Origin of the sequence: Kitasatospora purpeofusca, assembly GCF_042691725.1 — a bacterium.
Classification (GTDB): domain Bacteria; phylum Actinomycetota; class Actinomycetes; order Streptomycetales; family Streptomycetaceae; genus Kitasatospora; species Kitasatospora purpeofusca_B.
Genome location: NZ_CP170483.1, coordinates 3170768 through 3285126 on the forward strand (window position 1 = coordinate 3170768; position 114359 = coordinate 3285126).

Sequence of the window (114359 nt, forward strand, 5' to 3'; positions counted from 1 at the left end):
TCGGCGACGTCGGCGCCGCGGAAGAGGTCGGTGAGGCGGACGGGGCCGGCGTCGGCGGCGGTCTCGCGCAGCGCGGTCTGCGCGGTGTCGGCCGTCCACGGGTCGGTCAGCAGGCGCGGGGAGAGGATCTTGGCGCCGCGGTGGCCGCCCATCGGGCCCCACAGCTGTTCGTAGGTGACGGCGATGCCGAGGGTGCGGCCGAGCACCTCGCAGACGGCCTGGTCGTGCGGGCTGCGCGGGACCATGCCGCGGTCGCGCCACTTGTAGGGGGCGGTGGAGCTGATCGCGAGCCGGGACGGGACGGTGAGGTTGACCTCGCGGGCGAGCCGCTCCGGGCTCCAGCCGAGCTGGTGGAGTATCCGGGCGAGTTCCTCGTTGCGTCTGCGCTCCAGATCGGCCATGGCTCCGACGGTAGCGGTCCGCCGGGGGCGGCCGCCGGGAGGTCGCGGAAAAGCCGTGAACGCCGAAGGCCGCCTCCCGTGCGGGAGGCGGCCTTCGGTTCCTGTGGAGCTACGGGGAATTGAACCCCGGACCTCTTGCATGCCATGCAAGCGCTCTACCAACTGAGCTACAGCCCCTTGACCTGCGATGTCACCGGGGGCTTCGTTCCGTTTCCCTCGGCGACATCGACTACTTTACACGGTCCGGGGGGTGCTCCACGAATCCGTTCCTCCGGCGGCCGCCTACCCGCCCGCCGACCGCCCCTCCCCGCCCGCCGACCGGACCACCGACCGGCCCTCCGCAGCGGCCTCCACCCGGGTCTCCGCAGCAGCCTCCCCAGCAGCGTCCCCAGCGGCGCCCCCGGCGGCCTCCCGCCGTCCGGCCGCCACCGCCCGGGCGGCGAAGCCGACGGCGAGCGCGACGGCCCCGCCGACGACGGCCGCCGCGAGCAGCAGCGCGTGCCCGGAGCCGCGGGCGGACGCGGGCAGGTCGACCGCGCCGAGGAACACCGAGCCGACCAGCGCGATGCCGACGACCTGGCCGAGCTGGACCGCCGTGACCGTGAACCCGCTGGCGTCCGCCGCGTCGGCGGGCGCGACCCGGGCGAGCGCCCGGGCGAACAGCGGCGCGTACGCGCAGCCGGCGAGCAGCCCGAGGACGGCGGAGAGCAGCAGCGCCGCCGCGCCGAACGGGGACCCGTCGCGCAGCATGAGGCCGAGCAGCACGTAGCCGACGGCGAGCAGGCCGGTGCCGAGCTGGGGCAGGACGCCGTGCAGACGCCCGGGCAGCCGCTGCCAGTACAGGCTCGCGACGCCGAAGCCGACCGCGATCGGCGCGGAGCAGAGCCCGGCGCGCAGGGCGCTGTAGCCGAGGCCGGACTGCTGGTGCAGGGCGAAGGAGAACATGAAGCCGGCGAAGGCCAGCATGATCATGAACACCGCGCCGACGGCGGGCAGCAGCCCGGCCGCGCCGAGCACCCGCCCGCTGATCAGCGGCTGTCCGCCGCGCCGGGCGATCCGCCGCTCGACGACCGCGAACAGGGCGAACAGCAGCACGCTCGCGCCGAGCATCGCCCAGCCCCAGCCGGGCCAGCCGAGTTCGTGGCCGAGCACCAACGGGACGACGAGCAGCCCGAGGGCGGCGGCGAGCACCAGCAGGCCGGGCAGGTCGAAGCCGCGGTCGCGGTCCCCGGGCAGCCGTGGCAGCAGCCGGGCGCCGGCCGCCATCAGCACCGCGCCGATCGGCACGTTGACCAGGAAGACCGGACGCCAGCCGAAGCCGAACAGGTCGGCGTCGACGAGCACCCCGCCGAGCACCTGCCCGCCCGCGATGCCGCCGGCGAGGACGGCCGAGTACAGGCCCAGCGCGCGGACGCGGGCCTGGCCGGTGAAGGTCCGCTGGACGAGGCTCATCACCTGGGGGACCATCAGGGCCGCCCCGGCGCCCTGGAGCAGCCGGAAGGCGATCAGCCAGCCGGTGGCGGGGGCGAGCCCGCAGGCCAGCGAGGTGGCGGTGAAGGCGGCCAGGCCGCTCTGGAAGAGCCTGCTGTAGCCGTAGCGGGCCCCGAGCCGGGCGCCGGTGATGAGCAGGACGGCGTAGGCGATGGTGTATCCGGCCACCACGAACTGGAGGGCGGCGCCGGAGGCGTGCAGGTCGGTGCGGATGCTCGGCACCGCGACGTTGACGACGGCCGTGTCGAGCACCGCCATGAACTGGCCGCCGAGGACGAGCGCGAGGAGCGGTCCGGGCCGGGCGACGGACGCCGTACCGGGACCGGCGGCGGGGGCGTCGGCCGGCGAGGCCGTCCCGGCCGGACCGCGCCGGGTCTGGAGATCGGTCATGCGTCGAGCCTCGGGGCCGCCCGGTACCAGTGGTTAGAGCCTGCGGATCCTGGTACCGGCAGCACCTGTTTCGCCCCGCCGGGCTGCGGCACGATGGCGGGTATGACCGTCGCGGACACCCCCGGCACCGTCGAGGCCGGCCTCACGGGCACGGCCCCCGCGGGCACGGCCCCCGTGGGCAAGCCCCCCACGGGCAGGGCCCCGGCAGCCGAGGCCTCCGCCGACCAGGCCCCCGCCGGCCGGCGCGACCGCCACCGCACCGAGCTGGCCGAGTACCTGCGCGCCCGCCGCGCCCGGATCTCCCCCGAGGACGTCGGCCTGCCGCCCGGCCTGCGCCGCCGCACGCCGGGCCTGCGCCGCGAGGAGGTGGCCCAGCTCGCCGGGGTCGGGGTCACCTGGTACACGTGGCTCGAACAGGGGAGGCGGATCAACGCCAGCGCGCAGGTGCTCACCGCGGTGGCCCGGGTGCTGCTGCTGGACGCCACCGAGCGCGAGCACCTGTTCCGGCTGGCCGGGGTGGCGGTGCGGCCGCCGGCGGAGCCCGAGCCGGTCCTGGACCCGTCGACCCAGCTGATCCTGGACGCGCTGGTGCCGCTGCCGGCCGCCGTCTCCAACAGCCGCTACGACGTGCTGGCCTGGAACTCCACCTACGAGGCACTGTTCGCCGCGAGCCGGCAGCGGACGCACGACGGCTGGTTCAACAGCCTCTGGTGCACGGTGAACAGCCCGGACTGCTGCAACCCGTTCCTGAACCGGGGCGAGCAGCTGCCGCAGATGGTCGCCGTGCTGCGCGGCGCGTACGGCCGGCACGTCGGCGAGCCCCGGTGGGAGGAGTACGTGCGGTCGCTGCTGGACGCGAGCGCGGAGTTCCGGGAGCTGTGGGCCCGCCAGGAGGTGTCCTCGCGGCGGACGACGCTGAAGGTGTTCCGGCACCCGCGGGTGGGTGTGCTGCGGCTGAACGCGACGTACCTGACGATCCCCGGGGTGCCGGAGGCGTACGTCGCCGTCTACACCCCGGACACGCCGGAGGACCGCGCGCGGGTGGACCGACTGGCGGCGCTGCCGCCGGGCGGCTGGACGGCCCCCTGCGGCCACGCCCGCACCGGGCCCACCGGCTGAGCCGGAACCCCGCCGGGAACGCCGGAAGGCCGCCACCCACCGGGTGACGGCCTTCCGTAGTCTGTGGAGCTACGGGGAATTGAACCCCGGACCTCTTGCATGCCATGCAAGCGCTCTACCAACTGAGCTACAGCCCCGCGACACACGTGGTCCTCGCGGACCCCGGGTGCGGAGTGGAGCTACGGGGAATTGAACCCCGGACCTCTTGCATGCCATGCAAGCGCTCTACCAACTGAGCTACAGCCCCTCACCCGTCCGGATCTCCCGCTTCCCTTCCGGGCCGCGTTCCCTCCGTGCGAACGAGGAAGACTCTAACCGCAAAGGCCCGGAACTGCGAAATCCGCTCCCCGGGGCCCCCTCCGCACCCCCGACCCGGAGGACCTCAGGTGTCGTCGCCGATGACCGGCTGCGGCAGGGTGCCCGCGTTGTGCTCCAGCAGCCGCCAGCCCCGCGCGCCCCGGCCCAGCACCGACCAGCAGCAGTTCGACAGCCCGCCGAAGCACTCCCACAGCGCCGGATCCAGGCCGAGCATCCGCCCGAGCATGGTGCGGATGGTGCCGCCGTGGCTGACCACGACCAGCGTGCCGTCCCCCGACAGCTTCCCGGCCGCGTCGAGGACCACCGGCACGGCGCGGTCGGCGACCTCGGTCGCCAGCTCGCCGCCACCGCGCCGGACCGGCTCGCCCCGGGTCCAGGCCTCGAACTCCTCGGGGTGGCGCTCGCGGATCTCCGCGTTGGTCAGCCCCTGCCAGGAGCCCGCGTAGGTCTCGCGCAGGCCCTCGTGGTGCTCGACGTGCAGGCCGGTGACCTTGGCCAGCTCCTCGGCGGTGCGCCGGGCCCGCTGGAGGTCGGAGGAGATCAGCAGGTCCGGACGCAGGCCGGCGAGCAGCCGGGCGGCCCGCTGCGCCTGCAGCACGCCCTGCCCGGTCAGTTCGATGTCGGTGGTGCCCTGGAAGCGGGATTCGAGGTTCCAGGAGGTCTGGCCGTGCCGCCAGAAGACGATGCGCGGACCCCGCGCGTCCCGGCTCAGCTGTAGTCCTCGGCGCCGAAGTCGTCCGCCGGGGCGACCTCGGCCGGGGTGACGGCGTTGCCGTCCGCGTCGGTGTGGGCGTCGGGACGGTTGCGGGAGACCAGGGCGTCCTCCGGCAGCGGCAGCTCGGGGCAGTCCTTCCAGAGGCGGTCCAGCGAGTAGAAGGAGCGCTCCTCCGAGTGCTGGACGTGCACGACGATGTCGAGGTAGTCGAGCAGGATCCAGCGGCCCTCGCGCTCGCCCTCCCGGCGCACCGGCTTGATGTCCAGCTTCTCGCGCAGCTGGTCCTCGATCTCCTCGGCGATCGAGCGGACCTGGCGGTCGTTGCTCGCGGAGGCGATCAGGAAGGCGTCGGTGATCGACAGCACCTCGCTGACGTCGAACGCGACGATGTTGTGGGCCAGCTTGTCGGCCGCCGCCTGGGCGGCGACGTTGATGAGTTCCTGGCTGTGCTCAGTGGCGGTCACGGTGTTCTTCCGGCTCGGCGGCTTGGGGCGCCCCCGTGCGCGGCGCGCCGGGGATCGCCTTCCAGGATCTCACGCCGGTCGGGCGGCCCCGGAACCGTTTTCCGGGGCCGCCCGACCGGGCCGGCCGGGGCGTCCGCCCCCCGCCGCCCGGCTACTGGGTCTTGGGCGGCGCGTAGTCCTTGCCCAGGACGACGACCAGGTCGGCGTTCTGCGCGTCGGTGACCTTCTTCACCGCCGTCTCCGGCAGGTTGAGGCTGGTCGCCAGCGACTTCGCGGCGGCCTGCCGGGCGTCGTCGGTGTAGCGGATCTCACTGGCGGCCTGCGGTGCGCCCTTCGTGCCGCCGGGGACGAAGGTGAGGCCCGCGTTGACCACCTGGACCTGGGCGGCGGCGGCCGCCTGGTCGTTGCCGGTGGCGTCCTGGATGGAGACCCTGGCCGGCGCGTCACCGTTGGTCGCGGCCTTGACGGTGCCGCCGAGCACCTCCTTGACCTGCTTGCCGGCGGTGGCCTCGTCCAGCGAGCCGTCCGGCTTGACGGTCAGCGCGGTGGTGCCGAGCTGGCCGCCCTTGGCGAGCTGGGCCATCTGCGCGAGGACCCCGGCGAGCGCGTCCTCGGGCAGCGAGGGGTCGAGCACCGCGTTCATCCGGTGCACGTCGTCCTTGGCGTCCTTGAACTCGACCGGCATGGTGCGCACCACGGCGTCCATCACCTGGCCGAACCGGGCGAGCTGGGCGTCGCGGTTCTCCCCGGCGTTCTGCAGGGTGGCGTAGGCGACCGCGGCCTTCCCGCTGAGCAGGGTGTTCTTGCCCGCGGCGGCGAGCACCTTGCCCTCCGGCTTGCCCCCCTCGTGGACCTCGGCGTTGGTGTCCACCCGGACGCCGCCGAGCTGGGCGACCAGCAGTTCCAGGTACGGGGTGTCGAGCCGCCAGGTGCCGGCGACCGGGGCGCCGAGCACGGTGGTCAGGCCGTCGCGGGTACCGGAGGCGCCGAGGGTGTCCATGGCCTGGCCGACCGTGGTGACCGGCGGGTCGCCGGGGCCGGGCAGCCGCAGCGTGTCCGGCAGCAGCAGCACGGTGCCCTTCTTGCCGGAGGCGTCGTTGACCAGCAGCGCGCTGGAGACCTTGCCCTGCAGGTCGCGCAGGTGGACGACGTTGACCTGACGCGGTCCGGCGGCGGTGGCCGCGTTCTCCTTGCCGCCGGTGAACCAGAGGTAGCCCCCGGCCCCGGCCGCGGCGAGCGCGAGGACCACGCCGGCGCCGATCAGCCGCTTGCGCAGCTTGCGGCGGCGCTCGGCGCGCACCTCGCTGCGGGACTCGGCGAACTTGAGCCAGTCGATGACGTCCTCGGACTTCTCCGGCTCGTCGTCGACGAAGGTGAACTCGCCCGTGGTGTAGTCGTCCGCCGAGGCCCCGGCGCCGGTCCTGGCCCGGGCCGGGCGGGAGCCGCCGACCTGCTCGGAGGGCGGTTCGGGCCGGGCGGGAGCCACCAGCTCGGCGGCGGCCGGGCGCGGCACCCGGGGGCGCGGCGGCGCGGGCGCGGCGGGCTCGGCCGCCGGCTCCGGCTCGACGACGACGGCCGGCATCGGCGCGGTCGCGTACGACGGCGGGTGGGCCTGCGACGACGACTGCGGCGGAGACTGCGGCTGCTGGTAGCCCTGCGGCTCCTGCTGCGGGTACTGGTCCTGGTAGCCGTAGCCGCCCTGCTCCCGGTACCCCTGCGGCACCTGCTGCCCGTACGTACCGGGCTGCTCGTACTGCGGCTCGTAGGAGGGCTGGTACCCCTGCTGCTGGTACTGGTCCTGGTAGCCGTACTGCCCCTGCCCGTAGGGCGCGGGCTGCACCGGCTGCCCGTACTGGTCGTACTGCTCGTACTGCTCGTACTGCTCGTACGGGTCGGCCTGGTCGTACTGGCCGGGTTGGCCGGCCTGGCCGGGCTGCTGCTCGTAGCCGCCCTGCTGCTGGTAGGGCGGGTACTGCTGGTACTGCCCGGCGGACCAGTCGTCCGGCTGCCCGGGCTGCTGCTCCTGAGGTCCCCTGCGCTCGCTCATCCGTCGGTCGGCCCCTCCGGGATCAGGTCCGGTGCGGCGCGTACAGCGCCCGCTTGTCGATGTAGCGGACCACGCCGTCCGGGACGAGGTACCAGACCGGCTCGCCCTTGGCGACCCGGTTGCGGCAGTCCGTGGAGGAGATGGCCAGCGCCGGGACCTCCACCAGGGAGACCCCGCCCACCGGAAGCCCGGCGTCCGACAGAGTGTGCCCCGGCCGGGTGCAACCGATGAAGTGGGCGAGCGAGAAGAGCTCGTCGGAGTCCCGCCAGGACAGGATCTGGGCGAGCGCGTCGGCGCCGGTGATGAAGAACAGGTCGGCGTCGGGGTGCATCGCGTGCAGGTCGCGCAGGGTGTCGACGGTGTACGTCGGGCCCTCGCGGTCGATGTCGATGCGGCTGACCGAGAACTGCGGGTTCTCCGCGGTGGCGATGACCGTCATCAGGTAGCGGTCCTCGGCCGCGCTGACCCGGCGGTCGCTCTTCTGCCACGGCTGTCCGGTCGGGACGAAGATCACCTCGTCCAGGTGGAACGCGCTGGCGACCTCACTCGCGGCGACCAGGTGCCCGTGGTGGATCGGGTCGAAGGTGCCGCCCATCACGCCGAGACGACGCCGCTCAGGCGCCGGTACGCCGGGATTCCCGGTCTGCTCTCCCATGGCGCCACACCTTACGCGACGCCCGTTGCGGTGCGGGAACGGCCGGGTGACGGGCGTCCCGGGGGCGGTGCCGCGCCCCGGGCCACCGTCGGCCGGGTCAGCGGTCCCGGTTGAAGCGGGTGGTCACGAAGAGCAGCAGCAGAAGGACGAACAGCGCGGCGCCACCCGTCAGGTACGGGTTGAGGCTGTCGTGGTTGCCACCCTCGCCCTCGTTCGCGAGGAGGTTCAGGACGGGGAGTGCGGCGGCAGTGCTCATGGTCGGCGGGACCTTCTCGGCTCGGATGGCGGGCAGGGGGTGTCGTACGGACCGGTGAGGGCCCACCCGTCATCGTACGGGGGGTTACACGGCAACCGCTCGGCGGCCCACCGCCTCTGAACCGCCGTGGGCCGGGGCCCGGGAACGGCCGCCGCCGGGGCCGCTCAGTTGTTGCGGCCGGCCCGCAGCAGGATCCAGGCCAGCAGGCCCACGCCGACGAACGACGCGACCACGATGATCCGCAGGAAGAGCCCGGGGCCGTTCTCCGCGGAGATCGGGGCGGCCAGGCTGGCAAGGGCGGCGGTGGACATCTGCGGGCTCCTCGGACTGCTCGGTGCCGCGGCCGGAGGTGGCCCGGCTCTCCCGGGCATTCAGGGTAAACCGCCCTCACACCGGCGCCGCCCACCGCCCCCGCGGGCGCCGTCCGCGCCGCCCCGGACGGCACCCGCGCCACTCGGAACACGCCGCCGGGGACGAGTGCGCAACCGCGGACGTTGTCCGAACAGTCGTTGCAGGCGAAGACCAGCGGGGGCCGGCCGGGGGGCCGGGGCCGCCGTCGACAGGGAGGCACCCACACCATGACCGACACGACCGCGAAGACCCCGAGCCGGCGCCGCCAGCGCTTCCCGGAGATCTCGACCCGCGCCTGGGAGCACCCGGCGGACCGTTCGGCGCTCGTCGCGCTGCGCAAGCTGACCGGCTTCGACGACGTGCTGAAGAGGCTCGCCGGCCTCGTCTCCGAGCGCTCGATCCGGCTGATGTTCCTGGCCACCGCCGTGAAGACCTCGGAGCGGCAGTTCCCCGAGCTGCACGACATGGTCCGCGACGCCGCCTACGTGCTCGACCTCGCTCAGGTGCCGGACCTCTACGTCACCCAGGACCCGACGGTCAACGCCTACTGCATAGGCATCGACACGCCGGTGATCGTGGTGACCAGCGGTCTGGTGGAGCTGCTGGACGAGGAGGAGCTCCGCTCGGTGATCGGCCACGAGGTCGGCCACGCGATGTCCGGGCACGCCGTCTACCGGACGATGCTGATGATCCTCACCAACATCGCCACCCGGATCGCCTGGGTGCCGCTCGGCAACCTGGCGATCATGGCGATCGTCACCGCGCTCAAGGAGTGGTTCCGCAAGGCCGAGCTCTCCAGCGACCGGGCCGGCCTGCTGGCCGGGCAGGACGTCCAGGCCTCGATGCGGGCGCTGATGAAGCTGGCCGGCGGCCACAACCTGGCCGAGATGAACGTGGACGCCTTCCTGGAGCAGGCCGAGGAGTACGAGAAGGCCGGGGACCTGCGCGACGGCGTGCTCAAGCTGCTGCAGGTGCTGCCGCAGAGCCACCCGTTCGCGGTGGTCCGGGTCGCCCAGCTGAAGAAGTGGGCCGAGAGCGACGAGTACCGCTCCATCCTGGCCGGCGCCTACCCGCGCCGCACCGACGACCCGGACACCTCGGTCGGCGAGCAGTGGCGGGCCGCCGCCGAGCACTACACGGCCTCGGTGAAGGAGAGCAAGGACCCGCTGATGGGCCTCATCCGCGATGTCGCGGGCGGCGCGGCCACCGTCGGCGGCAAGCTCCGCGACACCTTCACGGGTGCCGGGCGCGGCAACGGCAGCAGCAACGGCAACGGCGCCGACGGCGGCGGCGGCAAGGACGCCGGGTCCGGCGACAACGGCTGAGGCCGAGACGCAGGCGCAGGCACCGCCCGCGGAAACGTTCCGACGGCCCCGGCCACCCGGCCGGGGGCCGTCGGCGCACCCCGCGCGCCGGCCACCGCGCCGGCCTCAGCCGCCCGCCAGGACCCCGCACACCTGCCAGGCCGGCCGCGCGTGGTTCCCCGGGTCCACCGCCTGCGGCCCGGCCGGCGGCGCGGTGGCGTCCGTGCCCGCCAGCACCGGCTGCACCACCCCGGCCAGCGAGCCGTCGCACGGCGCCGGCCCGGCCTGCAGCACCGAGTCCACCAGCCGCAGCTGGGCCGCCGCCAGGTCGACCCGGTCGAACTCGAAGGTCAGCTGCCGTCGCACGCTCTCCAGCGTGACCGGCGCCCCGCTCTGCGCCCCGGCCGGCTTCAGCGCGTAGACGAAGGTGTGGTCGGTGGTGATCCGCAGCGTGCTGCTGTCCGTCTCGTCGATCCGCATCGCGCCGGCCACCTTCACGGTGTCCGCGGCCAGCGCGACCTGCGCCGGGTCGAAGCGGACCAGCCAGCCGGTCAGCGCGTGGTGCCGGTCGTCGACCGGCTGGACCACGCTCGCGTCGAACTGGACCTGCTCGCCGGGGGTGACGAAAGCCCGCACCTCCGCGGTCGCCCCCTGCACCAGCACGGCGGGCGACAGCGAGGAGGCCACCAGGTAGCGCTGCACGGTGTCGAGCGCCTTGGTCACCTCGACCCGGGAGAAGTGCGCGGTGGCCGCTCCGGTCGGCGTCCCCAGCCCGACCGCGCCGTCGCTGTAGCCCGGCGGCAGGCCGACGAACGGGTTGGCCGGATCGGCGACCGGGTGGACCGCCGAGGCCGGGCTCAGCGCCACCAGGCTCACGGTCAGCTGGCTGCCCTGGGGGCGGGCGGTGGGTCGGACCGGCGAGCTGACCCCGAAGTAGACGGCGGCCCCGAACGCCAGCAGGATCACCAGCAGCAGCGCCAGCGCCTGCCGGGGCACCGTCCCCAGCGGGCCCAGCCGGACCTTCGGCCGGGTGGGCCGGCCGAACGCGCCGGACAGTCGCTCGCGCGCCGACAGCTCCTGGATCCGGGCAGCCCGGACGAACGATTCGTCGAAGACGACGGACCGGTACTCGTCATCGTTTCCGGAACCACCCTCGGGCGCACCCTCCGGGGGTTCGCGCGGGTCACCCATGACACCAGGGTAAGGCGCGGACTCGCCCCTCCACGAGGGTCCTGCCGCAGTTCACCGGAAACCCTCCGTGACCGGTCACGGCCGCCCCGGGGCATGCCGGTACGACACCCGGCCACCCCGCCGCCCGGCCCGCCGGCGTCCAACCTGCCGACGCCCGGCCCGTCGCGTTCAGCCCGTCGGCGCGGTGACCACGAGCGACGGCTCGGCCGGCGGCGCCGGGTCGACCCCGGGACTGCTGCTGCCGGACTCGGGCCGCCGGGGCGCACCGCCGGCCCCGCCCACGCCCTGGTAGATCGCCGCGACCGCCACCGCGACCAGGCTCACGCCCATGATCACGGCGAGCACCCAGGCCACCGGGCGGTGCCAGCGCTGCTGGGCGACGTACCGGCCGCGGCCGGCGCCGATGGGGTCGAAGCCGCCCGGGCGCCAGCGCCGCGAGCGCCGGCCGGGGCCGCTCCACGGATCGGGATAGCGGTGGTCGTCGTCGAGCCGGCCCGGGTACGGGCGCAGCTCCAACGGCAGTCCGTCCCCGGCCGGGGCGTCGTAGCCCCAGCCCGAACCGGCCGTGTCCGGCTCGAAGCGGGCCTCGGCGGCGGCGAGCTGCCGCTCCTTGGCCGTCGGCTCGTGCACGGCGGCGGACCGCACGAAGGCCTCGTCGAAGACCACGGTGGCGAACTCGTCGTCCGCACCACCGTGGTCGGCACCGTCGGGGTACGGCAAGCCCCCCACATCGTCAGCCACGGATTCAGCGTATTACCGGGCGGGCGATTTGTCTGGGGCTCGGGCCAGTTGGTCCGTCACTCGTGTGACGGCGGGCCGGCGGCGGCCGGGCCGGCCGGGCTCAGCCGGCGTCGGCGGCGCCGCCCACGGTCGGCGTCGCCGCGCCCCGGACGTGGCCGTCACCAGTGACGATGTACTTGGTGCTGGTCAGCTCGGGCAGGCCCATCGGGCCGCGGGCGTGCAGCTTCTGGGTGGAGATGCCGATCTCGGCGCCGAAGCCGAACTCACCGCCGTCGGTGAACCGGGTCGAGGCGTTGACGGCCACCGTGGTCGAGTCGACGAGCTGCGTGAAGCGGCGGGCGGCGGCCTGCGAGGTGGTGACGATGGCCTCGGTGTGGCCGGAGGTCCAGCGGCGGATGTGCGCGACGGCGGCGTCCAGCGAGGGGACGACGGCGGCCGCGATGTCGTACGACAGGTACTCGGCCTCCCAGTCCTCGTCGGTGGCGGGCACCACGGTGGCGGCGGAGCCCTCGGCGGCCTTCAGCACCGCGTCGTCGCCGTGCACGGTGACCCCGGCCTCGGCGAGCGCGGTGAGCGCGAGCGGCAGGAAGGTGTCGGCGATGTCCTGGTGGACGAGCAGGGTCTCGGCCGCGTTGCAGACGCTGACCCGCTGGGCCTTGGAGTTGAGCAGGATGCCCACCGCCATCGCGAGGTCCGCCCCGGCGTCCACGTAGACGTGGCAGTTGCCGGTTCCGGTCTCGATGACGGGGACGCTGGAGCCCTCGACGACGGTGCGGATCAGCGAGGCGCCGCCGCGCGGGATGAGCACGTCGACCAGGCCGCGGGCGCGCATCAGCTCCTGCACGGAGTCGCGGCTCTCACCGGGCACGAGCTGGACCGCGTCGGCCGGCAGCCCGGCGGCGGCGACGGCGTCGCGCACCACGGCGACCAGCGCGGTGTTGGAGCGGTAGGCGGAGGCGGAGCCGCGCAGCAGCACGGCGTTGCCGGACTTCAGGCAGAGCGCGGCGGCGTCGACGGTGACGTTGGGGCGGGCCTCGTAGATGATGCCGACCACGCCGAGCGGGACGCGGACCTGCCGGACGTCCAGGCCGTTGGGCAGGGTGTAGCCGCGCACGACCTCGCCGACCGGGTCGGGCAGGCCGGCCACGTCGCGGACGTCGGCGGCGATGGCGGCGATCCGCTCCGCGGTGAGGGTGAGCCGGTCGATCACCGACTCGGCGGTACCGGCCGCGCGGGCGCGCTCGACGTCCTCGGCGTTGGCGGCGGTGATCTCGGCGGCGCGGGCGACCAGGGCGTCGGCGACCGCCCGCAGCGCGGCGTCCTTCGCGGCGCGCGGCAGTGGGGCGAGCGCGGCGGCGGCCTCCCGGGCTCGGCGCGCTACGGCGAGGACGGGGCTGTCGGCGGTGGCGGGGTCGCTGCTCATGCGCCCAGGGTAGTGGAGGGCACCGGCCCTCCCCCGCCCCGTTTCATCCGGTGAGACCCCCCTTGTTACGGCTCGCTCGCCTCCGGGCCGCTCCGGTCCGGTGCCGACGGTCGGCGCTCCGATGCCCCTTCGTTCCTCAGGGGCCTCCTCGCTTCTCCCTCTCGGCACCGGCGCGGCCCTTCGGCTCGCTCGCCGTGCCCCTTCCGCCCGCGAGGCCACACCTTGTCAGTACGGGTAGACCCCGCCCAGTTGCGGGGGCGGGCCGGCGAAGCCCTCGGCGACGCGCTTGTGGTACGTCGACCGGTCCACCACCTCCAGGCCGACGATCTCCCACGGCGGCAGCTTGGCCGTCACCTTGTGCTCGCCCCACAGCCGCAGCGCGATCGCCGCCGCGTCGTGCAGGTCGCGGGCCTGCTCCCAGTAGCGGATCTCGGCGTGGTCGGCGGCGTAACGGGCGGTCAGGAAGAACGAGTGGTCGTGCGCCAGCCGCTCCAGACCGGCGCGCAGTTCCGACAGCGGGGTGACCGGCCCGGCCACGCTGAGCACCACGTGCCAGAGCCGGGCCTGCTCGGGCCCGGCCGGCGGTTCGGCGGCGGGGCGCCGCTCCGTCCGGAACCGGTGGACCGTGCCGGGTCCCTGCGTCGGCGGACCGGCCGGTCCGCCGACGCCGTCGTCCCCGCCGCCGTCGATGCTGGTCAGCCGTCGGCCTGCGGTTCCTCCGGTCAGCGCTGCCTCGCGCCTGCGTTCCACCGGCGGCCTCCTGTTCGGCGATGTCGTGTCGTCGTACCCGCCGGCCCCGGCCGACGCGCGTTCGACCGCGCCCCTCCTCGCCCGTGGCCGGGCGTGCTCCCCGTGCGGAGCCGCCCGCGCTTCCGGCGGTCCGACGGCCGGTCAGCCGCGCAGGACGACCAGGTCGTCGCGGTGGACGACCTCCCGCTCGTAGGCGGCGCCGAACTCCTGGGCCAGGTCCCGGGTGGACCGGCCGAGCAGGCGGGGCAACTCCCTCGCATCAAAGTTGACCAGTCCGCGCGCCACGATGTGGCCGTTTTCGGCAAGAAGGTCCACCGGATCACCCGCGGCGAACTCGCCGTCGACCTTGGTGACCCCCGCGGGCAGCAGCGAGGCGCCGCCGGAGACGACGGCCGTGACGGCGCCGGCGTCCAGGTGCAGGGTGCCGCGCGGGCTGCTGGCGTGGGCGAGCCAGAGCATCCGGTCGGAGGAGCGGCTTCCGGTGCGCAGGAACAGGGTGCCGGTGGGGCGGCCGGCCAGCGCGTCGGCGGCGTGGCTGGCGGCGGTGAGGACCACGGGGATGCCGGCGCCGGTGGCGATCCGGGCGGCCTCGACCTTGGTGACCATGCCGCCGGTGCCGACCCCGGCCTTGCCGGCGCTGCCGATCTCGATGCCGTCGAGGTCGTGCGGTCCGGCGACCTCGGCGATCCGGCTGGTGCCGGGGCGGGACGGGTCGCCGTCGTAGAGGCCGTCGACGTCGGAGAGCAGGACGAGCAGGTCGGCGCGGACGAGGTGGGCGACGAGGGCGGCCAGCCGGTCGTTGTCGCCGAACTTGATTTCGGCGGTGGCGACGGTGTCGTTCTCGTTGACGACCGGCATCGCGCCCATCGCCAGCAGCTGGTCGAGGGTGCGGTAGGCGTTGCGGTAGTGGGCGCGCCGGCTGGCGTCCTCGGCGGTGAGCAGGACCTGGCCGACCCGCAGGCCGTAGCGGGCGAAGGAGGCGGTGTAGCGGGCGATCAGCAGACCCTGCCCGACGCTGGCGGCGGCCTGCTGGCGGGCGAGGTCCTTGGGCCGCTTCTCCAGGCCGAGCGGGGAGAGGCCGGCGGCGATGGCGCCGGAGGAGACGAGCACGATCTCGGGGGCGTCCGAGCGCGTGCGGACCTTGGCGAGGGCGTCGACGAGGGCGTCGACCCGGTCGGCGTCGATGCCGCCGGCGGCGGTGGTCAGTGAGGAGGAGCCGACCTTGACGACGATGCGCCGCGCGGTCAGCACCTCCGCCCGCAGTTCGTCCTCGCTCATCTCGGGTTTCGCCCTTCCGGTGTGGTGCGCTGGCGGCGGGCCCGGGCCCGGCCGTATCCCCCGCAATCTACGCGATCGGCGCACCCGGGCCGCACCCCGTTCCAGCGGCCGGACGGCGCCCCCGAAGGCCCCCGGGCGCCCGACTCCCCGTCAACGGCGAAGCCCCCGACGCCCGTTGGAAAGGCGGCGGGGGCTCACCCGGATCATGGACCGGACCGGGGTCAGTGGTCCTCGTCGTCGCCCTCGATGGCGGCCTGGCGGCCGGAGGAGAGCGCCTCGAAGGCCAGGTACTCGGCCTCGGCGGCGTCCCGGCCCTTCTGCTTCTCGCGGCGGCGGTCGACGGCCGGGCGCGGGCTCTCGAGGCGGTGGTCCTCACCGCGGCGGCCGAGCATCTCGGCGCCGGCGGCCAGGGTCGGCTCCCAGTCGAAGACGACGGCGTTCTCGTCGGGGCCGATGATGACGGTGTCGCCCTCCTGGGCGCCGATCTTCCACAGCTCCTGCTCGACACCGAGGCGGGCCAGCCGGTCGGCGAGGTAGCCGACGGCCTCGTCGTTCGAGAAGTCGGTCTGGCGCACCCAGCGCTCGGGCTTGCCGCCGCGGATGCGGTAGGCGCCGTCCTCCTCGGTGATGGTGAAGCCGGCGTCGTCCACGGCGGTGGGCCGCAGCACGATCCGGGTGGACTCCTCGACCGGCTTGGCGGCGCGGGCCTCGGCGACGATCTGCGCCAGGGCGAAGCTGAGTTCGCGCAGGCCCTTGCGGGAGGCGGCGGACACCTCGAAGACGCGGTAGCCGCGCTCCTCCAGGGAGGCGCGGGTGAGGTCGGCGATGTCCTGGCCGTCCGGCACGTCGATCTTGTTGAGGGCGACCAGGCGCGGGCGGTCGTCGAGGCCGCCGTACTGGGCGAGTTCGTCCTCGATGGTCTCCAGGTCGCTCAGCGGGTCGCGGCCGGGCTCCAGGGTGGCGCAGTCCAGGACGTGCACGAGCACGGAGCAGCGCTCGACGTGGCGCAGGAACTCCAGGCCGAGGCCCTTGCCCTGGCTGGCGCCCGGGATGAGGCCGGGGACGTCGGCGATGGTGTAGACGGTGTCGCCGGCGGTGACCACGCCGAGGTTGGGGATCAGGGTGGTGAACGGGTAGTCGGCGATCTTCGGCTTGGCGGCGGAGAGCACGGAGATCAGCGAGGACTTGCCGGCGCTCGGGTAGCCGACGAGGGCGACGTCGGCGACGGACTTGAGCTCCATGACGATGTCACGGGCGTCGCCGGGCTCGCCGAGCAGCGCGAAGCCGGGGGCCTTGCGGCGGGCGGAGGCGAGTGCGGCGTTGCCGAGGCCGCCGCGGCCGCCCTGGGCGGCGACGAAGCTGGTGCCGTGGCCGACCAGGTCGGCGAGCACGTTGCCCGTCTTGTCGAGGACCACGGTGCCGTCCGGCACGGCGAGGACGAGGTCCTGGCCGTCGGCGCCGGTGCGGTGGCCGCCGGCGCCGGGCTTGCCGTTGGTGGCCTTGCGCTTGGGCGAGTGGTGGTACTCGAGCAGGGTGGTGACCTGCGCGTCGACGACGAGGACGACACTGCCGCCCTCACCGCCGTTGCCGCCGTCCGGGCCGCCGAGCGGCTTGAACTTCTCCCGGTGCACGGAGGCGCAGCCGTGGCCCCCGCTGCCCGCGGCGACGTGGAGTTCGACGCGGTCCACGAAGGTGGTCATGGAAGTGCCTCCGATACGAAGAAAAATGGTTCTGCCTGCGGTAAAGCGCGAAGGGTGGACCGGAACATTCCGGCCCACCCTTCAGTGTGAGTCAGGTGTGACTCAGGCCTCGACGGCCACGATGTTGACGACCTTGCGGCCGCGGCGGGTGCCGAACTGCACGGCACCGGCGGTCAGCGCGAACAGGGTGTCGTCGCCACCGCGGCCGACACCGGCACCCGGGTGGAAGTGGGTGCCGCGCTGGCGGACGATGATCTCGCCGGCGGAGACGACCTGGCCACCGAAGCGCTTCACGCCGAGGCGCTGGGCGTTCGAGTCACGGCCGTTGCGGGTAGAGCTTGCGCCCTTCTTGTGTGCCATCTGGCTATCCCCTTACTTGACCGAGTCGATGCTGGTGATGCGCACCGCGGTGTGCCGCTGGCGGTGGCCCTGACGACGGCGGTAGCCCGTCTTGTTCTTGTAGCGCAGGATGACGATCTTGTCACCCTTGGTCTGGTCGACGACCTCGGCGTGGGCCTTGATGCCGGCCAGCACCCACGGGTCGGAGGTGACGGCCTCGCCGTCGACCACCAGGATGGTGGAGAGCTCCACCGAGTCACCCGGCTTGGCCTCGATACGGTCGATCTCCAGCACGTCGCCGACGGCGACCTTGTGCTGGCGGCCGCCGGCGCGAACGATCGCGTACATGCGGTACCTACTTTCCCAACTCGGTCGGAGCTCCTGATGCCAGCCACCTGGGTACGGACACAGGGGACCTCTCCCAACAGGACTCTTGCGAGACCAGGGAGGTGATGTGCTCGGGAGCAAGGCGTAGACACGCCAGTGGTCAAGAATACGGACCGGCCGCCTCAGGGGCAAACCGGCCCGTACGGGTCCGGGGCGGAGGGTGTCCGCCCCGGACCGGGCACTACTCGGCCGCCGTATCACCCTCGGCGGCCGCCGCCTTCTTGGCCGCCGCGCTCGTCCGCTTGGTGGCGGTCTTGCGGGCGGTGGTCTTCTTCGCCGCCGCCGCCGTCGTCTTCTTGGCGGCGGTGGTCTTCTTGGCGGCGGTCTTGCGGGCCGCCCGCTTCTTCGGCGCCGGCGCCTCCTCGGCGGGCTCCTCGGCCGCGGCCGGCTCGACGGGGGCCTCGGTGACCGGCTCGGCGGGGGCCTCGGCCTCGACGGCGACCGGCTCGGCCACCGCCTCGGCGACGACCGCCTCGACCGGCTGCTGCCCGCCCTCGGCCTGCGCGGCCGGGCTGACGGCCGCGAGGGCCGACTCCAGCGCCGCCTCGGCCTTGGCCTGCAGCACCACGATCTCCGCCTCGCCCGGCGCGCCGGCCGGGGCCGTGGCCTTGCGCACCGCCCGGCGGCGGGGCCGCCCGGTGGGCGCGGCGGCGGGCGCCGGCTCGACCGGGGCCTCGACGACCGCGGCCTCGGCCGGCGGCTCCTCGACGCCCGGCACCTCGATCGCCAGCTGGCCCTCGATCTCCTCGCGGACCGGCGCCTCGGCGGCCTCGACGACCGCCTCGACGGCCTCCAGCGGCTCGACTGCCTCGACGGCCTGCGCCTCCTCGTGCGCCGCGCCGCCCTTGCCCCGGCGCCGGCGCTTGCCGCCGCCCGAGCCCGCCTCGACGGCGGCCGCGCCGCCACCGGTGTGCGCGTGGGCGCTCGGCTGCTCCATGTGGACGATCACACCGCGGCCGTTGCAGTGCACGCAGGGCTCGGAGAAGGACTCCAGCAGACCCTGGCCGACCCGCTTGCGGGTCATCTGCACCAGGCCCAGCGAGGTGACCTCGGCCACCTGGTGCTTGGTCCGGTCCCGGCCCAGGCACTCCAGCAGGCGGCGCAGCACCAGGTCGCGGTTGGACTCCAGGACCATGTCGATGAAGTCGATCACGATGATGCCGCCGAGGTCGCGCAGCCGCAGCTGGCGCACGATCTCCTCGGCCGCCTCGATGTTGTTGCGGGTGACCGTCTCCTCCAGGTTGCCGCCCTGGCCGACGAACTTCCCGGTGTTGACGTCGATGACGACCATCGCCTCGGTGCGGTCGATCACCAGCGAACCGCCGCTGGGCAGCCAGACCTTGCGGTCCAGCGCCTTCATCAGCTGCTCGTCGATCCGGTAGGTGGCGAAGACGTCCACCTCGGAGGTCCACCGCTGGAGCCGCTCCGCGAGGTCCGGGGCCACGTTGGAGACGTAGTCGTGGATGGTGTTCCACGCCTCGTTGCCGGAGACGATGACCTTGGTGAAGTCCTCGTTGAAGATGTCGCGGACGACCCGGACGGTCATGTCCGGCTCGCCGTACAGCAGCGCCGGGGCGTTGCCGGACGCGGCCTTCTTCTGGATGTCCTCCCACTGCTGCTGCAGCCGCTGGACGTCGCGGGTCAGCTCCTCCTCGGAGGCGCCCTCGGCGGCGGTGCGCACGATGACGCCCGCGTCGTCCGGGACGATCTTCTTGAGGATCTGCTTCAGACGGGCGCGCTCGTTCTCCGGCAGCTTGCGGGAGATGCCGGTCATCGAGCCCTCGGGCACGTAGACCAGGTAGCGGCCGGGCAGCGAGATCTGGCTGGTCAGGCGGGCGCCCTTGTGGCCGATCGGGTCCTTGGAGACCTGCACCAGCACGGACTGGCCGGACTTCAGCACGGACTCGATCCGGCGCGGGCCGCCGTGGCCGCCGAGCGCGCCGAAGTTGACCTCGCCGGCGTACAGCACCGCGTTGCGGCCCTTGCCGATGTCGACGAAGGCGGCCTCCATGGACGGCAGCACGTTCTGGACCTTGCCCAGGTAGACGTTGCCGACGTACGAGGTGGCCTGCTCCTTGTTGACGTAGTGCTCGACGAGCACGCCGTCCTCCAGGACGCCGATCTGGGTGCGCTGGCCGTTCTGGCGCACCACCATGACGCGCTCGACCGACTCCCGGCGGGCCAGGAACTCGGCCTCGGTGATGATCGGCACCCGGCGGCGGCCCAGCTCGCGGCCCTCGCGGCGGCGCTGCTTCTTGGCCTCCAGGCGGGTGGAGCCCTTGATGGACTGCACCTCGTCCGGGTCGAAGGACGGCTCGGTGGAGCGGCGGCGCGGCTCGCGCACCTTCACCACCGTGCGGACGCCGTCCTCGGTGGTCTCGGCAGTCTCGACGGCGCCGGTCTCACCGCTGCGGCGGCGACGGCGGCGACGGCGGCGGGACGAGGACAGGCCGGCGGCCAGGTCGTCGTCCTCGTCGTCCTCGTCGGCGACGGCCGGCTCCTCGGCGGTGGACTGCTCGGTCTCGGGCCCCTCGCCCTCGGCCTCCTCGGCCTCACCGCGACGGCGGCGGCGGCCGCCCCGGCGGCGACGGCGCGACGGGCGGCCGTCCTCCCACTCGTCCTCGGCCTCGGGGCCGGTGGCGGGGGCCTCGACGACGGCGGGCGCCTCGACGGGCGCCTCCTCGACGGCGGGCTTCGCGGCGGCGGGCTTCTCGACCGCCGGCTTCTCGACCACCGGCTTCGCGGCAGCGGGCTTCGCGACGGCCGCCTTCGCGGCAGCGGCCCGCGAGCGCGCCGGGGTCTGCACCCGCACCGAGGTACGGACGCGGCGACGGCGGCCGACGCCGCTGTACTCGAACTCCTCGTCCTCCCCCGGCACGGCCGGCGCCTCGGCGGCGGCCGGCTGCGGGGCGGCCTGCGCGGCCGACGCGGCCGACGCGGCCGAAGCGGACGGAGCAGCCGAAGCGGCAGGGGCGCTCGGGGCGACGTAGGAGGCGGGCTCCTGGAAGACCGGCGCCTGGAAGATCGCGGTGGACGGGCGGACCGCGCGGCGGCGCACCCGGTGCGGCGGCTCGGCCTCGGCGGCCGGCGCGGGCGCGGGCTGCTCGGCGGCGGGCGCCTCGACGGCGGGCTCCTCGGCCTCGGGCTCCTCGGCCGCCGGCTCCTCGGCGGTGGGCGCGGTCTCGACCACCGGGGTGGCCTCGACCACCCGGCGGCGGCGGGCACGGCGCGCCGGGGCGGCCGGGGCCTCCTCGGCGGGCGCCTCGACAGCGGCCGGCTCGGCGGCGGGCTCGGCGACGACCTGCACCGGCTCCTCGGCCGGCGCGGCCTCCGCCTTCTTGCGGGTCCGGCGGGCCCGCACGGGCTTCTCCGCCTTCTCGGCGGCCTCGGCCTCGGCCTTGTCCGCCTTCTCGGTCTTCTCCGCCTTCGCGGCCTTCGGAGCCTTGCCGGCCTCGGCCACGACCCCCGTCTCACCGGCGTCCGGCGCGGTGACCAGGATGGCGGTGTCCTCGGGCGCACCGGCGGGCGCCTCGGCGCGCTTGCGGGTCCGGCGGGCGCGCACCGGCTTCTCCGCGACCGGCTCGGCCGCGGGCGCCTCGGCGGCCGGCGTCTCGGCCGGCTTCACCTCGGCCTCGGCCGCGATGACCGTCTCGGCGGCCTCCGCGGCCGCGCCCTGCGGCGCTCCGGCCGGACGGGACACCGCCCGGCGGCGCCGGCGCGGCGGCGCGGCGGACGCGCCGTCGCCGCCGGCGGCGGTGGTGTCGTTCTGTTCCGTTGCCGCAGACTGCTGCGGATCGGTGTTCTCGAGCATGCGGGTGGATCTCCCGTCAGGCCCCCGGGCTCCGCATCCGGGCACGGCGCGGCACCGGTGGCCGGCCGGCATCACGACGATGCTCGGGCCGGACCCTTTCACGGTGCCGCCGCGCGGACGCGAGGCCGCACAGGGGCTCGTAGTCTCGCTCGGCGCCCCGCGCTCGGCGGGGTGTCGAAAGTCTTCTGGTCTGACCAGTCTTCTGAGGTTTTCCCAAGCTGCGCCGTCCCCCAACCCCGGGTGGCTCCCGGACGGGGTCCTCGGGCCCACCGACCGTCGGGGTCGGCAGGCGGCAAGAGGCCGGCCTGTGCTTCGACGACGCTCGCTCCCCTGGGGAGCAGCGGGGGCCTGGAGGACCAGCGGGCCCAGTGGGGAACTGGACCCGGCCTCCGCCCGCTAGGCGGACGCGGTTGCGCGCGGCTCGCCGGTGGCCACAGGGCCGGCCGGGGCCGCGGCGCGGTCGAGCGCCAGCGGGTCGGTCACCGTGCCGGTCCCCTCGTCGAGCGGCCCCTGCGCCAGCCTGGTCACCTCTGCGGGGACCGGCGGCGCCAGGTCGGCCGTCGCACGGAGACCGGACAACACGTCGTCGGGTCGTACGGCGGGTGTGGCGTGTCGTACTACCAGGCGCAGTATCGCACAGGGACGCCCGGTCCGAACATCGCGGGCCTCTTCGCCCTCCGTGTCCGCACCGCCGTCGACCTGCGGCGCGAGCAGTTCGAGAGCCGCCACCGCGCCGCGCGCGTCGAAGACCCGGACGCCGTTCTTGGTGAGGCGTTCGACCTCGACCCGCTCCTCGGCGAGGAACGCCGCGATCGCGCGGCCCGCCTCCTGCGGCTCGACCCCGTCGAGCCGGACCTGCCATTCGGAGGCCTCCAGGCGCTCCACGAAGTTGGACGTGCGCACCTCGACCGCGTCGATCACGTCGAGGCCCCCGGGCAGCGACTCGTCCAGTTGGACGCGCAGCTCCTCCGGGTCGCGGGCGGCGGCGAGCCCGATCTCCAGGTACTCCGCCTCGCTGGCCACGCCGGTCGGCGCGGCGTTGGCGTAGGACACCTTGGGGTGCGGGGTGAAGCCGGCCGAGTAGGCCATCGGCACCGCCGACCGGCGCAGGGCGCGCTCGAAGGCGCGCTGGAAGTCGCGGTGGCTGGTGAAGCGGAGCCGGCCGCGCTTGGTGTAGCGGAGACGGATCCGCTGCACCGTCGGCGCGGGCGGCGGACCGTCGGGCGTACGGCGTGCCAGGGTCGCTCAGTCCTTCGTCAGGTTGTCCCCGTCCGCAGCGGCGGCGTTTTCCCGCCGCTGTCCGGACGCTGTCTCCTCAAAGGGTACGCGCCCCCGCCCACCCCTCGCCCCGCCCCCATCTCCCGGGCACACGTCACGTGCCCGGACCGACCCCAGGAACTTCACCCGCTGCCCCGCCGGCCTCACTCCTCGTAGCCTGATCGACGACCCTCCACAGCGCCGCGTTCACGGTCTCGGACGCCGTTGACGTACCCAGCAGGTCCGCGGCCAGGGCCAGATCATCATCGTCGAGTTCCATGCGAATCCTCGCCATTCCCCACCTCGGCCCGAGGCTGGCCCGATCGATGAGGCCGGGAACGCGAATTGCCCTCGCCGAGGAACCCGGCGAGGGCAATTCATCTCACCTGACTACTTGTTCACCACGGTGAGCGGGAGCATCTTCTTGCCGGTGGGGCCGATCTGGATGTGGGTGTCCATCTGGGGGCAGACGCCGCAGTCGAAGCACGGGGTCCAGCGGCAGTCGTCCACCTCGACCTCCTCCAGGGCGTCCTGCCAGTCCTCCCAGAGCCAGTCCTTGTCGAGGCCGCTGTCCAGGTGGTCCCAGGGCAGGACCTCCTCGTAGCCGCGCTCGCGGGTGGTGTACCAGTCGACGTCGACGCCGGTGCCGGTCAGGCCCTTCTCGGCGGCGGCCATCCAGCGGTCGTAGGAGAAGTGCTCGCGCCAGCCGTCGAAGCGGCCGCCGTCCTCGTAGACCGCGCGGATGATCGCGCCGACCCGGCGGTCGCCGCGGGAGAGCAGGCCCTCGACGATGCCGGGCTTGCCGTCGTGGTAGCGGTAGCCGATGTTCTTGCCGTACTTGCGGTCGCCGCGGATCGAGTCGCGCAGCTTGGCCAGGCGGGCGTCGGTGGCCTCGGCGGACAGCTGCGGGGCCCACTGGAACGGGGTGTGCGGCTTGGGCACGAAGCCGCCGATGGAGACGGTGCAGCGGATGTCGTTCTGGCCGGTGACCTCGCGGCCCTTCTGGATGACGTTCTTCGCCATCTCGCCGATCTGGAGCACGTCCTCGTCGGTCTCGGTGGGCAGGCCGCACATGAAGTACAGCTTCACCTGGCGCCAGCCGTTGCCGTAGGCGGTGGCGACGGTGCGGATGAGGTCCTCCTCCGACACCATCTTGTTGATCACCTTGCGCATGCGCTCGCTGCCGCCCTCGGGGGCGAAGGTGAGGCCGGAGCGGCGGCCGTTGCGGCTGAGCTCGTTGGCGAGGTCGATGTTGAAGGCGTCGACGCGGGTGGACGGCAGCGACAGGCCGATCTTGTCCTCGGCGTAGCGGTCGGCCAGGCCCTTGGCGACGTCGGCGATCTCGGTGTGGTCCGCGGAGGACAGCGACAGCAGGCCGACCTCCTCGAAGCCGGTCGCCTTGAGCCCGCGCTCGACCATCTCGCCGATGCCGGTGATGCTTCGCTCCCGCACGGGGCGCGTGATCATGCCGGCCTGGCAGAAGCGGCAGCCGCGGGTGCAGCCGCGGAAGATCTCCACGGACATCCGCTCGTGGACGGTCTCGGCGAGCGGGACGAGCGGCTGCTTCGGGTAGGGCCACTCGTCGAGGTCCATCACGGTGTGCTTGGAGACCCGCCACGGCACGCCGGGGGCGTTCGGCACGACGCGCCCGATCCGGCCGTCGGCCAGGTACTCGACGTCGTAGAACTTCGGCACGTACACGCCGCCGGTGCGCGCCAGGCGCAGCAGCAGCTCGTCGCGCCCGCCGGGGCGCCCCTCGGCCTTCCACTGCCGGACGATCTTCGTGATGTCGAGCACGGCCTGCTCGCCGTCGCCGACCACCGCGCAGTCGATGAAGTCCGCGATCGGCTCGGGGTTGAACGCGGCGTGGCCGCCGGCCAGCACGACCGGGTGCTCGTCGGTCCGGTCGCGGGCGTCCAGCGGGATGCCGGCCAGTTCGAGCGCGGCCAGCATGTTGGTGTAGCCGAGCTCGGTGGAGAAGGAGAGCCCGAACACGTCGAAGGCGCGCACCGGCCGGTGGGCGTCCACGGTGAACTGGGGGACGCCGTGCTCGCGCATCAGCGCCTCGAGGTCCGGCCAGACGCTGTAGGTGCGCTCGGCGAGGACGCCCTCCTGCTCGTTGAGCACCTCGTAGAGGATCATGACGCCCTGGTTGGGCAGGCCCACCTCGTAGGCGTCGGGGTACATCAGCGCCCAGCGGACGTCGCAGGCGTCCCAGTCCTTGACGGTCGAGTTCAGCTCGCCGCCGACGTACTGGATCGGCTTCTGGACGTGCGGGAGGAGGGCCTCCAGGCGTGGGAAGACCGATTCGACAGTCATGAGTACTAGGAACCCTTACGACGTTCGGGACCGCCGCGCACTTGGCGGGGGCGACGGCTGGGAGGGGTGACCCTCAAGGGTAGCCGAACCGCCGTGGGTCCCGGCCCGGCCGAGGGCCCGGATCCGCTGCCCCGGGCGGGCCCCGGGCAGCTTCCCGGCAGGCCCCGGGCGGGGGATCCCGGCACGTGAACGCGGCCCCACCGGCGCCCGACCGCGAGCCCACCGCGGCCCCACCGCGGGTGCCCGACGACTGTTGACACGCTCCGACGGCGCGTGCGGTACTGGCAAGGCTCCACCGGAAGGTCCTGTGCGTCCCCGGAACGAGGGAGTTGGCCGCGCGCGCACCGGCCGTGCCGGGAGGGCCCGGCGCGACCCCGCGCCGCGCTCCCGGCCGAGGCCCCCGACCGCGCCGCCCCGCCCCGCCCGCCCCCCGAGGACAGGAGAGCCATGACCGACACGGGCCGGCGGACGCGCCGTACCGAAGCCCCTCGCCACGGCACCGGGACCTATCCGACGGTGGCCCACGCGATCGCCGCGGCCCGCCGGCTGGCCCGCCGCCACCCCGGACGCTGCCGGGTCCGCGAGGTGGGCCGCTCCCGGGCGGGGCGCCCGCTGGTGCTGCTCTCGGTGGACGAGGGCGAGCACACGGTGCTGGCCGTCGGCGGGCCGCACCCCAACGAGCCCGTCGGCCTGGCCGCCGCCGTCCGGCTGGCCGAGCGGGTGCTGGAGCTGCCGCCCCGGGCGGGTGTCGGCTGGCACGTCCTGCTCTGCCTCGACCCGGACGGCGCCGCGCTCAACGAGGGCTGGCTGCACGGACCGCTCACCGCGGCCCGGCACTACGAGCACTTCTTCCGGCCGGCCTTCCACGAGCAGCCGGAGCTGCTGCCGCACCCGGACGGCCCGCTGACCCCGATGCCGGAGAGCCGGGTGCTCACCGGGCTGATCGACGAGCTGCGGCCGGTGCTCCAGTGCTCGCTGCACGGGGTGGACTTCGGCGGGGCGTTCGCGCAGCTCACCCGGCCGCTGCCGGGCCTGGCCGACCGCTTCGCCCGCTCGGTGGCGCGCGGCGGCATCCCGCTGGACGTCGACTCCTACGACGCGGTCGGCTGGAACAGCCCGGCCCCCGGCACCTATGTGATGCCCGCGCCGGGCCGGCGCCGGCAGCCGCTGCCGGACCGCCCGGAGCTGTCCACCTGGTCGTACGCGGGCCGGTACGGCGGCACCACGGCGGTGCTGGAGGTGCCGATGTGGGCGATCGACGCGGTCGGCGACGCACGTCCCGCGCCGGACGTGCGCGCCGCCGTCGGGGCCTGCGCCGACCGGCTGGGCGGCCGGGTCGCGGAGCTGGCCGCCCTGCTTCCGCTGGTGCCGCCGCACGCGGGGGTGGCGTACGGACCGCTGCTGCGCGCCGTCGAGTTCAACCTGGCGGTCTGCCGCCCGGTGGTGGAGGACTGGCTGGCCGACTGGTCCTCCGCGCCGCTGACGGTGTCCCGGGTGACCGCGGCGCGGATCGCGGCCGAGCGGGTGCCGCTGCGGATCGCCTCGATGCTGCTGCGGCTGCTCGCGGACTGCGGCGGCCCGGCGGCGGACGCGGCCCGGGCGCGCGCCCGGGGGATCGCGGCGGCGAGCCTGGAGGGCCTGCACCGGCTGGGCGCCCGCTGGGTGCCGGTGGAGACCCAGGTCGCCCACCAGACCCGGGCGGTGTTCGCCGCCGCCGACCTCCTGCTGCCTCCCGGGTAGCGCCGTCCGAGCGCCGTTTCGGGCGCCGTTCGGGCGCCGTTTCAAGCGGCGAGCAGCGGCAGCAGGAACGGCTCGGCCAGGCCGGCCAGCCGGTGCTCGCCGGCCGGCGTCGGGTGCAGGCCGTCGGCGTACACCCCGTCCGCCTCGGCGAGCGGCAGCACGTCGCGCCCGTCGACCAGGTGCAGCCGCCGGTCGCCGAGCCGCTGGAGCACCCGCACGGCCGCGCCGGTCAGCTCGCGGACGCCCGCCAGGGTCAACCCGGCGGCGTTGACGGCGTGTTCCCGCTCCGCCGACGGCAGGGCGGCGATCACCGCGATCGGTGTGTCCGGGTGCCCGTCGCGGACGGTCTCGACGAAGCCGCACACCGCCGGACCCCAGGTGCGGGCGGTAAAGGCCGACCTGAGGTAGGCGTTGGTGCCGATCTCCAGGGTGATCAGCTCGGCGGGGGTGTCCCGGACGACCCGGGCGACCACCGGGTCCAGGTAGGCCTGCCCGGCGAAGCCGAGGTTGCGCAGCCGCCAGCCGTGCCGGCGCGCGAGCAGCGCGGTCCAGCTCTCGGAGGGCCCGTGCGGGAACATCGCGTGCGTCAGTGAGCTGCCGTAGGCGGTCCAGCGCGGGCCGGTGCGCGCGACCGGCTCGAGCAGCCGGTGGCCGCGCAGCCCGACGGCCGCGAGGCGAGTGCGGGACAGGTGCGGGAGCCAGACCTCGATGTCGGCCAGGACGCCGGGCAGGGCGACGGCCAGGCGCGCGCGGCCGGGTTGCGGCCGCCGCCGGTCGACGAGCACGCCGTCGGCGAGGACGTCCAGGGGCGCGCCGCCCGCCTCCGCCGCCAGGTCCAGCAGCAGCCGGTCCGCGTCGGTGCGCACCGCGAAGCGGGCGCCGGCCGGCATCGCGGCGAGCCGGGCGAGGTCGTCGCTCAGCGCGGTGGCGATCCGTTCCCGCGGCATCCGCAGCGGCAGCACGGTCTCGCCGGCCCGTTCGAAGCCGCAGACGCCGTCCCAGCCGAGCCGTTCGTCCGCCGGATCGAACCACTGCTCCCGCGGCTCCCCCGCCTGCCCGGTCCCGGTCATCGCCCCACCCCAAATCCGTCTGTCGGTCAACAATCTGATCCGCAATCACGTATGCTCACCGAAACGTAGCGACAGAAATCATCTACCGTCAAACAATCTCCGGGGAGCGTTATGCTGGCCGTCCACCACCGAAGGAGCCCCGATGGCCACCGCCCCCAGGCCCGCCCGCCTCGCCTCCCCCAGCCGGGCGGACGACAGCGGCGAGCGGCGGCGCTACTTCGCCGCCCTCACCCTGGACCGCCCGGACGTCGCGCTGTGCCGGGCCACCACCGCGATCGCCCGCTCCATCGACGAGCGGCTCTCCGGCGGACCCCTCACGGTGCCCCAGCACCTGGTGCTCAAGATGCTCGCCGCCGTCGGCAGCTGTTCCCAACAGGAGCTCAGCGAACAGCTGCGGATCGACCGCAGCGTCATGGTCGGCTGCGTCGACGCCCTGGAGGGCGCCGGCCTGGTCCGCCGCGAGCGCCACCCCCGCGACCGCCGCGCCTACGCCGTCACCCTCACCCCGGAGGGCACCGCCGCCCTCGCCGGGGCCGAACGCGCCATGGCCCCGGTCCTGGACCACGCCTTCGCCGCCCTGACCCCTCAGGAGCGCGCGACGCTGGTCCGCCTCACCCGCAAGCTCCTCGACGTCCCGCCGGCCGACTGAGGCGCCCCGCCCCGCGGCCGGCCCACCGAACCCGGAGGCCACCGGCCGTGCCGCAGCTCGATCTGACCGCCGACCAGCTCCTCACCACCACCCGGGCCGTACGCCGGCGCCTCGACCTCACCCGCCCGGTCGACCGGGCGCTGGTCGAGGAGTGCCTGGCCCTCGCCACCCAGGCCCCCACCGGCCGCAACCGCCAGCGCTGGGACTTCGTGGTCGTCACCGACCCCGCCCGGCGCGCCGCCCTCGCCGGCCTCTACCGGCTCGGCCTGACCCACCCCCGCGACCCCGTCGCCCGCACCGGCCTGGACCGCACCACCGAGGACACCGCCCGCCGGCTGCGGCTGGCGGTGAGCGCCCAGCACCTCTTCGACCACCTGCACGAGGTCCCCGTCCTGGTGGTGCCCTGCGTACGGATCGAGGGCCGGCACGAACTGGCCGGCCACGTCGGCCAGGCCAACACCTGGGGCTCGATCCTCCCAGCCGTCTGGCAGTTCATGCTCGCCGCCCGCTCCCGCGGCCTCGGCACCGCCTGGACCACCCCGCACCTGCACTACGAGCGCGAGGCCGCCGAACTGCTCGGCATCCCCTACGAGACGGTCGCCCAGGCCGCGCTCGTCCCGCTCGCCCACACCCTGGGCACCGACTTCCGCCCCGGCCCGCGCGTGGACACCGCGCGGATCACCCACTGGGACACCTGGTAGCCGCCGGACACGCGAAGGGCCGGCCCGGGGAGACCCCCGGACCGGCCCCGCCGCTCGCGGACCCGCTCAGGCCGCTATCGGCCGCTGGCTCTGCACCGCCTGCAGCAGCCCGATCGCCACCCAGGTCGAGAACATCGACGAGCCTCCGTAGGAGACGAACGGCAGCGGGATGCCGGCCACCGGCATGATGCCCAGGCACATCCCTATGTTCTCGAAGCCCTGGAAGGCGAACCAGGCGACCACCCCGGCCGCCACGATGGTGCCGTACAGGTCGGTGGCCTGGCGGGCGATCCGGCAGGCCCTCCACAGCACCACACCGAGCAGCACGATGATCGCCATCGCCCCGAGGAAGCCCAGCTCCTCGCCGGCCACCGTGAACACGAAGTCGGTCTGCTGCTCCGGCACGAACTGCCCGGTGGTCTGCGTCCCGTGGAACAGGCCCTTGCCGGTCAGCCCGCCGGAGCCGATCGCGATCCGGGCCTGCGCGGTGTTGTAGCCGACCCCGGACGGGTCGAGCGCCGGGTTGGCGAAGGCCGCGAAGCGGTCGATCTGGTACTTGCTCAGCACCCCGAGCTTCCAGATCGCCACGCAGCCGCCGACACCGGCCAGGATCAGCCCGAACACCCAGCGGTTGGCCGCGCCGGACGCCAGCAGGATGCCCAGCACGATGACGGCCATCACCATCACCGAGCCGGCGTCCGGCATCAGCATCACTATGGCCATCGGCAGCGTCGCCCAGACCAGCCCGCGGAACACCGCCCTGTTCGCCGGGAACTCCCGCTCCCCCGCGTCCACCTGGTCGGACAGCACGACCGCCATCGACAGCACGATCGCCAGCTTGGCGAACTCGGCCGGCTGCACCGAGAAGCCGCCGCCCAGCTGGATCCAGGAGTGCTGGCCGTTGATGGTCGAGCCGAGCGGGCTCAGCGTGGCCAGCAGCAGCAGGATCACGCCGGCGTACAGGAACGGCACGACCGTCCGGAACCGCCGGCTCCCTATCGCTATCACCACCGCGCACAGCACGGCCCCGATCAGGACGTTGGTCAGGTGCCGGAACAGGAAGTACTGCGGGTCGCCGTGGGTGAGCGTGTCGCGCCCCCGGGTCGCCGACCAGACCAGCAGCGAGCTGCCCAGCGAGAGGACCACCGCGGCCAGCAGCAGTATCCAGTCGATCCGCCACAGCGGGGAGTCCTTGGCCAGCGACTTGGGCACCCCGCCGCGCTGCGGCACGAGCCGCAGCTGGCGGTACGAGCCGTAGGAGGTCATGCCCGGCCCCTTCCGGTGGAACGGGTGGGTTCGACGGCGGCCGGGGCCGCGGCCGCCACCGGCACCGGGGCGGCGCCGCCGGGCTGCGCCGGGTCCAGGAAGACCCGCGGCGAGTCGCCGCTCACCCCGGGGTCGCCGGCCGCCGCGCCGCCGCCGAACGAGGCCGGCTTGATGATCGCGGTGCCGTCCGGGTTGAACTTCGGCAGCTCGGCCTGCGGCGTGGGCAGCAGCGCCTTGCCCTGGTCGACGTTGCCCTTGTCGTCGACGCCGTACAGCGACTGGTAGATCCGCCGGATCGCGTCGCCGGAGCCGCCGGAGCCGGTGCCGCCCTGGCTTATCGTCATCACGACCGCGTAGTCGCGGCTGTAGGTGGTCAGCCACGAGGTGGTCTGCTTGCCCTCGACCTCGGCGGTGCCGGTCTTGGCGTGCAGCTCGATCTTGCCCTGCGGCCAGCCCGCGCCGGTGAACTTCCAGGCGGCGGTGCCGCCGGTGACGACGCCCGCGGTGGCCTGGTCGATGTAGCCGAGCAGCTTCTGGTCGCCGGGCAGCCGGCCGTCCTCGTGCGGGGCGATCTCGCGGACGAGCTCCCCGCTCGGGCTCATCACGGCCTTGGCGATGGTCGGACGGTAGAAGGTGCCGCCGTTGGCGAGCGCCGCGTAGATCCGGGCCATCTGGATCGGGGTGACCAGGGTGTCGCCCTGGCCGATCGCGAAGTTGACGGCGTCACCGGCGCGCATCTGGTAGCCGTCGACGCAGTTCTCCCGGGCGATCTGGTCGGAGAAGCTGTTGCCGCCCTTCTCCGCCTGCTTGCACCAGGCGTCCTTGTTGTTGTCGTAGAAGGACTGCTTCCACTGCCGGTCCGGCACCCGGCCGGTGACCTCGCTCGGCAGGTCGACGCCGGTCTTGGCGCCGAGGCCGAACTCGTGGGCGGTCTTGAAGAACCAGTCGCCCGGGTCCTTCTTCGGCTTGATGCCGCCGTCCTTCATCCACTGGTCGTACGCCAGGCCGTAGAAGACGGTGTCGCAGGACACCTCCAGGGCCCGCTCCAGGGAGATCGCCCCGAAGCTCTCGCTCTCGAAGTTCTTGAACTCGCGCCCGCCGATGGTCATGCTCTTCGGGCAGTCGTAGCGGCCGTCCAGCGAGTAGCCGGCCTGGACGGCAGCGGTGGTGGAGATGACCTTGAACGTCGAACCGGGGGCCGACTGACCCTGTATGGCCCGGTTCAGCAGCGGGAAGTTGGAATCCTTGCTGGTCAGCGCCTGGTAGTCCTTGCCGCTGATGCCGCCCTGCCACAGGTTGGGGTCGTAGGTGGGGGCGCTGGCCATCGCGACGATCCGCCCGGTGTGCACGTCCATCACGACCGCGGCGCCGGAGTCGGCCTCGTAGTTGCGGTTGGTGACCTTGTCGAAGGTCTTGCGGGCGTCGGCCATCGCCTGCGCCAGGTTGTCCTCGACGACCTTCTGCACCCGGGCGTCGATGCTGGTCACCAGGTTGTCGCCGGTCTGCGGGGCGGCCTGGTCGGCGGTGCCGATGACCCGCCCGAGGTTGTCCACCTCCAGCTTGGTGATGCCGGCGGTGCCGCGCAGGTCGCGGTCGTAGACGGACTCCAGCCCGGCGCGGCCGATCTGGTCGGCCGGCAGGTAGCGGTCCAGGCCCGCCTTGTCGGCGGTCTTGGAGACCTCCTCGTCGGTGACCGGCGAGAGGTAGCCGAGCACCTGGGCGAGGTTGGCGCCCTCGACGCCGGTGTAGTGGCGCACGGCGGTCGGCTGGGCGGTGATCCCGGGGAAGTCCTCGCGGCGCTCCATTATCTGCATCGCCTGCTGGGTGGTCGCCTCCTTGGTGACCGGGATCGGCTGGTAGGGCGAGCCGTTCCAGCACGGCTGCGGGGTCTTGGCGTCGCAGAGCCGGACCTTCTCCTGGACGTCCTTGGCGGGCATCCCGAGCACCTCGGCGAGCCGGGTCAGCACCGCCTTGCCGCCGTCCTTCTGCTGGAGCAGCGAGGTGCGGCTGACCGAGACGACCAGCTTGGTCTCGTTGCCGGCGAGGATGCGGCCGGAGGCGTCCAGGATCTCGCCGCGCACGGCCGGTTCGACGACCTCGCGGATGTGGTTGCCGGTCGCCTTGGCGGTGTAGACGCTGGCGTTGCGGATCTGCAGGTACCACAGCCGCCCGCCGAGGGTGGCGAGCAGCGAGAGCACCAGGATCTGCAGCACCACCAGACGGATCGTCACCCGCCGGGTACGGCCGGTCTCGGGGATGTTGCTCACGTCTCGTGCGCTCCAAAACAGAACAAGGGCGGGCGGGCTGGTCGGGGCGGGACGGGGGCTACGGGCGCTTCCCTGCGCCGAGCAGGCGCTTCTTCCGGTAGGACCCGCCGGTCGCGGCGTCGCGGGTGGTGCGGTAGCGGGCCAGGCTGCCGAGCCCGGGGCCGCCCTCGTCGTCCTCGGCGACGGACAGCGGGTCCTTGCCGAAGCGGCGGGCGACCAGCATCACGGCGGGCACCACGAAGGGGGCGAGCAGCAGGTCGTAGAGCAGGGCGGTGAACACCAGCTGGCCGAGCCCGACGTGCCGGGCGGCGGTGTCGCCGACCAGCGCGCCGACCATCGCGTACAGCAGGGTGGAGGCGATCGCGGCGCCCGCCACCACCAGCAGCGCGCCGGCGACCGAGCGCTGCCGGCCGTGCTCGGGGCGCAGCAGCCCGGCGGCGTAGCCCATCAGGCAGAGCACCAGCGCGTAGCGGCCGATGGCGTGGTCGGAGGGCGGGGCGAGGTCGGCGAGCAGGCCGGCCGCGAAGCCGACCAGGCAGCCGCCGGTGGGCCCGTAGACCAGGGCGAGGCCGACAACCACGAGCAGCAGTATGTCGGGGGTGGCCCCGGGCAGTTGCAGCCGGCCGAAGACGCTGACCTGGAGCAGCAGGCCGAGCAGGATCAGCGCGGCGGAGACGGGGATGCGGGCGAGGCGCATGGCTCAGTTCCCCCCAGTGGGCTTGGCGGGCGGGACGGCGGCCGGGGCGGCGGGGACGACGGGGACGGCCGGCCCGGCGGGCGCCGCCGGGGCGGCCTGGCCCTGGGCGGCCGGTGCGGGGGCGGGCGGCAGGACCGCGTCGCGCGGGTCGGTGCGCGGCGGGACGACGACCACGCCGACCAGGTCGAGCCGGGTGAACTGGACGAAGGGCTCGACCAGGATCGTCTTGGTGAGCTGCCCGGGGTTGGCCTCGACCTGGACGACCTTGCCGACCGGGACGCCGGGGACGAACGGGCGGCCGCTCTGCGAGCCGAAGGTGACCAGCCGGTCGCCCTCCTTGACCTGGGCCTTGCCGTTGAGCAGGGAGACCTTCATGGCGCTGGTGCCGCCGCCGGCGGCGAAGCCGATCTCGCCGGTGCCCTCCAGCCGGGTGCCGGCGGTGAAGCCGGGGTCGGAGGCGAGCAGCACGGTGGCGGTGGTCGGGGCGACGGTGGTGATCCGGCCGACCAGGCCCTGGCCGTTGATGACGGTCATGTCGCGGGTGAGGCCGTCGTCGCTGCCGGCGTCGATGGTGATGGTCCAGGAGAAGCCCTGGGCCGGACCGATCGCGATGGTCTGTGCGGCCTTGACGGTGTATCCGCCGGCGCCGGCGGTGCGCAGCAGGTCGTCGAGCTGCTTGGTGCGCCCGCCGGCCATGTCAGAGGAGGCGAGCTTCTGCCGCAGTTCGGTGTTCTCGCGGGCGAGCTGGTCGGTGCGCCCGTTGTGCGAGGCGGCGTCGCGGAAGGCCCGGACGGTGTCGGCGACCGGGTCGACGGCGGTGGCGGCGCCGCGTTCGACCGGGCCGAGGACGGCGGCGGCCGCGCGCCGGGCGCCGCCGAGCGGGGAGCTCTCACCGCCCTTGATGTCCACGGTGATCAGTGCGAAGGCGACGGCCACCAGCAGGATGAGCAGCAGCCGGCTCTCTCGTGTGTCCCTCACGGTGCTGGTACTGCCCCTTCGTACCCCTGGCCGCCGACCCGGGCTGTGGACCCGGGCCAGGGCCCGCCAGTTCGGCTGGTCTGTCGGTTCGGCTGGTCTGTCGGTTCTGCTGGTCTGTCGGTTCTGCTAACGGCGCGGTGCCGCGTCGAGTACCTGCTGGAGCGCCTCGAACTCCTCGACGCACTTGCCGGAGCCGAGTGCGACGGAGTCCAGCGGGTTCTCCGCGATGTGGATCGGCATGCCGGTCTCCCGGCGCAGCCGCTCGTCCATGCCCCGGAGGAGGGCGCCGCCGCCGGTGAGCACGATGCCCCGGTCCATGACGTCGCCGGCGAGCTCGGGCGGGCACTGGTCGAGGGTGGTCTTGACCGCGTCGATGATCGAGTTGACCGGCTCGTCGATGGCCTCGCGGACCTCGGCGGCGGAGATGACGACGGTCTTGGGCAGGCCGCTGACCAGGTCGCGGCCGCGGATCTCGGCGTGCTCGTCCTTCTCGCCCTCCAGGCCGAAGGCGGAGCCGATGCTCATCTTGATCTGTTCGGCGCTGCGCTCGCCGAGGAGCAGCGAGTACTCCTTCTTGATGTGCTGGACGATGGCGTTGTCCAGCTCGTCGCCGGCGACCCGGATGGACTGCGCGGTGACGATGCCGCCGAGCGAGATGACGGCGACCTCGGTGGTGCCGCCGCCGATGTCGACGACCATGTTGCCGGTGGGCTCGTGGACGGGCAGCCCGGCGCCGATGGCCGCGGCCATCGGCTCCTCGATGATGTGCACCTGGCGGCAGCCGGCCTGCAGGGAGGCCTCGATGACGGCGCGCCGCTCGACGCCGGTGATGCCGGAGGGGACGCAGACGACGACCCGGGGGCGGGCGAGGAAGCGGCGGCGGTGCACCTTGAGGATGAAGTAGCGCAGCATCCGCTCGGTGATCTCGAAGTCGGCGATCACGCCGTCCTTGAGCGGGCGGATGGCGACGATGTTGCCGGGGGTGCGGCCGATCATCTTCTTGGCCTCGGAGCCGACGGCGAGGATGCCCCCGGTGTTGGTGTTGACCGCGACCACGGACGGCTCGTTGAGGACGATGCCCTTGCCCCTGACGTACACCAGCGTATTGGCAGTTCCGAGGTCGATCGCCAAGTCGCGGCCGATGAACGACAGGTTGCTCGCCATGGGGTGGGGTGCCTTTCCCGGGCTCGGAGTCTTGTGGGGTTGACGGTGTGCGCGCCCACATGTGGGCGGCGACCAGCTGAGCTGCCTTACCGGGCCCTTGAGTCGCGTCCATCGTAGTCACGCCGGTCGGCACGGACGTCGACGTGGGGCATACCGTCCATTGTCCGGGGCGTGATCGCTTCTCCGGGCATTGGGACGCCGTGTCGGAGGGCCTGGTTCCCTATTTCCCGATAAGAATGCCCCGGCCGGGCCAATAGTCCCGACCGGGGCCTTCCGAAGGTCCCTCTGCTCGTCGCCGCGCCCGGCCGGGTCAGGCGTGGGCGGGGAAGAAGATCTTGATCTCGCGCTCGGCGGACTCGACCGAGTCGGAGGCGTGGATGAGGTTCTCGCGGGTGATCGTCGCGTAGTCGCCGCGGATGGTGCCGGCCCCGGCCTCCAGCGGGTTGGTGGCGCCGGCCAGCATGCGGATGCCGGCGATGGCCTCCTCGCCCTCGACGATCAGGGCGATGGACGGGCCGGAGGTCATGAACTCCAGCAGCGGCTCGTAGAACGGGCGGCCGACGTGCTCCGCGTAGTGCTGCTCCAGCGTCGCCCGGTCGAAGGTGCGCAGCTCGGCGGCGGCGAGCCGCCAGCCGGCCTTGCGCTCGATGCGGCTGATGATCTCGCCGGCCAGGCCGCGCTTGACGGCGTCGGGCTTGAGCAGGACGAGAGTGCGCTGGGACACGGGGCGTCTCCTGGAGGAATGGGATGCGGCGCGCACGCGGATCGCGCGGATCCGCGTGCGCCGTGCGACTACCGCAGAGGCTACCTTGCGTGAGCGAACGCCCCGGACCCGGTCCGGGGCCGCCTCAGGCCGTCGCGGCGGCGGCCCGGGCGGCCTTGATCCCGTCGATCTTGCGGCCGTAGTGCACCGAGCACCACCACAGGCCGGCGAAGACCGCGCCGAGCCCGAACATGGTCGGCACGACGAAGCCGCTGGCGATCAGCGCGAGCTGCAGGGCCCAGCCGACGGCCACCGCGCCGGGGCGGGTGATCATGCCGCAGAGCAGGAGGCACAGCGCCATGGCGATGCCGCTGACGATCCACAGCGCGGCGCTGGACACGTCGGAGAGCTGCATCGCGACCAGGGCCGCGAAGAGCACCACGAAGGCCTCGCCGATCAGCGTCGAGGAGCAGAGCGTCCTCATCGTCACTTCCTCCCGAGCAGCAGGCGGGCCTCGCCCACGGTGATGACCGAACCGGTGACCAGCACCCCGGCGCCGCCGAGGTCGCCCTCCTCCTCGGCCAGGGTGACGGCGGCGGCGATGGCGTCGTCGAGCCGGGGCTCGACCTGGACGCGCTCCTCGCCGAAGATCTCGACCGCGAGCGCGGCCAGCTCGTCCACGTCCATCGCGCGGTGGGTGGAGTTCTGGGTGATGACGACCTCGGCGAGGACCGGCTCGAAGGCCTCCAGCAGGCCCGCCACGTCCTTGTCGCCGCTGGTGCCGATGACGCCGACGAGGCGGGTGAAGCCGAAGGACTCGGTGAGCGCGGCGACGGTGGCCCGGGCGCCGTGCGGGTTGTGGGCGGCGTCCAGGAGGATGGTGGGGCTGCGCCGGACGACCTCCAGCCGGCCCGGGGAGCTGACGCCGGAGAACGCCTGGCGGACCTTGTCGGTGTCGAGCTGCCCGCCGCGGGCGCCGCCGACGCCGAAGAACGCCTCGACGGCGGCCAGCGCGAGGGCCGCGTTCTGCGCCTGGTGCTCGCCGTGCAGCGGCAGGAAGAGGTCCTCGTACTCCTCGCCGCCGAGCCCGCGCAGGGTCACCAGCTGGCCGCCGACCGCGAGTTCGCGGCGGATGACGCCGAACTCCATGCCCTCGCGGGCGACCGTGGCGTCGACCTCGACGGCGTGCCGCAGGATGGTCTGGGCGGCGTCGAGCTGCTGCTGGGCGACGACGGCGACGGCGCCGGACTTGATGATCCCGGACTTCTCGACGGCGATCTCGCCGGTGGTCCCCCCCAGCTTGTCGGTGTGGTCCAGGCCGATCGGGGTGATCACGGCGACGGCGGCGTCGATGACGTTGGTGGCGTCCCAGGAGCCGCCCATGCCGACCTCGACCACGGCGACGTCCACCGGCGCGTCGGCGAAGGCCGCGTAGGCCATGCCGGTGAGCACCTCGAAGAAGGACATCGCGACCGGCTCGCGCTCGTCGACCATCCGCACGTAGGGCTCGATGTCGCGGTAGACCTCGACGAACCGCTCGGGGGTGATCGGGGCGCCGTCCAGGGTGATCCGCTCGGTGACGCTCTCCACGTGCGGGCTGGTGTAGCGGCCGGTGCGCAGCTCGAAGGCGCTGAACAGCTGCTCGATCATCCGGGCGGTGGAGGTCTTGCCGTTGGTGCCGGTGATGTGGATGGAGGGGAAGGACCGCTGGGGCTGGCCCAGGATGTCCATCAGGGCCTCGATCCGGTCGAGCGAGGGCTCCAGCTTGTTCTCCGGCCAGCGCTCGGAGAGTTCCACCTCGACGTCGCGCAGGGCGTCGCCGGTGCCGCCGTCGGCGGGGCGGAGGGTGTACGGGTTCGGGTCGGCCTTGTCGCTCACGACCACAGTCTACGGAGCGGGGCCCGGCCTTCCTCACGGGGTGAGAACCACCACTTTGCCCAGGTTGGTCAGTTTCCTCTGTTTACTATCGATTTAGCGACATCAAACCGCGATGAAGCATTGATTCGCATCCCAAGGAGATAAATCACCTTCGATCATGAGGAGCGCCACGCCATGCCCGACGCCCTGCGCCAGTTCGTGGAGACACGCAGCGAGGGCTTCCTCCAGCTCGGCGGGCTGATCTCGCTGGCCCTGGTCTGCTACATGGTCCTGGTCTTCGGCCGCTTCCTGGTCTACTGGGCCGGCTCCCGGCACGCCTTCCGGCACAGCGGCCCGGCCGCGCCCGGCGACCCCGCCGCCTTCCAGTGGCACCTGATGATCCCCTGCCGGGACGAGGAGGCGGTGGTCACCCAGACCCTCGCGGGCCTGCGCACCGCCGCCCCCGCCGCCCACCTGTGGGTGATCGACGACGACAGCGACGACGCCACCCGCGCGCTGGTGCTCGCCGCCGCCGGGCGCGACGCGCGCGTCCACCTGGTGCAGCGCCGCCGCCCGCACGCCCGGATCGGCAAGGGCGCCGCCCTCAACGCCGCCTACCGGGAGATCTCCGCCTGGCTGCCGCCCGGCACCGACCGCTCCCGGGTCGTCCTCGGCGTGGTCGACGCCGACGGGCAGCTCGACCCCGGCACCCTCGAACAGGTCTGCAACGACCGCGCGATGGGCCGCCCCGACACCGGCGCCGTGCAGATCGGCGTGCGGATGCGCAACGCCGAGGACGAGCGGCCGCTGCCCGGCCGCGGCCGCGCCGCCAACGCCATGGCCCGCGCCCTGGTCCGGATGCAGGACGTCGAGTTCCAGGCCAACAACGCCGGCATGCAGCTGCTGCGCCGCCGTACCGGCAGCGTCGGCCTCGGCGGCAACGGCCAGTTCGTGCGGCTCACCGCCCTGGACTCGCTCACCGCCGAGGAGGGCCGCGACGGCCGCCCCTGGCCCGAGCGCGCCCTGCTGGAGGACTACGAGTCCGGCCTGGAGCTGCGGCTGGCCGGCTGGCGGCTCACCCACGTCACCGAGGCCGACGTCTCCCAGGAGGCCCTGGTCTCCTGGCGGCGCTTCCTCACCCAGCGCACCCGCTGGGCCCAGGGCAACATGCAGTGCCTGCGCTTCACCGGCCGGGTGCTGCGCTCGCGGCACTACCGGCCCGCCGGCAAGGCCGAGGTGCTCTACACCTTCCTCCAGCCGGTGGTCTGCGTGCTGCTGGTCGTCCTCACCCCGCTGTCGCTCGCGATCACCGGGGCCGGGCTCGCGCTCTTCCCCGAGGAGACCGCCGACTTCCAGCTGCGGTACGGACCGTGGATGGTGCTCGCCTTCGTGCTCGCCACCCTGCCGATGGTCTTCTGGGGCCCGGCCTACCGCCGGCTCGTCCACCCCGAGCGGCGCCGGGTCACCGGCCTGCTCTGGGGCGTCCTGGTCTGGCTCTACGCCTACCACCTGTTCGTGGTCGCCACCCGGGCCGCCGTCCGCCTGCTGCTCGGCCGCAACGGCTGGGCCAAGACCCGCCGCAACGCCGAGAAGGTCGCCCTCGGCGCCCCCACCGCGCTCGAATCCTGAGCCGCCCGCCGACCGACCCGCCGCACCCCGACCCCGGAGCCGTCCCGCCATGACCGCGTGCCCGACCCCGAAGCCCGCCCCCCGCCGCCCGCTCGCCCCCGGCAGCGTCGCCGTCGTCCTCGGCACCCGCCCCGAGCTGGTCAAGCTCGCCCCGCTGATCCACGAGCTCGGCCCCGCCACCCGCCTGGTCCACACCGGCCAGCACTGGGACGAGGCGATGTCCGGCCGCTTCCTGCGCGACCTCGGCCTGCCCCGCCCCGAACTGCTCACCGGCGTCGGCGGCCGCCCGCGGGCCGGCCAGATCGCCCGCTCGCTCGGCCAGCTCGACGCCGCCTTCGCCGAGGACCGCCCGGCCGCCGTCGTCGTCCAGGGCGACACCAACGCCACCCTGGCCGGCGCGCTCGCCGCCAACGCCCGGGACATCCCGCTGGTGCACGTCGAGGCCGGGCTGCGCAGCTTCGACCGGGCGATGCCCGAGGAGCACAACCGGGTGATGGTCGACCACATCGCCGACCTGCTGTGCGCGGCCACCCCCGGCAACGCCGCCAACCTGCGCGCCGAGTCCCTCGCCGAGGAGCGGATCGCGCTCACCGGCAACACCGTCGTCGAGGTGGTCCGCGGCTCGCTGCCGCACGCCGCGGCGCGGGCCCACCTGCTCGACCGGCACGGGCTCACCGCGGACGGCTACGTGCTGGCCACCGTGCACCGGCCGGAGAACACCGACACCGCCGAGGCGCTCGGCGCCGTCCTCGCCGAACTCGACCGCATCGCCCGGGCCGGCACCCCGGTGCTGTTCCCGATGCACCCGCGCACCCGGGCCGCCGTCGAGCGGTTCGGCCTGGACGGCCTGCTGGAGCGGCTCGCGGTGACCGGGCCGGTCGGCTACGCCGACTTCCTGGGCCTGGCCCGGCACGCCGCGCTGCTGGTCTCCGACTCCGGCGGGGTGCAGGAGGAGTGCACCGTGCTCGGCCGGCCGCTGCTGGTCGTGCGCCGCTCCACCGAGCGGCCCGAGGCCGTCGAGGCCGGGTTCGCCGCGCTGGTGGCGCCCGGCGCCGAACTCGGCGCGCACGCCCGGACCTGGCTGGCCGACACCCCCGAGCGGCTCGCCCGGCTCGCGGCCGCCCCGAGCCCCTACGGCGACGGCCTGGCCTCCGCCCGGATCGCCGCCCTGACCGCACGGCTGGTCGAGGAGCCCGCCGCACCGCTCCTGGCCGCCTGAACCGCACCCGCCGCCGGGCCCCCTCGCCCGGGGCCCTCTTGACAGCGGAATTGGTCTACTCCACCTTGTGAAGGCAAGTCTCCTCCCCCGACAGGGACTTGCGTTGTCGGTAGCTCCCGCACGCGTACCCATCGACATCCGGACGGCTCTCCCCCACAGGAGCCGCCCGCCTCCCCCACAGGAGATGGAGCCATGCCACCTGCCCGACAGCGGCGCCCGCGCGCCGTCCACTCGATGCTCGCCGGCGCCAGCGCCGTCGCCATCGGCCTGAGCGGTCTCGTCCTCGCCGGCGGCACCGGCGCCCACGCCGCCGCCGACGTCGAACTGATCACCAACGGCGGTTTCGAGGACGCCAACCGCCTCGGCGGCTGGACCTGTACGGCCGGCGCCCCGGAGACCGGCACGGTGCACTCCGGCACCGGCGCGCTGCGCTCCACCCCGGCCGGCGCCGACACCGGCGAGTGCACCCAGACCGTCGCGGTCAAGCCGTCCTCGACCTACACCCTGAGCAGCTGGGTCCAGGGCTCGTACGTCTACCTCGGCGCCCGCGGCACCGGCGGCACCGACCCGAGCACCTGGACGCCCGGCGCCAGCGCCTGGTCCAAGCTCAGCACCACCTTCACCACCGGCGCCGGCACCACCAGCGTCACCGTCTACCTGCACGGCTGGTACGGGCAGCCGGCCTTCCTGGCCGACGACGTGTCGCTGCTCGGCCCGGGCGACCCCAAGCCCTCCCCCACCGCGACCACCCCGACGCCGACCGACCCCGGCAGCCCCACGCCCACCGACACCACCACGCCCTCCCCCACCGCCACCACGCCCCGGCCTCCGTCCAAGCACCTGCTGACCGGCTACTGGCAGAACTTCGACAACGGCGCCACCCTGCAGCGGATCAGCGACGTCCCGGCCGCGTACGACATCATCGCGGTCTCCTTCGCCGACGCCACCAGCACGCCCGGGGGCCTGAGCTTCACCCTGGACCCGACGCTCTCCTCCCGGCTCGGCGGCTACACCGAGGCCCAGTTCAAGGCCGACATCGCGGCCAGGAAGGCGGCCGGCAAGAAGGTGGTCCTCTCGGTCGGCGGCGAGAAGGGCACCGTCTCCGTCAACAGCTCCACCTCGGCCGCCAACTTCGCCAACACCGCCTGGTCCCTGATGCAGACCTACGGCTTCGACGGCGTGGACATCGACCTGGAGAACGGCATCAACTCCACCTACATGGGCCAGGCCCTGCACACGCTGGCCGCCAGGGCCGGCTCCGGCTTCACGCTCACCATGGCGCCGCAGACCATCGACATGCAGTCCACCGGCATGGAGTACTTCAAGCTGGCGCTGAACGTGAAGGACATCCTCACCATCGTCAACACGCAGTACTACAACTCCGGCGCCATGCTGGGCTGCGACGGCCAGGTCTACTCCCAGGGGACCGTCAACTTCCTCACGGGGCTCGCCTGCATCCAGCTCAAGGGCGGGCTGCGGCCCGACCAGGTGGGCCTCGGCGTCCCGGCCTCCACCAGCGCGGCCGGCGGCGGCTACGTCGCGCCGAGCGTGGTCAACAACGCGCTGGACTGCCTGGCCGCCGGCACCAACTGCGGCAGCTTCAAGCCCGACACCAAGTGGCCCGGGATCGGCGGGGCGATGACCTGGTCGACCAACTGGGACGCCAAGGCGGGCGGCGGCATCGCCTCCACCGTCGGCTCGCACCTGCACGCGATGCCGTAACCGGCGCGCGCGGTGCCGCGGGCCCGGGCGGGGTCAGACCCCCGCCCGGGCCTCCGGCACCGCCGCGGGCGCGCCGCCGTGCCGGCGGCGCAGCTCGGCGGTGATCTCGGCGAGCTCGCCCTCCGGCAGCAGCGGCAGCATCATCGCCACCCCCTGGAGCAGGCCGCCGAGCAGGAAGGTGGTGTCGGGGGTGGCCGCGACCAGGCCGCGGACCTCGGCCACCGAGCCCTCCGCGACCGCCTCGATCAGCCGGGCCGCGTCCACGCCCTCCTCGTCGACGTGGACCGCGCCGGTGTCGCGCGGGGCCCGCCGGGCCAGCGCCCGCAGCACCCGGTCGCCGACCTCGGGGGCGTAGGCCTTGCGGACCGCCTCGGCGGCGATCCAGGCGAGCAGCGTGGTCACCTCGCGCTCGACGTGCTCCTCGAGCAGCCGGTCCAGCGCGTGGTCGAACGCGAGCTGGTTTCCGTGCCGGAAGGCGAGCAGCAGGGTCGCCGCCCGCCCCTTGGCCTCCTCGACCGCCTCGGCAGGCAGTTCGTCGACCAGTTCCTCGGTCACCATCACGCCCATGCCCTCCCGTCGCTCCTCGCTGTCCGGAACTCGAAGCACACCGTACACAGTCGACCTGGAAACTTACGCGAGCGCGCGCGGGCAAGACCGGAATGAATTCGGGCGGAATAGGTCCTCACCCGGTCCGGGATGAATATTCGCCGGAAGGGAGCAACGGATTGGGCTATTGGGGCCGCCCGATTTTCCGACCTCCGGAAAAACGGAGGAGCCGCACCCCGCGTGGCGGGGTGCGGCTCCGGGCAACCGTCGGCGCGTCAGCCCTGCGGCAGCGCCGCGAGCTGGGCGGTGATCCGGGCGATGTCGGCCTCGGCGGCCCCCTGGCGGCCCCGGATCTTGGCGACCACGTCGTCCGGCGCCTTGGCCAGGAAGGCCTCGTTGCCGAGCTTGGCGCCGCACTGCGCCTTCTCCTTCTCGGCCGCCGCGAGGTCCTTGGCCAGACGCTTGCGCTCCGCCGCGACATCGATCGTGCCGGACAGGTCCAGCGCCACGGTGGCACCGGCGACCGGCAGCGAGGCGGTGGCCGCGAAGCCCTCCTCCGGCACGGTCAGCCGCAGCAGCGAGCGGATCGCGTCCTCGTGGACGGCGAGCACGGTGCCCGCCAGCTCCAGGCGCGCCGGGACCTTCTGGGCCGGCTGCAGGCCCTGGTCCGAGCGGAACCGGCGGACCTCGGTGACCACCTGCTGCACCGTGGCGACCTCGGCCTCGGCGCCCGCGTCCCGCAAGCCGCTGTCCTTCGGCCAGGCGGCGACCACCACCGACTCGGCCCCGGTCAGCGTCGTCCACAGCGCCTCGGTGACGAACGGCACCACCGGGTGGAGCAGCCGCAGGGTGACGTCCAGGACCTCGCCCAGCACCCGGCGGGAGGCCTCGGCCGGCGCGCCGCCCTTGGCCAGGGTGGTCTTGGAGAGCTCGACGTACCAGTCGAACACCTCGTCCCACGCGAAGTGGTAGAGCGCGTCCGCGGCCTTGGCGAACTCGTAGTCGTCGTACAGCGCGTCGACCTCGGCCACGGTCGCGTTCAGCCGCGACAGGATCCAGCGGTCCACCGCGGTCAGCTGCTCCGGGGCGGGCAGCGGACCCTCGACGGTCGCGCCGTTCATCAGCGCGAAGCGGGTCGCGTTCCAGATCTTGTTGCAGAAGTTCCGCGAGCCCTTGACCCAGTCCTCGCCGATCGGCACGTCGGCCCCCGGGTTGGCGCCGCGGGCCAGGGTGAAGCGGACGGCGTCGGCGCCGTAGGCGTCCATCCAGTCCAGCGGGTCCACGGCGGTGCCCGAGGACTTCGACATCTTCTTGCCGAACTCGTCACGGACCAGGCCGGTCAGGGCGACCGTCTTGAACGGCGCCTGGCCGTCCATCGCGTACAGGCCGAACATCATCATCCGGGCGACCCAGAAGAAGATGATGTCGTGGCCGGTGACCAGGACGTCGGTCGGGTAGAACTTCTCCAGGTCCGGGGTCTTCTCCGGCCAGCCCAGCGTGGAGAACGGCCACAGGCCGGAGGAGAACCAGGTGTCCAGGACGTCCGGGTCCTGGTGCCAGCCCTCGCCCGTCGGCGGCTGCTCGTCCGGTCCGACGCAGACGACCTCGCCCTCGGGGCCGTACCAGACCGGGATCCGGTGGCCCCACCACAGCTGGCGCGAGATGCACCAGTCGTACATGTTGTCGACCCAGTCGAAGTAGCGGCGCTCCAGCTCCTTCGGGTGGATCTCCACCTTGCCGTCGCGGACCGCGGCGCCGGCCGCCTCGGCCAGCGGCTCGACCTTGACCCACCACTGCAGCGACAGCCGCGGCTCGACCACCGTGTGGCAGCGCGAGCAGTGGCCGACGGCGTGCATGTACGGGCGCTTCTCGGCGACGATCCGGCCCTGCTCGCGCAGCGCGCCGACGACGGCCGAGCGGGCCTCCAGCCGGTCCAGGCCGAGGAACGGGCCGTGCACGGTGATCGCGCCGCGCTCGTCCATGATGCTCAGGTTCGGCAGGTCGTGGCGCTGGCCGATGGCGAAGTCGTTGGGGTCGTGCGCCGGGGTCACCTTGACGGCGCCGGTGCCGAACTCCGGGTCGACGTGCTCGTCCGCGACCACCGGGATCTCACGGTCGGTCAGCGGCAGCTTGACGGTCCGGCCGACCAGGTGCCGGTAGCGCTCGTCGTCCGGGTGGACGGCCACCGCGGTGTCGCCCAGCATCGTCTCGGCCCGGGTGGTGGCGACGACGAGCGAGTCCTCGCCGTCCCCGTAGCGGATCGAGACCAGCTCGCCCGGGACCTCCTCGTGCTCCACCTCGATGTCGGACAGCGCGGTGAGGCAGCGCGGGCACCAGTTGATGATGCGCTCGGCGCGGTAGATCAGGCCGTCGTCGAAGAGCCGCTTGAAGATGGTCTGGACGGCCTGCGACAGGCCCTCGTCCATGGTGAAGCGCTCGCGCGACCAGTCGACGCCGTCGCCGAGGCGGCGCATCTGGCCGAGGATCTTCCCGCCGTAGTTCTCCTTCCACTCCCAGACCTTCTCGACGAAGGCCTCGCGGCCCAGGTCGTGGCGGGAGAGGCCGGACTCGGCGAGCTGCTGCTCGACCTTGTTCTGGGTGGCGATGCCCGCGTGGTCCATCCCGGGCAGCCAGAGTGCCTCGAAGCCCTGCATGCGCTTGCGGCGGGTCAGCGCGTCCATCAGCGTGTGCTGGAACGCGTGGCCCAGGTGCAGCGCACCGGTGACGTTCGGCGGGGGGATGACGATCGTGTACGGCGGCTTGTCGCTCGTGGCGTCGGCGGTGAAGTAACCGCGCTCTACCCAGCGCTCGTACAGCTCGCCCTCTACGTCCGCCGGAGCGAAGGTCGTCGGGAGGGTGGCTGCTTCGTCCCCGGCGTGCGTGCTCACGGGGCGCTGGTTCGTGGTGTCGGTCACGACGGACAGTTTACGTAACCCGGGAACCGGGACACGAACCGCTTTCACCCCCCGGACAGCGGGACGTGCGGCCGCGTCCCGCCCGCGCCCCCGCGGCGGTATTCCCCGACCGGGTGACGGACCGGTGCGATAGCGTGCCGGACATTCGTCCGAGCCTTCGCACAAGCCCGGCACCACCGTCCCAGGAAGGGCCTCCGTGACCGAGCAGAACCCCTACGGCACCCCGCCGCCGCCCGGCGGGCAGCCCTACGGCGGGCAGCCGTACGGCGGCCCGCCCTACCCCGGCCCGCCCGCGCCGCCGCCGGGCCCGCCGCCCTACGGCGCCGTCCCCCCGCAGCCCGGCCCGCCGGGCCAGCCCCTGCCGCCCGGCTACGCCCCGTACGGCGCGTTCCCCGCCGCCCCGCCGCCGCGCCGCTCCCGGCGCACCCTCGGCATCCTGATCGGCGTGTTCGTGCTCGTGCTGGCCCTCATCGGCGGCGCGGTCGCGTACTTCGTCTTCGACGTCACCTCCAACGCCGGCACCGAGAAGATCGTCCTGCCGGCCTCGTTCAACGGCCTCACCAAGGACGAGAACAACGAGGTCGCGCGGCAGATGGAGGAGGCCATCACCTCCGAGCTCGGCAAGGGCGACGGCTCCTGGCACCCGACCGGCGTCAGCGCCGTCTACCAGGACTCCGCCGGGGAGCCGAAGCTCGTGGTGCTCGGCGGCTACGGCAAGGTGCTCGCCCCGAAGACCGAGCTCAACGCCATGTTCAAGGGCCTGCAGTCGGACGGCACCACGGTCAGCGACCGGCACCCGGTCGACCCGGGCCCCAAGGGCGGCAGCATGGACTGCGGCGTGGCCACCCAGGACGGCACCGACCTGGGCGTCTGCGCCTGGGCCGACTCCAGCAGCCTGGTCCTGACGATGGCCCCGCCGGCCGAGGGCCGCGGCCGCCCCGACCTCGACAAGCTCGCCGCGGACACCCGCGCCCTGCGCGCCGTCTCCGAGATCCCGAAGTAGCCGCACGCACGAGGGCCCCGGCACCGCCCGTCGGAGGCGGTACCGGGGCCCTCGTCGTGCCCGGGCGGGATCGTCAGGCGCTCTTCTCGCGCCGCTCCCGCTTGATCATGTCGCGCGGCACCAGGGTCGGGATGGCGTGCTTGGAGACGACGTCCCCGGTCACCACCACGCGGGCGACGTCCTGGCGTGAGGGGACCTCGTACATCACGGACATCAGCACCTCCTCCATGATGGCCCGCAGGCCGCGCGCGCCGGTGCCGCGCAGGATCGCCTGGTCGGCGATCGCCTCCAGCGCGTCCCGGGAGAACTCCAGCTCCACGCCGTCCAGTTCGAAGAGCTTGCGGTACTGCTTGACCAGCGCGTTCTTCGGCTCGGTGAGGATCTGCAGCAGCGCCTCGCGGTCCAGGTTGTGCACGCTGGTGATCACCGGGAGGCGGCCGATGAACTCCGGGATCATGCCGAACTTGACCAGGTCCTCCGGCATCACCTGACGGAAGTGGTCGCTGGCGTCCAGCTCCCGCTTGGAGCGGATGTTCGCGCCGAAGCCGATGCCCTTGGCGCCCGCCCGGCCCTCGATGATCCGCTCCAGGCCCGCGAACGCGCCGCCCACGATGAACAGCACGTTGGTGGTGTCGATCTGGATGAACTCCTGGTGCGGGTGCTTGCGCCCGCCCTGCGGCGGCACCGAGGCGGTGGTGCCCTCCAGGATCTTCAGCAGCGCCTGCTGCACGCCCTCGCCGGAGACGTCCCGGGTGATCGACGGGTTCTCGCTCTTGCGCGCGACCTTGTCGATCTCGTCGATGTAGATGATCCCGGTCTCGGCCTTCTTGACGTCGTAGTCGGCCGCCTGGATCAGCTTGAGCAGGATGTTCTCGACGTCCTCGCCGACGTACCCGGCCTCGGTGAGCGCGGTGGCGTCCGCGATCGCGAACGGCACGTTCAGCATCCGGGCCAGGGTCTGCGCCAGCAGCGTCTTGCCGGAGCCGGTCGGGCCGAGCAGCAGGATGTTGGACTTCGCCAGCTCGATGGCGTCCTCGCGGCCGTTGCCGCCGCTGCGGCCCGCCTCGCCGGCCTGGACCCGCTTGTAGTGGTTGTAGACGGCCACCGACAGGGCCTTCTTGGCGAGGTCCTGGCCGACCACGTACTGGTCCAGGAACTCGTAGATCTCACGGGGCTTCGGGAGCTCCTCGAAACGCACCTCGGAGGTCTCGGCGAGCTCCTCCTCGATGATCTCGTTGCACAGGTCGATGCACTCGTCGCAGATGTACACGCCTGGGCCGGCGATCAGCTTCTTCACCTGCTTCTGCGACTTGCCGCAGAACGAGCACTTGAGCAGGTCGCCACCGTCTCCGATGCGTGCCACGAGGTGCTTCCCCTTCGCCAGGGGCCCCGCGGGAGTTCCGGGGCCTGGTGCTGTGGACCGTCGACGCCGACGGCGATCGGTCTCGCTATCCGACGGTACTCTGCCGAGCCGCCGATTCCGCCCTCTTCGCCGGGTCTGCCCTACGCCCTGGGCGAATTGATACCGAACAGATGCCGTCGGAGCAGCCGCCGGTGCGCCGGGGGCGGGGCGCGCGAACCCGTCGCGCGCCCCGCCCCGGCACCCTCCCGCCCACGCGGGGGCCGGGAGGGTCGGTGCCGGCCTCAGGAGGTCAGCGAGGCCTTGCGGGTCGAGATGACCAGGTCGACCAGACCGTACTCGACGGCCTCCTCGGCCGTGAGGATCTTGTCGCGCTCGATGTCGTCGCGGACCTGCTCGACCGACTTGTTGGAGTGCTTGGACAGCATCTCCTCCAGCTGCTCGCGCATCCGGAAGATCTCCTTGGCCTGGATCTCCAGGTCGGAGACCTGGCCGCGGCCGGTCTCGGTGTACGGCTGGTGGATGAGGATGCGGGCGTTCGGCAGCGCCATCCGCTTGCCGGGGGTGCCGGCCGCCAGCAGCACGGCCGCCGCCGAGGCCGCCTGGCCCATGCAGACGGTGGTGATGTCCGGCTTGACGTACTGCATGGTGTCGTAGATCGCCGTCAGGGCCGTGAACGAGCCGCCGGGCGAGTTGATGTACATCTGGATCTCGCGGTCCGGGTCCATCGACTCCAGGCACAGCAGCTGCGCCATGATGTCGTTGGCCGACACGTCGTCCACCTGCGAGCCGAGGAAGATGATGCGCTCCTCGAACAGCTTGGCGTACGGGTCGTACTCACGGATGCCCTGCGAGGTGCGCTCGACGAAGCGCGGGACGATGTAGCGGCCCTCGGCCCGCATGTCCTCGACGCGGGCCTTGGCGGCCGACAGGCTGGGGATGTTCATGGGTGTTCTGGTCCTCCGGAGCGTTGTGGCTGTGGTCTCGTGGGCCCGGCCGGGGCTCAGGCGCCGGTGCCGCCGCCGCCGGGGACGTCCGCGGCGCTGTGCATGATCGCGTCGATCAGGCCGTACTCCAGGGCCTCCTCCGGGGTGAACCAGCGGTCGCGGTCGGAGTCCTGGGTGATCTGCTCGAAGGACTGGCCGCTGTGGAACGCGATCAGCTCGGACATCCGCTTCTTGGTGCGCAGCAGCTGCTCCGCCTGGATGCGGATGTCGGTGGCCGAGCCGCCGAGGCCGGCGGAGGGCTGGTGCATCAGGATGTTGGCGTTCGGCAGCGAGAAGCGCTTGCCCTTGGCGCCCGCGGTCAGCAGGAACTGGCCCATCGAGGCCGCCATGCCCATGGCGATGGTGACGACGTCGTTCTTGATGTACTGCATGGTGTCGTAGATCGCCATGCCGGCCGAGATGGAGCCGCCCGGGGAGTTGATGTAGAGGAAGATGTCCTTGTCCGGGTCCGCGGCCAGCAGCAGCAGCTGGGCGGTGATCTTGTTCGCGATGTCGTCGTCGACCTGCTGGCCGAGGAAGATGATCCGCTCGTTGAGCAGCCGGTTGTAGACCTGGTCGCCGAGGCCGCCCAGCACGTCACCAGCGGCGGCGTGCGGCGCCATCGGGCCGGGCATCTGCATCTGCGGGTACGTCACTTAGCCACCTGCTCAGTCGATTTGGACGGTCGCTCCACGGCCGTCACGATGTCGCACAGCTTCCGGGTATCACGTCGTGATTGTTGCTGTCCATGGACCCTAACGCGCAGGCCGGGCCGCTGAATCCCTCACGCAGAACTGTTCGCTGTGAGCGCAGGGTTCGCGCTCGCGGCGGGCCCCGGGCGGGGCCGGGGAACGGCGCGGGCCCGGACGCCGTACGGCGTCCGGGCCCGCGCTCACGCCTCAAGGCGAGGCGACCGCGGCGGTCAGGCCTCGGTCTTCTCCTCGGCCTCGGCCTCGGCGGCCGGGGCCTCGACGGTCTCGGCCGACTCGTCGGCCTCGTCGTCGTCGAAGTTGATCTCGTTGCCCTCGGTGTCGACGACCTTGGCGGCCTCGACCACGGTGGCCAGGGCCTTGCCGCGGGCGACCTCGCCGACCAGCAGCGGAACCTGGCCGCCCTGGACGACCTGCTGGGCGAACTGGTCCGGGGTCAGGCCCGAACCGGCGGCACGGCGGATGAGGTGCTCGGTCAGCTCCTCCTGGGAGACGTTGAGCTCCTCGTCCGCGACGATCTGGTCCAGGACGAACTGGGTCTTGATGCCCTTCTTCGCCTGCTCCTCGATCTCCGCGAGGTACTCCTCCTCCGACTTGCCCTGGGTCTCCAGGTAGCTCGCCAGGGTGAGGCCCATCGGCTCCAGCTGGTGGTGCTCGAGGTTGTGCTTGCGGGTCTCGACCTCGTCCTTGAGGAGCTTCTCCGGGAACTCGATCTCGACCAGGCCGAGCAGCGCGTCCAGCACCTTCTCCTGGGCCTGGGTGGCCTGGTCGTACTCCTTCATGCGCTCCAGGCGCTTGCGGGAGTCGGCCTTCAGGTCCTCCAGGCTGTCGAACTCGCTGGCCAGCTGGGCGAACTCGTCGTCCAGCTCGGGCAGCTCCTTCTCCTGGACGGCGGTGACCTTGACGCTGACCTCGGAGGTCTTGCCGGCCTGGGTGCCGCCCTTGAGCTCGGTGGTGAAGGTGGCGGTGCCACCCGCCTCCAGGCCCACGACGGCCTCGTCGATGCCGTCGATCAGACGGCCCGAGCCGATCTCGTAGCTGACGCCCGCGGCGGTGCCGTCCTCCGGCACCTCGCCGTCGACCTTGGCCTCCAGGTCGACGACCACGATGTCGCCTTCGGCGGCGGCGCGCTCGACGTCCTTGACCGAGGAGAAGCGCTCGCGCAGCTGCTCCAGGGACTTGGCGATGTCCTCGTCGGACACCGCGATCGGGTCGACGGTGACCTCGATGGTCGAGAAGTCCGGCAGGGCGATCTCCGGGCGGACGTCGACCTCGGCGGTGAACTTCAGGTCACCGCCGTCGGCGAGCTTCTCGACACCCTCGATGTTGGTGATGTCGGGCTGTCCGAGGACCTCGATCTTGCCCTCGTCGACGGCCTGCGTGTAGAAGCGCGGCAGGGCGTCGTTGACGGCCTCCTCCAGCACGGCACCACGGCCGAAGCGCTGGTCGATGACCCGGTTCGGGATCTTGCCCTTGCGGAAGCCCGGGACCGAGACCTGCTGGTTGATCTTCTTGTACGCCGCGTCGAGGCTGGGCTTGAGCTCCTCGAAGGGCACCTCGACGGTGAGTCGAACCCGGGTCGGGTTCAGAGTCTCGACGGCGCTCTTCACGGTTAGGTCTCCTAGGGGCTTGCGGTCAGGGTTGCCTGCGCCCTCCCCGGACGCCGGCCGGGGCCGGTTTCCAGCGGGTCGGGCGAGACGGGCGATGGGCGGTTGGAGCTGCATCTCCCGTGGGGGGTGGACGGTGAGCGTGACTCCTCGCCCTCGTGCGGTCGACCTGGGTTGACGCCACAGGGACTACCGCCAGCGCCCCATCCTACCGGTACCACGAAAGGCGGACGCCAGGACGCCGCCGTCCGGGCTCCTCAGGCCCCTCCGGCGGCCTTGCGGGCCGGTTCGGGCGCACTCGCCGCGAGGGCGACGGGCCGCGGGCCGTCCGCCCCCGCGCCCGGCCCGGCGTCCGGCCCCGTACCGCCGGAAACCGGCGCCGGGCGCATGGTCGTGGCGGCGTCGCCGTCCCGCACCCGCAGCGCGATCACGGCCGCCAGCAGGGCCAGCCCGGCCGCGGTCAGGAAGGCCGCGCGGTAGGCCGTGAGGTTCGCCACGGGCGTACCCGAGGCGTCCGCGGCGAGGGGCCCGACGGCGGTCAGCACGGTGCCGAGCACGGCCACGCCGAGCGCCGAGCCGAGCTGGCGCTGGGCGTTGTAGAGGGTGGAGGCGGCGCCGGTGGAGGCGGCCGGGACAGTCGCGAAGGCGGCGGTCTGGCTCGGCATGAAGACGTGCGACATCGCGTAGCCGGTCAGGAAGAGCAGCCCGCGCACGGCCCAGAGGTTGCTCTGCGGCCCGATCGTGGCCATCAGCGCCAGGCAGCAGGCCACCACGGCGGACCCGGCGGCGAGCATCCGGCGCGGGCCGATCCGCGGGTAGAGCCGGGCCGACACCTGGGAGGCGAGCATCACGCCGAGCGCCTCGGGGAACACCATCAGCCCGCTGTGCAGGGCGTCCATGCCGAGCGCGTCCTGCATCAGCAGCGGGAAGAGGTAGAGCATGCCGAGGAAGGCCGCGCCGGAGAACAGCGAGAGCAGGTTGACGGTGCCGAAGATCCGGTCGCAAAAGAGCCGCAGGTCGAGCATCGGCTCGGGGCGGCGCAGCTCGACCGCGACCAGGGCCGCGAGGGCGAGCAGGCCGGCGAGCGCCGGGGCGAGGATCCGCGCGCTCCCCCAGCCCTGGGAGGCGCCCTCGGAGAGCGCGTACATGGTGCCGCCGAAGGCGACGGCGGCGAGCAGGAAGCCCGCCAGGTCGAACCGCCCGGCCCGCTCGACGCGGTAGTCGGGCAGGAAGAACAGGCCGAAGAGCAGCCCCGCGACGCCCACCGGCACGTTGACGATAAAGACCCAGTGCCAGGACCAGCTGTCCACCAGCCAGCCGCCGAGCACCGGCCCGCTGGCCGGGGCGACGGCGGTGGGCAGCATCAGCACCCGGGTGGCCCGCATCCGCTCCTCCTGCGGGAAGGCGCGGAACAGCATGGTCATCCCGACCGGGGTGAGCAGGCCGCCGGCCGCGCCCTGGAGGATCCGGTACAGGGTGAGCGAGGCCAGCGAGTCGGCCGTGCCGCAGAGCAGCGAGGCGGCGGTGAACAGGGCGAGCGCGTACAGGAAGACCCGCCGGGTGCCGAACCGGTCGCCGAGCCAGCCGGAGAGCGGGACGAAGACGGCCAGGCTCACCAGGTAGCCGACGTTGATCACCCCGACCCCCGCCGGGTCGGTGCCGAAGTCCCGGCCGATCGCGGGCAGGGCCACGTTGACGATCGTGCCGTCCATGATCGTCATGAACAGCGAGGCGACGAAGACGACGCCGACCGCGATCTTGGGATTCATCCGCGTCGGCCGGGTCGGGCTCGTCGCACTCATCGGGGGATCTCCAGGTTCGGTGAAAAATCAACCACTCACCATGCCCGACCCGCCCCGGAAACGACAACAGGGCCCCGCCCTGGACGAGACCCTGCGCACGGTCGGGGTGACCGGATTCGAACCGACGGCCTTCCGCTCCCAAAGCGGACGCGCTACCAAGCTGCGCCACACCCCGTGGTGCCGAGAGGAAGCGTACACGCCGGGCCCTGCCGGATCGGCGAGATATTCCGAGGCCCTCGCCGCGAATGGGGTGTGCACGCAGCCGACCGGACCAGGTACGCTGTTCCCGACCTTCCGTCCGGTGACGGCCGGGGGATCGCGCGGGCGTAGCTCAATGGTAGAGCCCTAGTCTTCCAAACTAGTCACGCGAGTTCGATTCTCGTCGCCCGCTCCGCAGGACGAACGGCCCCGAGGGATGCACCGCATCCCCGGGGCCGTTCGCGTTCCCGACGGCGGGTCAGCCGGCGGGTCGGCCGGCGGGTCGGCCGGCCCCGGAGGTCACAGGCCCAGCCGGGCGGCCCGGGCGGCGGCCCGCTCCAGCAGCCGGTGGACGTCGACCTGCCGGGTGGCGGGCCGGTCGTTGAACTCGTCCGGGGAGCGCACCGGGCGGCCGGTGGCGTGCAGCACCTCCATCAGCTGGACCCGGGCGGTGCGCACGGTGGCCGGGGTGCCGAACCCGTGGGCGAGCACCGCCGCCTGGGCCCCGAGCAGGCAGACCCGGCCGGCCGCGTCCCACATCGCCCCCTGCAGCCAGCCGTGCGCGGCGATGTAGCGGGAGGCGAGGTCGAGGTGTTCGGCGGCGGTGACCGGCACGGGCCGGGCGGGGCGGCGCAGCGCCCGGTCGAGCAGGGTGGCCCGGGGCAGCGGGTGGCCGGCGTGCCAGGGCCGCAGCACCGAGCCGTACCGGCCCACGGCGTAGGGCTCCGGGGCGCGCGCGGGGGCGGGCAGCGAGGCCAGGTACGCCTCGATCTCGGCGACCAGCCCGGAGGCGTCCGGGGTGAGCGGCGGGGTGGGCCGCGGTGCGGGCGGCGGGGTGGGCTTCGGGGCGGTGCGGGGCATGCGGGGCTCTCCAGGCGGTGCCGGCGGTTTCCGCTACCCAAAATGGTGTATTCCGGTCATTTCCGCGACCGGAGCGCTGCGGCCGTCGCGCCGGGGCCGCGTCGCGCGGCGGCGCCCGGGCGGTTTCCCGGGGGGCCTTCGGGCCGATAGCCTCGGCGGCGTTCGAGAGCAGTTCGATGGCCGATGGCGTTCGAGACGATTCGAAGCCGTGAGCGGAGGAGTCCCCGTGCGCCCGCAGGACCGACTGGCCGTCATTCAGCACTGCGTGGTCCGGGAGATGGCGCGGCTCGGGCAGGAGTTCACCGTCGACGGCGAGGTGGTGCGCGGCCCGGGGACGGTCGCGGTGGCCGTCCGGGAGCACCCCGGCGGCGAGGGCGCCGGGCACGTCGACCTCGGCTGGGCGCTGGAGCTCGGCCGGGCGGACGCGCCGGTGGTGTGGGACTGCTCCGCCGGGCTCGGCAAGACCGAGGAGGAGAAGCTCGACAACGCGGTGCGGATGTGGGCGACCACCACGGCGGCCGCGCTGGTCGAACTGCGGGAGGGCCGCGGCGCGCACGCCGACCACGCCGACCACCCCGAACTGCCCGGCTGGCACGCCGTCCAGGGGCCGGCGGCGGTCTTCGGGTTCGGCAACGAGCAGCTGGCGGCCTGGCTGGCCGGGAACCGGGTGGTGCCGGCCCTGGCGCCCGCGCTGCTGCCGGCGCTGAGCGGCCCGGGCGCGCGGCGCCCGCACGGGGTGAAGCTGTTCCTCGGCGGGCGGTCGGGGGACGACGTGGCCGAGGTCAGGGTCGACGGCGAGGTCGACGAGGCGGCGTCGGCGGCACTGCGCGCGCTGGACTGGCCGCGCGGCGAGCGGCTGTGCTGGGCGCGGCTGTTCGTCCTGCTGACGGCCCACGAGGAGCCGTCGGCGCCGGTGACCGCACCCGCCGGCGCCCTCGGCGTCGTGCCGGCCCGGCCGGCGGCCGTGGCGGCGGCGCGCCCGCGGGGCCTGTTCGCCCGGTGGCGGCAGGCGAGGCGCGCCGACCGGTGACGGGGCGCCGGCCGTGGCGGCCGGCGGTCCCGGGGTCAGCTGGTGATGTTGGAGATGGACTTGGCGATCTCGTTCAGGAAGTCCTGGATCGGCTGGGCGGCCGTGCTCTGGTTGAGCATGAAGCCGAACAGGGCGGCCAGGATGAAGTGCCCGGGCTTCAGCTGCTTCTGGCGGATGAAGATGAAGCAGATGATGCCGAACAGGACCAGCGCGGAGACGGAGAGTGCCACCCGGACTCACTTCCTCGTTTCATAGCGGGGCGCCACCGGCTGACGGCCCCTGCGAAGCCGGACCCCGGCCTGTCCGACGGTCCCGAGGCGGAACTGCGGATCGTCCGGCCCGTCGTGGCCGGAGGGTGGGCCGCCCGCTACGACCGCACGGTGTCCGTCGTGCCGCATGTGACGCCCCCCATCCCCCGAATCCTGAACAGTCCCGCCCGGACTCAGTGTGGTCGACCGTGCCGATTGCGTAAAGGTCTGACAGTCGGTCGAACGCCGATATCCTGCGATGCGAGACGAGTTTCCGCCGACCGAGACGATAGCCGAGACGTCCTGACGAATCGTCGGCGGGGCGCCGCTGAGCGGCCGGGAAACGTTCGGCGGGGCGGACCGGAACCGGCAGGTCCGCTCTGCTTGCGGGGCGCCGGAATTGGCTGAAGATCAGCTCCGGGACTTGACAGCGGCTGCCGCCGGCACGTGCCGCCGCGACACCGTCGCGGCGGGGCCCGCAGAGGCCCGTTGCGCGCCGCTCAGTCGCGCCAGAACAGCAGCACCGCGCGGTCGTCGTTGATGTCCCGGGCGACCGTCTCGATCAGCCGGGACGCCGCGCCGCCGACGGCCCCCGGGCCGCCGCCCGGCACCAGCCGGTCCGCCTCGCCCATCAGCCGGTCCATGCCCTCGGAGAGGTCCCGGCCGGGCGCCTCGACCATGCCGTCGGTGCAGAGCATCAGGACGTCGCCGCGGTTCAGCCGCCCCCGGACGCCCTCGAACTTGGCGCCGTCGTAGATGCCGAGCGCCGGGCCCTCCAGCGCCTCCTTGACCTCCCAGCGGCCTGCGCCCGCCAGCCGCTGCATGCCCGGCAGGTGTCCGGCCGAGAGCAATTCGTACTCGCCGGTGTCCAGGTCCAGCACCAGGTGCACGGCGGTCGCGAAGCCCTCCTCCCAGGACTGCCGCAGCAGGTAGCCGTTGGCGGCGGGCAGGAAGTCGTGCGCGGGCAGCGAGCCGAGCAGCCCGCCGAACGCGCCGGAGAGCAGCAGCGCCCGCGAGCCGGCGTCCATGCCCTTGCCGGAGACGTCCGCGAGGACCACCTCCAGCACCCGCCGGCCGGGGCCGGTGCGGTCGGCGACCACGAAGTCGCCCGAGAAGGACTGCCCGCCGGCCGGGCGCAGCGCCATGTCGGCGTGCCAGCCGTCCGGCAGCCGGGGCACCCGGCTCTGCACCCGCAGCCGCTCGCGCAGGTCGAAGAGCATCGTCGAGCCGCCCCACCAGGGCACGCCGACCCGGCTGCGGAACTGGGCCAGCAGCAGGCCGCCGACCCCGGCCGCGCCGACCACCAGGGCGGCGCCGGGGGTGACCCCGTAGGTGTAGGCCTCGGGGTGGTCGCTGGCCACCCGCTGGCCGGTGTGGATGACCGACTCGGCGGACAGGCCGAGCGCGGCCAGCGCGTACAGCACCACCAGCGAGCCGGGGCGCAGCAGCAGGGCCGCCGCCAGGATCGGCAGGACCAGCGCGGTGGGCGGGGCCCAGGCGGGCCACCAGACGTTGAGCAGGATCAGCAGCGGGACCAGCAGGGCGAGCGCGCACAGCACCGGCCAGTCGGCGGCGCCGCCGCGGAACCAGTCCACGGCGGCGGTGCGCAGCCTTCGGCGGACCCGGCGGAGCCTCTTGCGCAACCGGGCCGTCACGGGGTCGGACGCCGGGGCGGCGCCGGGCCTCGTCGCAGTCGTCTGGGGCGGTTTGCCCGGCGCTCTGCCAGCCATGAGGACCGACCATATCCAGCGCCCCGGCCCGGCGTCGACGGGCCGGGCGGGGACGGGGGTGCCGTGGCGCGGGCGCGTCAGCGGGTTTCGGCCGATTGCGGGGGGCGGCGCCCTGAGCGTCAGGAGGCGTACGGGCACAGGGCGTACGAACCGCCCGGACGGCGCGCGCGCCCCGTCGCGCGGGCGGTCGCGCGCGGGGTGCGCCGGGTGCGCGCTGTGGCCGATCACACAGCGACCCCCCAGCGATCCCCCAGCGGCCGTCCAGCCGCCGTCCGGCCGGTTCCGCACCCCGCGCGCGGGGGCGGAGGAAGACGCGCGGCCGGCCGCGCCGTCGGGGGCGCGGCCGGCCGCCGGGAGGAACCGGGACGGGCGGGAGGGGTCAGCCCTCCTGCTGCGGGTGGTGGGCCGGGATCGGCGGGAGCTCACCGGTGGTCTCGTACACGCTGAGCATGTCGATCCGGCGGGTGTGCCGCTCGTCGCCGCTGTACGGGGTGTTGAGGAAGATCTCGACGAACCTGGTGGCCTCGTCCTCGGTGTGCATCCGGCCGCCGATGGAGATCACGTTGGCGTTGTTGTGCTCGCGGCCGAGCGCGGCGGTCTGCTCGCTCCAGGCCAGCGCCGCACGGACGCCCTTGACCTTGTTGGCGGCGATCGCCTCGCCGTTGCCCGAGCCGCCGATCACGATGCCCAGCGACTGCGGGTCGGAGGCGGTGCGCTCGGCGGCGCGCAGGCAGAACGGGGGGTAGTCGTCGAGGGCGTCGTAGATGTGCGGCCCGCAGTCGACCGGCTCGTGGCCGGCCTCCTCGAGCCACTCCACGAGGTGGTTCTTCAGTTCGTATCCGGCATGGTCGGAGCCCAGGTACACGCGCATGCCCATGAGTGTGGCATGCGCGCGGACCCGGGCTCCGCAGGGGGCGACGCGTCCGGCGGGCGCGGGGCCGGGGCCGCGTGAGCCGAAGGGGCGCCGGGCCGCAGCGCCCCGAAGGCGGGCCCGGCCCCGAAGAGAGGGTCCTCAGCGGCGGCCGAGGAGCTTCCAGGCCAGCGGGAGGGCGCCGGCGGCGAGGGCGGCCTTCAGGGCGTCGCCGACCAGGTACGGGTAGAGGCCGAGCTCGGCGGCGCGGGCCATCGGGACGTCGAGGGCGAACGCCAGGTAGGGCACGCCGACCGCGTAGATGGCGAGGCTGCCGAGGACCATCGCGACGGCGGTGCGGGCCGGCGAGCGGTCGGCGCCGCGCCGGGCCAGCGCGCCGACCAGGCCGGCCGCCAGCACGAAGCCGATCGCGTAGCCGAGGGAGGGCATCGACCAGCCGGAGGAGCCCTCGGCGAACCACGGCACGCCCGCCATGCCGGCCAGCAGGTAGAGGCCGAGCGAGGCGACGCCGCGGCGGGTGCCGAGCGCGGTGCCGACCAGCAGGGCGGCGAAGGTCTGGCCGGTGACCGGCACCGGGGAGCCGGGGACGTTGACCGACAGCTGGGCGGCCAGGCCGGTGAGCGCGGCGCCGCCGGCGACCAGGACGAGGTCGCGGGCCTGGGCGCCGAACCGGGTACCGGCGGCGGGCAGCAGGTCGGCGAGGACGGCGCGGCTCGGAACGGGGGTGCTGGCGGTGGCCATCGGGCTTCTCCTCGGCACGGCGGGGATCCGGACGATCGAAGGATCGGCGGATCGCGTGGGTGATCACGTCCGAACCTACGCGGCGATCACGCCGAACACCGTCAGGGATCCGGACAAAGCCCCGGCCGCCCTCCTTGTCGGGTCCCGACCCACCGGGGCCACGGAACGTGAGCATTCGGGCCGATGCTGTCACGATGGGGTCCGCATACTGGTCCCGAACCGGACATTCTTGGCATGCACAGCCGTTTCACCGGATATTGGACAGCTCGCACCACATGTCGAACAGTCTGGATCCACCCCCCATGGCCCCCACCTCCGCGCCCACCGCGCCGCCCGGGACCACCGCACCCGCTCCCCCGGCCGCCGGCCAGCAGCTCTCGCACGGGCTCAAGCAGCGCCACCTCTCGATGATCGCGCTCGGCGGCGTCATCGGCGCCGGCCTGTTCGTCGGCTCCGGCGCGGGCATCGCCGCGGCCGGACCCGCCATCATCCTGGCCTTCGTGCTCTCCGGCCTGCTGGTCATGCTGATCATGCGGATGCTCGGCGAGATGTCCGCGGCCCGCCCGGCCTCCGGCTCCTTCTCCGTGCACGCCGAGAAGGAGCTCGGCCCCTGGGCCGGGATCACCGCCGGCTGGATGTACTGGGTCATGCTCTGCTGCGGCGTCGCCGCCGAGGCCACCGCCGCCGGCAAGATCGTCAACGGCTGGGTCCCCGGCGTCTCCTCCTGGGTCTGGGTCGCCCTGTTCATGGTGTTCTTCTGCGCCAGCAACCTCACCGCGGTGAAGAACTTCGGCGAGTTCGAGTTCTGGTTCGCCGCCGTCAAGGTCGCCGCGATCATCGCCTTCCTGGTGCTGGGCGGCCTCGGCGTGGCCGGCGTGCTCGGCCCCGGCGCCCCCGGCACCGCCAACCTCACCGGCCAGGGCGGCTTCCTGCCCACCGGCGTCAGCGGACTGATCGTCGGCCTGCTCGCCTCCGTCTTCGCCTACGGCGGCCTGGAGACCGTCACCATCGCCGCCGCCGAGTCCGAGGACCCCAAGCGCAACGTCGCCAACGCCGTGCGCACCGCCGTCTGGCGGATCGCGATCTTCTACATCGGCTCGATGGCGCTGGTCGTCACCCTGGTCTCCTGGAAGGACCCGGCGGTCGTCGCCGACGGCCCCTACGTCACCGTGCTGCGCCACCTCGGAGTGCCCGGCGCCGGGACGATCATGCAGTTCGTGGTCCTGATCGCGCTGCTGTCCGCGATGAACGCCAACATCTACGGCGCCTCCCGGATGGCCTACTCGCTGGTCGGCCGCGGCCAGGGTCCGCGCGCCCTCGCCAAGGTCAGCCGCGGGGTCCCCCGGCGGGCCGTGCTCGCCTCCTGCCTGTTCGGCTTCGCCGCCGTCCTGGCCGCCAAGTTCTGGCCCGCCACCGTCTTCACCTGGCTGATGAACACCACCGGCGTCGCCATCCTGGTCGTCTGGCTGTTCATCTGCGTCGTCCAGCTGCGGATGCGCCGCCGCCTGGAGCGCGAGGAGCCCGGGCTGCTCACCGTGCGGATGTGGGGCTTCCCGTACCTGACCTGGGTCGCGATGGCCGCCGTCGCCGGCATCCTCGCCCTGATGACCACCACCGAGGGCAACCGGCAGCAGCTCTACGCGGCCGGCGTGCTGGTCGCGCTGCTCACCGCCGCCGGCCTGCTCAAGCAGCGCCGGGACGCCGCCCGCCGCTGACGCGTACGGCGAAGGGGGCCCGGTACCGCGCGGTACCGGGCCCCCTTCGCCGTGCGCGCCTACTCGAAGGACGGGCTCGCGGTGCGGGTCCGCTTGATCTCGTAGAAGCCCGGCGTCGAGGCGACCAGCAGGGTGCCGTCCCACAGCCGGGCCGCGGCCTCGCCGCGCGGGATCGGCGTCACCACCGGGCCGAAGAACGCGACCCGCTCGCCGTCCGCGCCCTCGACCGCGATCACCGGGGTGCCGACGTCCTCGCCGACCAGGGTGATGCCCTCCTTGTGCGACAGGCGCAGCGCCTCGTCGTACGCGTCGGTGCCGGCCGCCTCCGCCAGCTCCACCGGCAGCCCGGCCGCGACCAGCGCCGCCTCGACCGTCTCCCGGTTCTGCGGCAGGCCCTGGTTGTGGAAGCGGGTGCCCAGCTCGGTGTAGAGCCGGCCCAGCACCTGGTCGCCGTGCTGCTGCGCGGCCGCGACGCACACCCGCACCGCGCCCCAGGCGTTGTCCAGCAGCTCCCGGTACTGCGGCGGGAGGTCCCGGCCCTCGTTCAGCACCGACAGGCTCATCACGTGCCAGTTCACGTCCACCGGGCGCAGCCGCTGGACCTCGATCAGCCAGCGGGACGTCATCCAGGCCCACGGACAGGCCGGGTCGAACCAGAAGTCGGCGGTCTTGCGCTCGGCGGCGCCGGCGGCACCAGCGGAAGTCGTCACGGCTGTCGTCCTTCGAGAATCGTCCGGGAAGATGCGTGTCGGGGACCGTACGGGCGCAGCCGGCCCCGTCCCCCAGAGCGCCAACGCCCGGCCCGCGCCGCTGATTCCGGCCCACCCGTCCGAGTTGTGCAATGGTACCGGCGCGAGGGGCGTGAAAGGATGCCCCCGCAGCACCACAGCGCGCCGCACCACCGCACCAGCGAAGACCGCACCACCGTGCGAGCCGGACAAAGGAGTACCGCCGTGCCGGGCAAGAACCTGAGCCGCGACGAAGCCCAGCAGCGGGCCAGCATCCTCACCGTGGACGGCTACCGCGTCCGGCTGGACGTGACCTCGGCCCCCGAGCCGGCGGCCGCCACCTTCCGATCCACCACCACCATCGCCTTCCGCTGCGCCGAGCCGGGCGCGTCGACCTTCGTCGACCTGCTCGCCCCCGCCGTGCGCGCCGTCACCCTCAACGGCCGCGCCCTCGACCCGGCCGCCGCCTACGACGGCGCCCGGGTGCACGTCGACGGCCTCGCCGCCGAGAACGTGCTCACCGTCGAGGCCGACTGCGCCTACAGCCGCACCGGCGAGGGCCTGCACCGCTTCACCGACCCCGCCGACGGCGAGACCTACCTCTACACCCACTACGAGCCGGCCGACGCCCGCCGGGTCTTCGCCACCTTCGAACAGCCCGACCTGAAGGCCCCGTTCACCTTCACCGTCACCGCGCCGGCCGCCTGGGACGTCCGGTCCAACGCCCCGCACGAGAGCGTCACCACCGAAGACGCCGCCCGCACCTGGGAGTTCGCGCCGACCAAGGCGATCTCCACGTACCTCACCGCCGTCGTCGCCGGCCCGTACCACGTCGCCCGCGACCACTACAGCCGCACCCTCGACGACGGCACCGTGCTGGACATCCCGCTCTCCGCGATGTGCCGCAGGTCGCTCGCCCCGTACTTCGACGCCGACGAGATCCTCGGCGTCACCAAGCTCGGACTCGACTTCTTCCACGAGCGGTTCGCCTACCCGTACCCCTTCGGCAAGTACGACCAGGCGTTCGTCCCCGAGTACAACATCGGCGCCATGGAGAACCCCGGCTGCGTCACCTTCCGCGAGGAGTTCGTCTTCCGCTCGAAGGTCACCGACGCCGCCTACGAGGGCCGCGCCAACGTCGTCCTGCACGAGATGGCGCACATGTGGTTCGGCGACCTGGTCACCATGCGCTGGTGGGACGACCTGTGGCTGAAGGAGTCCTTCGCCGACTTCATGGGCTCCTACGGCCTGGTCGGCGCCGGCACCCGCTACCAGTCCGCCTGGGTCACCTTCGCCAACCAGCGCAAGGCCTGGGCCTACCGGCAGGACCAGTTCCCCACCACCCACCCGATCACCGCGGACATCCGCGACCTCGAGGACGCCAAGCTCAACTTCGACGGCATCACCTACGCCAAGGGCGCCTCGGTGCTCAAGCAGCTGGTGGCCTACGCCGGGGCCGAGGCCTTCTTCGAGGGCGCCCGCCGCTACTTCCAGCGGCACGCCTTCGGCAACACCGAACTCGCCGACCTGCTGGACATCCTGGAGGAGACCAGCGGCCGCGACCTCAAGTCCTGGGCCGCCGCCTGGCTGCAGACCGCCGGCGTCAACACCCTCACCCCGCAGCTCACCGCCGACGCCGAGGGCCGGATCACCGAGCTCGCCGTCCTCCAGGACGGCGGCGTCCTGCGCCCGCACCGGATCGCGGTCGGCCTCTACGACCGGGACGCCGACGGCGCGCTGGTGCGCACCGCCCGCTTCGAGCTGGACGTCACCGGTGCCCGCACCACCGTCGCCGAGGCCGTCGGCCTCACCCGGCCCGCGCTCGTCCTGCTCAACGACGACGACCTGACCTACTGCAAGATCCGCTTCGACGAGGAGTCGCTGGAGACCCTGCGCACCGGCCTCGGCGACATCCAGGACGACCTGGCCCGCGCGCTCGCCTGGTCCGCGCTCTGGAACCTCACCCGGGACGCCCTGATGCCGGCCCGCGACTACGTCGCGCTGGTCCTGCGGTTCGCCGGCCAGGAGGCCAACATCGGCGTCCTGCAGTCGCTGCACACCCAGGCCAAGGGCGCCGTCGACCTCTACGCCGACCCGGCCTGGCGCGGCGAGGGCGGCCGGCTGCTCGCCGACGGCGCGCTGCACGAGCTGCGCGCCGCCGCCCCCGGCAGCGACCACCAGCTGGCCTGGGCCCGCTTCCTGGCGCAGACCGCCAACGGCTCCGAGCACCTCGGCCTGGTCCGCGGCCTGCTGGCCGGCACCGCCCGGATCGACGGCCTGGAGGTCGACCAGGAGCTGCGCTGGGCACTGTGGCTGGCACTGGCCGCGGCCGGCCAGGCCGGCGAGGAGGAGCTGGCCGGGGAGCTCGCCGCCGACAACACCGCCGGCGGCCGCCGCCAGTACACCCAGAGCCTGGCCGCCCGGCCCACCCCGGAGGCCAAGGCCGCCGCCTGGTCCGCCGTGATCGACTCCGACGAGCTGCCCAACGCGCTGGTCGAGGCCAACATCGCCGGCTTCGCGGTGCCCGCCCACCGCGACCTGACCGCCCTGTACGCCGCGCCCTACTTCAAGCTGCTGGAGCGGGTCTGGGCCGAGCGGACCATCGAGATCGCGATGCGCATCGTCGGCGGCTTCTTCCCGCAGTCGCAGGTGGACGAGGCCACCCTCGCCGAGGCGGACGGCTGGCTGGCCGGGCACCCGCAGGCGGCGCCCGCGCTGCGCCGGCTGGTGCTGGAGCGCCGGGACGACCTGGCCCGCGCGCTGCGGGCGCAGGCCTGCGACCGGGCCTGAGCGGACCAACAGGAGGGCCCGCCACGACGCGCGTCGCGGCGGGCCCTCCCCTTGCTCACGGCAGTCCCGCGTTGCTCAGGGCAGTCCCGCGTTGCTCGGGGAAGTCCCGCGTTGCTCAGGGAAGTCCCGGCGGCCGGGTCACTTGCCGCGCAGGCCCTTGTCCAGGGCGGCCATGGCGCTGCCCTGGGCGTCGTCGCCGTCCAGCGACCAGACCATCACACCGGCCAGGTCGTTCCAGCGGGCGTAGCGGCCCTTCTCGGTGAGCACCTCGGCCGAGTCGAAGCTGTAGAAGGTGGTGCCGTCGTACTTCCAGGACGCGCCGTGGTCGCGGTCCACGTAGGTGGTGGCGCCGGGCAGCGCGTTGAGCTCCCCGTAGGTGAGGTCCGGCACGGTGCCGGTGGCCTTCTGGTAGAGGCCGCTCCGGCTGCCGGCCGGCACGCCGGTCCAGCCGTGGCCGTAGAACGGCGTACCGAGGACGGTCTGCTGCGAGGGCAGGCCGCGCTGGGCGTAGTGGTCGACGGCCTTGTCGGCGCTGCGCTGGCGCGCGTCCGGGTCGGTGGGGTCGGAGTAGAGGGGGGAGTGGTGGTTGGTCGGGCCCTTGCCCTCCCACGGCCCGTGCAGGTCGTAGGTCATGAGGTTGAGCCAGTCGACGGAGGTCGCGAGCTCGGGCAGCTCCAGCCGGTCGGCGACGGTCTCGTTGGCGGCGACGGCGGCGGTCAGCAGGTAGTGCTCGGGCTTCTTGCCCTTGCCTTTGCCCGCGGCCTCGGCGCGCTCGGCGGCCAGGCCGTCCAGCTGCTTGCGGAACTCGGCCATCAGCAGGGTGAAGTTGCGGCCGTCCTCGGCACGGACCACGTTGCCCGCGTCACCGCCGCCGCCCGGGTACTCCCAGTCGACGTCGATGCCGTCGAAGACGCCCGCGGCCGCGCCGGCGCCGCCCTCCGGGGAGCCGGCCAGCTGCGGCACGTCGCCCTTCATGTAGAGGTCGATGCAGGAGGAGACGAACTTCTTGCGGGCCTCGTCGGTGGCGGCGGCGTCCGAGAAGTACTTGGACCAGCTCCAGCCGCCCAGCGAGATGACGACCTTGAGCTGCGGGTTCTGCGCCTTGAGCTTGCGCAGCTGGTTGAAGTGGCCCTTGAGCGCCTGGCCCGGGGCGTCGGCGACGCCGTCCACCGAGTCGGCGGCGGAGAAGGCGCGCTGGTAGTCGTTGTAGGCGTCGCCCTGGCCGGGCTCGTCGGACTCGAAGCAGGTGCCCTCGGCGGAGGCGTTGCCGAAGGCGTAGTTGATCACGGTCAGCCGGCCGGCCTGGCCGGACTCCTGGACGCGCTTGGCGGAGCTGTCGGCGCCCCACGAGGTGAAGTAGCCGACCCGCTGGCCCTTCAGCTTGGGGCCCTTGGCGCCGTCGGCGGCGTGGGCCGTGGCGGTGGCGGCGGTGGAGGCGAGCAGCGCGGCGACGGTGGCGGCGGCGAGCAGGGCGGGGCGGCGAATGGGCATACCGGACCTATTCTCTGAAGCAGCGTCAATTGGTCTGGACCAGCTGGGACAGAGGTTTAGTCCATGGCGCCCCTGCCGCACAAGAGGACCTGCCGGGTCGGCGCACTATGCAAAAGACCGGCAAAGCGGGGACGTCCGGCGGGCAAAGCGCAGGAGGCCGGACCGCGGGTGCGGTCCGGCCTCCTCGGCCCTAGCGGCGCGGTGCTCAGCCGTTGATCAGGCTGCGCAGCACGTACTGCAGGATGCCGCCGTTGCGGTAGTAGTCCGCCTCACCGGGGGTGTCGATGCGGACGACCGCGTCGAACTCCCTGTCGCCGGCCTTGACCTTGACGGTCGCCGGGGTGCGGCCCTCGTTGAGCTCGGTCACGCCGGTGATGGAGAAGGTCTCCTCGCCGGTCAGGCCGAGGGAGTCGGCGTTCTCGCCCTCCGGGAACTGCAGCGGCAGGACGCCCATGCCGATCAGGTTCGAGCGGTGGATGCGCTCGTAGGACTCGGCGATGACGGCCTTGACGCCGAGCAGCGCGGTGCCCTTGGCGGCCCAGTCGCGGGACGAGCCGGAGCCGTACTCCTTGCCGGCCAGGACGACCAGCGGGATGCCGGCGGCCTGGTAGTTCTGCGAGGCGTCGTAGATGAACGACACCGGGCCGTCGGCCTGGGTGAAGTCGCGGGTGTAGCCGCCCTCGGTGCCCGGCGCGATCTGGTTGCGCAGGCGGATGTTGGCGAAGGTGCCGCGGATCATGACCTCGTGGTTGCCGCGGCGCGAGCCGTAGGAGTTGAAGTCGCGCTTCTCGACGCCGTTGGCGGTCAGGTACTGCGCCGCCGGGGTGCCCGGCTTGATGTTGCCGGCCGGGGAGATGTGGTCGGTGGTCACCGAGTCGCCCAGCCTGGCCAGGACGCGGGCGCCGGCGATGTCGGTCACCGGGCTCGGGGTCTTGGCCATGCCCTCGAAGTACGGGGGCTTGCGGACGTAGGTGGACTCGGCGTCCCACTCGAAGGTGTTGCCGGTCGGGACCGGGAGCGACTGCCAGCGGTGGTCGCCGGCGAAGACGTCCTGGTAGCCCTTGTCGAACATGTCCTGGTCGATGGAGCCGGCGACGGTGGCGGCGACCTCCTGCTCGGACGGCCAGATGTCGGCGAGGAAGACGTCGTTGCCGTCGGCGTCCTGACCCAGGGCGTCCTTGGTGATGTCGACGTTCATGTTGCCGGCGAGGGCGTAGGCGACCACCAGCGGCGGGGAGGCCAGGTAGTTCATCTTGACGTCGGGGTTGATCCGGCCCTCGAAGTTGCGGTTGCCGGAGAGCACCGAGACGACGGCCAGGTCGGCCTCGTTGACCGCGGCCGAGACCTCCTCGGGCAGCGGGCCCGAGTTGCCGATGCAGGTGACGCAGCCGTAGCCGACCAGGTTGAAGCCCAGCTTCTCCATGTACGGGAGCAGGCCGGCCTTCTCGTAGTAGTCCATGACGACCTTGGAGCCGGGCGCCAGGGTGGTCTTGACCCAGGGCTTGACCGTCAGGCCCTTCTCCACGGCCTTCTTCGCCAGCAGGGCGGCGCCCAGCATGACGGAGGGGTTGGAGGTGTTGGTGCAGGAGGTGATCGAGGCGATCACGACCGCGCCGTTGTCGATCCGGTAGGTCGAGCCGTCGGGGGCGGTGACCGCGGTCGGCTTGGAGGCCTCGGCCGAGTAGGTCGGCAGCGCCTCGGCGAAGCGCTCGGCGGCCTCGGCCAGGATCACGCGGTCCTGCGGGCGCTTCGGGCCGGAGATCGACGGGACGACGGTGGAGACGTCCAGCTCGAGGTACTCGGAGTAGACCGGCTCGTGCGACGGGTCGTGCCAGAGACCCTGCTCCTTGGCGTACGCCTCGACCAGGGCGAGCTGCTGCTCGTCGCGGCCGGTGAGCTTCAGGTAGTTGATGGTCTCGGCGTCGATCGGGAAGATCGCGCAGGTCGAGCCGAACTCCGGCGACATGTTGCCGATGGTGGCGCGGTTGGCCAGCGGGATGGCGCCGATGCCGTTGCCGTAGAACTCGACGAACTTGCCGACCACACCGTGCTTGCGCAGCATCTCGGTGATGGTGAGCACCAGGTCGGTGGCGGTGGTGCCGGCCGGCAGCTCGCCGGTCAGCTTGAAGCCGACGACGCGCGGGATCAGCATGGAGACCGGCTGGCCGAGCATGGCGGCCTCGGCCTCGATGCCGCCGACGCCCCAGCCCAGCACGCCCAGGCCGTTGACCATGGTGGTGTGCGAGTCGGTGCCGACGCAGGTGTCCGGGTACGCCTGGCCGCCGCGGACCATGACGGTGCGGGCCAGGTGCTCGATGTTCACCTGGTGGACGATGCCGGTGCCCGGCGGGACGACCTTGAACTCGTCGAACGCGGTCTGGCCCCAGCGCAGGAACTGGTAGCGCTCCTTGTTGCGGCCGTACTCGATCTCGACGTTCTGGACGAAGGCGTCCGGGGTGCCGAACTTGTCGGCGATGACGGAGTGGTCGATGACCAGCTCGGCCGGGGCCAGCGGGTTGATCTTCGCCGGGTCGCCGCCCAGCTCCTTGACGGCCTCGCGCATGGTGGCGAGGTCGACCACGCACGGCACACCGGTGAAGTCCTGCATGATCACGCGGGCCGGGGTGAACTGGATCTCCTGGCTCGGCTGGGCGTCGGCGTCCCAGTCGCCGAGGGCACGGATGTGGCCGGCGGTGATGTTGGCGCCGTCCTCGGTGCGGAGCAGGTTCTCCAGCAGCACCTTGAGGCTGTAGGGCAGCCGCTCGGACCCCTCGACGGCGGAGAGCTTGAAGATCTCGTACGACTCGTCGCCCACCTGCAGCGAGCTGCGGGCGTCGAAGCTGTTCGCGGACACGACTGACTCCTTCTAGGTGCTTCGTGCGGTAGCCGGCCGCCACGGTGGTAAGGTCACCCTTACTTAGGCTGACCTTGCCCGCACCGCCGGTGAGCGCCTCTCGGCAAGTATCTTGATGTCGAGATATATCGTAGGGCGGAGTTATCTCGATGTCGAGATAAACCATAGTGCATGCCGCCACGTCCGCCACGTCGGCACCACCCCCAGCCTGCCCCCACCGGGTGCATCCTCCCCCAACCTCCGCCGAACCCACCCGTAACACGGCCCCCGGGCTCGCGCGTCTATCCGGGCACAGGGGGCGAACGGACACCGTCCCGAAGGCGCGGAGGGGCGGGGAACAGCGTGATCGGGAAGACACGACGGGCCGGGGAGAACGCCGAGTTCGAGGCGTTCGCCCACGCCCGCGGACAGCACCTCTTCCGCACCGCGCTGCTGCTCTGCGGGGACTGGCACCTCGCCGAGGACCTCACCCAGACGACCCTCGCCAAGCTCTACGCCGCCTGGCCCAAGGTCCGCCGCGCCGACAGCCAGGAGGCCTACGCCCGCGGCGTGCTCGTCCGCACCTACCTCTCCCACCGGCGGCTGCGGCGCAGCGGCGAACGGCCCGCCTTCGGCGACCTGCCCGAGCCGCCCGGCAGCACCGCCCCGGCGGCCGGCGACCCCGCCCTGCGGGTCACCCTGCTCGCCGCGCTCGCCGAACTCCCCCGCCGGGACCGGGCCGTCCTGGTCCTGCGCTACTGGGAGGACCGCAGCGTCGAGGAGACCGCCGCCGAACTCGGCATCAGCCCCGGGGCGGTGCGCAGCCAGGCGCTGCGCGCCCTCGGGCGGCTGCGCGGCGTGCTCGGGCCGCAGGCCGCCGAGCAGCTCACCGTCTCCTGACGGCCCCGTGCACTCCCTCTCATCCAGCTCATTCCACTGATCCGGAAGGAACCGAGGAACCACCATGGACGAACTGAACGACACCGCCGGGGACAGCCGAGGGCTGTCCGCCACCTTCGACCAGGCGATGGGCGGCGTCGGCGCCGACCTCGGCCCGCTGGTCGTCGGCGCCGCCGAGCAGGGACGCCGCATCCGGCGCCGCCGCCGCACCGCCGTCACCGGCGCGCTCGCCGCCGTCGCCGTGCTGACGGCCGGCGGCGCGGTCGCCCTCCAGCCCGGCGACGGGTCCGCGGCGGGCGGCCGCATCCAGGCCGCGGCCGGATCCGCGTCCTCGACCTCCGAGCAGCCGGTGCCCGGTACCGGGGCCAACGCCGGCAAGGTCGCCCTGACCGGCCACGCCGCCCTCCAGGCCGTCATCCAGGCCCTGCCGCCCGGCAGCACCACCTCCGGCTACTCCGGCAGCTCCACGGTCGCCACCTGGAACGACACCGTCTCCAGCACCACCCCCTGGCCCGAGCCGGGAAAGTTCTACGCTGAGGGCATCTGGGGTGGACCGGACCGGCCCGGCACGCGCAGCCGCGGCACTCTCTCCTACGACGACGGCAACGGCCCGGCCACCGTGACCGTCGCGGTCAACGGCGGCGTCGGCGACAGCGACGACGGCGAAAGCTCCAGCCGGGCCCAGGCCCGGAGCAACTTCGACCACGAGTACAGCTGCGCCATCCCCAGCGATCAGTACCAGCACTGCTCCGACACCGTGCTCCCCGACGGCAGCCTCCTGTTCGTCACCGAGCAGGCCGAGGGCGACCGCCTCGCCCGCACCGCCGAGCTGCTGCGCCCGGACTTCACCCAGGTGCGGATCCGGGTCACCAACACGGTGAAGAGGACCGACGCGCCCGGCTACACGCAGACCCGCAGCGGGCTGCCGCTCAGCCTCGACCAGGTCAAGGCCATCGCGATGTCCACCGGCTTCCAGGAGTGGATCACCCCCGAGGCGGCGCAGCAGGCCGAGCAGGCCGTCCAGCCGTTCCACGAGGAGCCGCTCAGCACTCCGCAGGTCACCTCGACGCGCATTCCGGCCACCCCGCCGACCGGCGACCCGGCCCCGGTACGGTGACCCCGGAGTGACACGCCGGGAACGACATGGGGGCCGACGGTGATCGTGGTGGACGCGTCCGCGCTGGTGCTGGCGCTGGCCGACGAGGGCGAGCGCGGGAACGCGGCCCGCGCCGAGCTGGCCGCGGGCGGCGAGTGGGTGGCGCCCGAGCACCTCGTCATCGAGGTGATGCAGTCACTGCGCGGCCTCTACCTGGCGCGCGAGCTCACCGCCGAACGGGTCGGCGAGCTCGCCGCCGAACTGCCCGGGCTGGCGATCCGGAAGGTCCCGGTCGAACCGCTGCTCGGGCGGATCTGGGAGCTGAAGGACAACCTCACCCCGGACGACGCCGCGTACGTGGCGGTGGCGGAGCGGTTCGGGGCGCCGCTGGTCACGGCCGACCTGCGGCTGATGCGGGCCAGCGGGCCGCGGTGCGAGATCCGGGGGATCCGGCGGGCCGACGGGTAGCGCGGGCGGGTGCGGGGGCGTGTCCGGGGGGCGGTGCGCACCGTTGAACGGGGCGTCCGGCCTCCCGGCCCCCCACGCGAAGAGGTTCGCCGATGCCCGCTCCGCTCACCGCCGCGCTGCTCCCGCTCGCCCTGCTGGCGCCCGCCGCCCTCCCGATCGCGGTCACCGAGGCCGACTTCGACCCGGCCACCGCGTTCGTCCCGCCGGCCGCGGTCAGCCACGCGCCGGACCTGGTCCCGTACGGCTCGCACGTACGGGTGGTGGTGGACCGCTCGCTGCCCGGGCGGACGGTCCTGACCGTGACCGTGGCCGGGGTCGCCCCCGACCACACGTTTCCGGTGCACCTGCACACCGGCGCGTGCGGGGCCGACCCGGCCGCGTCCGGCCCGCACTACCAGGACGCGGTGGACCCGGTCAGCCCGTCCGCCGACCCCGCGTACGCCAACGACCGCAACGAGCTGCGGCTCACCCTGCGCACCGACGGGCGGGGCGGGGGCGGCGCCGCCGCCGCGGTGGCCTGGCGGCCCCGACCGGGCGGGGCCCGCTCGCTGGTGCTGCACGCGGGCGACCCGGCCGGGGCGCACGGCGCGGCCGACCGGGTCGCCTGCGTGAACCTGGAGGGCGTGGACGGGGCGCGGTAGCGCTCGCCCCGTCAGCCGCCGAGGGTCGCGACCAGGACGGCCTTGATGGTGTGCAGGCGGTTCTCGGCCTGGTCGAAGACGACGGAGTGCGCCGACTCGAACAGCTCGTCGGTGCACTCCAGCTCGGCCATGCCGGTCTCCTCGAACAGCTGCCGGCCGACCACCGTGCCCAGGTCGTGGAAGGCCGGCAGGCAGTGCAGGAACTTCACCTGCGGGTTGCCGGTGGCGCGCACGGTCTCCATCGACACCTGGTACGGCTTGAGCAGCGCGATCCGCTCGGCCCAGACCTCCTTGGGCTCGCCCATCGAGACCCAGACGTCGGTGTAGAGGAAGTCGGCCCCGGCCACGCCGGCGGCGACGTCCTCGGTGAGGGTGATCCGGGCGCCGCTGGTCTCGGCAAGCGCCTCGGCGGCCTTGCGCACCTCCTCGTCCGGCCACAGGGCGCGCGGGGCGACGATCCGGATGTCCAGGCCGAGCAGCGCGCCGGTGACCAGCAGCGAGTTGCCCATGTTGGAGCGGGCGTCGCCGAGGTAGGCGAGCGCCACCTCGGTGAGCGGCTTGGTGCTGTGCTCGATGACGGTGAGCACGTCGGCGAGCATCTGGGTGGGGTGCCACTCGTCGGTGAGGCCGTTCCAGACCGGCACCCCCGCGTACGCGGCCAGCTCCTCGACCACCGTCTGGCCGTGCCCGCGGTACTCGATGCCGTCGAACATCCGGCCGAGCACCCGGGCGGTGTCCTTGATCGACTCCTTGTGGCCGATCTGCGAGCCGGCCGGGTCCAGGTAGGTGGTGGTGGCGCCCTGGTCGTGGGCGGCGACCTCGAAGGCGCAGCGCGTCCGGGTGGAGGTCTTCTCGAAGATCAGCGCGATGTTCTTGCCGCGCAGCCGGGGCTGCTCGGTGCCCGCGTACTTCGCCGCCTTGAGCGTGGCGGCGAGGTCCACCAGGAAGCGGAACTCCTGGGCCGTGAAGTCGAGCTCCTTGAGGAAGTGCCTGTTCCGGAGGTTGAAGGCCATGCCGGGCTCCTGGGTGTGACGATGGACGGTGACGGGCGGACGGGCGGAAAGCAGCAAGTCTATACGATACTCAGAATTTGTATGCAAGACCGCCGCCTCCGCCCGCCCGGGCCCTCACAGCCGCGGATCCACCGGCTCCGACTCCAGGGCGAGGACGGCGAAGACCGGCTCGTGCACCCGCCAGAGCGGCTCGCCCGCCGCCAGGCGGTCCAGCGCCTCCAGGCCGAGCGCGTACTCGCGCAGCGCCAGCGAACGCTTGTGGCCGAGGAAGCGCTGCCGCAGCCGGTCCAGGTGCTCGGTGTAGTCCGGGCCGTAGATGATCCGCAGGTACTCGCGCCCGCGCACCTTCACCCCGGGCTGGACCAGCCCGCCCGGCCGGCCTTCCCCCGCCCGGCCGCGCACCAGCGAGGCCAGCGGCTTGACCACCATGCCCTCGCCGCCCGCCGCGGTCAGCTCCTCCCACCAGGCGACGCCCGCGGCGAGTGACGCCTCGTCGGCGGTGTCCACCACCAACCGGCCGGTCCGGTGCAGCAGCGGGGCGGCCGGGTGGCCCGCCTCGTCCGCCTCGACCAGCCGGTCGATCCGGGCGAGGTGCTCGTCGTGCGGACGCACCGCGAGGTTCGCCCCCTCGGCGGCCAGCACCTGGAACGGCGCCAGCCGGATCCCGGCCAGGCCCTCGGTCGGCCAGCAGTACCGCCGGTACGCCTCGGTGAACGCCTGCGCGTCGGCGGCGCGCTGCCGCTGGCGCCCGGTCAGCGCGGCCACGTCCAGCCCGCGCCCGCCCGCCCGCTCCAGCGCGGCCAGTACCACCGGCAGCGCCGCGCCCGCCGCGGCGCCGACCGCCGCGTACTGGCGGCGCAGCAGCTCGACGGCCTTCAGCGACCACGGCATCAGCTCGGCGTCCAGCAGCAGCCAGTCGGTGCGCAGCTCCTCGAACAGCCCGGAGCGCTCGGCGGCCGCCCGCAGCCGGTCCAGCACGGCGGCGGTGAGGGCTTCGTCCCCGAGGAACGCCCGGCCGGTGCGGGTCCAGATCGCGCCCGGGCCGACCGGCCCGAACCGCTTCTCCAGCGCCGCCCCGTCCCGCGCCACCAGCACCACCGCGCGGGAGCCCATGTGCTTCTCCTCGCAGACCACCCGCTCGACGCCGTCCGCCCGGTAGGCGGCGAAGGCCTCGTCCGGGTGCTCCAGGTAGCCGGGGCGGCCCGAGGTCGCGCTCGGCGCCATGGTCGGCGGCAGGTAGGCGAGCAGCCGGGGGTCGATCGCGAACCGGCTCATCACCTCCAGGGCCGCCGCCGCGTTCTCCTCCCGGACCGCGACCCGGCCGTGCAGCGAGGTCTCCACCACCCGGCGGCCCGCCACGTCGTCGAGGTCCAGCGGGCGGCCCTCCCGGGCGCCCGGCGCGTCCGTGCGCATCGGCCGCACCGGTGCGTACCACTCCTGCTCGGCCTCGACGACGACCAGCTCCCGCTCCGGGTAGCGCAGCGCGGTCAGGCTGCCGCCGAAGACGCAGCCGGTGTCCAGGCAGATGGTGTTGTTGAGGAAGCTCGCCACCGGAACCGGTGTGTGGCCGTAGACCACCAGCGCCCGGCCCCGGTACTCCTCCGCCCACGGGTAGCGCACCGGCAGGCCGTACTCGTCGGTCTCACCGGTGGTGTCCCCGTACAGGGCGTGCGAGCGCACCCGGCCGGAGGCCCGGCCGTGGTACTTCTCCGGCAGGCCGGCGTGGCAGACCACGAGGGCGCCGCCGTCCAGCAGGTAGTGGCTGACCAGGCCGCGGATGAACGCCCGGACCTCGGCCCGGAACTCCTCGGACTCCCCCGCCAGCTGGTCCAGCGACTCCTGGAGGCCGTGCGAGACGGTGACCTTCCGGCCGTCCATCGCCCGGCCGAGCTTGTTCTCGTGGTTGCCCGGCACGCAGATCGCGTGCCCGGCCGCCACCATGCCCATCACCAGGCGCAGCACGCCCGGGGTGTCCGGCCCGCGGTCGACCAGGTCGCCGACGAAGACGGCCGTGCGGCCCCCGGGGTGCACCGCGTCCACCGGGCGGCCGGCGCCGTCCCGGACCAGGGTCCAGCCGAGGCGGGTGAGCAGGGTCTCCAGCTCGGCGCGGCAGCCGTGGATGTCGCCGACGATGTCGAACGGGCCGGTGAGGTGGCGCAGGTCGTTGAAGCGCTTCTCCGGCACGATCTCGGCGGCCTCGACCTCGGCCTCGCCGCGCAGGATGTGCACCTTGCGGAAGCCCTCGCGCTCCAGGCCGCGCAGGGAGCGGCGCAGCTCGCGGTGCTGGCGCGGCACCACGTGCGCGGGCAGCTGCCGGTCCGGGCGGGAGCGGTTGCGCTCGGCGCAGACGCCCGGCGGGACGTCCAGCACGATGGCGATCGGCAGCACGTCGTGGTCGCGGGCGATCCCGATCAGCCGGCGGCGGGCCTCCGGCTGGACGTTGGTGGCGTCCACGACGGTCAGCCGGCCGGCGGCGAGGCGCTTGCCGACGATGTAGTGCAGCACGTCGAAGGCCTCGGCGGAGGCGGACTGGTCGTTCTCGTCGTCGGCCACCAGGCCGCGGCAGAAGTCCGAGGAGATGACCTGGGTGGGCAGGAAGTGCCTGCGGGCGAAGCTGGACTTGCCCGCGCCGCTGGTGCCGATCAGCACGACCAGGGAGACGTCCGTCACGGGCAGGCGGCGGGGAGCGGTCGGGGCGGTCGGGGCGGTCTCTGCGGTCGGGGCGGCGTCGGCGGGCTGGGTCGCGTCGGTCTCGTCGGTCATCGGGTCTCGCCCCCTTCGGGCGTCGTGCTGTCCGTGCTGTTCGTGTCGGCCATGTCGGCCGTGGTGGCCGTGGTGGCCGTGGTGGCCGTGTTCCCGCCGGGTTCCGTCCCGTCGCCGAGGCGGAACAGGGCGAGCTGGGTCGGGGCGCCGACCTCGTCGTCCTGCGGGCCGACCGGGCGGATGTCGACCGTGTAGCCGTACACGGCGGCGACCCGTTCGGCCCAGTCGCGGAACTCGGCGCGGTCCCACTCGAAGCGGTGGTCGGCGTGCCGGAGGTGACCGGCCGGCAGGCTCTCCCACCGGACGTTGTACCCGGCGTTCGGCGTCGTGACGACCACCGCCGACGGCCGGGCCGCGCCGAACACGGCGTACTCCAGGGCGGGCAGCCGCGGCAGGTCCAGGTGCTCGATCACCTCGCAGAGCACGGCCGCGTCGAAACCCTTCAGCCGCGCGTCCGTGTACGTCAGCGCGCCCTGGACCAGCCGCACCCGGCTCGCCTGACGCTCCGGCATCCGGTCCAGCCGCAGCCGACGGGCGGCCGCGGACAGCGCTCGCACCGACACGTCCACACCCAGCACCTCGGTGACGCGCGCGTCCTTCAGCAGCGCGCCGATCAGCTCGCCCTGGCCGCAGCCGAGGTCGGCCACCCGGGCCGCGCCGACCTCGCGCAGCGCGGCCAGGATCGCCGTGCGGCGCTGCTCGGCCAGCGGGGGCCGCCGCGGCTCGCTCGGCTCCGGCCCCGGCCCCTGCTCGTGCCCGGTTTCCTCGGTGGTGTCGTCGACCGCGTTGTCGACCTCCTCGGCCTCGCGGTCGTCGGCCTCCGCCAGCCGGGCCAGCTCCAGGCGCTCCATCGCCCGCCGGGTCAGCGACCAGCGCCGCGACAGGTAGCGGCGGGTGATCAGGGCCCGCTCCGGGTGGCCGGCCAGCCAGCCCTCGCCTGCGGCGAGCAGCTTGTCGACCTCGTCCGGGGCGACCCAGTAGTGCTTGGCGCCGTCCAGCGCCGGCAGCAGCACGTACAGCTGCTGGAGCGCGTCGGCCAGCCGTACCTGCTCCGCCGACAGCTCCAGCCGGACGTAGCGCGACTCGCCCCACTCAGGGAAGGCCGCGTCCAGCGGGATCGCCGACGCCTCCACCTGCCAGCCCAGCGGCTCGAAGAGGCGGACCGCCATCGCCGCGGCGGCGCCCTCGCCGGTGCGGCCGCCGCCGACCGGCACGGCCGGCAGCGAGATCCGCAGCGGGCGGGGCCGGTCGGCCAGCCCGGGGCGGGCCTCGCAGACGCCCTTCATCGCCGTCCGGAACACCGTCCGCAGCGCCACCGCGAGCAGCGAGGAGGCCGCGTAGGGGCGGTCGTTGACGTACTGGGCGAGCGCGAGGTCGGGCGAGCCGGCGCGTCCCCTGCCCCGGCCGCCGCGGACCAGCGCGATCGGGTCGACGGCGAGCAGCAGCGCGGCGGTGCAGGCCTCGTCGCCCGCCTCCGGGTAGAAGACGTGCGCCTCACCGTGCGCCGTGGAGAACCGCTGGACCTTGCCGGGGTGCTTGTGCAGCAGAAAGCCCAGGTCGGTGGCCGGGCTCTCGGCGGTACCTGTGGTGGAGATCGACATGAACACCTGGTGGAGTATTGCCGAGGGTCGGCTCCTTGGGCACCGCATTTTGTCGCCGCCCGGGGCCGGCGGGACCGGTCCGGACGGTGAGCGTGTTCGGCAGCGGCGGCCCGGATTCGTTAACGTGCACGATGTGACTGCAGAATCCACCACCCCCGTGAGCGGCGCCGTTGCCGCAGGTCTGGCCACCATCGCCGCGGACGGCACCGTCCTCGACACCTGGTATCCGGCTCCCGCGCTGAGCGCCGAGGCCGGCCCGGCCGGGACCGTCCTCCTGACCGCCGAGCAGGCCGAGGCCGAGCTGGGCGCGGGCGCCGCCGAGGCGCTGCGCGCCGACGCCCGCCGCGGCGTCGAGGTGGTCGCCGTGCGCACCACCATCGCCTCGCTGGACGAGAAGCCGCTCGACGCGCACGACGCCTACCTGCGTCTGCACCTGCTCAGCCACCGCCTGGTCCGGCCGCACGGCCTGAACCTCGACGGCGTCTTCGGCCTGCTGGCCAACGTCGCGTGGACCAGCATCGGCCCGGTTCCGGTCGACAAGGTCGAGCAGGCCCGGCTGGCCGTGCGCGCCCAGGGCGGACAGCTCGCCGTCTACGGGATCGACAAGTTCCCGCGGATGACCGACTACGTCGCGCCGTCCGGCGTGCGCATCGCCCACGCGGACCGCGTCCGCCTCGGCGCGCACCTGGCCACGGGCACCACCGTGATGCACGAGGGCTTCGTCAACTTCAACGCCGGCACCCTCGGCACCTCGATGGTCGAGGGCCGGATCAGCGCGGGCGTCGTGGTCGGCGACCACAGCGACATCGGCGGCGGCGCCTCGATCATGGGCACCCTGTCGGGCGGCGGCAAGCAGGTCGTCTCCGTCGGCGAGCGCTGCCTGCTCGGCGCCAACGCGGGCATCGGCATCTCCCTCGGCAACGACTGCGTCGTCGAGGCCGGCCTCTACGTCACCGCCGGCACCCGGGTCACCACGCCGGACGGCGCCGTGGCCAAGGCCGTCGAGCTGTCCGGCCAGGACAACCTCCTCTTCCGCCGCAACTCCCAGACCGGCGCCGTCGAGGTCATCGCCCGCTCCGGCTCCTGGGGCGGCCTCAACGCCGACCTCCACGCCCACAACTGACCCACCCGCGCACCCGGTGATGCCGGGCTTCGAGGCCTCCCTCGAAGCCCGGCATCACCGCTCTGGGGAGTCGGGGGCCTCCGCTCGAACTGCCCGTTCTGTCATGCTCGGTGGCATGAAGGTGGTTGTGATCGGGGCGACCGGTACGGTCGGCCGTGCTGTCGTCGGCGCGTTGGAGGCTTCTCATCAGGTCGTGAAGGCTTCGCGCAGAGGCCCGGTGAAGGTGGACCTCGAGGATCCTTCCTCGCTGGACACGCTCTTCGACGAACTACCGGACCTCGACGCCGTGGTGTGCTGTGCTTCCAGTGGCCCCTTGGTGGACCTGGCGTCGGCGGAGGACGGCGAGATCGCCGCAGGCCTGCAGGGCAAGCTCCTCGGGCAGGTCGCGCTGGCCCGGCGGGCCGTGCGCCATCTCCGGGACGGCGGCTCCATCACACTGACCGGGGGCACCTTCTCCACTCCACTGGCAGGAGGGTCGCTGGGCGCCCTCATCAACGCCGGCCTCGAGGGGTTCGTCCGGAACGCCGCCGCCGAGCTGCCACGGGGTCTGCGGATCAACCTCATCAGCCCGGGGTGGATCAAGGAAACCCTGGAAAGCCTGGACATGGACCCGGCCGACGGTACGCCCGTCTCCGAGGTGGCCCGCGCCTATGCAAAGGCCGTGGAAGGCGACGCCCAAGGCCGGACCATGCGTCCGTGACGTCCCCAACCGCTGGCCGGGAGCAGGAAGTCGGCCTCGTCGACTTCCTACTCCGTGCTTCCGGTGGTTGCCCCGTGCTTCCGGTGGCGGGCTTCGAGACATGCCTCGAAGCCCGCCACACCACCACAACACCGCAGGAAGGACGCGCCAGAAGGGTTCTTCCGGGCGGGCCCTCGCTCGCGGCGAGCGAGGGCCACCAGCATCAGGCATAGCGATCGAGCTTGCCGGACTTGATGGCGCGGAACAGGCCGGCGAGAGCGACCGTGGTCGTGCCCAGTACGACACCACCCTCGTCACCACCCTCAAGATCGCCCCGCCACGGCCGCTGGGAACTCCGCACCCTCCCCGACGGCACCCCCGAATACACCTGGATCGCCCGCCAGGCCGGCCACTTCAGCCCCGAAACCAACCCCCACAACCACAAGCCCCACGGCCGCCACCGCATACCCCAATGCCCCCGGAGTGGGAAGTCGGCCGGTCCGACTTCCCACTCCGAGCGGCGCGGCACGGCCCCGGTGCCCCTTGCGAGCAGCAAGGGGGCACCGAAGAAAACCCCGGGAGTAGGAAGTAGGCGTCGTCGACTTCCTACTCCGTGCTTCTTGGTGGCGGGCTTCGAGGCATGCCTCGAAGCCCGCCACCTCATCGCCCACAGGGGTTCGAGAGGGTTCTTCGGGGCGGGCCCTCGCGCGCTCGCGCGAGGGCCCGCCCCCTCCCCCTCCCCTCCCTCCTCCCTTCCCGCTCCCACCCACTCCCGCTGCCCCGCTATCCAGTTGTCCCACTGCGCCCACTCGCCACGACCGTGTCGGGTGGTGGGCGGTGCCCCTGGCCGGGTGCAGTGGTGGGGGCCGCGTCCGGCTGCCCGCCAACTGCACCACCGCTGCGGAGAGAGGCCACTGGACGGCGGCGCCGACCGTCCAGGAGCCACTCACCGGTCCTCATGCCACCGGTGTCCGAACCACCTCCCCCGCCGGCGGGTCGAGCTGGAGCACCAGTAGCCGCTCCTCCGCCTCCTCGGGGCGCTCGCCCGCGATCCGCCGCACGGCGTCGCGCAGTTGGCCGACCAGCTGGGTGCACTCCGCTCCGGCGTCGACGCCGTCGATGCACGCCCAGTAGAGGCTCTCGGTGTCGGCCCCGCAGGCCAGCACGACCAGCGTCTCCCCGATGTCCCGCAGGAGCCCGGCGAGCTCCTCCAGCATCGGCCCGAGTTCGCCGAGGTCGCCGAGCCTTCGCGCCCGGCTCCCGGGCCCGAAGGCCGACGCCCCCGCCACGTCCCCGGCCGCGTGGTCCAGGCAGCCCACCGCATGCAACGCGGCCTCGCTCAACAGGCTCCCGAGGCCGGCGAGTTCGCCGTCCTCATCCCGCGCGATCCGGGCGCCCACCGCCCCGGCGAGCATCGCCGCCTGCCGGGCCTCCGCCAGCACGTCCGGGATGTTCCTGGTCTCCGCCAGACCGTGCCGCGCGGTCTTGATCAGTCGCAGCGCCTCCATGCCGCACGCTCCTTCCTCCTCCCACGTGGCGCCTTGCCGCGTGGTCACGGTGAGAGAGTGCGCCGGGGCGGAAGGGTGTGCGGGCGGGCGTCGGAAACCTGTGGACAACCCGGGGGCTGTGGACAACTTCCGTCCCCCACAAGGCTTAGGAGACATCCTCCGGGTTGACATCGCCGACGGCGCCGGGGACCGGGAAGCGCAGCTCGTTCCGCTCGATCTTGGCCGCCAGGGCCGTCAGCGGGTCGACCCCGACCGCCGTGCAGAACTGGAGCAGGTAGGCGAGCACATCGGCCACCTCGTCCCGCACCCGGTGGGCGCGGTCCGGGTCGGCCATCACCGCCGACGCCTGCTCGGGCGTGAGCCACTGGAAGATCTCCAGCAGCTCGGCGGCCTCGACGGTCAGCGCCGCGGCGAGGTTCTTGGGCGTGTGGAAGGGCTCCCAGCGGCGCGCCGCGGCGAACTTCGTCAGCCGCCGGCGCAGCTCTTCCAGCGTCGGCCCGGGGACGTCGATCTCTCGTTCGTTCACCCGTCCAGGTTTACCGCATCGCCCGCCACCGGACGGACCGGCGCCGGGGCCGGGGCCGGGGCCGACGCACCGTCCCGCACCGCCTGGACCGGCACCCGTGCCGTCTCGGTCCGCAGCACCGTCAGCCCCGAGCCGGGGTCGCGCCGGCACTCCACCACCGCCGTCCCCGGCGCCGGTTCGCCCGCCCCGCCCAGCGCGTCCCGCGCCGCGGCCGGCTCCTGGAGGGTGGCGAGCACCCGCAGCTGGTTGCGTCCGGCCATGTCCCGGGCGAGCCGCAGCAGCGACGCGCTCTGGTCCGTGCCGAGCCCGGCCCCGAGGTCGTCGGCGAGCACGGTGAGCTGCCGCTGCGCCCACGGCACCTCGACGGCGACGTCGAGGTCCAGCACCCCGGCACCGGTGAGCAGCACGGCGGCGAACGCCAGGTGGCGCAGCATGCCGTCGGAGGCCTGGTCGGCGCCGGTGCGCCCGAGCAGGCCCTCGTCGAACACCGCGAGCACCCGCCGGTCGGCGCCGCTGCCGCGGTGGGCGAGGTCGAGGCCGAGCAGCGGGTGCGGGGCCGCGGACTGGACGACGCGCAGCAGTTGCCCGTAGCGGCGGGGGCATTCGTTGCTGAGCCGGGCGATGACGGCGGAGATGTTGGCGGCGGTGCTGAGCAGCCGGGCCTGCGGGTGGGGCCGGGCCCAGCCGCGCATGAGGGCGGGCACGGGGTGGACGGGGAAGACCTCGCGCAGCGCGGTGAGCAGCTGTTCGGCGGCGGCGAGGACCTTGCGCTCGCCGGGCGAGGAGCCAGCGACCCGCAGCGGGATCTGGGCGGTGATCAGCGTGCCGCTGGGGAACGGGGCGCGGATGTCGCCCTGCCGGGTGTCGTTGTGCCAGCTGACGTTGACGCGGCGGTTGCGCAGGTCCTGCTCGCCGGTCTCGACGAGGGTCCGGCCGTCGAGGGTGAGCTGTTCCCGGGCGATGCGGACCGGCCCGTCGGTGCGGACGACGACTTCGAGGCCGATCGGCCCGTCCGGGGAGCGGACGGTGCAGCCGAGGATGAAGGCGTTGCGGCCGTGCGGCACGCAGCCGTCGAGGCCGCCGCGGACGGGGCCGGCGAGCGGGCCGGTGGTGCCGGGCCGTCCGTCGAGGGAGGCGCCGATCTCCTCGCCGAGGGCGAGCCGGGAGAGGACGGCGAGGGCGTCGAGCGCGTTGGACTTGCCGACCCCGGCGGGGCCGTGCAGCACGGTGAGGGGCGCGAGCGGGAGGCTCGCGCGCCGGTAGGACTTGAAGGAGGTGAGCCTGATCTCCTCGACGATCGGGCGCCGGACGGGCGGCGTGCCGGGGTCCGGGCTGCGCTGCTGCGGGTGGGCCGGCACGGCGGGCCGGGTGACGTCGCGGTTCACCCGTCGGACGTTAGCTGCCGGTCGGGAGGCAGAAACGTGCCTGCCCGGCAGATTCATCCCATTGGGGTGGCGGCGGGTGGCGCGGCGACGGGCCCGCGCCGCCTGCCGGCTCGGCGCCGGCCCACCCGCCGGCTCAGCGCCGGTAGGCGGCGACGGTGACGGAGGCGGTCACCTCGACCGGGTCCGGCAGCGCGGCGAGCCGCTCCGCCAGCCGGGCCGGGTCGGTGTGCCAGGCGCTCGGCCCCATGCCGACCACGGTCCGCACGTCCTCGGCCGACAGCCGCAGCGTGAACTCGACCTCGCGCTGCCCGGCCGGTGTCAGATGCGGCCCGAGCTTCTCGTCGATGCGCCGCTGCTTCTCCTCGTCCACCGACAGCAGCCCCAGGGCGGTGACGAGTTCGCGCAGGTGGCGCGAGGTGGGCGCGACGAGCAGCAGGGTGCCGCCGGGCCGCAGCACGCGGCGCAGCTCGGGGCCGTTGCGCGGGGCGAACACATTGAGGACGAGTCCGGCGGAGGCGTCCAGCAGCGGCAGCGGGCGCCACGCGTCGCAGACCACGGCGCCGATCCGGGGGTGGGCCCTGGCGGCGCGGCGCAGCGCGTACTTGGAGATGTCGAGGGCGGCGCCGGGCCGGCCGGGCAGGGCGTCGAGGACGTGGGCGAGGTAGTGGCCGGTGCCGGCGCCGAGGTCGGCGACGAGTCCGTCGGGGTCCACCGCCGCCGCGGCCTCGGCGAGGGCGTCGGCGATCGGCCGGTAGTGGCCAGCGGCGAGGAAGTCGCTGCGGGCGGCGACCATGTCGGCGGTGTCGCCGGTGCCGGTGTGGGCGTCGCCGGCGAGCAGGCTGACGTAGCCGTGCTTGGCGACGTCGTGGCTGTGTCCGGCGGGGCAGCGCAGGGTGCGCCCGTCGCGGGTGAGCGGCTGCGCGCAGTGCGGGCAGGCCAGGTAGGGCTCGATGTCCTGCAGCAAGGGTCCGTCTTCTCTCGCGGCCCGGTCGTGTGCTCGGGCCGGGGGTGCCAGCCTAACGAGCGGCGGCGCCCGGTTCCGCATCCGCCGGGGCGCCCGGCCGCGGGCGGGGCAGGGACGGCCGCCCCCGGGTGCCCGCCGCGGCGGCCCGCAGGGCGAGCGCGGCCAGTGCCTCGGGCGCGCCGGCCTGTCCCCGGACGCCGGGGAAGGCGTTGACGTCGACGACGACCGGTTGGTCCGGCCCGTCCAGCAGGTCGACGCCGTAGACGTCGAGGCCGAACACCTCGCCGACGCGCAGGGCGAGCCGGGCCCGCTCGGCGGGCAGGTCGTCCGGCCCGAAGCCGCCCGCGCCGTGCGGCGGCCCGGGGTGGCCGGGGTCGGCGAGTTCGGAGCGCCGGCGGGTGCAGAACAGTTGCCCGTCGACGACCCAGAGCTTCTGGTCCCAGCCGGTGCTCGGCAGGTAGGGCTGGGCGACGACGGGCTCGCCGGGCCACTGCTCGGCGAGGGCGCGCAGCCGGGCGAGGTCGTCGACCCGGGCGACGAGGTCGTGGCGGCGGCTGTGCCGGCTCTTGACGACCAGGGGGAGCGCGAGGTCGCCCGCCTCGGCCGCCGCGAGCAGCGCGGCGGGGCTGTCGGCGGTGCGGGTGGGCGCGAACGGCAGGCCGGCCCGCCGGGCGAGCCCGGCCATGGCGGTGCGGTCCTGGCAGAGTTCGGTGGCGGCGGCCGGGTTGACGACGGGGGCGCCGCGTTCCTCCAGCGACCGGGCGAGCGCGAGGGCCGCCGGGGTGCGGGCCTTGAGCAGGTAGGCGTCGGCGGGCGGGTGGACGTCGGTGAGCGGGCCGGTGCCCGCCGGAGCGGCCGGGTCGAGCGCCTCGACGCGGTGGCCGCGCGCGGTCAGCAGCGCGCCGGCCGCGGCGAGCAGCGGGTGGTCCGGGGCGGAGGTGATCAGCCCGATCCTCACAGCGCGCCGCCGACGCCCACGCCGCCGACACCGGCCACCCCGACCCCGCCGACACCCACGCCGCCGACCCCGACGGCGGCCGCGCCGCCCTGCGCGGGCATCCGGACCGCCGTCGCGCCGAGCCCGACGGCCCCCAGCCCGGAGGCGTCCAGCGCGACCGCCGGCGCCGTGACCGCGGTGCCGGTGCGGGCCAGCCGCAGGATCGCCCGGGCGACCCGGGCCACCGCGTCCGGCACCTGCCGGAAGCTCGGGAAGTCGTTGATGTCGACGACCACCGGCCCGTCCGGCCCGAGCAGCACGTCGACGCCGTACAGGTCGAGCCCGAACACCTCGCCGACCTGCGCGGCGATCCGCGCGATCTCGGCCGGCAGCGGCACCTGCCGCTCCCGCACCCCCTGGTCGGGGTTGAGCGGCGAGCACCGCTCGGTGGCGTACAGCTCGCCGTCGACGCAGTACACCTTGAGGTCGGTACCGGAGTTGGGCACGTAGGGCTGGGCGATGAGCAGGCCCTCGCCGGCGAGCAGGGGGCCGAGTTCGGCGAGGTGCCCGGGGTCGCGGACCAGCCGCACGGCCCGCCCGGAGCTGCCGTCGGCGGGCTTGACGACCAGTGGGTACTCGGCCGCGGGGATCTCGGCGAGCCGTTCCCAGCGGGCGGCCGCGTAGGTGACGGGGACGGGCAGCCCGCGGGTGCGGGCGATGACCGAGGCGAGTGCCTTGTCGCGGACGCCGCGGATCGAGCGGACGTCGTTGACGGTGGTGAGGCCGACGGCGGCGGCGGCCTCCAGCAGGGTGAGGCCGGGCCCGCCGGAGACGGTCTTGAGCACCCAGGCGTCGTGGCTCCCGGCGCGGACCGCCTCGGAGATCGCCATCAGCGAGTCGCCGGGGCGCAGCACGTCCACCCGGTGCCCCCACGCGGTGAGTTGGCGTACGACGTCGAGCGGCATGCCGTCGTGCCGGTAGTGCTCCTCCACCAGAAAGCAGAGCCTCATGAGCCAGTCATCCCCCTCGCTTCGCCCAGCGCGGACGTCCGCCGTTCCCGTCCGGCAGAGCTGTAAAGGCCCCAGGATGCCATGGGGCCCGCACACAAGATCGCCCGGCCTGTAAGCGTTCGGCAACAATCGCGCGGAAATGCCCGGGCCGGGCGGCTTCCCCGGGCACCGGACGCCCCCCCCGGTGGCCTTCGCGCGGTGCCCGTCGGTGCGGTGGCCGCCGGCCGCGGGGCGTCCGGTGCGGCGTCCCCGGCCCGTCCCCGCCCTCCCCGCCGAGGCCCCGCAAATCCCTGGCCGGAGGGGGGAGGGACCTGCTTGGATGCACGGCGTGACCTCTGACGATCCTGCAACCGCCGCGACCCCTGCCGCCGGGCCCGACCGGGCCCTCCTCGACGAGATCGAGCGCTACTACGACGCGGTCCCGCGCGCCGCCGCGCGCGTCGAGGACTTCGGCCCGCTCAGCCTGTTCGTCCGCGAGGGCGCCGGCTGGCCGTACTACGCCCGGCCGGCGCGGGGCCACCGGGGCCCGGCCGCCACGGTCGAGGACGTCCGCCGGGTGCTGGCCCGCCAACGCGAGCTGGGCCTGCCGGAGGCCTTCGAGTGGGTGGCCGAGCACGACCCGCTGCTGCGCCCGGCGGTGGAGGAGGCGGGGCTGGCGGTGCACGAGCACCCGCTGCTGGTGCTGGGTCCGCAGGACGGACCGCAGGCGGCGGCCGGCGTGCCGGACGGGGTGACGGTGCGGGTGCTGGCCGCCGACGATCCGGCGATCGCGCACGCGGTGGCCGTTCCGCACCTGGCGTTCGACGAGCCGGGCACCGGCGTGGGCGGCGCCGGAGCGGCGGAACTCGCCGCGAAGGCGGGGGTGTTGGGGTCCGACGGCACCGCGGCGCGGACCGCCGGGCGGATCGCCTCCGGGCACACGGTGCTGGCCGCGGCCTTCGAGGACGGCACGCCGCTCTGCGCGGGCCAGCACAACCCGGTCGGCGCGGTCACCGAGGTGGCCGGCGTGGGCACGCTGCCCTCGGCGCGCCGGCGCGGACTGGGGCAGGCGGTCACCGCGGCGCTGGTCGCGCACGCCCGGGCCACCGGGGTGCGGACGGTGTTCCTGTCGGCGGCCGACGAGGACGTGGCCCGGATCTACCGCCGGGCGGGCTTCCGCCCGTTCGCGACCGCGCTGATCGCCGAGCCGGCCGGGACCGCCTGAGCCCGCCGGGCGGCCCCTTCCCCTCACTCCGAGTCGTCGTCGTCCTCGCCGCTGACCTCCTCGTCCTCGGCCTCGTCCACCACCCAGGCGGCCAGCCGGTCCGCCACCCCGGAGACGCTCAGCCGCCCCTCGCGGACGGCCCGGGCCAGGCTGCGCACCTCGCGGGCCGTGGTCGCCACCGTGCAACCGCTGGCCACCAGGTAGGCGTAGGCGACGGCGGTGGCGAACAGCTCGTTGGTCTTCTCCAGCGCCGGCACCCGGATCAGCTGGTGCATGAGGGCGGCGGCGCGGTCCTGCGGCTCGGGGTAGACGGCGATGTCGAAGATCTCGGCCTGGTGCCGGGCGACGGCGGCGAGCAGCGATCCGTAGTCGGTGACCTGCGGGTCACCGGGCGTGTACTGCTCGGCGGTCATGAGCAGCCACGAGAGGTCGACCTCCAGCTTCAACGGCGCACGTCCTGGAGGTCGGCCCCGCCCCGCTGCTCGCCGAACTCGGCCAGGAAGGCCGTCTCGTACTCCTTCATGAACTGTGCGGCCGCGTCGACGAAGACCCGCCCGGCCTCGCCCATGTCCTGCTGGACCAGGCGCTCGATGTACTGGTTCATGCTGATCCCCTGCTGCTCCGCCCGTTCCCGGGCCATCTCCGCGGTGGTGGCGTCCACCCGGACGTTCAGCTGCTTCTTACCCATGAACCTCAAGCTAGCGCTGAAGTGCTAGCACAACAAGGGCGCGCGCGGCCCCCGCGCGCACCCGCCGCACGCGCCCGGCGCCCGGCGCCCGCCGGGAGGGAGACTTGAAGAGTTCTTCACCTTCGGAGACTCTGAAGTGCCCCGAGCATTCCCTGGAGCGGCACCGACCGGTGTGGAGGCCGGCAATGACAGCCATGTTCGACCAGGAGCTGCGCGAGCAGCTCGCCCAGGCCCGCAAGGAACTCGCGGCCGCCCGGGCCGCAGGGGACGCCGACGGCGTCCAGGCGTACGAGGGCCGGATCGCCGCACTGATCCGGCTCGCCGCCCAGCACGGCATCGCCCTGCCGCACGACGCCCGGGAAGAGGAGCACCACCTGCCCTGAGCCGCCCGCGACACCGGACCACGACGAGCACGACGGACAAGCGGCGGAGGCGGCACCCGGCAAGCCCCGGGTACCGCCTCCGCCGTCGTCCGCGGGGTCACTCGCCCCCGATCGGCTCCAGGATCGCCACGCACTCGAAGTGGTGCGTCATCGGGAACAGGTCGAAGGCCCGCAGCGAGAGCGGCCGGTAGCCGCCCTCGCGGAAGAACCCGAGGTCCCGGGCGAGGGCCGCCGGGTCACAGGCCACGTACGCGATCCGGCGGGCGCCGAGTCCGGCCAGGTGGGCGACGGTCTCGCGGCCGGCCCCCGCGCGCGGCGGGTCGAGCACGACGAGGTCGGTCGCGGTGATCCCGGTGCGCGGCAGCAGCGTCTCCACCCGGTCGCACTCGATCCGGACGTTCTCCAGCGCGGCCAGGTTGTGCCGGGCGTCGGCCACCGCCTGCTTGCTGGACTCGATGCCGAGCACCGCGCCGTCCTCGCCGACCCGGTCCGCCAGCGCGCCCGCGAACAGGCCCACGCCGCAGTACAGGTCGAGCGCGTTCTCGCCCCACTGCGGGTCCAGGCCGTCGAGGACGGCGTCGACCAGGGTGTCCGGCGCCTCCGGGTGGATCTGCCAGAAGCCGCCGTTGCTGACCCGCCAGGTCCGCCCGGCGGCGCGCTCGCGCACGAAGCCGCGGCCGTGCACCTTGTGGGTGTTGCCCTGCTCGTCGATGCGGGCGATGGAGACCGGGCGGTCCAGCTCGACCAGCGGCAGCTGGGCGCCCGGCGCCGGGGTGAGCACCACCTGGCGGTCCGAGGAGCCGGAGGCCGCGATCGCCTCGACCGAGACGACGCCCGGCCAGTCGCGGGCCTCCACGCCCAGCTCGGTGACGCCCTCGGCCGCGATCAGGCAACGGTCGACCGGCTGGATCTCGTGCGAGCGGTGCTTGCGCAGCCCGACCTTGCCGCTCTGCTGGTCCACGGCGTACTGGACGCGGGTGCGCCAGGCCGGCACCTGCCCGGCCGGCAGCTTGCCGCCGACCGGCTCGACGCTGCCGTCCCAGCCGGCCTCGGCCGGGGTCAGGCCGGCCAGCTTGGCCAGCTGCTCGGTCAGCACCTGCACCTTGAGCTTGCGCTGGCCGCCCGGGGTGACGTGCTGCCAGTCGCAGCCGCCGCACTTGCCGGGCCCGGCGAACGGGCACGGCGGGGCGATCCGATCCTTGGCGGGCTCCAGGACCTCCACCGCGTCGGCCCGCAGGAAGCGCGAGGTGGTGGTGCCGTCGGTGACCTGCGCGATCACCTTCTCGCCCGGCAGCGCGTGCCGGACGAACAGCACCCGGCCCTCGTGCCGGGCCACGCAGTGCCCGCCGCCGTGCGCGACGGCGCCGACCTCGACCTCGTAGCGCTCGCCGACCAGCGGGTCACCGGTGGGAGCCTGCGGCGCCTTCGGGGCCCTGGGGGCCTTGGGGGCCTTGGAGGCCTTGGGCGCGGACTCGGCCCGGGGCGCGCCGGCTGCGTCGCGCAGCGCCCGCGGCGGGCGCACGGCCTGCTTGCGCGGGCGCGCGCCGCCCTTCGGCTGCTTCTCCCGGCCCTCGCGCGCCTCGCCGCGCTCCGGGCGCTCGCCGCGCTCCGGGCGCTCGCCGCGCTCCGGGCGCTCGGCACGCTCCGGGCGCTCGCCGCGCGCAGGGCGCGACGGCTCCTCCACGCGCTCCGGGGCGCGCTCCTCCGGCGCGAGCGGCGCCGTCCGCGCGGTGAACCCGTCGCGGTCGGTCGCCTCCGGACGCGACGGCTTGCCCCAGCGTGGCCGGGCGACCTGCCCGGGTCGGCCGGAGGCGCCGCCCTTGCGGGCACCCTTGCCCGAGGAGCCATGGGAACGAGACGGGGTGTTGCGGGTCACTGGGAGGAGTCCTTCGTGCTGCGGTCGGCCGGGCCGGCGGGCTTCGCCGAGGCTTCCGACTTTACGGCCTTGGGCGCCCTCGGCTCACCACGCCGGACGGAACCCGGCGCCGACCAGGCCTTCTGCGGCTTGCGCCGCTCCGAGGACTCCAGCTGCCACGGCACCGAGGTCACCATCACGCCCGGCTTGAACAGCAGCCGGCCCTTGAGCCGCAGCGCGCTCTGGTTGTGCAGCAGGTGCTCGTACCAGTGGCCGACCACGTACTCGGGGATGTAGACCGACACCACGTCGCGCGGGCTGCTGCGGCGCAGGTTCTTCACGTAGTCCAGCACCGGCCCGGTGATCTCCCGGTACGGCGAGTCCAGCACCTTGAGCGGCACCTCGATCCCGCGCTCGTCCCACTCCTCGCGCAGCGCCGCGGTGTCCGCCGGGTCGACGTTCACGGTCACCGCCTCCAGGGTGTGCGCCCGCGCGAGCCGCGCGTACGCCAGCGCCCGCAGCGCCGGCTTGTGCAGCTTGGAGACCAGCACGATCGCGTGCACCCGGGTGGGCAGCACCACGTCGTCCGGCTCCTCGGCGGCGACCAGCTCCTCGGAGACCCGGTCGTAGTGGCGGCGGATCGCCTTCATCATCACGAACAGCACGACCATCGTCGCGATCGCGATCCAGGCGTGGCTGATCTTGGTGGCGAGCACCACGATCAGCACCGCCATGGTCATCACCAGGCCGAAGGTGTTGATCGCCCGGCTGCGCTGCATGTGGCGGCGCCTGGCCGGGTCGGTCTCGGTGCGCAGGTTCCTGGTCCAGTGCCGGATCATGCCGGACTGGCTCATGTTGAACGACACGAAGACGCCGACGATGTACAGCTGGATCAGCCGCGTCGGGTCCGCGTCGAAGGCGATGATGAACAGGATCGCGGCCAGCGCCAGCAGGATGATGCCGTTGGAGAAGGCCAGCCGGTCACCGCGGGTGTGCAACTGGCGCGGCAGGTAGCGGTCCTGGGCCAGGATCGAGCCCAGCACCGGGAAGCCGTTGAACGCGGTGTTCGCGGCCAGCACCAGGATCAGCCCGGTCACGGCGGCGACGAAGTAGAAGCCCGGCGTGAAGTTCGAGAACACCGCCTCGCTGATCTGGGCCAGCGCGGTCTTCTGGTGGTAGTCACCGGGCGCGCCGACCAGCTGCTGCGGCTCCTCGGCCATCTGGACACCGGTCAGCCGGGCCAGCCAGATGATGCCCATGAACATCACGACGGCGATGGTCGCCATCATCAGCAGCGTGGTCGCCGCGTTCTTGCTCTTCGGCTTGCGGAACGCCGGCACGCCGTTGGAGATCGCCTCCACGCCGGTCAGCGCCGCACAGCCCGAGGAGAACGCCTTGAGCAGCAGGAACACCATGGCGAAGCCGGCCAGGGACTCGTTGCCGGGAGTCGGCTCCAGGTGGAAGCCGGAGCTCTCGGAGGGCATGTCCTGCCCCAGGCCGAAGTGCCGGACCACGCCGTACACCACCATGCCGAGCACACCGAGCATGAAGGCGTAGGTCGGAACGGCGAAGGCCGTGCCGGACTCCCGGACCCCGCGCAGGTTCATCCCCATCAGCAGGATGACCACGACGACCGACAGCGTCAGCTCGTGGCCGCGCAGCGCCGGCACCGCCGACACCACGTTGGCCACGCCCGAGGTGGTGGAGACCGCCACGGTGAGGATGTAGTCGACCATCAGCGCGCTCGCGACCACCAGGCCGGAGTTCGGGCCGTGGTTCACGGTGGCGACCTCGTAGTCACCGCCGCCGCTCGGGTACGCGTGCACGTTCTGCCGGTACGAGGCCACCACCGCGAGCATGACGATGGCGACCACGACGCCGATCTGCCACGAGAAGTGGATGGCGGAGGCGCCCGCCAGGGAGAGGGTCAGCAGGATCTCCTCGGGCGCGTACGCGACCGAGGAGAGCGCGTCCGAGGCGAAGACGGGCAGCGCGATGCGCTTGGGGAGCAGCGTCTCCCCCAGCTTGTCGCTGCGCAACGCACGCCCGATGAGGATGCGCTTCGGTAGGTCAGTCGGCATAGGCACGTTAAGGAATCGTAGGGGCACTACGACGCCCGGGCCGACGCACGCCCCCCCGTTGATGCCCCCTTCGTCGCGACTGTGTTCGGTGGACCGGCTAGCGTGTCGGATACGAGCGGGCGGGCAACACTGTGGTTGTCGTGCCGAGCCCCACGAGGACGCCCACCCCGGACAGCGGGGCGGGGAAACGGAGATTGAGCGGTGTTTGCGCAGGTCATGGCCCCAATAGGACGGGTGAGGTAGCGCCGGTGCACATCGTCATCATGGGCTGCGGCCGGGTGGGCTCCGCACTCGCCCGCGCACTGGAGAAACAGGGCCACTCGGTGGCCGTGGTCGACCAGGACCCGACGGCCTTCCGCCGGCTGGGCGCCGGGTTCAACGGGCGCCGGGTGACCGGGGTCGGCTTCGACCAGGACACCCTGAAGGAGGCGGGCATCGAGGAGGCGGGCGCCTTCGCCGCCGTCTCCAGCGGTGACAACTCCAACATCATCGCCGCCCGGGTGGCCCGGGAGAACTTCGGCGTGGAGAACGTCGCGGCCCGGATCTACGACCCCCGCCGCGCCGAGGTCTACCAGCGCCTGGGCATCCCCACCGTCGCCACCGTCCGCTGGACGGCCGACCAGATGCTGCGCCGCCTGCTGCCGAGCGGCGCCGAGCCGCTCTGGCAGGACCCGAGCGGCGCCGTCCAGCTCGCCGAGGTCGCCTACGCCCCGGACTGGGTGGGCCACCGGGTGGGCGAGCTGGAGGAGGCCTCCGGCGCCCGGGTGGCGTTCGTCACCCGGCTCGGCGAGGGCCTGCTGCCCTCGCCCCAGATGGTGGTGCAGGAGGGCGACCTGGTGCACGTCATGCTGCGCCGGTCCGACCTGACGGCGGTCGAGGCCGCGTTCGCGCAGGGCCCGCGGAAGGAAGGTCACTGATGCGAGTCGCCATTGCCGGGGCCGGCGCCGTCGGCCGCTCGATCGCGGGCGAGCTGCTGGAGAACGGCCACGAGGTCCTGCTGATCGACAAGAACCCCAACTCCATCTCGGTGGAGCGGGTGCCCATGGCGGAGTGGCTGCTGGCCGACGCCTGCGAGATCACCTCGCTGGACGAGGCCGCGCTGCAGCGCTGCCACGTGGTGATCGCCGCGACCGGTGACGACAAGGTCAACCTGGTCGTCTCGCTGCTCGCGAAGACCGAGTACGGCGTGCCGCGGGTGGTCGCCCGGGTGAACAACCCGAAGAACGAGTGGCTCTTCAACGAGTCCTGGGGCGTGGACGTGGCCGTCTCCACCCCGCGCCTGATGTCCGCCCTGGTCGAGGAGGCGGTCAGCGTCGGCGACCTGGTCCGGCTGATGCGCTTCAGCCAGGGCAACGCCAACCTCGTCGAGCTGACCCTCGCCGAGGACACCGAGCTGGTCGGCACCCGGGTCGGCGACGTCCCGTGGCCGCCGGACACCGCGCTGGTGACGATCCTGCGCGAGGGCCGGGTGCTGGTGCCCCGCAAGGACGACACCCTGGAGGGCGGCGACGAGCTGCTCTTCGTGGCCGCCCAGGAGCGCGAGGAGGAGCTGGAGGACCTGCTCTCCGGCTCGGCCGGCGCCCAGTAGCCCCGGGAACGCAGACGCCGAGGGCCCGCACTCGCTCGGAGTGCGGGCCCTCGGCCGTGCGCCGGTCCTGCTAGCCGCCGGCGGACGGCCCGCCGGCGGGGTGCTCCTGCGCCGGCTCGTCGTCCAGCTGCGCCTTGATCGGCGGCGGCGCCTTCAGCAGGATCTGCCAGGTCACGTACATCGCCAGCAGCAGCGGCGGGATGCCCAGGGCGATCTTGAGCCAGCCCAGCAGGTTCACGTTGTGGGTGAAGTACAGCGGGAAGAGGATCAGCGGCTTGATGCCCATGATCAGCACCCACGCCCAGGTGGCCTTGGTGTAGGCGGCCAGCCGGCCCGGGTTCTGCTTGCGCCAGGTGAACATCTCGCCGGTCACCGGGCCGAGCATGATGCCGATCAGCGGCCAGCGCACCAGCGCCGAGACCGCCAGGCCCACGCAGTAGCCGACGTTCCACAGCAGGCCCGGCAGGTAGAAGTTCTCCGCCTTGCCGGTCTTCATCGAGATCCAGGCGCCGATGGCCACGCCGAACACCCCGCTGAAGGCGTGCTGGACGGTCTCCCGCTTCAGCAGCCGCGCCACCACGAACAGCGCGCTCAGGCCCAGCGCCGCCCAGGCGGCCGCCGGCACCTTGTGGGTGATGTTGTAGGTGACGATGAAGACCAGGCCGGGCAGGGTCATGTCGATCATGCCCCGGACACCGCCGAACGCCTTCATCACGGTGTCGGCGGCCTCGCGGGAGGCCTGCGCCTGCCGGGCCGCCTCCTCGTCGTGGGCGATCTTCACCAGGCCGAGCTGGGCGGCGGGCTCGCCGCCGGGCTGGTTGCTCACGCTCATTCGCTCCCGTGTCCGACCGGACGCAGCTCGTAGCGGGGGTTGAACAGCACCCGGCGGCCGCGCGCGTGGCTGATCCGGCCGCTGGCGACCAGACGGCGCCCCGGCTCGATGCCCGCGATGGAGCGGCGCCCGAGCCAGACCACGTCCAGCGCCTCGGTGCCGTCGAAGAGTTCCGCCTCCAGGGCCGGGACACCGGCCCGCGGGCGGAGCGTCACGGTGCGCAGGGTGCCGGCGACGGTCACCAGTTGCCGGTCCCCGCAGCTGGCGATCGGGGTACAGCCCGACTCCGCGGCGCTCTCCTGGCGCAGCTCCTCGGCCTCCAACTCCTCCGTGGAGGAGGTCAGCCGGCTGAGCATGCGGCGCAGGCGCCCCTGCGGCGGCCCGCTGCTGTTGTCACCACTCATGCCGGAAGGGTACCGGTTCCAAGGGCCCCGGCGGCAGGCCGCGCAAGCCGCCCGGGCTCCCCGCGGGCACTCCCGGAGGGCCGCCGGGGCATCGGGGCCGGCCCGCCCGCTCACCCCTCGAAGCGGTAGCCCATGCCCGGCTCGGTGATGAAGTGCCGCGGGTGGGAGGGGTCCTGTTCGAGCTTGCGCCGCAGCTGGGCGAGGTAGACGCGCAGGTAGTTCGTCTCGGTCCGGTAGGCCGGGCCCCAGACCTCCTGGAGCAGCTGGGTCTGGCTGACCAGCCGGCCCGCGTTGCGGACCAGCACCTCCAGCAGATGCCACTCGGTCGGGGTAAGGCGGATGTCGGTGCCGTCCCGGTTCACCTTCTTCGCCGCCAGGTCGACGGTGAAGCTGTCGGTGACCACCACCGAGCCGTCCTCCCCGGCGACCGGCTCGGCCCGGCGGACGGCGGCGCGCATCCGGGCCAGCAGCTCGTCCATGCCGAACGGCTTGGTGACGTAGTCGTCGGCGCCGGCGTCCAGCGCCTCGACCTTCTCGTCGGAGGCGTGCCGGGCGGAGAGCACGATGATCGGCACCCGGGTCCAGCCCCGCAGGCCCTTGATCACCTCGACCCCGTCCATGTCGGGCAGACCGAGGTCGAGCACGACGACGTCGGGATGGCGGGCGGCGGCGAGTTCCAGGGCGCTCGCGCCGTCATGCGCCGCGTCGACCTCGTACTTGCGGGCCTTGAGGTTGATCACCAGCGCGCGGACGATCTGCGGTTCGTCGTCCACGACGAGGACCCGGGTCATACGGGCTCCGCCTTTCAGGGCTGTCGGTCGGATCGGAAGTGGTCGTTCAACGGTCATCGCAGGACAGCGGTGATCATCCTGGCGGCGGGGCGAGCTGCGGCTCGCCGGACTCCGGTGCGGCGCGGGCCGGCCCGTCGGGGTCGAGCGCGTCGGGCTCCGGACGGCGCTCGACGGACGGCAGGGTGACGACCATGGTCAGCCCGCCGCCCGGCGTGTCCTCGGCGGACACCGTGCCGTCCATCGCCTCGACGAAGCCGCGCGCCACCGCGAGCCCGAGCCCCACCCCGGCACCGCGCGGCGCGTCCCCGTACCGCTGGAACGGCGCGAAGATCCGCTCCTTGGCGTCCTCCGGCACCCCCGGCCCCCGGTCCACGATCCGCAGCTCCACCCGGCCCGGCCCGTCCGCCGGCTCCAGCGCGTCCGCCTTGACCAGCACCTTCGTCCCGTCCGGGCTGTACTTGACGGCGTTCTCGATCAGATTGGCCAGCGACCGCTCCAGCAGCCCTCCGTCGGCCCGGACCATCGGCAGGGTCTCCGGCACGTCCAGCCGGACCGCCTCCGGCGGCACCCCGCCCAGCGCGAACGGCACCACCTCGTCCAGGTCGGTCTCCTGGATCAGCGGCGTGACCGTTCCGGTCTGCAGCCGGCTCATGTCGAGCAGATTGTTGATCAGGTGGTCGAGCCGGTCGGCACCCGCCTCGATCCCCGCCAGCAGCTCCGCCTCGTCCTCCTCGTCCCACTCCACGTCCGCCGAGCGGAGCGAGCTCACCGAGGCCTTGATCCCCGCGAGGGGCGTGCGCAGATCGTGCGAGACGGCCGCCAGCAGCGCGGTCCGGATCCGGTTCCCCTCGGCCTCCCGCCGGGCGGCCGCCGCCTCCCCCGCCAGCCGTCGGCGCTCCAGCACCACGGCGGCCTGCGCGGCGAAGGCCCCGAGCAGCCGGCGGTCCTCGCCCGGCAGCACCCGGCCACGCAGCACCAGCGCCAGCGTCTCCCCGATCGGCACGTCCACGTCGGCCGTCTCCGGCCGCTCCGGCGGACGCGGGCCCGCCGTCGCCACCGCCTGCCACGCACCGGACCGGTCCGGCCGCTCCAGCAGGGCCACCGACTCCTGCTGGAAGGTCTCCCGGACCTGCTCCAGCAGCGCGGTCAGCACGCCGTCCCCGTTCGGCGACCCGCGCAGCACCGTGCCGGCCAGCGCACTCAGCGTCTGCGCCTCGGTCTGGCTGCGGGCCGCCTGGTGGGTGCGCCGGGCCGCCAGGTCGACGACCGAGGCCACGGCCATGCCGACCGCGGTGAATATCGCCACCGCCATGATGTTCTGCGGCTCGGAGATGGTGAAGGTGTGGATCGGCGGCGCGAAGTAGTAGTTGAGCGCCGAGGACCCGACCAGCGCCGAGGCGATCGCCGGGAACAGCCCGCCCACCAGCGCCGCACACACCGTCAGCGACAGGAACAGCATCATGTCCGTGGTCAGGCCCAGGCCGTGGACGTGGGTGAGCACCAGCGCCAGCAGCGGCGGTCCCGCCACCCCGATCAGCCAGCCCGCGATCGTCCGCGTCCGGCCCAGATCGGTCACCTTGCGGATCGGGATCCGCCCGCGCCCCTTCGCGGCGTGCTCGTGCGTGACGATGTGCACGTCGATGTCGCCCGATTCACGGGTCACCGTGCCGCTCACACCCGGGCCGTAGACGTACTGCCAGGCCGGCCGGCGACTGGTGCCGAGCACGATCTGCGTCGCGTTCACACCCCGCGCGAAGTCCAGCAGCCCGGCGGCCGGATCGTCGCCCAGCACCGCGTGGTAGGAACCGCCCAGGCTCTCCACCAGCGCCCGCTGCTCGATCAGCGCCTGAGAGGACCCCGAGCCCGAACCGGCCAGCCCGTCCGAGCGGGAGATGTGCACGGCCAGCAGCTCGCCGCCCGAGCCGCGGGCCGCGATCCGGGCCGCCCGGCGGATCAGCGTCGCGCCCTCCGGCCCGCCCGTCAGCCCGACCACGATCCGCTCACGCGCCTGCCAGATCCCCTTGATGCCCTGCTCGGCCCGGTACTTCTGCAGGTACTCGTCGACCCGGTCGGCCGTCCACAGCAGCGCCAGCTCGCGCAGCGCCGTCAGGTTGCCCGGCCGGAAGTAGTGGGCGAGCGCCGCGTCGATCTTCTCCGGCGCGTACACGTTGCCGTGCGCCAGCCGGCGCCGCAGCGCCTGCGGCGACATGTCGACGAGCTCGATCTGGTCGGCCCGGCGGACCACCTCGTCCGGCACCGTCTCCCGCTGCCGCACGCCCGTGATGCCCTCGACCACGTCGCCGAGCGACTCCAGGTGCTGGATGTTCACCGTCGAGATGACATCGATCCCGGCCGCGAGCAGCTCCTCGACGTCCTGCCACCGCTTCTCGTTGCGGCACCCCGGCACATTGGTGTGCGCCAGCTCGTCCACCAGCGCCACCTGCGGCCGGCGCGCCAGCACCGCGTCCAGGTCCATCTCCGTGAACACCGCCCCGCGGTGCGTCAGCTCCCGCCGCGGCACCAGTTCGAGACCGGTGACCTGCTCGGCCGTGTGCCGCCGCCCGTGGTCCTCGACGAACGCCACCGCGACATCGGTCCCCCGCTCCGAGCGCCGGTGCGCCTCCGCGAGCATGGCGTACGTCTTACCGACCCCGGGTGCCGCCCCGAGGTAGATCCGCAGCCTGCCGCGTCCCATGTGCACCATTCTTGATCCGGCCCCGCCTGGCGGCCATCCCGGACACCAGTTCCCTTCGCCTTCGAGACTACGGCGCAGGCGCGAGTTTGCCAGTGATCTGGGCCCTGACCTGGGAGTTTTAGCGCCATTTTGATGGGCTTGGCGAGGGCTGACGGGGCTCGCCGGCCGCATCGATCGACGCTGCCGAGCTGCCGACCGGCTTGGCCAGGCCAGGCCAGGCCTGGCCGGAAAAACAAAGAACCCCCGCCGGAATTCCGGCGGGGGTTCTTCTCAAAATTTGTTCGGCGGCGTCCTACTCTCCCACAGGGTCCCCCCTGCAGTACCATCGGCGCTGTAAGGCTTAGCTTCCGGGTTCGGAATGTAACCGGGCGTTTCCCTCACGCTATGACCACCGAAACACTATGAAACTGTCAACCGCACCCACACCATGACCAGACGTGTGGGGGTCGTTGTTTCAGAACAACACAGTGGACGCGAGCAACTGAGGACAAGCCCTCGGCCTATTAGTACCGGTCAACTCCACCCCTCACAGGGCTTCCATATCCGGCCTATCAACCCAGTCGTCTACTGGGAGCCTTACCCTCTCAAGGAGGTGGGAGTGCTCATCTCGAAGCAGGCTTCCCGCTTAGATGCTTTCAGCGGTTATCCCTCCCGAACGTAGCCAACCAGCCATGCCCTTGGCAGAACAACTGGCACACCAGAGGTTCGTCCGTCCCGGTCCTCTCGTACTAGGGACAGCCCTTCTCAACACTCCTACGCGCACAGCGGATAGGGACCGAACTGTCTCACGACGTTCTAAACCCAGCTCGCGTACCGCTTTAATGGGCGAACAGCCCAACCCTTGGGACCTACTCCAGCCCCAGGATGCGACGAGCCGACATCGAGGTGCCAAACCATCCCGTCGATATGGACTCTTGGGGAAGATCAGCCTGTTATCCCCGGGGTACCTTTTATCCGTTGAGCGACGGCGCTTCCACAAGCCACCGCCGGATCACTAGTCCCTACTTTCGTACCTGCTCGACCCGTCAGTCTCACAGTCAAGCTCCCTTGTGCACTTACACTCAACACCTGATTGCCAACCAGGCTGAGGGAACCTTTGGGCGCCTCCGTTACTCTTTAGGAGGCAACCGCCCCAGTTAAACTACCCACCAGACACTGTCCCTGATCCGGATCACGGACCCAGGTTAGACATCCAGCACGACCAGAGTGGTATTTCAACGACGACTCCACCATGACTGGCGTCACGGCTTCAAAGTCTCCCACCTATCCTACACAAGCCGAACCGAACACCAATATCAAGCTATAGTAAAGGTCCCGGGGTCTTTCCGTCCTGCTGCGCGAAACGAGCATCTTTACTCGTAATGCAATTTCACCGGGCCTATGGTTGAGACAGTCGAGAAGTCGTTACGCCATTCGTGCAGGTCGGAACTTACCCGACAAGGAATTTCGCTACCTTAGGATGGTTATAGTTACCACCGCCGTTTACTGGCGCTTAAGTTCTCAGCTTCGCCCCACCGAAATGGAGCTAACCGGTCCCCTTAACGTTCCAGCACCGGGCAGGCGTCAGTCCGTATACATCGCCTTACGGCTTCGCACGGACCTGTGTTTTTAGTAAACAGTCGCTTCTCGCTGGTCTCTGCGGCCACCCCCAGCTCGGAGTGCAAGACTCGTCACCAGGAATGGCCCCCCTTCTCCCGAAGTTACGGGGGCATTTTGCCGAGTTCCTTAACCATAGTTCACCCGAACGCCTCGGTATTCTCTACCTGACCACCTGAGTCGGTTTGGGGTACGGGCCGCCATGAAACTCGCTAGAGGCTTTTCTCGACAGCATAGGATCATCCACTTCACCACAATCGGCTCGGCATCAGGTCTCAGCCTTAATGTGAGGCGGATTTGCCTACCTCACGGCCTACACCCTTACCCCGGGACAACCACCGCCCGGGCTGGACTACCTTCCTGCGTCACCCCATCGCTCACCTAATACGAGGTTGGATCGCCGGCTCCACCACGTCCCTTTGTCCGAAGACTCCGGGCCGGTTTCACGGGCTTAGCATCACTCGGTTCAGCGTTGGCGCTTCAAAGCGGGTACGGGAATATCAACCCGTTGTCCATCGACTACGCCTGTCGGCCTCGCCTTAGGTCCCGACTTACCCTGGGCAGATCAGCTTGACCCAGGAACCCTTGGTCAATCGGCGCAAGAGTTTCCCACTCTTGTATCGCTACTCATGCCTGCATTCTCACTCGTATACCGTCCACGACTGGTTTCCACCGCCGCTTCACCCGGCACACGACGCTCCCCTACCCATCACAGCAGGCGTTGGCCCTTCATGCTGCAATGACACGACTTCGGTGATGTGCTTGAGCCCCGCTACATTGTCGGCGCGGAATCACTTGACCAGTGAGCTATTACGCACTCTTTCAAGGGTGGCTGCTTCTAAGCCAACCTCCTGGTTGTCTCTGCGACTCCACATCCTTTCCCACTTAGCACACGCTTAGGGACCTTAGTCGGTGTTCTGGGCTGTTTCCCTCTCGACCATGGAGCTTATCCCCCACAGTCTCACTGCCACGCTCTCACTTACCGGCATTCGGAGTTTGGCTAAGGTCAGTAACCCGGTGAGGCCCATCGCCTATCCAGTGCTCTACCTCCGGCAAGAAACACGTGACGCTGCACCTAAATGCATTTCGGGGAGAACCAGCTATCACGGAGTTTGATTGGCCTTTCACCCCTAACCACAGGTCATCCCCCAGGTTTTCAACCCTGGTGGGTTCGGTCCTCCACGAAGTCTTACCTCCGCTTCAACCTGCCCATGGCTAGATCACTCCGCTTCGGGTCTTGGGCATGCAACTCAAACGCCCTATTCGGACTCGCTTTCGCTACGGCTACCCCACACGGGTTAACCTCGCTACACACCGCAAACTCGCAGGCTCATTCTTCAAAAGGCACGCAGTCACGGCCATGGTCCAAAGACCACAACGACGCTCCCACGGCTTGTAGGCACACGGTTTCAGGTACTATTTCACTCCGCTCCCGCGGTACTTTTCACCATTCCCTCACGGTACTATCCGCTATCGGTCACCAGGGAATATTTAGGCTTAGCGGGTGGTCCCGCCAGATTCACACGGGATTTCTCGGCCCCGTGCTACTTGGGAGTTCTTCAAACGAGCCGTACAGATTTCGCCTACGGGGGTCTTACCCTCTACGCCGGACCTTTCGCATGTCCTTCGACTATCCATACGGTTTCTGACTCGCCGACCGGCCGGCAGACCGGTCAAGAAAAATCCCACGACCCCATCAGCGCAACCCCTGCCGGGTCTCACACGCTCATGGTTTAGCCTCATCCGGTTTCGCTCGCCACTACTCCCGGAATCACGGTTGTTTTCTCTTCCTGCGGGTACTGAGATGTTTCACTTCCCCGCGTTCCCTCCACACTGCCTATGTGTTCAGCAGTGGGTGACAGCCCATGACGACTGCCGGGTTTCCCCATTCGGAAACCCCCGGATCAAAGCCTGGTTGACGGCTCCCCGGGGACTATCGTGGCCTCCCACGTCCTTCATCGGTTCCTGGTGCCAAGGCATCCACCGTGCGCCCTTAAAAACTTGGCCACAGATGCTCGCGTCCACTGTGCAGTTCTCAAACAACGACCAGACACCCACCTCAACAAGCATGGGACCGGCATCACTGAGGTACGTTTCCGTTCCCTCAGGACCCAACAACGTGCCCGACACCCAGAATCGATCAACCGCGTTCCACGCCGAAGCAGTACTAGCGAAAGCCGATCCTGTGTGCCGAATAGTCAACGTTCCACCCGTGAGCAACCGTGCAGGACATTCGCCTGCAAGCGGCATATTGCTCCTTAGAAAGGAGGTGATCCAGCCGCACCTTCCGGTACGGCTACCTTGTTACGACTTCGTCCCAATCGCTGGTCCCACCTTCGACGGCTCCTCCCCTTACGGGTTAGGCCACCGGCTTCGGGTGTTACCGACTTTCGTGACGTGACGGGCGGTGTGTACAAGGCCCGGGAACGTATTCACCGCAGCATGCTGATCTGCGATTACTAGCAACTCCAACTTCATGGGGTCGAGTTGCAGACCCCAATCCGAACTGAGGCCGGCTTTTTGGGATTCGCTCCGCCTCACGGCATCGCAGCCCTTTGTACCGACCATTGTAGCACGTGTGCAGCCCAAGACATAAGGGGCATGATGATTTGACGTCGTCCCCACCTTCCTCCGAGTTGACCCCGGCAGTCTCCTGTGAGTCCCCATCACCCCGAAAGGCATGCTGGCAACACAGAACAAGGGTTGCGCTCGTTGCGGGACTTAACCCAACATCTCACGACACGAGCTGACGACAACCATGCACCACCTGTATACCGACCACAAGGGGGCGACTATCTCTAGCCGTTTCCGGTATATGTCAAGCCTTGGTAAGGTTCTTCGCGTTGCGTCGAATTAAGCCACATGCTCCGCTGCTTGTGCGGTCCCCGTCAATTCCTTTGAGTTTTAGCCTTGCGGCCGTACTCCCCAGGCGGGGAACTTAATGCGTTAGCTGCGGCACCGACGACGTGGAATGTCGCCAACACCTAGTTCCCAACGTTTACGGCGTGGACTACCAGGGTATCTAATCCTGTTCGCTCCCCACGCTTTCGCTCCTCAGCGTCAGTAATGGCCCAGAGATCCGCCTTCGCCACCGGTGTTCCTCCTGATATCTGCGCATTTCACCGCTACACCAGGAATTCCGATCTCCCCTACCACACTCTAGCCTGCCCGTATCGAATGCAGACCCGGGGTTAAGCCCCGGGCTTTCACATCCGACGCGACAGGCCGCCTACGAGCTCTTTACGCCCAATAATTCCGGACAACGCTCGCACCCTACGTATTACCGCGGCTGCTGGCACGTAGTTAGCCGGTGCTTCTTCTGCAGGTACCGTCACTTGCGCTTCTTCCCTGCTGAAAGAGGTTTACAACCCGAAGGCCGTCATCCCTCACGCGGCGTCGCTGCATCAGGCTTTCGCCCATTGTGCAATATTCCCCACTGCTGCCTCCCGTAGGAGTCTGGGCCGTGTCTCAGTCCCAGTGTGGCCGGTCGCCCTCTCGAGCCGGCTACCCGTCGTCGCCTTGGTAGGCCATTACCCCACCAACAAGCTGATAGGCCGCGGGCTCATCCTGCACCGCCGGAGCTTTACACCCAGGACCATGCGGTCCCAGGTCATATCCGGTATTAGACCCCGTTTCCAGGGCTTGTCCCAGAGTGCAGGGCAGATTGCCCACGTGTTACTCACCCGTTCGCCACTGATCCACCCCGAAGGGCTTCACCGTTCGACTTGCATGTGTTAAGCACGCCGCCAGCGTTCGTCCTGAGCCAGGATCAAACTCTCCGTGAATGATTACCCGTAATCGGGCTCACACCCGCGTTGAGCGGCACGGCAACCACCGGAATTAGGCGGCCCCGCGCACTGCGTCCTCGCTAGTGTTATTTCAAAAGGAATCTCCAACCCCGAAACAAGTCCGAGGCCGGGGATGTCAACATATCTGGCGTTGACTTTTGGCACGCTGTTGAGTTCTCAAGGAACGGACGCTTCCATCAGGCGGCTTTCACACCGGCCCTCCGGGCGCTTCGTTCTTTCGTGTTTCCAGCTTATCAGATGTTTTCCGCTCCGCTTTCCGGAGTTTCTTTCATCCGATTTGCTTTGGCCTTTCGGCGCTCCCGAACTCTATCAGAGTTTCTCGGGCCGTTTTCCCGCTCCGTTCTCGAATTTCGTTCGAGAACTTCGACTGGGGGCCGTCCCGTGGGGCAACCCGGAGAACATTACGCACCGGGCTGCCCCACGTCAAATCAGGCCGGGGAGGCTCACACCTCGACGACGACCGGGAGGATCATCGGGCGACGGCGGTAGTTGTCGGCCACCCACTTGCCGATGGTCCGGCGGACGAGCTGCTGGACCTGGCGGATCTCCAGGACGCCGTCACTCGCCGAGCGGTCGAGCGCCTCCTGCAGCCGGGCCGCGACCGGGACGAACGCGGCGTCGTCGATGCCGGAGCCGCGGGCCTGGATGCTCGGGCCGCCGACGATCTTGCCGTTGGTGGAGTCGACCACCACGAAGCAGGAGATGAAGCCCTCCTCGCCGAGGATCCTGCGGTCCTTGAGCGAGGCCTCGGTGATGTCGCCGACCGAGGAGCCGTCGACGTAGACGTAACCGGCCTGCACCTTGCCGACGATGCGGGCGACGCCGCCCTCCAGGTCGACGCAGACGCCGTCCTCCGCGATGACCACGCGGTTGCGCGGGACGCCGGTGGCGATGCCGAGGTCGGCCGCGGCCCGCAGGTGGCGCCACTCGCCGTGCACCGGCATGAGGTTGCGCGGCTTGCAGATGTTGAAGAAGTACAGCAGCTCGCCGGCCGAGGCGTGGCCGGAGACGTGCACCTTGGCGTTGCCCTTGTGCACGACCTTGGCGCCCCAGCGGGTCAGGCCGTTGATGACCCGGTACACGGCGTTCTCGTTGCCCGGGATGAGCGAGGACGCCAGGACGACGGTGTCGCCCTCGACGATGCGGATCTGGTGGTCGCGGTTGGCCATCCGGGACAGCGCGGCCATCGGCTCGCCCTGCGAGCCGGTGCAGATCAGCACGACCTCCTTGTCCGGCAGGTCGTCCAGCTGCTTGACGTCGACGACCATGTTGCCGGGGACCTTCAGGTACCCGAGGTCGCGGGCGATCCCCATGTTGCGGACCATCGAGCGGCCGACGAACGCGACCTTGCGCTTGTACTCGTGCGCGGCGTCCAGCACCTGCTGGATGCGGTGCACGTGGCTCGCGAACGAGGCCACGATGATGCGCTTGTCGGCGTTCGCGAAAACGTTTCGCAGCGCGGCCGAGATGTCCCGCTCGTGCGGGATGAAGCCGGGGACCTCGGCGTTGGTGGAGTCCACCAGCAGCAGGTCCATGCCCTCCTCCGCCAGCTTGGCGAAGGTCGGCAGGTCGGTGAGACGGCCGTCGAGCGGCAACTGGTCCATCTTGAAGTCGCCGGTGGCGACGACCATGCCGGCGGGGGTGCGCACGGCGACGGCCAGCGCGTCCGGGATGGAGTGGTTGACCGCGATGAACTGGCAGTCGAAGGGGCCGATCCGCTCGCGGTCGCCCTCGGAGACCTCCAGCACGTACGGGCGGAGACGGTGCTCGGCGAGCTTGGCCTCGATCAGCGCGAGGGTGAGCTTCGACCCGATCAGCGGGATGTCCGGGTTCTCCCGGAGCAGGTACGGGACGGCGCCGATGTGGTCCTCGTGGCCGTGCGTGAGGACGATGCCGTCGATCTTGTCGAGGCGGTCCCGGATGTAGGTGAAGTCCGGGAGGATCAGGTCGACGCCGGGCTGCTCGTCCTCGGGGAAGAGGACGCCGCAGTCGACGATGAGAATGCGGTCCCCGTATTCGAAGACCGTCATGTTGCGGCCGATCTCGCCGAGACCGCCGAGCGGGGTGATGCGCAGGGCGCCCGCCTTGAGGGCCGGCGGCGCGCCGAGTTCGGGATGCGGGTGGCTCAAAAGACTCTCCTCACGACGCACGCCATATGTCCGGGGTCCTCCCCCGCGAGACATATGGCGTGCGTTCTCCGTGTCGGTTTTCCTACCAGGTCTGTGCTCTCGCGCCTTCGGTCCGGTCCAGCGGCGGACCCGTGGAGGTCCGGCGAGCCGGGGCGCGCACGTCTGTGTCTGTTACAGGTCTACCCCGCCGTCGGCGAGATCCTTCTTCAGTTGCGCGATCTCCTCGGGGGTCGCGCCGACCAGGGGCAGTCGAAGCGGGCCGGCGGGCAGGCCCTGGAGGTCCAGCGCGGCCTTGGTGAGGATCACGCCCTGGGTGCGGAAGATACCGGTGAAGACCGGCAGCAGGCGCTGGTGGACGGCCGTGGCCTTGGCCACATCGCCGGCCAGGTAGGCCTCGACCATGGCCCGCAGCTCGCCGGCGACCACGTGGCCGACCACGCTGACGACACCGACGGCTCCGACCGACAGCAACGGCAGGTTGAGGATGTCGTCGCCGGAGTACCAGGCGAGGTCGGACCGGGCGATCGCCCAGGCGGCGGCGCCGAGGTCGCCCTTCGCGTCCTTGTTGGCGACGATCCGCGGGTGCTCGCCGAGCCGGACCAGCGTCTCGTGGCTCAGCGCGACGCCGGCGCGGCCGGGGATGTCGTACAGCATGACCGGCAGCCCGGTGGCGTCGGCGATCCGCACGGTGTGCCGGTACAGGCCCTCCTGCGGGGGCTTGCTGTAGTACGGCGTGACCGCCAGCAGGCCGTGCGCCCCGGCCGCCTCGGCCTGGCGGGCCAGCTCGACGCTGTGGTGCGTGTCGTTGGTGCCGACCCCGGCCACCACATGGGCCCGGTCGCCGACCGCCTCCACCACGGCGCGGACGAGCTGGGCCTTCTCGGCGTCGCTGGTGGTCGGGGATTCGCCGGTGGTGCCGTTGACGACGAGGCCGTCGTTGCCGGAGGCGACGAGGTGCGCGGCGAGGCGCTGGGCGCCGTCGAGGTCGAGGCCGCCGTCGGCGGCGAACGGTGTCACCATCGCGGTCAGGACCCGCCCGAAGGGCGTCTGGGGGGTGGAGGTCGGAGCCATGGGTCCAAAACTACTCGTAGGCGGTGGGGCGACACCCAGGCCGGTCCACGGTTCGGACGGCCACGGCGGCGAAGCGGCGGCGAACAGCGGGGACATGGGATTCCGGTGCTGCGTGCTCGGGGGTTCAAGCAGCACCGGAATCCGTGTTCACGAGCGTAGGGAGCGGTCAGAAATGCCGCAATCCAGACATGCCCGACACTCTCCCCGGATGCCCGTCGCCGCAGGTCAGGGGGCGACCCGGCCGTGCTTCTCGAAGGCCGCATGGGTGAGCGGCATGAGCTCGGCCCACTGCTCCTCCATCCGCTCGGCGACCATCTCGATCTCGCGCTGCGGGAACGACGGCACCGCCGCGTTCTCCCGCTTGGTGCGCAGCGACAGGAAGTGCATCAGCGAGCGGGCGTTGCAGGTCGCGTACATCGACGAGTAGAGCCCGACCGGCAGCACCGCGCGGGCGACCTCGCGGGCCACGCCGGCCTCCAGCATCTCCTGGTAGCGCCCGTACGCCTCGCCGTAGGCGGCCTCCATCGAGGCGGTGACGGTCCGGTGCTGCTCGGGCGTGCCCTCGACGAACTCGTAGCGGCCCGGGCGGCCCTGCTGGACCAGCCTGCGCTCCTCGCCCGGCACGTAGAAGACCGGCTGCAGCTCGCGGTAGCGGCCGGACTCCTCGTTGTACGACCAGCCGCTGCGGTGGCGGTGGAACTCGCGGAAGACGAAGATCGGCGCACTGATGAAGAAGGTCATCGAGTTGTGCTCGAACGGCGTGCCGTGCCGGTCCCGCATCAGGAAGTTGATCAGGCCCTTGGACTTCTCCGGGTCCTGTTCGAGCGCCTCCAGGGACTGCTCCCCCGCCGTCGAGACCCGGGCCGCCCAGATGACGTCCGAGTCGGCGGCGGCGCTGCGGACCAGCTCCGCGGTGATGTCGCTGCGGAACTGGGGGGCCGTCGTGTCGTCGCTCACGCGTTACTCCTCGCGGGTCGGTCGGTACCGGTGCCACCCGTGGCGGTGGCGTCGGCGCCGGTGGTGCGGTGCAGCCGGATCGCGTGCTGCATGGTCTTGCGGGCGCGCGGCACGTCGCCGGCGTCGGCGTACGCGACCGCCAGGCGGAAGAAGACCCGCCAGTCGCCGGGGGCGGCCTCGGCCTCGGCCTTGCGGCGGGCGAACACGGCGTCCGCCGAGGCGCGGTCGATCCGCCCGCCGTCGGTGCGCTTCAGCTCGTCGACCGGCAGGCCGCCCTCGGCCTCCAGCTCGCGGGCGAGCCGCTCGCTGTCCCGGCCGAAGCGGACCGTCTGGCGCAGGAACCAGATGCCGATGACCGGGATGACGAAGGCGCACAGGCCCAGGCCGACGCCGAGCGGCTTGCCGGTGGCGATGAGCTGGACGCCCTCACCGACGCAGATCAGCGCGACCAGGGCCAGGACGCCGGAGAGGACGAAGAAGCCGGTACGGGAGGTCATGCCGGGCTCACAGGTCCAGGAAGTGTTCGAGGCCCAGGGTGAGCCCGGGCGTCTCCACGACCTTGCGCACGCCGAGCAGGATGCCCGGCATGAAGCTGCTGTGGTGCAGCGAGTCGTGCCGGATGGTGAGGGTCTCGCCGGTGTCGCCGAACATCACCTGCTGGTGGGCGAGCAGGCCGCGCAGCCGCACCGCGTGCACCGGCACCCCGTCGACGTCGGCGCCGCGGGCGCCGGGCAGGGCGTGGGTGGTCGGGTCCTGCTGCGGCGGGCGGCCGGCCTCCGCGCGGGCGGCGGCGATCAGCTGGGCGGTGCGGGTGGCGGTGCCGCTGGGGGCGTCCGCCTTGCCGTCGTGGTGCAGCTCGACGACCTCGACCGACTCGAAGTACTTGGCGGCGGTCTGGGCGAACTTCATGCCGAGGACGGCGCCGATGGAGAAGTTCGGCGCGATCAGCAGGCCCAGGTCCGGCGCCTCGTCGAGCCAGCCGCGCACGGTGGCCAGGCGCTCCTCGGTCCAGCCGGTGGTGCCGGTGACCACGTGGATGCCGTGGTGCAGGCAGAAGTCGAGGTTGCCCATCACCGAGTCGGGGTGGGTCAGCTCGACGACGGCCTGCACCCCGGCGTCGGTCAGCTCGGAGAGCTTCGCCTCCCGGCCCAGGGCGGCGACCAGCTCCAGGTCCGGGGCGGCCTCGACGGCCTTGACGGCCTCGGAGCCGATCCGGCCCCGGGCGCCGATCACAGCGACACGCAGCGTCATGGTGGGAAGTCCCTTCAGGCCAGCAGGTCGGCGAGCTTGGCGGCCCGCTTGTCGGTGATCGGACCGATCAGCGCGAGCGAGGGCCGGTACGCCCCCAGCACATCACGGGCGACCTCGTGCACGTCCTCCAGGGTCACCGCCGCTATCCGCGCCAGCATGTCGTCGACCGACAGGTGGTGGCCGTAGCTGAGCTCGGCCTTGCCGATGCGGTTCATCAGCGAGCCGGTGTCCTCCATGCCGAGCACGGTGGAGCCGGAGATCTGGCCGATCGCGCGCTGCAGTTCCTCCTCGGTGATGCCGTCGGCGACCACCTTGGCGAGCTCGTCGCGGCAGATCCGCAGCACCTCCTCGACGCGCTTGGGCTGGCAGCCGGCGTAGATGCCGAACAGGCCGCTGTCCGCGTAGGAGGAGGAGTAGGAGTACACGGAGTACGCCAGGCCGCGCTTCTCGCGGACCTCCTGGAACAGCCGGGAGCTCATGCCGCCGCCGAGGGCCGCGTTGAGCACGCCCATCGCCCAGCGGCGCTCGTCGTGCCGGGGCACTCCGGGCACGCCCAGCACCAGGTGGGCCTGCTCGGTGGAGCGGTTGAGCACCTCGACCCGGCCCGCGGTGCGCAGCGCCTTGACGCCGCGCCGGGCCTCGGCGGGGACGGCCTCGGACTTGGCGAGCAGCGGCGCGAAGGCCTGCTCGACCTGCCGGACGACCTTGCGGTGGTCCAGGTTGCCGGCCGCGGCGACGACCAGGTGCTCGGGCTTGTAGCGGCGGTGGAAGAAGTTCGCGATCTGGTCGCGGGTGAGCGAGCGGATGGTCTCCTGGGTGCCGAGGATCGGCCGGCCGAGCGGGCCGCTGCCGAAGATCACCTTGGCGAAGAGGTCGTGGACGACGTCGCCCGGGTCGTCCTCGGCCATCGCCATCTCCTCGAGGATGACGCCGCGCTCGGCCTCGACGTCCTCGGGGCGGATCAGCGAGCCGGTGAGCATGTCGCAGACCACGTCGATGGCCAGCGGCAGGTCGGTGTCGAGCACCCGCGCGTAGTAGCAGGTGTTCTCCTTCGCGGTGAAGGCGTTCATCTCACCGCCGACCGCGTCCAGGGCGGCCGAGATGTCCAGCGCGCTGCGCCGCTCGGTGCCCTTGAAGAGCAGGTGCTCCAGGTAGTGGGTGGCGCCGTTGAGCTGCGGGATCTCGTCCCGCGAGCCGACGCCGACCCAGATGCCGAAGGTCGCGGAGCGCACCGTCGGCAGGGTCTCGGTGACGACGCGCAGGCCGCCGGGGAGGACGGTGCGACGCACGGTTCCGGCGCCGTCCGCGCCCTTGAGCAGGGTCCGGGTCGTGCCGGGGCGCTGCTTCGCCGCCGAGGCCTGGGCCACGGGGGTACCTCCGTAGAAAGCGGTCCGTCGGGAGAACGTGGGGAACAACAGGGTGCGGCCCGCACGCCGCTGGGGGCGTGCGGGCCGCGGGGTTCAGCTAGCGGCGCTTCACTCGGAAGCGGCCTCGGCGTTCTCCTCGCCCTCGACGACCGGGATCAGCGAGAGCTTGCCGCGCGGGTCGATCTCGGCGATCTCGACCTGCACCTTGGCGCCGACGCCGAGGACGTCCTCGACGTTCTCCACGCGCTTGCCGCCGGCCAGCTTGCGGATCTGCGAGATGTGCAGCAGACCGTCCTTGCCCGGCATGAGCGAGACGAAGGCACCGAAGGTCGTGGTCTTGACCACGGTGCCCAGGTAGCGCTCGCCGACCTCCGGCATGGTCGGGTTGGCGATCTGGTTGATCGTGGTGCGGGCGGCCTCGGCGGCCGGGCCGTCGGCGGCACCGATGTAGATGGTGCCGTCGTCCTCGATCGTGATCTCGGCGCCGGTGTCCTCCTGGATCTGGTTGATCATCTTGCCCTTGGGGCCGATGACCTCACCGATCTTGTCCACCGGGATCTTGATGGTGATGATGCGCGGCGCGTTCGGGGACATCTCGTCCGGGGAGTCGATGGCCTCGTTCATCACGTCGAGGATGTGCAGGCGGGCGTCGCGGGCCTGCTTCAGCGCGGCGGCGAGCACCGACGCCGGGATGCCGTTGAGCTTGGTGTCCAGCTGCAGGGCGGTGATGAAGTTGCGGGTACCGGCGACCTTGAAGTCCATGTCGCCGTACGCGTCCTCGGCACCGAGGATGTCGGTGAGGGTCACGAAGTGGGTCTCACCGTCGATCTCCTGGGAGATCAGGCCCATGGCGATGCCGGCGACGGCGGCCTTCAGCGGCACACCGGCGTTCAGCAGCGACATGGTGGAGGCGCAGACCGAGCCCATCGAGGTGGAGCCGTTGGAGCTGAGCGCCTCGGAGACCTGGCGGATGGCGTACGGGAACTCCTCGCGGGTCGGCAGGACCGGCAGGATGGCCCGCTCGGCCAGCGCGCCGTGGCCGATCTCGCGGCGCTTCGGCGAACCGACGCGGCCGGTCTCGCCGACCGAGTACGGCGGGAAGTTGTAGTTGTGCATGTAGCGGCGGCGGGTCTCCGGGGAGAGCGTGTCCAGCTGCTGCTCCATGCGGAGCATGTTCAGCGTGGTGACACCCAGGATCTGGGTCTCGCCGCGCTCGAACAGGGCCGAGCCGTGCACCCGCGGGATGGCCTCGACCTCGGCGGCCAGGGTGCGGATGTCGGTGACGCCGCGGCCGTCGATGCGGACCTTGTCCTTGATGACGCGCTCGCGGACGATCTTCTTGGTCAGCGCGTTGTAGGCGGCGCTGATCTCCTTCTCGCGGCCCTCGAACTCGGGCAGCAGCTTCTCGGCGGCCAGCGCCTTGACGCGGTCCAGCTCGGTGTTGCGCTCCTGCTTGCCCGCGATGGTGAGGGCCTGGGCCAGCTCGTCCTTGACGGCGGCGGTCAGCGCGGCCAGCACGTCGTCCTGGTAGTCCAGGAAGACCGGGAACTCGCCGGTCGGCTTGGCGGCCTGGGCGGCCAGCTGCGACTGCGCGGCGCACAGGACCTTGATGAACGGCTTGGCGGCCTCGAGGCCGGAGGCGACGATCTCCTCGGTCGGCGCGTCGGCGCCGCCCTCGACCAGCTTGATGGTCTTGTCGGTGGCCTCGGCCTCGACCATCATGATCGCGACGTCGCCGTCCGGCAGGACGCGACCGGCGACGACCATGTCGAAGACGGCCGACTCCAGCTCGCTGTGGGTCGGGAAGGCGACCCACTGGCCGTTGATCAGGGCGACGCGCACGCCGCCGATCGGGCCGGAGAACGGCAGGCCGGCCAGCTGGGTGGACGCGGAGGCGGCGTTGATGGCCACCACGTCGTACAGGTGGTCCGGGTTCAGCGCCATCACGGTGACGACGACCTGGACCTCGTTGCGCAGGCCCTTGACGAAGGACGGGCGCAGCGGGCGGTCGATCAGGCGGCAGGTGAGGATCGCGTCCTCGGAGGGCCGGCCCTCGCGACGGAAGAACGAGCCGGGGATGCGGCCGGCGGCGTACATCCGCTCCTCGACGTCCACGGTCAGCGGGAAGAAGTCGAAGTGCTCCTTCGGCTGCTTGGACGCGCTGGTGGCCGACAGCACCATGGTGTCGTCGTCCAGGTAGGCGACGGCGGAGCCGCCGGCCTGACGGGCCAGGCGGCCGGTCTCGAAGCGGATGGTGCGGGTGCCGAAGGAACCGTTGTCGATCACGGCCTCGGCGTAGAACACGTTCTCTTCCACCTGGAAGATCTCCTCTTTCGTACGTCTCCGGGAGAGCGCCCCCGCGCATCGCCTGCGTGTTGACCCTGGACGGTCGGGCCGGTCTTCGATCGAAGCCTCCGGTGCACCCCGCTTCGGTCTGCGGGGCCTCCGGCGGCCACTACCGAGGACCGGCGCCTCTCGGCCGGCCGGGTCCGGACGGGCGTTTCGCGTCTGGACGCTCTCTCGGATGCGGGCGGCTTCCGTTTGAAGCCTTCGTCCCGCGGGGGGTTGGATCCTGCTGCCTGAGTGGCGCGCTTGCGGCGCCATCACCCGGCATGCCCACAACCCTACGGTGCAATCCTCGGCCACCTGGGGAGGTGCGCGCGAGTTGTTATGCCCGGTCGTTGCGCTCGGACGCCCCTTCGGGCACCCCGGTCATGCGGCCGCGGCATACGCGCGAGGGGCGGCTCCCCGGTGTGGGGAGCCGCCCCGAGCGGCGTTCTCAGCGGGCGCCGCCGGCGGCACCGCGGCGGATGCCCAGGCGGTCGACGAGCGTACGGAAGCGCTCGATGTCCTTCTTGGCCAGGTACTGCAGCAGGCGGCGGCGCTGGCCGACCAGGATCAGCAGGCCGCGGCGCGAGTGGTGGTCGTGCTTGTGCGACTTGAGGTGCTCGGTCAGGTCCGAGATGCGGCGGGAGAGCATGGCCACCTGGACCTCGGGGGAGCCGGTGTCGCCCTCCTTCTGGCCGAACTCGGCGATGATCTGCTTCTTGATGTCAGAGGCGAGTGCCACTGCAACTCCTTCGAGGTGATACCGAGCGGTCCTGGTCTACGGCACAGGACTCTTGGGAGAACTCGGTGTCGTGACGGGCGCGGCCGCCGGTCGTCGCCCCACCTGGGGCGGACACACGGCTGCGCTCGGAGGCCAAGCGTACCAGTGCCGCCGACACCGGCGGTCGGCGGCCCCGGCGGCCCCGGTGGGCCGGTCAGCCGGTGGCGCCGCGGACCAGCCGGTAGACGTCGAGGACGGCCAGCACCAGCGGGATCAGCGACATCAGGGTGAGGCTGTCGACCAGGTCCAGGATGCGCCCCCAGAACGGGGAGACGCCGAGCCGGGGCACCACCAGGGCGATCGCGGTGAGGACCGCGGCGCCGAAGGCGATCGAGGCGGTCAGCCAGACGGTGCGCAGGTCGGCGTCGGTGGAGCCGATGCCGGCCCGCAGGACGAACTGCGGGGTGTGCAGGGAGAGGCCGACGATCAGCAGCGACAGGCCGAGCAGGCCGGCGATGGTGAGGCTGAAGACCTGCGCGCTGTAGCGGAACAGCCGGGCGCGGAGCATGGTGACGAGGCCGAGGACGAGGGCGAGCAGCTCGGGGAAGGTCTCGTCGGTGAAGCCGAGCACCGCGCAGGCGCCGACGATCACCGCGGCGCAGCCGCCGACCAGGCCGACCAGCACCTCGTGGCCGCGGCGGGCCTGGTGGGCGATCCGCTCGTACTGGACGAGTTCGGCGCGGGCGCTCTCCTCGTCGTGGTCGCGACCGCGGGCGCGGGTCTGGCCGGGGGCGCTGTAGCCGACGGGCAGCCGCGCGAAGCGGGCGGACAGGCCGGGCAGGAAGCCGATCGCCGCGACGGCGCCGACCCCGGTGACGGCGGCGATGTGGTTGGCCGAGGTGCCGGGCAGCAGCACCCCGGCGAAGGTGGCGAGCGCGCCGGCCGCGGCCAGGAAGGCGGCGGCGACGAACAGCGAGTCCTTCTCGGGCAGCAGGCCGACCAGCAGGACGGCGACCACCAGGACGGCGACGCAGCCGGTGAGGAACTGCAGCCGGCCTGGCCCGTCCAGCGGGCCGCCGGTGGGGGCGAGGACGCCGCTGCCGGCGATCAGGGCGTGCGGCAGGGCGCCGAGGCCGAGCGCGAGGCCGGCCCAGGCGTCGCGGTAGACCCGGGCGCGGACGCCGGCGAAGGCGGTGAGCACGACGGCGACGACGCCGGAGAGCACGCCGGGCAGGCCGTGCATGTCGTGGCGCAGGTCGGCGAACCAGAGGGCGAAGCCGAGCAGGGTGAGCAGCACGCCGGTGCCGATGAGGCCGAAGGCGCGCATCAGCTCGGGGCTCCAGAACCGGCGGTCGGTCTCGCCGGCGGTGGCGATCGCGTCGGCGACGTCGTCGTAGACGGCGGGCGGCAGCGACTCGGCGAACGGGCGCAGGCTGAGCAGGTCGCCGTCGCGCACCTGCT

The 114359-nt window shown here is 72.5% G+C and carries 92 protein-coding genes, 5 tRNA genes and 3 rRNA genes (2 of these 100 running past the window's edge); 23 read left to right on the top strand and 77 right to left on the bottom strand.

Going from position 1 to position 114359, the window contains the following annotated elements; all coding sequences use genetic code 11:
- From ACFCLZ_RS13240 to ACFCLZ_RS13250, 3 genes are all read right to left on the bottom strand, one after another.
- On the bottom strand, positions 1–401 hold the 5' portion of the coding sequence (locus ACFCLZ_RS13240) for a hypothetical protein (protein WP_380285104.1). 1072 nt of this gene lie to the left of the window's left edge; 401 of the gene's 1473 nt are visible here — the first part of the coding sequence; the start codon lies at positions 399–401; its stop codon lies off the left edge, out of view.
- A 104-nt stretch (positions 402–505) separates the two neighbouring features.
- Positions 506–578, bottom strand: a tRNA-Ala gene (locus ACFCLZ_RS13245).
- Positions 579–683: 105 nt separating this feature from the next.
- Positions 684–2282 (bottom strand): MFS transporter, encoded by a 1599-nt coding sequence (locus tag ACFCLZ_RS13250; RefSeq protein WP_380285105.1) that lies wholly within the window; start codon positions 2280–2282, stop codon positions 684–686.
- Positions 2283–2384: 102 nt separating this feature from the next.
- Here ACFCLZ_RS13250 and ACFCLZ_RS13255 point away from each other — a divergent pair, with 102 nt between their 5' ends.
- The gene (locus ACFCLZ_RS13255; RefSeq protein ID WP_380285106.1) at positions 2385–3401 is read left to right on the top strand and encodes a helix-turn-helix transcriptional regulator; all 1017 of its coding nucleotides are present in this window, start codon (positions 2385–2387) and stop codon (positions 3399–3401) included.
- 64 nt (positions 3402–3465) lie between these two features.
- On the opposite strand, the gene ACFCLZ_RS13260 is transcribed toward ACFCLZ_RS13255, so the two are convergent.
- The 8 genes from ACFCLZ_RS13260 to ACFCLZ_RS13295 all read right to left on the bottom strand — a co-directional run bounded on the left by ACFCLZ_RS13260 (position 3466) and on the right by ACFCLZ_RS13295 (position 8167).
- Positions 3466–3538: transfer RNA gene (locus ACFCLZ_RS13260), tRNA-Ala, on the bottom strand.
- Positions 3539–3575: 37 nt separating this feature from the next.
- Positions 3576–3648 (bottom strand) — tRNA-Ala (locus ACFCLZ_RS13265).
- Between the two features lie 135 nt (positions 3649–3783).
- Positions 3784–4431, bottom strand: coding sequence for a histidine phosphatase family protein (locus ACFCLZ_RS13270; RefSeq protein ID WP_380286157.1), 648 nt, complete (start codon positions 4429–4431; stop codon positions 3784–3786).
- Positions 4428–4898: a ribosome silencing factor gene (rsfS, locus tag ACFCLZ_RS13275; RefSeq protein ID WP_380285107.1), complete on the bottom strand. Its 471-nt coding sequence runs from the start codon at positions 4896–4898 to the stop codon at positions 4428–4430. Before rsfS ends, ACFCLZ_RS13270 begins: the two co-directional genes overlap by 4 nt.
- A 151-nt stretch (positions 4899–5049) precedes the next feature.
- Complete coding sequence (locus tag ACFCLZ_RS13280) at positions 5050–6945, bottom strand: LCP family protein (RefSeq protein WP_380285108.1); 1896 nt, start codon at positions 6943–6945, stop codon at positions 5050–5052.
- Positions 6946–6967: 22 nt separating this feature from the next.
- Positions 6968–7600, bottom strand: coding sequence for a nicotinate-nucleotide adenylyltransferase (nadD, locus tag ACFCLZ_RS13285; protein WP_380285109.1), 633 nt, complete (start codon positions 7598–7600; stop codon positions 6968–6970).
- Between the two features lie 97 nt (positions 7601–7697).
- A complete protein-coding gene (locus ACFCLZ_RS13290) occupies positions 7698–7856 on the bottom strand; it encodes a hypothetical protein (RefSeq protein WP_350569256.1) in 159 nt (52 codons plus the stop codon).
- Between the two features lie 164 nt (positions 7857–8020).
- Positions 8021–8167, bottom strand: a complete 147-nt coding sequence (locus ACFCLZ_RS13295) for a hypothetical protein (protein WP_350553676.1) — start codon at positions 8165–8167, stop codon at positions 8021–8023.
- A 267-nt stretch (positions 8168–8434) separates the two neighbouring features.
- Here ACFCLZ_RS13295 and ACFCLZ_RS13300 point away from each other — a divergent pair, with 267 nt between their 5' ends.
- Positions 8435–9532, top strand: a complete 1098-nt coding sequence (locus ACFCLZ_RS13300) for a M48 family metallopeptidase (RefSeq protein WP_380285110.1) — start codon at positions 8435–8437, stop codon at positions 9530–9532.
- A gap of 105 nt (positions 9533–9637) precedes the next feature.
- Here the strand turns inward: ACFCLZ_RS13300 and ACFCLZ_RS13305 are convergent, their stop codons facing one another.
- The 12 genes from ACFCLZ_RS13305 to ACFCLZ_RS13360 all read right to left on the bottom strand — a co-directional run bounded on the left by ACFCLZ_RS13305 (position 9638) and on the right by ACFCLZ_RS13360 (position 24707).
- Entirely contained in the window at positions 9638–10702 is a 1065-nt protein-coding gene (locus ACFCLZ_RS13305) for a hypothetical protein (protein ID WP_380285111.1), read from the bottom strand.
- Between the two features lie 168 nt (positions 10703–10870).
- Entirely contained in the window at positions 10871–11443 is a 573-nt protein-coding gene (locus tag ACFCLZ_RS13310; RefSeq protein ID WP_380285112.1) for a hypothetical protein, read from the bottom strand.
- Between the two features lie 100 nt (positions 11444–11543).
- Positions 11544–12866 carry a glutamate-5-semialdehyde dehydrogenase gene (locus tag ACFCLZ_RS13315; RefSeq protein ID WP_380285113.1) on the bottom strand — a complete coding sequence of 441 codons (1323 nt, stop codon included), beginning with the start codon at positions 12864–12866 and terminating at the stop codon, positions 11544–11546.
- 225 nt (positions 12867–13091) lie between these two features.
- Positions 13092–13616, bottom strand: coding sequence for a hypothetical protein (locus tag ACFCLZ_RS13320; protein ID WP_380285114.1), 525 nt, complete (start codon positions 13614–13616; stop codon positions 13092–13094).
- Positions 13617–13757: 141 nt separating this feature from the next.
- Positions 13758–14894 (bottom strand): glutamate 5-kinase, encoded by a 1137-nt coding sequence (proB, locus tag ACFCLZ_RS13325; RefSeq protein ID WP_380285115.1) that lies wholly within the window; start codon positions 14892–14894, stop codon positions 13758–13760.
- Positions 14895–15115: 221 nt separating this feature from the next.
- Positions 15116–16594 (bottom strand): GTPase ObgE, encoded by a 1479-nt coding sequence (gene obgE, locus ACFCLZ_RS13330; RefSeq protein ID WP_380285116.1) that lies wholly within the window; start codon positions 16592–16594, stop codon positions 15116–15118.
- Positions 16595–16696: 102 nt separating this feature from the next.
- Positions 16697–16954: a 50S ribosomal protein L27 gene (gene rpmA, locus ACFCLZ_RS13335; RefSeq protein WP_030397425.1), complete on the bottom strand. Its 258-nt coding sequence runs from the start codon at positions 16952–16954 to the stop codon at positions 16697–16699.
- A gap of 12 nt (positions 16955–16966) precedes the next feature.
- Positions 16967–17281 carry a 50S ribosomal protein L21 gene (rplU, locus tag ACFCLZ_RS13340; protein WP_380285117.1) on the bottom strand — a complete coding sequence of 105 codons (315 nt, stop codon included), beginning with the start codon at positions 17279–17281 and terminating at the stop codon, positions 16967–16969.
- A gap of 220 nt (positions 17282–17501) precedes the next feature.
- Entirely contained in the window at positions 17502–21131 is a 3630-nt protein-coding gene (locus ACFCLZ_RS13345; protein ID WP_380285118.1) for a ribonuclease E/G, read from the bottom strand.
- Positions 21132–21527: 396 nt separating this feature from the next.
- Positions 21528–22328: a TIGR03936 family radical SAM-associated protein gene (locus tag ACFCLZ_RS13350; protein WP_380285119.1), complete on the bottom strand. Its 801-nt coding sequence runs from the start codon at positions 22326–22328 to the stop codon at positions 21528–21530.
- A 175-nt stretch (positions 22329–22503) separates the two neighbouring features.
- Positions 22504–22668, bottom strand: coding sequence for a hypothetical protein (locus ACFCLZ_RS13355; RefSeq protein WP_380285120.1), 165 nt, complete (start codon positions 22666–22668; stop codon positions 22504–22506).
- A gap of 110 nt (positions 22669–22778) precedes the next feature.
- Positions 22779–24707 (bottom strand): TIGR03960 family B12-binding radical SAM protein, encoded by a 1929-nt coding sequence (locus ACFCLZ_RS13360; protein WP_380285121.1) that lies wholly within the window; start codon positions 24705–24707, stop codon positions 22779–22781.
- A 447-nt stretch (positions 24708–25154) separates the two neighbouring features.
- Here ACFCLZ_RS13360 and ACFCLZ_RS13365 point away from each other — a divergent pair, with 447 nt between their 5' ends.
- Positions 25155–26447, top strand: coding sequence for a M14 family zinc carboxypeptidase (locus ACFCLZ_RS13365; RefSeq protein WP_380285122.1), 1293 nt, complete (start codon positions 25155–25157; stop codon positions 26445–26447).
- Between the two features lie 41 nt (positions 26448–26488).
- Here the strand turns inward: ACFCLZ_RS13365 and ACFCLZ_RS13370 are convergent, their stop codons facing one another.
- A complete protein-coding gene (locus ACFCLZ_RS13370) occupies positions 26489–27517 on the bottom strand; it encodes an SGNH/GDSL hydrolase family protein (protein ID WP_380285123.1) in 1029 nt (342 codons plus the stop codon).
- Positions 27518–27659: 142 nt separating this feature from the next.
- Between ACFCLZ_RS13370 and ACFCLZ_RS13375 the strand changes: the two genes are divergently transcribed.
- Together ACFCLZ_RS13375 and ACFCLZ_RS13380 are read left to right on the top strand one after the other, a co-directional pair.
- The gene (locus tag ACFCLZ_RS13375; protein ID WP_380285124.1) at positions 27660–28166 is read left to right on the top strand and encodes a MarR family winged helix-turn-helix transcriptional regulator; all 507 of its coding nucleotides are present in this window, start codon (positions 27660–27662) and stop codon (positions 28164–28166) included.
- A gap of 47 nt (positions 28167–28213) precedes the next feature.
- On the top strand, positions 28214–28867 hold the full coding sequence (locus tag ACFCLZ_RS13380; protein ID WP_380285125.1) for a nitroreductase family protein: 654 nt from the start codon (positions 28214–28216) through the stop codon (positions 28865–28867).
- 66 nt (positions 28868–28933) lie between these two features.
- Here the strand turns inward: ACFCLZ_RS13380 and rodA are convergent, their stop codons facing one another.
- The 8 genes from rodA to ACFCLZ_RS13420 all read right to left on the bottom strand — a co-directional run bounded on the left by rodA (position 28934) and on the right by ACFCLZ_RS13420 (position 37820).
- Positions 28934–30133 (bottom strand): rod shape-determining protein RodA, encoded by a 1200-nt coding sequence (gene rodA / locus ACFCLZ_RS13385; RefSeq protein WP_380285126.1) that lies wholly within the window; start codon positions 30131–30133, stop codon positions 28934–28936.
- Positions 30130–32400 carry a penicillin-binding protein 2 gene (gene mrdA, locus ACFCLZ_RS13390; protein WP_380285127.1) on the bottom strand — a complete coding sequence of 757 codons (2271 nt, stop codon included), beginning with the start codon at positions 32398–32400 and terminating at the stop codon, positions 30130–30132. The genes rodA and mrdA overlap by 4 nt, the downstream gene beginning before the upstream one ends.
- A 58-nt stretch (positions 32401–32458) precedes the next feature.
- Positions 32459–33097: a rod shape-determining protein MreD gene (gene mreD / locus ACFCLZ_RS13395; protein ID WP_380285128.1), complete on the bottom strand. Its 639-nt coding sequence runs from the start codon at positions 33095–33097 to the stop codon at positions 32459–32461.
- Between the two features lie 3 nt (positions 33098–33100).
- A complete protein-coding gene (gene mreC, locus ACFCLZ_RS13400) occupies positions 33101–34075 on the bottom strand; it encodes a rod shape-determining protein MreC (protein WP_380285129.1) in 975 nt (324 codons plus the stop codon).
- A gap of 126 nt (positions 34076–34201) precedes the next feature.
- Entirely contained in the window at positions 34202–35227 is a 1026-nt protein-coding gene (locus tag ACFCLZ_RS13405) for a rod shape-determining protein (protein WP_355372351.1), read from the bottom strand.
- A 322-nt stretch (positions 35228–35549) separates the two neighbouring features.
- Entirely contained in the window at positions 35550–35963 is a 414-nt protein-coding gene (ndk, locus tag ACFCLZ_RS13410) for a nucleoside-diphosphate kinase (RefSeq protein WP_376095972.1), read from the bottom strand.
- A 124-nt stretch (positions 35964–36087) separates the two neighbouring features.
- Positions 36088–36426 carry a DUF4233 domain-containing protein gene (locus tag ACFCLZ_RS13415; RefSeq protein ID WP_380285130.1) on the bottom strand — a complete coding sequence of 113 codons (339 nt, stop codon included), beginning with the start codon at positions 36424–36426 and terminating at the stop codon, positions 36088–36090.
- Between the two features lie 2 nt (positions 36427–36428).
- A complete protein-coding gene (locus ACFCLZ_RS13420; protein ID WP_380285131.1) occupies positions 36429–37820 on the bottom strand; it encodes a bifunctional folylpolyglutamate synthase/dihydrofolate synthase in 1392 nt (463 codons plus the stop codon).
- Positions 37821–37994: 174 nt separating this feature from the next.
- On the opposite strand from ACFCLZ_RS13420, the gene ACFCLZ_RS13425 reads away from it, so the two are divergent.
- From ACFCLZ_RS13425 to ACFCLZ_RS13435, 3 genes are all read left to right on the top strand, one after another.
- A complete protein-coding gene (locus ACFCLZ_RS13425) occupies positions 37995–39428 on the top strand; it encodes a glycosyltransferase (protein ID WP_380285132.1) in 1434 nt (477 codons plus the stop codon).
- A gap of 49 nt (positions 39429–39477) precedes the next feature.
- Positions 39478–40647 carry a non-hydrolyzing UDP-N-acetylglucosamine 2-epimerase gene (gene wecB / locus ACFCLZ_RS13430; protein WP_380285133.1) on the top strand — a complete coding sequence of 390 codons (1170 nt, stop codon included), beginning with the start codon at positions 39478–39480 and terminating at the stop codon, positions 40645–40647.
- A gap of 192 nt (positions 40648–40839) precedes the next feature.
- A complete protein-coding gene (locus ACFCLZ_RS13435) occupies positions 40840–42369 on the top strand; it encodes a chitinase (protein WP_380285134.1) in 1530 nt (509 codons plus the stop codon).
- A gap of 33 nt (positions 42370–42402) precedes the next feature.
- Here the strand turns inward: ACFCLZ_RS13435 and ACFCLZ_RS13440 are convergent, their stop codons facing one another.
- Both ACFCLZ_RS13440 and ACFCLZ_RS13445 read right to left on the bottom strand, forming a co-directional pair.
- A complete protein-coding gene (locus ACFCLZ_RS13440) occupies positions 42403–42936 on the bottom strand; it encodes a hypothetical protein (RefSeq protein ID WP_380285135.1) in 534 nt (177 codons plus the stop codon).
- A gap of 254 nt (positions 42937–43190) precedes the next feature.
- A complete protein-coding gene (locus ACFCLZ_RS13445) occupies positions 43191–45830 on the bottom strand; it encodes a valine--tRNA ligase (protein ID WP_380285136.1) in 2640 nt (879 codons plus the stop codon).
- Between the two features lie 196 nt (positions 45831–46026).
- Here ACFCLZ_RS13445 and ACFCLZ_RS13450 point away from each other — a divergent pair, with 196 nt between their 5' ends.
- A complete protein-coding gene (locus ACFCLZ_RS13450; RefSeq protein WP_380285137.1) occupies positions 46027–46833 on the top strand; it encodes a hypothetical protein in 807 nt (268 codons plus the stop codon).
- Between the two features lie 73 nt (positions 46834–46906).
- On the opposite strand, the gene clpX is transcribed toward ACFCLZ_RS13450, so the two are convergent.
- The 6 genes from clpX to ACFCLZ_RS13480 all read right to left on the bottom strand — a co-directional run bounded on the left by clpX (position 46907) and on the right by ACFCLZ_RS13480 (position 53473).
- Positions 46907–48196, bottom strand: coding sequence for an ATP-dependent Clp protease ATP-binding subunit ClpX (gene clpX, locus ACFCLZ_RS13455; protein ID WP_030309676.1), 1290 nt, complete (start codon positions 48194–48196; stop codon positions 46907–46909).
- A gap of 281 nt (positions 48197–48477) precedes the next feature.
- Positions 48478–49140: an ATP-dependent Clp protease proteolytic subunit gene (locus ACFCLZ_RS13460; protein WP_344344462.1), complete on the bottom strand. Its 663-nt coding sequence runs from the start codon at positions 49138–49140 to the stop codon at positions 48478–48480.
- Between the two features lie 56 nt (positions 49141–49196).
- The gene (locus ACFCLZ_RS13465; RefSeq protein WP_376096046.1) at positions 49197–49814 is read right to left on the bottom strand and encodes an ATP-dependent Clp protease proteolytic subunit; all 618 of its coding nucleotides are present in this window, start codon (positions 49812–49814) and stop codon (positions 49197–49199) included.
- Between the two features lie 287 nt (positions 49815–50101).
- Positions 50102–51499 carry a trigger factor gene (tig, locus tag ACFCLZ_RS13470; RefSeq protein ID WP_380285138.1) on the bottom strand — a complete coding sequence of 466 codons (1398 nt, stop codon included), beginning with the start codon at positions 51497–51499 and terminating at the stop codon, positions 50102–50104.
- Between the two features lie 254 nt (positions 51500–51753).
- Positions 51754–53298, bottom strand: coding sequence for an MDR family MFS transporter (locus ACFCLZ_RS13475; protein WP_380285139.1), 1545 nt, complete (start codon positions 53296–53298; stop codon positions 51754–51756).
- Between the two features lie 101 nt (positions 53299–53399).
- Positions 53400–53473, bottom strand: a tRNA-Pro gene (locus tag ACFCLZ_RS13480).
- 145 nt (positions 53474–53618) lie between these two features.
- On the opposite strand from ACFCLZ_RS13480, the gene ACFCLZ_RS13485 reads away from it, so the two are divergent.
- Positions 53619–53689 (top strand) — tRNA-Gly (locus ACFCLZ_RS13485).
- A 107-nt stretch (positions 53690–53796) separates the two neighbouring features.
- On the opposite strand, the gene ACFCLZ_RS13490 is transcribed toward ACFCLZ_RS13485, so the two are convergent.
- Positions 53797–54357: a hypothetical protein gene (locus tag ACFCLZ_RS13490; protein ID WP_380285140.1), complete on the bottom strand. Its 561-nt coding sequence runs from the start codon at positions 54355–54357 to the stop codon at positions 53797–53799.
- Between the two features lie 226 nt (positions 54358–54583).
- Between ACFCLZ_RS13490 and ACFCLZ_RS13495 the strand changes: the two genes are divergently transcribed.
- Positions 54584–55387, top strand: coding sequence for a DUF6348 family protein (locus tag ACFCLZ_RS13495; protein WP_380285141.1), 804 nt, complete (start codon positions 54584–54586; stop codon positions 55385–55387).
- 35 nt (positions 55388–55422) lie between these two features.
- Here ACFCLZ_RS13495 and ACFCLZ_RS13500 read toward each other — a convergent pair whose 3' ends face one another.
- From ACFCLZ_RS13500 to ACFCLZ_RS13515, 4 genes are all read right to left on the bottom strand, one after another.
- Positions 55423–55617 carry a hypothetical protein gene (locus ACFCLZ_RS13500; protein WP_376095932.1) on the bottom strand — a complete coding sequence of 65 codons (195 nt, stop codon included), beginning with the start codon at positions 55615–55617 and terminating at the stop codon, positions 55423–55425.
- A gap of 518 nt (positions 55618–56135) precedes the next feature.
- A complete protein-coding gene (locus ACFCLZ_RS13505; protein ID WP_380285142.1) occupies positions 56136–57365 on the bottom strand; it encodes a PP2C family protein-serine/threonine phosphatase in 1230 nt (409 codons plus the stop codon).
- A gap of 379 nt (positions 57366–57744) precedes the next feature.
- Entirely contained in the window at positions 57745–58236 is a 492-nt protein-coding gene (locus ACFCLZ_RS13510; RefSeq protein ID WP_380285143.1) for a ribose-5-phosphate isomerase, read from the bottom strand.
- Positions 58237–58377: 141 nt separating this feature from the next.
- Positions 58378–58977, bottom strand: coding sequence for a biotin transporter BioY (locus tag ACFCLZ_RS13515; RefSeq protein ID WP_380285144.1), 600 nt, complete (start codon positions 58975–58977; stop codon positions 58378–58380).
- A 302-nt stretch (positions 58978–59279) separates the two neighbouring features.
- On the opposite strand from ACFCLZ_RS13515, the gene ACFCLZ_RS13520 reads away from it, so the two are divergent.
- A complete protein-coding gene (locus ACFCLZ_RS13520) occupies positions 59280–60692 on the top strand; it encodes an amino acid permease (protein WP_380285145.1) in 1413 nt (470 codons plus the stop codon).
- Between the two features lie 59 nt (positions 60693–60751).
- Here the strand turns inward: ACFCLZ_RS13520 and ACFCLZ_RS13525 are convergent, their stop codons facing one another.
- Positions 60752–61402 (bottom strand): disulfide bond formation protein DsbA, encoded by a 651-nt coding sequence (locus ACFCLZ_RS13525; protein ID WP_380285146.1) that lies wholly within the window; start codon positions 61400–61402, stop codon positions 60752–60754.
- A gap of 243 nt (positions 61403–61645) precedes the next feature.
- Between ACFCLZ_RS13525 and pepN the strand changes: the two genes are divergently transcribed.
- Complete coding sequence (pepN, locus tag ACFCLZ_RS13530; protein WP_380285147.1) at positions 61646–64210, top strand: aminopeptidase N; 2565 nt, start codon at positions 61646–61648, stop codon at positions 64208–64210.
- Between the two features lie 138 nt (positions 64211–64348).
- Here pepN and ACFCLZ_RS13535 read toward each other — a convergent pair whose 3' ends face one another.
- The gene (locus tag ACFCLZ_RS13535; protein WP_380285148.1) at positions 64349–65701 is read right to left on the bottom strand and encodes a glycoside hydrolase family 18 protein; all 1353 of its coding nucleotides are present in this window, start codon (positions 65699–65701) and stop codon (positions 64349–64351) included.
- 205 nt (positions 65702–65906) lie between these two features.
- Positions 65907–68555 carry an aconitate hydratase AcnA gene (gene acnA / locus ACFCLZ_RS13540; RefSeq protein WP_380285149.1) on the bottom strand — a complete coding sequence of 883 codons (2649 nt, stop codon included), beginning with the start codon at positions 68553–68555 and terminating at the stop codon, positions 65907–65909.
- A gap of 342 nt (positions 68556–68897) precedes the next feature.
- Between acnA and ACFCLZ_RS13545 the strand changes: the two genes are divergently transcribed.
- From ACFCLZ_RS13545 to ACFCLZ_RS13560, 4 genes are all read left to right on the top strand, one after another.
- Positions 68898–69434 (top strand): SigE family RNA polymerase sigma factor, encoded by a 537-nt coding sequence (locus ACFCLZ_RS13545; protein WP_380285150.1) that lies wholly within the window; start codon positions 68898–68900, stop codon positions 69432–69434.
- A gap of 64 nt (positions 69435–69498) precedes the next feature.
- Positions 69499–70551, top strand: a complete 1053-nt coding sequence (locus tag ACFCLZ_RS13550; RefSeq protein ID WP_380285151.1) for a hypothetical protein — start codon at positions 69499–69501, stop codon at positions 70549–70551.
- Positions 70552–70590: 39 nt separating this feature from the next.
- Complete coding sequence (locus tag ACFCLZ_RS13555; protein ID WP_380285152.1) at positions 70591–70998, top strand: type II toxin-antitoxin system VapC family toxin; 408 nt, start codon at positions 70591–70593, stop codon at positions 70996–70998.
- A gap of 92 nt (positions 70999–71090) precedes the next feature.
- Positions 71091–71639: a superoxide dismutase family protein gene (locus ACFCLZ_RS13560; protein ID WP_380285153.1), complete on the top strand. Its 549-nt coding sequence runs from the start codon at positions 71091–71093 to the stop codon at positions 71637–71639.
- An 11-nt stretch (positions 71640–71650) separates the two neighbouring features.
- Here the strand turns inward: ACFCLZ_RS13560 and argF are convergent, their stop codons facing one another.
- The 3 genes from argF to ACFCLZ_RS13575 all read right to left on the bottom strand — a co-directional run bounded on the left by argF (position 71651) and on the right by ACFCLZ_RS13575 (position 77022).
- On the bottom strand, positions 71651–72652 hold the full coding sequence (gene argF, locus ACFCLZ_RS13565) for an ornithine carbamoyltransferase (protein WP_380285154.1): 1002 nt from the start codon (positions 72650–72652) through the stop codon (positions 71651–71653).
- A 114-nt stretch (positions 72653–72766) separates the two neighbouring features.
- The gene (locus ACFCLZ_RS13570) at positions 72767–75415 is read right to left on the bottom strand and encodes a polynucleotide kinase-phosphatase (RefSeq protein WP_380285155.1); all 2649 of its coding nucleotides are present in this window, start codon (positions 75413–75415) and stop codon (positions 72767–72769) included.
- A complete protein-coding gene (locus ACFCLZ_RS13575) occupies positions 75412–77022 on the bottom strand; it encodes a 3' terminal RNA ribose 2'-O-methyltransferase Hen1 (RefSeq protein WP_380285156.1) in 1611 nt (536 codons plus the stop codon). The genes ACFCLZ_RS13570 and ACFCLZ_RS13575 overlap by 4 nt, the downstream gene beginning before the upstream one ends.
- A 127-nt stretch (positions 77023–77149) precedes the next feature.
- Here ACFCLZ_RS13575 and dapD point away from each other — a divergent pair, with 127 nt between their 5' ends.
- Both dapD and ACFCLZ_RS13585 read left to right on the top strand, forming a co-directional pair.
- Entirely contained in the window at positions 77150–78139 is a 990-nt protein-coding gene (dapD, locus tag ACFCLZ_RS13580) for a 2,3,4,5-tetrahydropyridine-2,6-dicarboxylate N-succinyltransferase (RefSeq protein ID WP_380285157.1), read from the top strand.
- A 19-nt stretch (positions 78140–78158) separates the two neighbouring features.
- Positions 78159–78839, top strand: coding sequence for a short chain dehydrogenase (locus tag ACFCLZ_RS13585; RefSeq protein ID WP_380285158.1), 681 nt, complete (start codon positions 78159–78161; stop codon positions 78837–78839).
- A gap of 935 nt (positions 78840–79774) precedes the next feature.
- Here the strand turns inward: ACFCLZ_RS13585 and ACFCLZ_RS13590 are convergent.
- The 6 genes from ACFCLZ_RS13590 to ACFCLZ_RS13615 form a co-directional block, all read right to left on the bottom strand.
- On the bottom strand, positions 79775–80326 hold the full coding sequence (locus ACFCLZ_RS13590; RefSeq protein ID WP_380285159.1) for a DUF6099 family protein: 552 nt from the start codon (positions 80324–80326) through the stop codon (positions 79775–79777).
- A 145-nt stretch (positions 80327–80471) separates the two neighbouring features.
- The gene (locus ACFCLZ_RS13595; RefSeq protein WP_380285160.1) at positions 80472–80852 is read right to left on the bottom strand and encodes a nucleotide pyrophosphohydrolase; all 381 of its coding nucleotides are present in this window, start codon (positions 80850–80852) and stop codon (positions 80472–80474) included.
- A complete protein-coding gene (locus tag ACFCLZ_RS13600; RefSeq protein WP_380285161.1) occupies positions 80849–82237 on the bottom strand; it encodes an AAA family ATPase in 1389 nt (462 codons plus the stop codon). Before ACFCLZ_RS13600 ends, ACFCLZ_RS13595 begins: the two co-directional genes overlap by 4 nt.
- 133 nt (positions 82238–82370) lie before the next feature.
- Positions 82371–83201, bottom strand: coding sequence for a putative RNA methyltransferase (locus tag ACFCLZ_RS13605; protein WP_380285162.1), 831 nt, complete (start codon positions 83199–83201; stop codon positions 82371–82373).
- 52 nt (positions 83202–83253) lie between these two features.
- Positions 83254–84159, bottom strand: a complete 906-nt coding sequence (locus tag ACFCLZ_RS13610) for a RimK family alpha-L-glutamate ligase (protein ID WP_380285163.1) — start codon at positions 84157–84159, stop codon at positions 83254–83256.
- Positions 84156–85148, bottom strand: a complete 993-nt coding sequence (locus ACFCLZ_RS13615) for a RimK family alpha-L-glutamate ligase (protein WP_380285164.1) — start codon at positions 85146–85148, stop codon at positions 84156–84158. Before ACFCLZ_RS13615 ends, ACFCLZ_RS13610 begins: the two co-directional genes overlap by 4 nt.
- Positions 85149–85476: 328 nt before the next feature.
- Between ACFCLZ_RS13615 and ACFCLZ_RS13620 the strand changes: the two genes are divergently transcribed.
- Entirely contained in the window at positions 85477–86352 is an 876-nt protein-coding gene (locus tag ACFCLZ_RS13620; protein WP_380285165.1) for a GNAT family N-acetyltransferase, read from the top strand.
- A gap of 23 nt (positions 86353–86375) precedes the next feature.
- Here the strand turns inward: ACFCLZ_RS13620 and ACFCLZ_RS13625 are convergent, their stop codons facing one another.
- Positions 86376–86798, bottom strand: a complete 423-nt coding sequence (locus ACFCLZ_RS13625; protein ID WP_380285166.1) for a fic family toxin-antitoxin system, toxin component — start codon at positions 86796–86798, stop codon at positions 86376–86378.
- A complete protein-coding gene (locus ACFCLZ_RS13630) occupies positions 86795–87040 on the bottom strand; it encodes a toxin-antitoxin system HicB family antitoxin (protein WP_344332776.1) in 246 nt (81 codons plus the stop codon). The genes ACFCLZ_RS13625 and ACFCLZ_RS13630 overlap by 4 nt, the downstream gene beginning before the upstream one ends.
- A gap of 185 nt (positions 87041–87225) precedes the next feature.
- Here ACFCLZ_RS13630 and ACFCLZ_RS13635 point away from each other — a divergent pair, with 185 nt between their 5' ends.
- On the top strand, positions 87226–87423 hold the full coding sequence (locus ACFCLZ_RS13635) for a hypothetical protein (RefSeq protein WP_380285167.1): 198 nt from the start codon (positions 87226–87228) through the stop codon (positions 87421–87423).
- Positions 87424–87520: 97 nt separating this feature from the next.
- Here ACFCLZ_RS13635 and ACFCLZ_RS13640 read toward each other — a convergent pair whose 3' ends face one another.
- The gene (locus ACFCLZ_RS13640; RefSeq protein WP_380286158.1) at positions 87521–88819 is read right to left on the bottom strand and encodes a class I SAM-dependent RNA methyltransferase; all 1299 of its coding nucleotides are present in this window, start codon (positions 88817–88819) and stop codon (positions 87521–87523) included.
- Positions 88820–89295: 476 nt separating this feature from the next.
- Entirely contained in the window at positions 89296–91359 is a 2064-nt protein-coding gene (locus tag ACFCLZ_RS13645; RefSeq protein WP_380285168.1) for an APC family permease, read from the bottom strand.
- Between the two features lie 248 nt (positions 91360–91607).
- Between ACFCLZ_RS13645 and ACFCLZ_RS13650 the strand changes: the two genes are divergently transcribed.
- Together ACFCLZ_RS13650 and ACFCLZ_RS13655 are read left to right on the top strand one after the other, a co-directional pair.
- Positions 91608–92276: a potassium channel family protein gene (locus ACFCLZ_RS13650; protein ID WP_380285169.1), complete on the top strand. Its 669-nt coding sequence runs from the start codon at positions 91608–91610 to the stop codon at positions 92274–92276.
- On the top strand, positions 92276–92947 hold the full coding sequence (locus ACFCLZ_RS13655; protein ID WP_380285170.1) for a potassium channel family protein: 672 nt from the start codon (positions 92276–92278) through the stop codon (positions 92945–92947). The genes ACFCLZ_RS13650 and ACFCLZ_RS13655 overlap by 1 nt, the downstream gene beginning before the upstream one ends.
- A 70-nt stretch (positions 92948–93017) precedes the next feature.
- On the opposite strand, the gene ACFCLZ_RS13660 is transcribed toward ACFCLZ_RS13655, so the two are convergent.
- The 16 genes from ACFCLZ_RS13660 to eccD all read right to left on the bottom strand — a co-directional run.
- Positions 93018–93779, bottom strand: a complete 762-nt coding sequence (locus ACFCLZ_RS13660) for a DUF3159 domain-containing protein (RefSeq protein WP_380285171.1) — start codon at positions 93777–93779, stop codon at positions 93018–93020.
- Positions 93776–94183, bottom strand: a complete 408-nt coding sequence (locus tag ACFCLZ_RS13665; protein ID WP_380285172.1) for an OB-fold nucleic acid binding domain-containing protein — start codon at positions 94181–94183, stop codon at positions 93776–93778. Before ACFCLZ_RS13665 ends, ACFCLZ_RS13660 begins: the two co-directional genes overlap by 4 nt.
- A gap of 110 nt (positions 94184–94293) precedes the next feature.
- Positions 94294–94974 (bottom strand): response regulator, encoded by a 681-nt coding sequence (locus ACFCLZ_RS13670; RefSeq protein ID WP_380285173.1) that lies wholly within the window; start codon positions 94972–94974, stop codon positions 94294–94296.
- 73 nt (positions 94975–95047) lie between these two features.
- Positions 95048–97669, bottom strand: coding sequence for an ATP-binding protein (locus ACFCLZ_RS13675; RefSeq protein ID WP_380285174.1), 2622 nt, complete (start codon positions 97667–97669; stop codon positions 95048–95050).
- 279 nt (positions 97670–97948) lie between these two features.
- Positions 97949–98065: ribosomal RNA gene (gene rrf / locus ACFCLZ_RS13680) — 5S ribosomal RNA — on the bottom strand.
- Positions 98066–98152: 87 nt separating this feature from the next.
- Positions 98153–101272: ribosomal RNA gene (locus tag ACFCLZ_RS13685) — 23S ribosomal RNA — on the bottom strand.
- A gap of 255 nt (positions 101273–101527) precedes the next feature.
- Positions 101528–103050: ribosomal RNA gene (locus ACFCLZ_RS13690) — 16S ribosomal RNA — on the bottom strand.
- Together the 16S, 23S and 5S rRNA genes form the textbook arrangement of a ribosomal RNA operon.
- A 467-nt stretch (positions 103051–103517) precedes the next feature.
- Positions 103518–105203, bottom strand: a complete 1686-nt coding sequence (locus tag ACFCLZ_RS13695; protein WP_380285175.1) for a ribonuclease J — start codon at positions 105201–105203, stop codon at positions 103518–103520.
- A 171-nt stretch (positions 105204–105374) separates the two neighbouring features.
- On the bottom strand, positions 105375–106274 hold the full coding sequence (dapA, locus tag ACFCLZ_RS13700) for a 4-hydroxy-tetrahydrodipicolinate synthase (RefSeq protein ID WP_380285176.1): 900 nt from the start codon (positions 106272–106274) through the stop codon (positions 105375–105377).
- Positions 106275–106499: 225 nt separating this feature from the next.
- Positions 106500–107231, bottom strand: coding sequence for an FAD-dependent thymidylate synthase (gene thyX, locus ACFCLZ_RS13705; protein WP_380285177.1), 732 nt, complete (start codon positions 107229–107231; stop codon positions 106500–106502).
- Positions 107228–107728, bottom strand: a complete 501-nt coding sequence (locus ACFCLZ_RS13710) for a hypothetical protein (RefSeq protein WP_380285178.1) — start codon at positions 107726–107728, stop codon at positions 107228–107230. Before ACFCLZ_RS13710 ends, thyX begins: the two co-directional genes overlap by 4 nt.
- A 7-nt stretch (positions 107729–107735) precedes the next feature.
- Positions 107736–108482: a 4-hydroxy-tetrahydrodipicolinate reductase gene (dapB, locus tag ACFCLZ_RS13715; protein ID WP_380285179.1), complete on the bottom strand. Its 747-nt coding sequence runs from the start codon at positions 108480–108482 to the stop codon at positions 107736–107738.
- Positions 108483–108496: 14 nt separating this feature from the next.
- Complete coding sequence (locus tag ACFCLZ_RS13720) at positions 108497–109849, bottom strand: M16 family metallopeptidase (RefSeq protein ID WP_380285180.1); 1353 nt, start codon at positions 109847–109849, stop codon at positions 108497–108499.
- A gap of 108 nt (positions 109850–109957) precedes the next feature.
- Positions 109958–112165, bottom strand: a complete 2208-nt coding sequence (locus ACFCLZ_RS13725; protein ID WP_380285181.1) for a polyribonucleotide nucleotidyltransferase — start codon at positions 112163–112165, stop codon at positions 109958–109960.
- Positions 112166–112628: 463 nt separating this feature from the next.
- Entirely contained in the window at positions 112629–112919 is a 291-nt protein-coding gene (gene rpsO, locus ACFCLZ_RS13730) for a 30S ribosomal protein S15 (protein ID WP_380285182.1), read from the bottom strand.
- A 193-nt stretch (positions 112920–113112) separates the two neighbouring features.
- On the bottom strand, positions 113113–114359 hold the 3' portion of the coding sequence (eccD, locus tag ACFCLZ_RS13735) for a type VII secretion integral membrane protein EccD (RefSeq protein ID WP_380285183.1). Its footprint extends 217 nt past the window's final position; the window shows 1247 of its 1464 coding nt (coding positions 218–1464); the start codon falls outside the window, past its right edge; it ends in the stop codon at positions 113113–113115.

Excerpts from the sequence above, each read along its gene's own strand:
- ACFCLZ_RS13250 (WP_380285105.1), bottom strand. The coding sequence starts at position 2,282 with ATGACCGATCTCCAGACCCGGCGCGGTCCGGCCGGGACGGCCTCGCCG.
- ACFCLZ_RS13255 (WP_380285106.1), top strand. The coding sequence starts at position 2,385 with ATGACCGTCGCGGACACCCCCGGCACCGTCGAGGCCGGCCTCACGGGC.
- ACFCLZ_RS13280 (WP_380285108.1), bottom strand. The coding sequence starts at position 6,945 with ATGAGCGAGCGCAGGGGACCTCAGGAGCAGCAGCCCGGGCAGCCGGAC.
- nadD (WP_380285109.1), bottom strand. The coding sequence starts at position 7,600 with ATGGGAGAGCAGACCGGGAATCCCGGCGTACCGGCGCCTGAGCGGCGT.
- ACFCLZ_RS13290 (WP_350569256.1), bottom strand. The coding sequence starts at position 7,856 with ATGAGCACTGCCGCCGCACTCCCCGTCCTGAACCTCCTCGCGAACGAG.
- ACFCLZ_RS13295 (WP_350553676.1), bottom strand. The coding sequence starts at position 8,167 with ATGTCCACCGCCGCCCTTGCCAGCCTGGCCGCCCCGATCTCCGCGGAG.
- ACFCLZ_RS13300 (WP_380285110.1), top strand. The coding sequence starts at position 8,435 with ATGACCGACACGACCGCGAAGACCCCGAGCCGGCGCCGCCAGCGCTTC.
- ACFCLZ_RS13305 (WP_380285111.1), bottom strand. The coding sequence starts at position 10,702 with ATGGGTGACCCGCGCGAACCCCCGGAGGGTGCGCCCGAGGGTGGTTCC.
- ACFCLZ_RS13315 (WP_380285113.1), bottom strand. The coding sequence starts at position 12,866 with ATGAGCAGCGACCCCGCCACCGCCGACAGCCCCGTCCTCGCCGTAGCG.
- proB (WP_380285115.1), bottom strand. The coding sequence starts at position 14,894 with ATGAGCGAGGACGAACTGCGGGCGGAGGTGCTGACCGCGCGGCGCATC.
- obgE (WP_380285116.1), bottom strand. The coding sequence starts at position 16,594 with ATGACCACCTTCGTGGACCGCGTCGAACTCCACGTCGCCGCGGGCAGC.
- rpmA (WP_030397425.1), bottom strand. The coding sequence starts at position 16,954 with ATGGCACACAAGAAGGGCGCAAGCTCTACCCGCAACGGCCGTGACTCG.
- rplU (WP_380285117.1), bottom strand. The coding sequence starts at position 17,281 with ATGTACGCGATCGTTCGCGCCGGCGGCCGCCAGCACAAGGTCGCCGTC.
- ACFCLZ_RS13345 (WP_380285118.1), bottom strand. The coding sequence starts at position 21,131 with ATGCTCGAGAACACCGATCCGCAGCAGTCTGCGGCAACGGAACAGAAC.
- ACFCLZ_RS13355 (WP_380285120.1), bottom strand. The coding sequence starts at position 22,668 with ATGGAACTCGACGATGATGATCTGGCCCTGGCCGCGGACCTGCTGGGT.
- ACFCLZ_RS13360 (WP_380285121.1), bottom strand. The coding sequence starts at position 24,707 with ATGACTGTCGAATCGGTCTTCCCACGCCTGGAGGCCCTCCTCCCGCAC.
- ACFCLZ_RS13365 (WP_380285122.1), top strand. The coding sequence starts at position 25,155 with ATGACCGACACGGGCCGGCGGACGCGCCGTACCGAAGCCCCTCGCCAC.
- ACFCLZ_RS13370 (WP_380285123.1), bottom strand. The coding sequence starts at position 27,517 with ATGACCGGGACCGGGCAGGCGGGGGAGCCGCGGGAGCAGTGGTTCGAT.
- ACFCLZ_RS13375 (WP_380285124.1), top strand. The coding sequence starts at position 27,660 with ATGGCCACCGCCCCCAGGCCCGCCCGCCTCGCCTCCCCCAGCCGGGCG.
- rodA (WP_380285126.1), bottom strand. The coding sequence starts at position 30,133 with ATGACCTCCTACGGCTCGTACCGCCAGCTGCGGCTCGTGCCGCAGCGC.
- mreD (WP_380285128.1), bottom strand. The coding sequence starts at position 33,097 with ATGCGCCTCGCCCGCATCCCCGTCTCCGCCGCGCTGATCCTGCTCGGC.
- ACFCLZ_RS13415 (WP_380285130.1), bottom strand. The coding sequence starts at position 36,426 with ATGAGGACGCTCTGCTCCTCGACGCTGATCGGCGAGGCCTTCGTGGTG.
- ACFCLZ_RS13425 (WP_380285132.1), top strand. The coding sequence starts at position 37,995 with ATGCCCGACGCCCTGCGCCAGTTCGTGGAGACACGCAGCGAGGGCTTC.
- wecB (WP_380285133.1), top strand. The coding sequence starts at position 39,478 with ATGACCGCGTGCCCGACCCCGAAGCCCGCCCCCCGCCGCCCGCTCGCC.
- ACFCLZ_RS13435 (WP_380285134.1), top strand. The coding sequence starts at position 40,840 with ATGCCACCTGCCCGACAGCGGCGCCCGCGCGCCGTCCACTCGATGCTC.
- ACFCLZ_RS13440 (WP_380285135.1), bottom strand. The coding sequence starts at position 42,936 with ATGGGCGTGATGGTGACCGAGGAACTGGTCGACGAACTGCCTGCCGAG.
- ACFCLZ_RS13460 (WP_344344462.1), bottom strand. The coding sequence starts at position 49,140 with ATGAACATCCCCAGCCTGTCGGCCGCCAAGGCCCGCGTCGAGGACATG.
- ACFCLZ_RS13465 (WP_376096046.1), bottom strand. The coding sequence starts at position 49,814 with ATGCCCGGCCCGATGGCGCCGCACGCCGCCGCTGGTGACGTGCTGGGC.
- ACFCLZ_RS13475 (WP_380285139.1), bottom strand. The coding sequence starts at position 53,298 with ATGAGTGCGACGAGCCCGACCCGGCCGACGCGGATGAATCCCAAGATC.
- ACFCLZ_RS13490 (WP_380285140.1), bottom strand. The coding sequence starts at position 54,357 with ATGCCCCGCACCGCCCCGAAGCCCACCCCGCCGCCCGCACCGCGGCCC.
- ACFCLZ_RS13505 (WP_380285142.1), bottom strand. The coding sequence starts at position 57,365 with ATGGCTGGCAGAGCGCCGGGCAAACCGCCCCAGACGACTGCGACGAGG.
- ACFCLZ_RS13510 (WP_380285143.1), bottom strand. The coding sequence starts at position 58,236 with ATGCGCGTGTACCTGGGCTCCGACCATGCCGGATACGAACTGAAGAAC.
- ACFCLZ_RS13515 (WP_380285144.1), bottom strand. The coding sequence starts at position 58,977 with ATGGCCACCGCCAGCACCCCCGTTCCGAGCCGCGCCGTCCTCGCCGAC.
- ACFCLZ_RS13520 (WP_380285145.1), top strand. The coding sequence starts at position 59,280 with ATGGCCCCCACCTCCGCGCCCACCGCGCCGCCCGGGACCACCGCACCC.
- ACFCLZ_RS13535 (WP_380285148.1), bottom strand. The coding sequence starts at position 65,701 with ATGCCCATTCGCCGCCCCGCCCTGCTCGCCGCCGCCACCGTCGCCGCG.
- ACFCLZ_RS13550 (WP_380285151.1), top strand. The coding sequence starts at position 69,499 with ATGGACGAACTGAACGACACCGCCGGGGACAGCCGAGGGCTGTCCGCC.
- ACFCLZ_RS13560 (WP_380285153.1), top strand. The coding sequence starts at position 71,091 with ATGCCCGCTCCGCTCACCGCCGCGCTGCTCCCGCTCGCCCTGCTGGCG.
- argF (WP_380285154.1), bottom strand. The coding sequence starts at position 72,652 with ATGGCCTTCAACCTCCGGAACAGGCACTTCCTCAAGGAGCTCGACTTC.
- ACFCLZ_RS13570 (WP_380285155.1), bottom strand. The coding sequence starts at position 75,415 with ATGACCGACGAGACCGACGCGACCCAGCCCGCCGACGCCGCCCCGACC.
- ACFCLZ_RS13585 (WP_380285158.1), top strand. The coding sequence starts at position 78,159 with ATGCCGGGCTTCGAGGCCTCCCTCGAAGCCCGGCATCACCGCTCTGGG.
- ACFCLZ_RS13590 (WP_380285159.1), bottom strand. The coding sequence starts at position 80,326 with ATGGAGGCGCTGCGACTGATCAAGACCGCGCGGCACGGTCTGGCGGAG.
- ACFCLZ_RS13615 (WP_380285164.1), bottom strand. The coding sequence starts at position 85,148 with ATGAGGCTCTGCTTTCTGGTGGAGGAGCACTACCGGCACGACGGCATG.
- ACFCLZ_RS13630 (WP_344332776.1), bottom strand. The coding sequence starts at position 87,040 with ATGGGTAAGAAGCAGCTGAACGTCCGGGTGGACGCCACCACCGCGGAG.
- ACFCLZ_RS13635 (WP_380285167.1), top strand. The coding sequence starts at position 87,226 with ATGACAGCCATGTTCGACCAGGAGCTGCGCGAGCAGCTCGCCCAGGCC.
- ACFCLZ_RS13645 (WP_380285168.1), bottom strand. The coding sequence starts at position 91,359 with ATGCCGACTGACCTACCGAAGCGCATCCTCATCGGGCGTGCGTTGCGC.
- ACFCLZ_RS13655 (WP_380285170.1), top strand. The coding sequence starts at position 92,276 with ATGCGAGTCGCCATTGCCGGGGCCGGCGCCGTCGGCCGCTCGATCGCG.
- ACFCLZ_RS13660 (WP_380285171.1), bottom strand. The coding sequence starts at position 93,779 with ATGAGCGTGAGCAACCAGCCCGGCGGCGAGCCCGCCGCCCAGCTCGGC.
- ACFCLZ_RS13665 (WP_380285172.1), bottom strand. The coding sequence starts at position 94,183 with ATGAGTGGTGACAACAGCAGCGGGCCGCCGCAGGGGCGCCTGCGCCGC.
- ACFCLZ_RS13670 (WP_380285173.1), bottom strand. The coding sequence starts at position 94,974 with ATGACCCGGGTCCTCGTCGTGGACGACGAACCGCAGATCGTCCGCGCG.
- ACFCLZ_RS13675 (WP_380285174.1), bottom strand. The coding sequence starts at position 97,669 with ATGGGACGCGGCAGGCTGCGGATCTACCTCGGGGCGGCACCCGGGGTC.
- dapA (WP_380285176.1), bottom strand. The coding sequence starts at position 106,274 with ATGGCTCCGACCTCCACCCCCCAGACGCCCTTCGGGCGGGTCCTGACC.
- ACFCLZ_RS13710 (WP_380285178.1), bottom strand. The coding sequence starts at position 107,728 with ATGACCTCCCGTACCGGCTTCTTCGTCCTCTCCGGCGTCCTGGCCCTG.
- dapB (WP_380285179.1), bottom strand. The coding sequence starts at position 108,482 with ATGACGCTGCGTGTCGCTGTGATCGGCGCCCGGGGCCGGATCGGCTCC.